The organism is Pseudosulfitobacter sp. DSM 107133 (genome assembly GCF_022788695.1).
GTDB lineage: Bacteria > Pseudomonadota > Alphaproteobacteria > Rhodobacterales > Rhodobacteraceae > Pseudosulfitobacter.
In genome coordinates this window covers 1,645,654-1,759,848 of record NZ_CP085154.1, presented here as the reverse complement: position 1 = coordinate 1,759,848, position 114,195 = coordinate 1,645,654, and the positions used below count along the sequence as shown (strand labels likewise).

Sequence of the window (114,195 nt, the reverse complement as noted above, 5' to 3'; positions counted from 1 at the left end):
TGGTGCCGGGGGCCAGACCGCGCGTGCGGCGGTCGGTCACCAGTTCGTTGGCATAGACCCAAGGAAAGCCGTGACGGATGGCACGGGCGTTGGCTTTGGGCAAAAGGCGGACCACGGGACGGTCGGATGGACGGTCTGCGGGGGCATCGGAATGCAATGAGGGCGCTGTCATAGCGCCCTCATACATGGATATTGTGGTGAAATGGAAGATCAGAGTTGGTTGATCGCCTGCATGAAACCCAAGTGGGGGTTCTCGAAACCCTCGACGCTGGTCATTTCCTGACGCAGCACCTCGGCCAGGTGGGCCGTGATGCGCACCTTTTGGGTCTCGCCGCGCGCTTCGGCCTCGATTGCCCGCTGACCGCCAAAGGCTTTGAGGTCGGCCTTGACCTGATGCGGTTCGCCCAACAGCGCACCGGTGGTGGCGTCGCGCAATTGCATGGTAAAGGCGATGGAATGCACGCCGCCCACGGTATAGCGCGCCTTTTCGGTCAGCGCATGAAAGCGCGATACGGTGATGTCCAGGATCACGGGATAATCGCCACTGATGCTTTGCGCGCCCTGCTGCATCGCGGCCTCGAAAATGGCTTTGACCTGCGTGTGACGATCCCCCATCGGGTCCTCGCGCCATACGATGTCACCGGAAGGATAATACCGGTTGGCCTCGGAGACCTTCAGCGACTGCGGTACATCCACATTGATCTGTGTGATGTGCAGCGCAGGCGTGGCTGCAATCGAAGGCTCTGCAGCGGCAAGGGACATCGCGTCAACCGGCGCTGATGCAAAAGCGGGCGTGGTTTCAAACGGCGCGTTGCGCGTGGCGGTTTCGATGTTTGCACAGGCCGACACCATGGCGCCCAGTCCCAGCAATGTGATCAGTTTCATCAGTTTCATATCCATCTCCGGTGGCACGGTTATCTGCTCGGGTTGTGTGCCTTCAGGAGATGTTTGACCGCGAAATCGGGCGGCAATGCGTCATTAATACAGAATTGTCGTGAATTGTTGATGGCGCAATGGATTGTTTAGGGTCGGGTGGGTCTGAAGATTGGTGCGCCCGCGGGCGGGGCATGACAAAATGACCGACAATAGGGAACGAAGTCGCTTCGGTTCTATGATATTTCTCTTTCAGCCGCTTCTTGGCTAGGGTCAGGCATCCTGCTTGAACGCGGTATCCCACAGTCTCAGGTCAGCCGAGATGCGGATGCGCTGACGGTGTTCGGGAGAGCGGTCCGAGATGCGCGCGTAAAACCTGGCATCCTGGAACGGCAGTGACATCCACGGATGGCTCGTCTTGATGACCGAAAGACGCGCGCGCAATGGGTATCGGTCGCGCAGGCGACAGTCGCCCGCCCTGTTTTATCCTGTGGACGGCCTCAATCCCGCGCCCTGCTGCGCCAGCCGCCGCGTCGGCGCGGTTTGGCCATGCCTGCCAGCCCTTCGGTCATCACCTGGATCATCGGATGGTCGGGCGCATCGCCATATTGCACCAACAGCGCCTCAAGCGCGGTGCGGGTGTCGGCGTCAACCGGCAGGCTGAGCGCCCAGTCCAGAAAGATCGTGCGACATTCCGACGGGGTGATCCCGTCGATGCGAAAGGATTCGAGGATCAGCCCCTTGGGGTCGTTGTGGTCACCCTTTTGAATCATGTCTCTTCCCCCTCGGGCAGGGCCGCGTCGATCACGTCGGCGGCGGCAGTTGTGGCATCATCCATACTGCGGCGCAATGTGGCAAGGTCGGGTTGATCGGTGATGCGCAGCAGAAAGCTGACGCCGCCCTGCCCCAGTTCATCGGTGTCGAGCGGCCCCTGGGTCAGCAGGCGGGCGGCAATCTGCAAATCAAAGCACAGCCCGTAGGCGCGCAGCATCGTGTCCGCTCCGTTCTGGTCCCACAGACCGCTGTTCACGCCTCCGGCCAGCCCGCTGGACACGCTGCGTGCGGGCACGCCCGCCAGCAAGCCGCCCATCTGCGCGGCCAGTTCAATGTCTTGCATCCGGCCCCGGCCCAGCTTGGTGTCCCAGGCCCCCGCCGGCTGTTTGGCCGCCGCGATGCGGTCGCGCATGTCCGCCACATCGCGCAGGGTTCCGGCCCGGTCCCGCGACTGGGTCACAAGGCTTTGGCGAAAGCGTTCGATGTCATCGCCCAGATCCGCAGGCCCCGCGATCACCCGCGCGCGGGTCAGCGCCAGATGCTCCCAGGTCCATGCCTCTTTGCGCTGATAGTCCTGAAAGCTGGCCCAGCTGGTCGCCACCGGCCCCTGATTGCCCGAGGGGCGCAGGCGCATATCGACCTCGTACAGTTTGCCCTGCGCGGTGCTGGTGGTGATGGCGGTGATCAGCGCCTGCGTCAGACGCGCATAATAAGGTCGTGTGGCCAGCGATTTCGGACCCTCCGAGGCTTCGGCGTCCTGCGGGTCATAGATCACGATCATATCCAGATCCGATGTTGCGCTCAGCGTCCCTGCCCCCAGCGACCCCATGCCCAGCACCGCAGCCCCCCGCCCCGGTGGCGGGCCGAACCTGCGGGCGAATTCGTCAATCACCACCGGCCACAGGGCGCGCACGCAGATTCGCGCGAGGTCCGAGTAATGGGCGGCGGCCACGGGCGGCGCAATCACGCCGCGCAGCAGATGCACCCCGATGCGAAAGTGCCATTCCTTGGCCCAGCGGCGCACGATATCCAGTCTGGATTCGTAATCCGGCTCATCGTGCAACGCGTTTTCCAGATCACCCTGCCATGTTTCAGGATCAGGCCAGTCGTCAAAGAACGCGCCGCCGATCACCGCGTCAAAGACACCGGCGTTCTGGCTCAGATGGCGCGCCAGTGCGGGCGAGGTTCCGACGATGTCGATCAGCAGATCGACCAGTTGCGGGTTCGCCTCGAACAGGGAAAACAGCTGCACCCCCGCAGGCAAGCCCGCCAGAAACCCGTCCAGCGCGCGCAGCGCCTCATCAGGGCGCGCGGCGCGGGACAGTTTTTCCAGAAACACCGGACGGATGCGTTCAAACACCGCAGCGCCGCGCGCATTGCGCAAGGCGGGATAGGTTGGCCAGCGATTGGTGATCGACAGATCAATATCGGGCATTTTGACAGCGCTTTCCGGGGGGGCCGAGGGGGCAAAGAACCCTTCTGTATCCTCATGCACCGCCGCCAGACGCCTGCGCAGATCGGCCTCAAGGCTGTCCACCTCGGTGTCCATCATTGCCGCCAGACGGGCAAAGCCCTTGTCCGTGGCGGGCAGCCGGTGGGTTTGCGCATCGCGCACCATTTGCAGACGGTGTTCCACGGTGCGGTGGGCGCGGTAATGGTCGGTCAGTCGGGTCGCAACCTCGGTCGGTATCCAGCCCTTTTCCGACAGCACCTTCAGCCCCGGCACGGTGCCGCGCACCCGAAGGTCGGCATCGCGCCCGCCTGCGATCAACTGGCGGGTCTGGGTGAAAAACTCGATCTCGCGGATGCCGCCACGGCCCAGTTTCATATTGTGATCGGGCAGCGTGATCGGCCCGCCCAGCCCCTTGTGTTCGCGGATCGCCAGCCGCATGTCGTGGGCGTCCTGAATGGCGGCAAAGTCCAGATGGCGGCGCCACACGAAGGGGCGCAGGGTGGTCAGGAACTTCTCGCCCGCCGCCAGATCCCCCGCCGCCGGTCGCGCCTTGATATAGGCGGCGCGTTCCCATGTGCGGCCAAGGCTTTCGTAATAGCGCTCGGCCGCTTCCATCGACATGCACACCGGAGTTACAGCCGGATCAGGACGCAAGCGCAGGTCAGTGCGAAAGACATAGCCCTCACCCGTGATATCGTTCAGCGCCGCACTCATTGCGCGGGTGGCGCGCACAAAGGCCGCGCGCGCCTCGTGATAGTCTGGCGGGTCAAAGCGGCTTTCGTCGAACAGGCAGATCAGGTCGATGTCCGAGGAATAGTTCAGCTCGCCCGCGCCCATCTTGCCCATGGCCAGCACCACCATGCCGCCCGCGTCGGCCACATCATCGGGCCCCATGCCCGGCAGCTTGCCACGTTTGATCTGCGTTGCAATGCCCGCCCGCAGCGCCGTATCACAGGCCGCATCGGCCAGAGCGGTCAGCGCACCAGTCACCTGTTCCAGCGGCCAGACGCCGCCCAGATCGGCCAGTGCCGTCAACAGCGCCACCCGCCGCTTGGCCTGCCGCAGACCGCTCATCAAATCGCCCTGCTCCAGCACGCCGACGGCTTTCAACGTGTCGGCCAGCGCTGTGTCCGGGTCTTGCAGGGCCTCGGCGATCCAATCGGCTTCTTTCTCGATCAGTCCCGCCAGATAGGGGCTGCACGCCGCCGTGCCCGCCAGCAGGTCGGCCTGCTCGGGTGTGATGTCATGCACCCGCGCGCGGGCCTCGGCGCCGCGATCGGGGTCAAAGGGGCGCGGGATGCGGTTCGGGATCAGGGGATGTGTCATTGCCCCACTTTGCCCGCTGCATCCGCCGCGTCAATGGGCGGCGCGCGCAGGTTTGGGACGCCAGGTATAATGGGTTTGGTGGGACTGATTTCGGGGGCGGTCATCAAGGGGGCCGCGTCAGGCAGTCTTGTTGCGAAGGTCAAACAATTCTGACCTTTGTCGCGATCTGTGCAAAAGTCTGTTATGCGGAACTTATCCAAGGTTCACCAAGCCCGGAATCAAGGTGCGTAGCACCGCCGGGCAGCGCCCGACCGCCCGTCACGCCGGAGGCGTGCCTAAGATAATTGGCGCACCTTTGGTGCGACGGGCGGGCGCTTTCTCTCCGTATTGCGGTTCATCACCCACACGTCAAAGTTTAGAGATAAAGTGGCATCTACTAACGTCCCGATGCCCACCCGCGGTCGGGCGCTGCCCTTTGTGGCAAGGTAGGTCCGGCCTCCATCCAACCCTTCGCGGCATCCTGCGCGAATATCCGGTTTTCGAGTTCGGGTCAGTTGTTCCGTAAAGACCAATGCGATCTGACCCTAAACAGCAGGCCCATTTCGACCCTTGCGTCCGTTGCCGCCAATTGCCACTTATGCCCCCATGAGCAAAAGCCTGAAACGTGTCCGCGCCGCCCTCGAGGCCGCCGGGCTGCCCCCGCAGATCACCGAAACCGCCCTGGCCCGCACCGCCGAGGACGCTGCCAGCGCCGTGGGCTGCGATGTGGACCAGATAGGCAAGTCGATCGTGTTTCAGGGCCAGACCAGCGGGCGCGCCGTGTTGTTTGTCACTGCGGGTGGCAGCCGTGTCGATCCGGTCAAGGCAACCGCGCTTGCGGGTGAAGAACTGGGCAAGGCCGACGCCGCCCTGATCCGTGCCCAGACCGGCTTTGCCATTGGCGGGGTGTCTCCGGTGGGCCACCTGTCGCCCATCCAGTGTTTTTTCGACCGCCGCCTGATGGATTTCGACGTAATCTGGGCCGCTGCGGGCACGCCACACCATGTGTTTGCCGCCGAACCGGCAGAACTTGCAAGAATTTGTGACGGACAAGTATCTGATTTTACTTGATCCTTTCGGAAAATGTAAAAAACATTCACATAGCCCCTTGCGTCATCGCCCAGAATACCCAAATTGATTGATGTGAAAGACATTCACATTCCGGCCAAGACCCAATCAAACCGGGATTTCCACGTTGATGATGAAAGGTTCACATGATGACAACTGTTACTGCACCTGCCTCCTCGGCCTCGAACCCCGGTTGGTTCAGCAAAACCGAGGCCTGGATGGATGACCGCGGCAAAGGCGCATGGATCGCCGCTATGGTCCTGGGCTTTATCTTTTTCTGGCCCGTCGGCCTGGCCCTTCTGTTTTACATGATCTGGAGCAAACGTATGTTCAACAAATCCTGTTCGTCCCGCCGCATGGCCCGTTCGATGCACACCATGCGCTCTACCGGCAACTCGGCGTTTGACAGCTACAAGGCTGACACATTGCGCCGTCTGGAAGAAGAGCAGACCAACTTTGAAGCCTTCCTGGAGCGCCTGCGCGAGGCCAAGGACAAGGCCGAGTTCGACCAGTTCATGGACGAGCGCGCCAAATCCGGCAAAGCCGACGCTGACGCCTGATTGCGACAACACTGTGCTGGCCCCCGTCGCGGGGGCTGGCTTATCCTTGATACAGAAGGCTGACATGACCTATTCCGCCGATCCGCTCACCGATCCGAAATTTTACCGCGACGTGACCGCCAAACGTTTCCTGGCCTGGATCGTCGACATGCTGCTTGTGTCGCTTCTGGCGGTGATTATCGTTCCGTTCACCGCCTTTACAGCGTTGTTTTTCTTTCCGGTTCTCTTTGCCACGCTGGATTTTGCCTATCGCGTGATCACCATCACGGGCGGCAGTGCAACATTGGGCATGCGGCTGTGCGCGATCGAGCTGCGCGACAGCACCGGTGCGCGTCTGGATCTGGGTCAGGCGCTGATTCACACCGTGGGATATTATGTCAGCTGGGCGATCTTTCCTCTGCAACTCTTGTCGGTGATCTTCATGTGCGCCTCGGCCCGCGGCCAAAGCCTGACCGACATCGCGCTGGGTACGGCCGCGATGAATCGCCGGGCATTGGGCTAATTCTTGTAAACCTTGAATCGAAGTGGCTCTTGTCACACATTTCTGTCCGGTTATCATTGTCTAAAATCGTACGGATAATACATGCGCCACTCGCTGCCTCTCGCCCCGCAGTTCTATGTCACTGCCCCACAACCCTGCCCTTATCTTGACGGGCGGATGGAGCGGAAGTTGTTCACTGCCCTGCAGGGTGAAAACGCGGGGCGGCTGAACGACAGTCTTTCCCAGCAAGGGTTCCGCCGCTCGCAGAATGTGCTGTATCGTCCGTCATGTACCGAATGCGCTTCCTGCCTGTCGGCGCGCATCAACGTCGCCACTTTCCAGCCCTCCAAAAGCCAGAAGCGTACCCTGCGCCGCAACGCCGGCATCAGCCGCCGTGCCACATCGCCCTGGGCGACCGAGGCGCAATACGAACTGTTCCGCACCTATCTGGACAGCCGCCACGCCGATGGCGGCATGGCCGACATGGATGTCTTCGAATTCGCCGCGATGATCGAGGAAACGCCGGTGCGCAGCCGTGTCATCGAATACACCGATGACCAAAGCACCCTGATCGGCACCTGCCTGACCGACGTGCTGTCAGACGGGCTGAGCATGGTCTATTCCTTCTACACCCCCGACATGCCGCGCAACAGCCTTGGCACCTATCTGATCCTCGATCACATCGCCATCGCCCGCGAGGCGGGCTTGCCCTATGTCTATCTGGGCTATTGGGTGCCGGGCAGTCAGAAGATGGGATATAAATCCAACTTTTCCGGCCTCGAGATTTATGTCGGCGGCAAATGGACCAAGCTGAACAATCCCGACGATTACAGCCCCGACACCCATCCGCTGTCTTCGGACCCGATTGCCGAACAGGTGGCCAATATCGCCCTGCCCGACAGCCGCCCGGCACGCTGACACACTTCTTTTGGCCCTCGATATCCCGGAGGCCCGGTGGCAGAGTCTCCAGCCATCGCCCGCACGCGACCGTGCGGAGATTTCTGCTTTACACCTCTGAATCCCCATGGCTTGCTTTCCCAAACTAGGGAGAACACGCAAAATGGACCTTCAAATCTGGCTGACCTTCGTCGCCGCATCAACCGCCCTGCTTCTTATTCCCGGACCGACCGTGCTGCTGGTGCTCAGCTATGCCATCAGCCAGGGCAGACGGGTCTCGCTGGCCACGGTTGCGGGCGTCGCCTTGGGCGATTTCATCGCCATGTCGGCCTCGCTTGCGGGGCTTGGCGCGCTGGTGCTGGCCTCGGCCACGTTGTTCACTGCGCTGAAATGGATAGGAGCGGCCTATCTGGTCTATCTGGGTGTCAAACTGCTGCGCAGCGCCCCTTCGGCATCGTTGGGCGCAGTCGCGGATCTGCCTGAGGCCCGTGCCGCCAGCGTGTTCACCCACGCCGCCGCCGTCACCGCGCTTAACCCGAAATCCATCGTTTTCTTTATCGCCTTTGTCCCGCAATTCGTGACCGTTGACGCAGCCCTGCTGCCCCAGTTTGCCATCCTGATCGCAACTTTTGTCGGTCTCGCCGTGCTCAACGCGTTGGCCTATGCGCTGCTGGCCGACAGGCTGCGCGCCACGATCGCGCGCCCCGCGGTGCTGGCAGGGGTCACCCGTGCGGGCGGCAGCGCCCTGATCGCGATGGGCGTGGCCACCGCCCTGTTCAAGCGGGCCTGAACTGAAAGGACCACCATGACCCTCCTGAACCGCCTAAACATTTCTGTCCCGATCATTCAGGCCCCAATGGCCGGCGTTTCCACGCCCGCGCTTGCCGCCGCTGTTTCGAACGCGGGCGGCCTTGGTTCGATCGGCGTTGGCGCCACCGACGCCGCTGGCGCGCGCGCGATGATCGCGGCCACCCGCGCCCTCACCAACCGCGCCTTTAACGTCAACCTTTTTGTCCATGCCACCCCCACGGCACGCCCTGCCCGCGAGGCTGCCTGGCTCGATGCCATGCAGCCGCTGTTCGCACGCTACAATGGCGAACCGCCCGCAGCCCTGCGCACGATCTATCAAAGCTTTGCCGACGATGATGCCATGCTCGACATGCTGCTGGACAGCGCGCCGCCAGTGGTCAGCTTTCACTTTGGCCTGCCTGACACCGACCGTATCAAGGCCCTGAAAGACGCAGGCATCACCCTGCTCGCCACCGCAACCAACCTTGACGAAGCACGCGCCATCGAAGCCGCCGGTATTGACGCCATCGTGGCGCAGGGTTTCGAGGCCGGTGGCCACCGTGGGATGTTCAACCCCGACGCCCCTGATGACAAACTCAGTACAGACGCCCTCACCCGACTGCTTGTGGCAAACTGCCACCGGCCGGTCATCGCCGCAGGGGGCATCATGGATGGCGCAGGCATCCGCGCCGCCCTTGATCTGGGGGCCATTGCCGCCCAGCTGGGCACCGCCTTTATCGCCTGCCCCGAAAGCAGTGCCGATGCGCCATATCGTGCGGCCCTGGCCAGTGATGCGGCCCACCACACCACCATGACCGCCGCCATTTCGGGACGTCCTGCACGTTGCCTCGCAAACCGGTTCACCGCCTGGGGTGCCGGAACCCGTGCAAACCCTCCCGACTATCCCATCGCCTATGACGCAGGCAAAGCGCTCAACGCCGCCGCCAAAGCCGCAGGCGAACATGGTTTTGGCGCGCAATGGGCCGGACAGGGTGCCCCCCTTCACCGCCCCATGCCCGCCGCCGACCTGCTGACCCTGCTGCACAGGGAATCCCAATAACCGCTTTCATTTGGCCCCAAATATCCCGGAGGTCTGGAGGCAGAGCCTCCAGCGGTTTCCCCCCGCACAAACGCAAAAGGGCGCATCCCATCGGACGCGCCCTTTTTCAGTTACCTTGCCGAACTGATCAGTTCGGGATCAGATCCGGTACAATCGTCACGATCGACGGGAAGAACCACAAGATCGCCAGCCCCAGCACCTGAATCAACACGAACGGGATGATACCGCGATAGATGTGGCCTGTGGTAACCTCCTTGGGGGCAACCCCGCGCAGATAGAACAGCGCAAAGCCAAAGGGCGGCGTCAGGAACGAGGTCTGCAAGTTCACCGCAATCATGATCGTCACCCATTTCGGGTCAAAGGTGCCGCCATAGATAACGGGCCCCACGATGGGAATGACGATGTAGATGATCTCAAGGAAATCCAGGACAAAGCCCAGAACGAACAGCACCAGCATCACCAGCAGGAACACGGTAATCTCGTTGTCGAAAGACTTCAGGAACATCTGGATGTAATGTTCACCGCCAAAGCTGATCACCACAAGGTTCAGGATCTGGCTGCCGATCAGGATGGTGAACACCATCGACGTCACCTTGGCTGTCTCGCGCACGATGGGTGTCAGAACACCCGAGGTGAACAGAACCCAGCAGCTGAACAGCAAACCGAACAGCGCGTACAGATAGGCCGCATAGGCCACGACAAATGCCACCCAGCTTTCGAACGACACATCGTCGGTGTTGATGCGCAGATCAAAGTTCACGCCGACCAGAATGCAGACCAGAATGGCCAGCGTTGACCAGATGATCACTTTTGGCGTGCGGTCCAGGTCGGTCAGTTTGCGATAGGCCGCAAGCATGATCGCACCACCCGCGCCCAGTGCAGCGGCCGGCGTCGGGTTGGTGATACCGCCCAGAATCGACCCCAGCACAGCCACGATCAGGATCAGCGGCGGGAAAACCACGCGGATCAGTTCGTTCTTGGAACAGGTGATAACCCCGTGGAAACAGCCGTACAGGACCGTCGCAAAGGGGATCGCCATCAGCACCACATAGACCCCCGACGAGGTGCGCGGACCGATCAGCAGAATATCCACCAGCAGCACCAGCACCACGCCGATGGCCCCGACAATCAAGGGCCGCTTGTCGCGCGACGGCGACACCCCGCGCGCCGTGGTCAGGATCAGGCCGGTCAGGATCAACAGGATCGCCGTGCCTGTGCCGATGGGCGCTGCGTTTTCGACCTTGGCGTCAATGGCGGCCTGCAAGGCTTCGGGCGAGAGGCGCTCGGAGGCATGCAAGCCCCCTGCCGCGTCGATCTCTTGCTGTTGCGTCACAGCCTTGTCCCATTTCGACTGGCCGTGCAGTTCGATCATCGACGCCTTGCACTCTGGCGAAACATTGGTGCGCAGCGACGCGCCCTTTTCAATGTCCGAGAAGGACGAAACGGTCATGTTTTGCGAGCCGACGACGCCCATATTGCCCAGCAGGATCGTGCCCACCACCATCAGGATCGGCACGCCCAGGAACCAGGTAAAGCCCTCGGCGCGCGTGATCGGTTCGGAACTCGACGCCCCCATCGGCACCGCGGGTGCCTTCTCGGGGTTCAACAAGGCATAGACAAACGCATACAGCGCATACATCAGCGCCAGCAGGATGCCCGGCAGAAGTGCGGCCTGAAACAGCGTTCCAACAGACAGAACCGCCGGTTTGCCCAGATAGCTGAGTGCGTCGGTACAGCCCGCAAGCTGTGCGCGTTGTTCCTGTGCCGCCGAATACAGATCCCCCGCCAGTGTGCCCAGCAGAACGATCACGATCGAAGGCGGAATGATCTGCCCCAGCGTGCCGGAAGCAGCAATAACGCCTGTGGCGATCTCGGGCGAATAATTGTTGCGCAGCATGGTCGGCAGCGCCAGCAGGCCCATGGTCACCACGGTCGCGCCCACAATCCCGGTCGAGGCGGCCAGAAACGCGCCCACCACCACGATCGACACGGCCAGACCACCCGGCAGCGGACCAAAGACGCGCGCCATGGTGGTCAGCAGATCGTTGGCGATTTTCGAGCGCTCCAGCGTGATGCCCATCAGGACGAACATCAGCACCGCCAGCAGCGTTTCAATCGACTGCCCCGCCAGAACCCGTTCGTTCATACGGTTCACGATAAACGACACGTTGCGGTCCATCGCCACTTCCCAGCCTTGCGGGAACACAGACTCCGCCACGCGCGGCAGGTCGGGATACCGGAAAATGCTGATCGCATCCGCCTTGACCCCGCTGTTGACCAGATCGCGATACATCGCGCTGGATTGGTCAATCGCCTGATGGATCAGCAGCCCCGCGCTGTCGAGCGCGGCAATGATACCAAACGAGATGATGCCCGCCCCGCCGATGGCAAAGGCCACCGGAAAGCCCGACAGGATGCCGCCAAACAGGCAGACAAAGACGATGATCAGGCCAATTTCGACGCCATCGAGTCCAAATAACATGATAATATGTCCCTACGCTTTGCGTGCAGGCCGTGTGCGGCCGTCATTATTGTGTGTTAATTTGAAGGCGCACATCAGTGCGTGCCCTCATAGGCTTCTTCGCCCTCGCCCAGACTGTCGCGGTCCAGATATTTGCCTTCTGATGCCTCGCCTTCGCGCAATTCGCACCAGCTTCGGTAAAGTGTCGCAATCGCCTGCAACATCACCATGGCGCAGAAGCTGACCAGCAGGATCTTGAACAGGAAATAGCCGTTAAAGCCGTTGGGCGAAAAGCCGATGGTTTCGACGTTCCATTTCAGGATACGCGCCTTGCGCAACAGCAGCTCAAGCTTGTCCGAAGCCGAAGGGTTCGGCGTAACAAGGTGACGCCACAGGAAGAACCAGCCGTACATCCATGTGATGATCGCAAACGGCATCATGAAAAAGATCGCCCCGAACATGTCGATGATCTTTTTGGTGCGGAACTTGGCACCTGCATAAAACAGGTCAACCCGCACATGCCCGCCCTGAACAAAGGTGTAGGACACGCAAAGACAGACGACCAAAGCATTGTAAAGCTTCAGTTCTTCGCCAAACCACGAAATGTCGAATTGCACCGGAATGCCAAAACCGAAAGAGATGTCAGGCCGCGTAAAGATACGCTGCATGAACACGATCACGATCTGTTGCAGCACCATCAGCAGACCGGCCCAGGCAAAGAAACGGCCCAGCGTGTTGCTCAGCCCTTCAAGCGCGCGCACGCAGCCCCACATGAAGCCACGCTTCCATATGCCAAATGCGGTGATGATGATCAGGAACAGCAAAGCGACAAAGAACAGCTCGACCGAACCGCCGTAGTAGATAAAGCGCATCAGCGCCTGACCGTCAGACCAGTTCAGCCACATGGCCGGATTCAGCAAGGCTGCAAAGACGTTATAGACCGCTTCCAGCAGGTTGCCGAAAACGAACTGGATCAGTCCGCTGTCCTGAAACTTATCGAGACAGCTGAGCTTTGCGCCCTCTGCCGCCCGGAAAAATCCCGCGCACATTACTTCGTCGACCATGGTCATCCCCTCCCCGTGTGCATGCCGGGCTTGTTGCCGGTTTCGCACGATTGCCGTCTTGACCTGCTGCAACAGGCCGGATGCAGTTCAGGGGCCGTGCGCATATGGCACGGCCCCCGGATATATGTTGATATCTGTCGCTTAGCCCTGGTTCAGCACGCGCTGACGCTGCTCGACATAGAAGGCGTCGGATTTTTGCAGCCATTCCGCCGAAGACCGCAGCGATTCTTCAAAGCTGCCGCGGATGTCTGCGAACAGGGTATCGTCCATGTTCTCGTCCATCACTTCTTTCGAAGCGGCACCGAAGGCATCCCAGACGTCGTCGGGGAACTGCATGGTTTTCACACCCTGCTGTTGCAGACGCGCCAGTGCGGCACCGTTGTTGGCCAGTGTTTCGGCCAGACCGGTGTGCGTGGTTGCCATCGCGGAATATTCGATGATCTTCTGCTGGGCCGGTGTCAGTTCGTTGAATACGTCCAGGTTGACGGATGCCGTCAGACCCGAGCCCGGCTCGTGGAAGCCCGCAGTGTAATAGATCTTGGCAACTTCCTGGAAACCTGCGCGTTCGTCCGCGAACGGGCCGACCCACTCCAGACCGTCCAGCGCGCCCGAGGACAGCGCCTGATACAGCTCGCCGCCGGGAATGTTCTGAACCGATGCGCCCAGTTTGCCCAGCACCTTGCCGCCCAGACCCGGCATACGGAACTTCAGACCGTTGAAGTCGGCTGCCGAGTTGATTTCCTTGCGGAACCAGCCACCGGACTGCGAGCCCGAGTTGCCGGCCAGGAACATCTTCATGTTGAAGATTTCACCGATCTGGTTGTGCAGCTCGTGACCGCCACCGTGCAGATACCAGTTGGTCAGCTCCTGGGCGGTGCCGCCAAAGGGCACGGCCGTGAAATAGGCCAGACCGGGGTGTTGACCGATAAAGTAATAGTCAGCCGCGTGATAGATGTCAGCCTGACCCGAGGACACGGCGTCGAACACTTCGAACGCGCCGACCAGCTCGCCGGGGGCTTTTTTCTCGATGGTCAGCGTGCCATCCGACATTTCATCAACCATGTTGTTGAAATAGGTTGCCGCATCGTCCAGCACGGCAAAACCGCGCGGCCATGCTGTCACCATTGTCAGCGTGCGCTTGCCCTGTGCGTAAAGCGGTGCGGCAAGTGTTGTCGCTGCGGCGGCTGTGCCGCCCATTGCAGACGTCTTCAGAAATGAACGACGGTCCATAGATACTCCTCCCAAAGTTATGTGACGACCGCTCGGCTCTCGTTGCTGGCGGTCGTTCGCGTGTCGCTACACTACTCAGGTAGAATCAAAATGAAATACCAAGTACTACGGAGATCGTTGATTAGATTTCCCCCAAAATGTCTTCGGGCATATGTTTTGCAGGGGTTAGAAGACCACTGAATTCCGGTCAGACCGCCCTGCCCTCTATGATTCGCACCTGAAACGGCTTATCGAATCAACATGCAGCGTCTTTGGTCATTCTTCACATTCAGCTATGCACAGAAACTGTTGCTGGTCGCGGCGATGCCGCTGGTGCTGGCGATGGCTGCGATTGCTATTTTGGTCACGGTGCAGTCGCGCGAACTGGCCAACCGCGAAATCCGTGCGCTTGAATCCCAGCTGATCGCAGCCAAAAAGGCCGAACTGCGCAACTACGTCACCCAGGCCCGCAACGGGTTCTATTTTATCTATGGCAACGCCGCCCCCGATGACGAGGCCGCGAAGAAACGCGTAAAACAGATCCTTGCCGCGATGATCTATGGCCGCGAAGGATTCTTTTTTGTCTACGACTATGATGGCACCAATCTGGTCAGCCCGCGCCAGACCGACCGGATTGGCGGCAACTGGATGGACGAGACCGACGCCGAAGGCACGCCGGTGGTGCGTGACCTGATCAATATCGCGCGTCAGGGCGACGGGTATCTGACCCATCTGTGGCCGAAACCGTCAACGGGCAAAGATGCGCGGATGATTTCCTATGTCACCTCTTTCCCCAGCTGGCAGTGGGCGGTCGGCACGGGCGTGTTTATTGACGATGTACTGGCCAATATCGCGGCCTCGCGTCTTGAGGTCGAAACGCGGGTGCAGCGCACCTTTGTCTATATTACCGTCATCACCCTGCTTGCGCTGCTGCTGGTCTTTGGCTCGGGCATGGTCATCAACATCCGCGAACGCAGGCTGGCCGATGCCAAGCTCAAGCGGCTGACCCAGCGGGTGTTTGATGCCCAGGAAGAAGAACGTGGCCGCGTGGCGCGCGAATTGCACGACGGCATCAGCCAGATCCTTGTGGGCGTGCGCTTTGCCCTGGACATCGCGCGGCGGCGGCTGAAATCCGGCAAGACCGAGATGGCCGAGGAATCGCTGGATCAGGGGTTTGACAATCTGGCCACCGCCATTACCGAGGTGCGCCGCATCAGCCGCGATTTGCGCCCCGGCGTGCTGGATGATCTGGGCCTTGGCCCTGCGGTCAAGGCGCTGACCACCGACTTTGAAGCGCGTACCGGGGTCAAGACGACCTTTGACACCGTGGTGTTCCGCAACCGTCTGGACCAGAACGCCAAGATTGCGCTGTACCGCATCGCCCAAGAGGCACTGACCAACATTGAACGCCATTCCGGTGCGACCCATGTGACCGTCGACTTGCGCGGGCACCGGCGCGGCGCGACGTTGCGCATAACCGACAACGGTTGTGGCATCGCGCGCGACCATCGCAGCAACCAACCCGGCATCGGACTGCGCAACATGCAAGAGCGCGTTGAACAGCTGGACGGCACCTTGCGCATCCTGTCCGCGCGGGGCAAAGGCAGTTCCGAAGCTGGCACGCATGGTGTCGGCACGGTTGTCGAGGCCACGGTGCCGCTGACCCACCTGCTGCCCCCCGATCCCAAATCCGGCACCGAAGCCGCCCACACCCCGCCACTGCAAAAGAGGCAATCATGACCGATCAAGCCACTCCGAACCATCCGATCCGCGTGCTGGTGGTCGATGATCATCCGATGGTCGCCCAAGGCATCCAGTCCATTCTGGAAAGCTATGACGATCTTGTGGTGGTCGGCAGTCTGGGCAACGGGCAGGATGTGATCGACCAGCTTGATGTGCTGAAACCCGATGTGATCCTGATGGATCTGAACATGCCCGGAATGGGCGGGCTGACCGCCACCGAACTGGTGCTGGAACGCAGCCCCGACACCGCCGTGCTGGTTCTGTCGATGCACGACAGCCCCGAATACATCGCCTCGGCACTGGACCATGGCGCGCGCGGCTATGTTCTGAAAGACGTGCCCACAGAAGAGATCAAGGATGCGATCGACGCGGTAATGCGCGGCGAACGCTATCTGTGCACCGGCGCCAAAGGGTCAATCGAGCCAAAACCGGGCGACGTGCGCGCATCGCTGACGGAACGCGAACAAACGATCCTGCTGCAACTGGCACAGGGCCTGTCCAACAAGGAAGTCGCACGCGATCTGGATATTTCGGTGCGCACCGTGGAAACCCATCGCAAGAACATCAAACACAAGCTGGGCATTTCCAGCACCGCCGGTTTGACCCGCTACGCGATGGAACATGGTGTGCTGCAAGGCACCGGCGTGCGCCTGTAACAGCGATTCCCTGGGCCAATTTGCGCTTGTGTCGTCGAATTGCGGGCGCGCGAAATAAAATGTCGCAAAAAACCTGCTGTGCGACACTTTTTCTTGCCGTTTGACTGTTGACGCCCTCGGACCCCGCTCATAATGTCCCAAAACGCACTTGAGAGGACCCAAGACATGCTAGATGTCGTCGTCATTATTGGATCAACGCACATGGGCCGGTAACGGTAGACCAGAATTCGACCCATGTGCCCCCGCCAAAAACGGGGGTTTTTTTATGTGCCCAAGACAGTATGGCGTAACCGGAGTAGAGCTATGACACGTCAAATGAGCGGAGCAAAGATGGTGGTTCAGGCCCTGATAGATCAGGGTGTGGACACGGTATTTGGGTATCCCGGCGGCGCCGTCCTACCGATTTACGACGAGATTTTTCAGCAAAACTCGATCAAGCACATTCTGGTGCGCCACGAACAGGGTGCCGTCCATGCCGCCGAGGGCTATGCGCGCTCGACCGGCAAGCCCGGCGTGTGCCTTGTGACCTCGGGGCCCGGTGCCACCAATGCGGTGACCGGCCTGACCGATGCGTTGCTGGACAGCATCCCGATCATTGTTCTGACCGGACAGGTTCCGACCTTCATGATCGGCTCGGATGCATTCCAGGAAGCCGACACCGTGGGCATCACCCGCCCCTGCACCAAACACAACTGGCTGGTGAAAGAGACCGACAAGCTGGCGGGCGTGATCCACGAAGCGTTTCACGTTGCCATGTCGGGCCGTCCCGGCCCCGTTCTGGTGGACATCCCCAAGGACGTGCAGTTTGCCTCGGGCACCTATACCGACCCCAAACCGTCGCAGTCGCACTATCAGCCCACCGTCAAGGGCGACATGGAAGAGATCACCGAACTGGTGGCCGCCATCGAAACCGCCAAGCGCCCGATCTTCTATACCGGCGGCGGTGTCATCAACTCGGGGCCCGCAGCCTCGCAATTGCTGCGCGAACTGGTCGAGGCGACCGGCTTTCCGATCACCAGCACCCTGATGGGTCTGGGCGCCTATCCTGCGTCGGGTGACAAATGGCTGGGCATGTTGGGCATGCACGGTCTGTACGAGGCCAACATGGCGATGCACGGCTGCGATCTGATGATCAACATCGGCGCGCGCTTTGACGACCGGATCACCGGCGTGCTGGATGCGTTTTCGCCCAAGTCGATCAAGGCACACATCGACATTGATCCCTCGTCGATCAACAAGGTGATCAAGGCCGACATTCCCATCGTGGGCGACGTGGCGCATGTATTGGAAGACATCCTGAAGGTCTGGAAATCGCGCGGTCGCAAGACCAATGCCGAAGGCGTGGCGAAATGGTGGAAGCAGATCAACACCTGGCAAGAGGTCGACTGTCTGAAGTTCACCCAGTCGGGCAAGACAATCAAGCCGCAGTACGCGCTGCAACGTCTTGAGGCGCTGACCAAGGACCATGACCGTTACATCACCACCGAAGTGGGCCAGCACCAGATGTGGGCGGCGCAGTACCTGAATTTCGAGGATCCGAACCGCTGGATGACATCCGGCGGTCTGGGCACCATGGGCTACGGCTTTCCTGCGTCCATCGGCGTGCAGATGGCCCACCCCGAGGCGCTGGTGATCAACGTCGCGGGCGAAGCCAGCTGGCTGATGAACATGCAGGAGCTTGGCACCGCGATGCAGTTCAACCTGCCGGTCAAACAGTTCATTCTGAACAACGAACGTCTGGGCATGGTGCGCCAGTGGCAAGAGCTGCTGCACGGCGAACGCTATTCGCATTCGTGGTCGGAAAGCCTGCCCGATTTCGTGAAACTGGCCGAGGCGTTCGGCGCCAAGGGTATCCTGTGTTCGGACCCTGCCGATCTGGACGACGCGATCATGGAAATGCTGAACCACGACGGACCGGTCCTGTTCGACTGTCTGGTCGAAAAGCACGAGAACTGCTTTCCGATGATCCCTTCGGGCAAGGCACACAACGAAATGCTTCTGGGCGAGGCCGACACCCAAGGCGTCATCGACGCCAAGGGTTCGGTGCTGGTGTAACCATGGGCGGGCTTTCCAAGCTGATGTCCGACCATCTGGTGTTTCGCCCCCGTGACAGCGCCCAGGCGCATCGGGCGGCGACACCGCTGGAGCTGTTTTTCGATCTGGTCTCGGTCATCGCGATTGCGGCGGCAGCGGCAGGCCTGCACCATGCGGTTGCCGAAGGGCACGCGCTGGAAGGGCTGTTGCGCTACCTGCTGGCGTTTTTCGCCATCTGGTGGGCGTGGATGAACTACACATGGTTTGCCTCGGCCTATGACGACGACAGCGTCGCCTTCCGGTTGCTGACGATGGTGATCATGTTCGGTGCGCTGATCATGGCAGCTGGGCAAACGGCACTGTTTGCCCAGTTGAACCTGACCGTGGTGATCCTGGGCTATGTGGTGATGCGTGTCGGCATGATCGTGATGTGGCTGGGTGCCGCGCGCGGCGATGCTGCACGGGCAAAGACCGCCAGGCGGTATGCCGCGGGCATCGGTCTCGCCCAGATCTACTGGCTGGCCCTGCCCCTGCTGCTGTCGCTGAGCCTGCCGTTGGGGCTTGTGGTGCTGATCGGTGTCGTGCTTGAACTGGCTGTTCCGGCTTTTGCCGAACGCGCCGCCGCAACGCCCTGGCACCGGCATCACATCGTCGAACGCTATGGTCTGCTGACCATTATCGTGCTGGGCGAGGCATTGCTTGCAGGCTCGATGGCCATCAGCACCGCGACGACGGATGGCCTGTCGTTTGGCCTGATCTGGATGGCCTTCTGCGGTGTCATCATCACCTTTGCCCTGTGGTGGCTGTACTTTTGCAAGGAAGACCACCTGACATCGCCCAAGCTCAGCCGCGCGCTGGTCTGGGGTTATGGTCACTATATCGTATTCGGTGCAGGTGCTGCCGTGGGTGCGGGTCTGGCGGTTCAGGTCGAACTGGCCACGCACCATGCCCACACGACACAGATGGCGGGCGACATGGCGGTGGCCCTGCCGATGGCGGCATATCTGCTTGGCCTTTGGCTGGTGCGCGACCGTCACCATGCCACCGGCACCGCGCAATTGCTGTTGCCGGCGATGGCCGTGGTCTGTGTGATCTGCGCGGTTCTGCCGTTCTCGATGACCCTGCTGGCCGTGGCGGGTGCGGTCACTGTCTGGCTGCGCAACCACTCTGCCTCGCCTGCCTATATCAACGGTTAAAAACACTACGTTTCCAAAGGAATGTCCCATGTCTGCTCTAAAAATCAAAAAAGGCGCGACCAGCCATTCGGCTTACAACCTACGGCCCAACTTCTCGGATGTGGAAGAGCGGCACACGCTGGCGGTTCTGGTTGAAAACGAACCGGGCGTTCTGGCGCGGGTCATCGGGTTGTTCTCGGGGCGCGGCTATAACATCGACAGCCTGACGGTGGCCGAGGTGGATCACGCAGGCCACCTGTCGCGCATCACGATTGTCACCACCGGCACGCCGCAGGTGATCGAACAGATCAAGGCACAGCTGGGCCGGATCGTGCCGGTGCACACCGTCAACGACCTGACAGTCGAGGGGCCGTCGGTCGAGCGGGAACTGGCCATGTTCAAAGTGGCCGGTGGCGGTGACAAACGGGTCGAGGCGCTGCGTCTGGCCGATATTTTCCGCGCCAATGTGGTCGACAGCACGCTGAACAGCTTTGTCTTTGAAATCACCGGCGCGCCGGAAAAGATCGACGCTTTTGCCGACCTTATGCGCCCTCTGGGGCTGGTCGACGTGGCCCGCACCGGCGTGGCGGCACTGTCGCGGGGCGACTAAGGCACTTGACGGGTGCGCCGGAACGTTTCGAAAGCGCACACAGGATGAGAGCAGGACGCAACAGCGCCCTGCCCATCATATTCCGGCCCGAAAGCACGTCTCGGAAAACATCACACACAGGCCATCACTTAACGCGTTGAAATCTTTGATTTCAGGCAGCGTTAAGTGAGTCAGGTTTCTTCATAAGTGCAACAGCCGACGGAAGTACGTTGTGGTGTTTCGGCCCCCCGCTGCGACGGCAGCGAGAAGGGAACAACACGGGCCGAGCGGACGACATGCACCGCCCCCCTGCCGGTTTGCGCAGGCGAATACGGCCCGCAATGTGCCCGTCTGTTCAAAACCGTGATATTGCAAGCCTGACGCCGGTTATTGACGATATCGACGTTGAAACGCACCAAATCGCCTGCGTCAAAGCAGTCTGCTGAACACAGCGCGGAACTGCCAACATAGATGAACAACGGGTCATCCTGGCTTTCGCTCAGGATCACCATTTTGCGATCCACAGCGTCATACCACAACACAACCCCAAACACTTTTGTCTCCCAGCTTCTGCTTAGGCTCCTTTCGTCAGCTATAACATATGTTGTGCACACAACCAGTCTTGCTTTTTGTGGCAGACTATTCATCATAGAGCTGCTAAGTCGCATCAACCCTGACGCCAAAGTACTACAGCTCATTCTATGGAATTACTTCGAGACAACACTGCTGTCGCAACGCACGCAGGCAAAAGGCACCCGTCATGACTGGCGGCAAACGTTCCCCGTCCGAACTGCGCGACATGTTCGGGGCCAATCTGCGCATTCTGGCACGTCCATACCCGTCGATTTCGGAACTGTCGCGCCGGCTGGGCGTCAATCGCACACAATTCAACCGCTATCTGTCCGGCGAAAGCTTTCCCCGCCCCGATATTCTGGCGCGTATCTGTACCTTTTTCAATGTCGACGCCCGAATTCTGCTGGAACCCGTGGACGAAATCAGCCGCGAAGGCCAGTTGCTGTCAGACCCCTATTTGCACGACTTCTTTGGCAGGCAATCTGCCACTGTGACAGAGATCCAGTTTCCCAGCGGCTTCTATCGGTTTTCGCGCCGCAGCTTTATTCATCCAGACCAGTTTGTCGTGGGTCTGGTCCATGTTACGCGCAAAAACGACGCGACTTTCCTGCGCGGGTTTGAACCGCGTATCGCTTTGGCCCAACAGGGCCTGCCCCATGACAGCAAATCGCGCGAATTTCGCGGGCTTGTGGTGCGACAGGATGACGGTATTGCCGCGTTGGTTTCGCGCAGGGGCGCGGTGACCGGTTCGTTCAACTATCTGGCGCGCGAAGCATCGTTCGAAAACAACTTTTGGGTCGGCTATGTGGCCCGCACCATTCGCGAGACTGTCACCAGCGCGCGTATCGAACGTATCGTCTATGAACATCTGGGCACAGACTGGCGGCAGGCGCGCAGCGTTGCGCGCACCACCGGCTTTTGCGATCGGGATGATCTGCTGCCCTTCCACCTGCGGCTGCTGCGCCCGGACACGCCGTTCCAATAAGACGGCCCATGTCGCCCGCAGAAAACCTCTGTCGCTGATGCGCTGACAGGCACGGGCAGTGCAGCCTATGCCCGAAGCATCAGATCAAGGGAGACTGCCCGATGTCCCACACCGACCTGCAAGCGGTCCGCCGCCCATTGGATCAGGCCAACGGCCTGCCAAACGCCCATTACATCGACCCGGCTGTCTTTGACGAAGAACGCACCGCCGTTCTGTCCGCTGGCTGGTCCGGTCTGGCCGTGGGGGCGGATGTGCCCGAGATAGGCGATGCGGTGCCGCTGACCTTTCTGGGCATTCCCCTGCTGATCGTGCGCGACCGTGCGGCGCGGGTGCGGGTCTTCCAGAACATCTGCCGCCACCGTGGCATGATATTGGTCGATGCCGCGCGCAAGATCGAAGGCGCCATTCGCTGCCCCTATCACAGCTGGTGTTACAGCACCGACGGCAAGCTGGTCAGCACCCCCCATGTGGGCGGCCCGGGGCGCAACACACACGCAGGCATCGACCGCGCCTTGCTGGGCCTGATCGAAGTGCGCAGCCATCAGTGGATGGACGTGATCTGGATCAACCTGTCAGGCGATGCGGCGCCGTTCGAGGAGCACAACGCCGCCCTGCTGGCCCGCTGGGCCGAGTTTGACAAACCGCTGCACCACGGCGGGGCCGACAGCCGATTCCAGCTGGCGCTGAACTGCAACTGGAAGCTGGCGGTGGAAAATTACTGCGAAAGTTATCACTTGCCGTGGGTGCACCCCGGCCTGAACAGCTATTCACGGCTTGAGGATCATTACCACATCGAAGCGCCGGATCTGTTTTCGGGTCAGGGCACCTTGGTGTACCGGCAGATGACCGGCACCGATGGCCAGTCGTTCCCCGATTTCGAAGGTCTCAGCGCCAAATGGGACACCGCCGCCGAATATATCACTGCCTACCCCAACGTGCTGCTGGGCGTGCACCGCGATCATACGTTTGCAATCATTCTGGTGCCGGAAAGCACGGAAAAGACCGTCGAAAACGTGCACATCTACTATGCAGCCCCCGACACCGACCCGGCCCTGCGCGCGCGCAATACCGAACAGTGGAAACTGGTCTTCGAGGAAGACATCTTTGTTGTCGAAGGGATGCAACGCGGCCGCCATGCGCCGGATTTCGACGGCGGGCGGTTTTCGCCGGCCATGGACGGGCCGACGCATCTGTTTCACGCGTGGGTCGCCGGACGGCTGAACGCGCATCGCGCGGGGCGGATGGCCGCAGAATGAGCGATCTGAACGCGCAGCTTCTGGCAGCGCATGCAGTGGGTGACCATGCGGCGCTGGTGATGCTGTATACACAGGCCGCCGACAGCACACAGGATGTTGATGCGGCCTGTTTCTTTCTAACGCAGGCCTATGTTTTTGCCCTGGAACAGAACGCCCCGCAAATCGCAGCGTTGCGCGCACGGCTGGCCGCACAGGGGCGCGAGCCAGCAAGCGCAGTTTAGAGGCCTGCCAATACCGCGACCAAAGCAACAACCGCAGGAAGCGCCTGTACAAACAGGATTCTGAGGTTCGCCGTTGCCGCCCCGAAAATGCCCGCAATGATGACACAGCACAGAAAAAAGACGGTAAAGACCCCGCCTTGGTCACCAAGGAACAGGCCAAAGATCAAACCTGCAGCCAGAAAGCCGTTATACAAACCCTGGTTGGCCGCCAACGCCTTGGAGGCCTTTGCAAATTCCTGTGTCGTTCCGAACACCTTACGACCCGCCGGTTTGTCCCACAGAAACATTTCAAGATAGACGATGTACAGATGGATGGCGGCAACGAGACCGATAAGAAGGACTGAAAACATGATGGTTTTTCCCGATTTAGTATAAGTTGGCAATTGCTATAGGCGCGCGCAATTGCATCAGGCAAGCGGCTTTGGCTTCGAACGGTATCAAAAACCTCACGGTGCCGATGCAACATCGCGCAAATCTGACGTGCGTCACCGCCGAATGTCCATAGGCGCTGCACTGCGGCCCTTGGTCAGTGGCTGGCTGATAGCCAAAAGAACACTGGTCCCCGGGATGAATGTCAAAACCGCACAGGCCATCGCAAAGGCAAACCACAATTGAATTGTCATTCTTCTGGTCTCGTTTTCAAATTCCGGACCCGCCGCGCGTTTGGCCAGTCGGTTGCTTCGTGCCAGGCCTGCGCCACCCGCAGCAGCGCCGCATCGGCCCCGCGTTTGCCGATCAGTTGCAGCCCCGCAGGCGCGTCATCCGGCCCGCCAAAGCCCACGGGCACGTTGACCACCGGCAGCCCCAGCAGCGACGCGGGCACCACCACCTGCATCCAGCGGTGATAGGTGTCCATCTGCACGCCCGCGATCTCGCGCGGGTAATCCCAGGTGCCATCAAAGGGCCAAACCTGCGCCGATGGAAGCGCCAGAATATCATAAGTATCAAAGACTTTTGCGGCGGCCTTAAACCAGTTGCTGCGCACCACGCTGGCAGCATGAACCTGCATTGCCGTCAACGCAATGCCACGTCCGATTTCCCAGCGCGCGGTGTCTTTCAGGTGCTCCTGCCTGGCCGGATCGGCATAGAGCGGCGCCAGCCCCGCGCCCACCTGCCATGACCGCAGGGTGATCCAGCTGTCCCACATCGCTTCGGCATCGAACAGCGGGGCCTGATCGGTCACTTGCGCGCCCAGGCCCTCCATCTGCTTCAGGGCTGCCTGAGAGATATCCAGAATACCCAGCTCCATAGGCAACGCACCGCCCCAGTCGCCCAGCCAGCCGATGCGCACGCCCTGCATTCCGCCAGCGATCTGCGGCAGCGCGGGGGTCTGATCGACCCCGTGGGGCTGGCGCGGGTCGCTTCCGGCCATGGTGTCCAGCAAGGCCGCCAGATCGGAAGGATTGCGCGCCATCGGGCCGTTGGTGGCCAGTTGGTGCAGAAAACTGTCGCCTTCGGGTTCCGACGGCACCAGCCCCCAGGTGGGGCGCATGCCATAGACGTTGTTCCATCCTGCCGGATTGCGCAGCGATCCCATCATGTCCGACCCGTCGGCCACAGACATCATCCCGCAAGCCAGCGCCGCCGCCGCCCCGCCAGAGGATCCCCCCGCCGAACGTCCGTGCACATAGGGGTTGTGCGTGGGCCCGTGCACCGGATTGATGGTGTGCGACCCAAGGCCGAACTCGGGCGTGTTGGTCTTGCCAATCACAATTGCCCCCGCCGCGCGCAGGCGTGCCACCATGATATCGTCTTTGGCCGCCACCTGCCCCGCAAACAAAGGCGAGCCCATCGACGTGGGCAGCCCGGCCGCATTGGCCAGATCCTTGATGGCAATGGGCATGCCGTGCAGCCAACCGCTGCGCGGTGCGGCATCGGCGGCGCGGGCCTCGGCCATCAGCGCATCGGTGTCGCGCAACGACACGATGGCGTTTACCGCCCCGTTCACAGCGTCGATACGCGCCAAGGTTGCCTGCATCAGATCGGTTGCACTCAGGGTGCCCTTGGTCAGGGCAGCCGATTGCGCCAAAGCGCCTTGGAAAAGGATGTCATCAGTCATGGCCGCAGCTTTGCCGCAGCCTTGGGCAGGTTCAAGCGGAATGAACCCGCCTGAAGCAGATTTCTATACTTAGCCCTTTGCCTCGGACCGGCTCTTGCCGCTGACGTTCAGCGCCAGTGTCGCGCCCATCAGACCGTCCAGATCACCGTCCAGCACACCCTTGGTGTCCGAGGTCTCGTAGTTGGTGCGCAGGTCTTTGACCATTTGATAGGGTTGCAGGACGTAAGAACGGATCTGGTTGCCCCAGCCCGCATCGCCGGCGCTTTCGTGCACCTCGTTGACCAGCGCCGAACGTTTGTCCAACTCCATCTGGTACAGCCGCGATTTCAGCGCCTTCATGGCAATGTCGCGGTTCTGGTGTTGGGATTTTTCCGATGACGTCACGACGATGCCGGTAGGATGGTGGGTGATCCGCACAGCCGAGTCGGTGGTGTTGACGTGCTGGCCGCCCGCACCGGAGGACCGGTATGTGTCGATGCGGATGTCTGACGGGTTCACTTCGATCTCGATGTTGTCATCAACCACCGGATAGACCTTGACCGAGGTAAACGACGTGTGCCGCTTGGCCGCCGAGTCAAAGGGCGAGATGCGCACCAGCCGGTGTACGCCGCTTTCCGATTTCAGCCAGCCATAGGCGTTGTGTCCGGTGATCTTGTAGGTGGCAGATTTGATCCCCGCCTCTTCCCCCGCGCTTTCGGCGTTCAGTTCGACCTTGTACCCCTTTTTCTCGGCCCAGCGGACATACATGCGCGCCAGCATCGACGCCCAGTCACAGCTTTCGGTGCCGCCCGCGCCCGAGTTGATCTCGAGGAAAGTGTCATTGCTGTCGGCCTCGCCGTCCAGCAGCGCCTCAAGCTCTTTTTGCGCGGATTTGACCGCCAGCGCCTTCAGGGCAGCTTCGGCATCGCTGATAACCTCTTCGTCTTCTTCCATCTCGCCCAGTTCGATCAGCTCGATATTGTCGGCCAGATCCTGTTTGATCCCCTCATAGGTGTCGATGGCATCCACCAGCGACTGGCGGTCGCGCATCAGCTTTTGCGCGGCTTCTGGATCGTCCCACAGGTTCGGGTCTTCAACACGGGCGTTGAATTCTTCCAGCCGGAATTGCGCGGTTTCCACGCCCAGACGCTGCCCCAGCAGCTCTAACGACTTTTCGATCTCGGCAACGGTGTTCTGGGCCTCGGCGCGCATCGGCTCATATCCTTAGGATGGTGTTGAAATGGGGGTGTAAACCAGCACCGGACGGGCGGCAAGCCGTCGGGTGACGACGCGGCCAGTCCGGTGCCGGTTTTAGTACAGCCCGCCCGAGCTGAGCGTGCCAAAGTTGGCCTTTGGCCCAACGGTCGCTTTCTTGCCGGTCGAGGTGGTGACCTGACGGCCCGTGGCGCGCCCGACCTCTTCGACCAGCGGCAGGTCGCCCCCCATGGCAAAGCCGCCATCAAACATCAGGCCAAACAACGGTTCTTCGCCATCGCGGAAATATTCGGCCACGACATTCTCGCCCGAGGCGTCATCGCTGAGCCGCGCGCCGGTAAAGCGGTCGATCTTGATAAAGTGGCCCCCCGGCGGAATTGAGAAATCGCCGCCGCCGTATTTCTTGGTGGCTTCCAGCATGAACCGCTGGAACACCGGCCCGCACATGCCCCCGCCCGACGCACCGCGCCCCATGTTGCGCGGGGTGTCAAAGCCGATATAGCAGCCCGCCACGATATTGCTGGTAAAGCCCACGAACCAAACGTCCTTGCTGTCGTTGGTGGTGCCGGTCTTGCCTGCCGTGGGCACCGGCAGGTTCACCGTGCGCGCCGCCGTGCCACGTTGCACCACACCGCGCATCATCGAGGTCAGCTGGTAGGCGGTGATCGGGTCCATCACCCGTTCGCGGTTGGACGTGATGCGCGGGCCAAAGCCCGGGTCAAGGCTGGCCAGTTTGCAATCGGTACACTGGCGTTCGTCATGACGATAGACGGTCTTGCCATAGCGGTCTTGTACGCGGTCGACCAAGGTGGGTTTCACCCGCTCGCCGCCATTGGCGAACATCGCATAGGCCGACACCATCTGGTACAGCGTGGTTTCCTGCGAGCCCAGAGAGTTGGCCAGAAACTTGCCCATCTCACCCTTGTCATAGACGCCGAAACGTTCGGCATAATCCGCAACCGTGTCCATGCCGACCTCTTGGGCCAGACGGATGGTCATCAGGTTCCGCGAGCGTTCAATGCCGGTGCGCATGGGTGTCGGGCCGTAATACTGGTTCGACGCGTTCTTGGGCCGCCACATGCCCTGGGGCGTGTTGATCTCGATCGGGGCGTCGACAATGATCGTGGCAGGGGTATAGCCGCTGTCCAGCGCAGCCGCATAAACGAAGGGTTTGAACGACGAACCGGGCTGGCGCTTGGCCTGTGTGGCACGGTTGAACACCGAGTTCTGATAGCTGAACCCGCCCTGCATGGCGATCACGCGGCCGGTGTTGACGTCCATCGCGACAAATCCGCCTTGTACCGCAGGCACCTGCCGCAGGGACCACGCGCCGTCACGCTGGCGCACATGGACCACATCGCCCACTTTGAAGTTTGCGGCAAAATCGCCCTTGATCCATTTGATGTCCGAACGCGGCACTTCGCCAATACCATTGCCTTCGATGCCCAGCACCAGACTTTGGTCGCCAACCTCGCGCACGACAGCCGGATACCACTGGCCGTTCAGGTCGATATCGCGGGCCACGGGAACGGCGTTCAGCGCCTCTTCCCATGCGTCGCCGGTGGCAATTTCGGGGTCGATTTTCTTGCCGGTGCCGCGCCATGTGCTGCGGCTGCGGTCATAGTTTTCCAGCTCGATGCGCAGGGATTTGGCCGCGATCGGCTGCATTTCCTGGTCAATCGTCGCCCGCACGGTCAGACCGCCCGAGAAAAACTCGCCCTCGCCAAAGTTTTCAGACAGCTGACGGCGGATTTCATCGGTAAAGTAGTCACGGGGCGGCAGTTCGTCCTTGAAGCTTTCAAAGTCGCCGTTCTGGACCGAGCGCAATGGCTGCGCGCGTTCGGATTCGTAGACCTCTGTGGTCAGATAGCCATTGTCGTGCATCTCTTTCAGCACATAGTTGCGCCGCGCCAACAGGCGGTCCTTTCGGCGCACGGGGTGAAAGTCGGACGGCGCCTTGGGCAGTGCGGCCAGAAACGCCGCTTCATGCGGGGCCAGTTCGCCCAATGTCTTGTTGAAATAGGTCTGGCTGGCCGCCGCTACGCCATAGCTGTTCTGGCCCAGAAAGATCTCGTTCAGATACAGTTCAAGAATCTTTTCCTTGGACAGGGTCTCTTCGATGCGGCTGGCAAGGATGATTTCCTTGATTTTGCGTTCCAACTGACGGTCGCCCGACAGCAAGAAGTTCTTCATCACCTGCTGGGTGATCGTCGATGCCCCGCGCACATCGCGCCCGCGCGAGCGCACCGCGTCAATGGCGGCCGCCGCGATGCCGCGCAGGTCATAGCCGTCGTGGGTGTAGAAATTCTTGTCTTCGGCGCTGATGAACGCCTGTTTCACCAGATCGGGAATCGTATCCGCAGGGGCAAACAACCGCCGTTCCTGGGCAAATTCGTCGATAATCTGGCCCTGACCGCTGTAAATGCGGCTGATGGTGGGCGGCGTATACTGGGCCAGGCTTTCGTGGCTGGGCAGATCGCGGCCATAAATATAGAAAATCGCCCCGATGCTCAGGGCAATGGCCAACAGGCCCATGGTCAGGGCTGTAAAGATACCGCCGAAGAACGACAGGATGAATCGGAACACGCGGGCGTCCTTTATGAAATCTGCTCAGGGCGGTGTTATAGGGCACGCCCCGCATCGGGTCAAAACACGTCTGGGTGTGGAAATGGCATATTTACGCTTACGCCAAGGGCTTAGGGTCAGGACCCATTAATCCTGCGCCGTCAGCGGCAATTTCACGAAATTTCAGTGGTTTGGGTCGTGCAGCCAATCCCCTCTCGTGACATTTGCCATGCAAATGCACTGCCGGGCAGTGGTAGGTTCTATTTGCAAGCGTCCCAAGCCACTGAAATGAAGTGAAATCGCCGCCCGTCGCTCCGTAGGAGCGCTTAATAATATTGGCACGCCTTCGGCGTGACGGGTTCGACGGATTTTCCCGCAGCCCATTGCCCGGCAGGGCATTGCGCAGCAATGTCCCGAGAGGAGGCGGCGCATCTGTTTGAAATAGAACCACTATTTCTGCGCAGATGCTGCTTGTCAGCGGAAGAATCTGTCGAACTGACGGTGCAGGATTAATGGGTCCTGACCCTATGGCGAGGTCAAAGATCTATTGGCGCACCAGCGGGCGCTGTGACAGATCGCTGGCGCGCCACGCGAGAATGCCATCGGCGATTGCCGAGGCCATCACCGCGCGCCAGACCGGATCACGCAGGTTGGCAAGATCGCGCTTCGAGCTGAGAAAACCGATCTCGATCAGCAACGACGGAACATCGGCGCTGGTCAGCACCGAAAAGCCCGCCTGCCGCGAGGGGTGCGAATTCATCGGCCCGCCGGAGGCCTTCATCGCTGCAATCAAGGCTGCGGCGGCCTGTTCAGAGCGCGGTGCGGTTTCCTGACGCGCCAGATCCAGCAACACGCCGGTTACCTGATCGTCAGACCCGCTCAGGTCGGCACCGGCCAGAATATCGGCGCGGTTGTGCTGGGCGGCCAGTTGCGCGGTGGCCGCATCACTGGCGTCATCGGCCAGCGTATATACGGTGGCGCCACTGGCCCCGCCCTCGCTCAATGCATCTGCGTGCAGCGAGATGAACAGATCGGCACCCGCTGCATGGGCCATATCAACCCGCCCCGGCAGCGACACGAAACGATCATCGGTGCGCGTCAGCACAACCTCGGCCTGCCCGCTGCGCCGCAGGGCCTCGGCCAGGGCTTGCGCAACTTTCAGCATCAGGTCTTTTTCTTTGACCCCGTCGCGTACCGCTCCGGGATCAACGCCACCATGACCGGGATCAATCACCACGACAAAGCTGTCGTCTGATTTGGGTTCCGGCGGGATCTGCGCGGCCTGCGTCGCCCATTCGGCGTCCAGAGGAGCGCCTGCCCCCGCGGCAAAGGCTTCGGGTTTGGCAGCGACCAGATCAACCTCAAGCGTGGCCGCGCCGGTACTGTCGTTCACTTTCATACCGATATTCGAAGGCAACAAAGGTTCGGCCAGATCCAGCACCAGCCGCGACCAGCCCGGACGGAAAGGGCCAAAGCGCACTGCGGTGACCTTGCCCGCTTTGGGCAGCAGGGAATCGGCGGAAACTCCGGCCCAGTCCGCCTCGCGGAAATCAATCACCAGACGTTTGGGCCCGTCCAGATGGAACACGCGGAACGGCACGCCCTGGCTCAGGCCGATAACCAGCTTGGTCTTGCCCAGCCAGCCATCGGAAATACGGCTGCGTGCCGGGTCGACACGGGCCAGACCGGTCAGCTCTTGCGCCCCGGCGCGCGGCGCACCCGCCAGCACCAGCGCACAAATCAGCAGGATCACATATCGCATATTGCCTGTCTCTACCGCCCGTTTCTTATTTCACGAAACAATATCGCAGCCGCCACGCCGGCACCAGAGTTTACCGCGCGTCCATGAACGCCTTGAGCCGCGCCAGCCCTTCAGCAATGTCCGCCGCGCTGCGCGCATAGGAAAAGCGCAGCGTATGGCGACCGCGCAGCGGGTCGAAATCCAGCCCCGGGGTCACGGCAACCCCTGCCCGTTCCAGAATTTCGGCGGCAAAGGCACGGCTGTCATCCGTCAGCTCGGACACATCCGCATAGACATAGAACGCCCCGTCGGGTGGTGCTATTTTGGTAAAGCCTGCCGCTGGCAACCCTTCCAGCATCAGCGCGCGGTTGGTACGGTAGACATCCAGATTGGCCTGCAATTCGTCCTCGCAATCCATTGCGGCAAGTGCCGCGACCTGTGCGGCGTGGGGCGCGCAGATGAACATGTTTTGCGCCAGCCGTTCGACCACGCGCACATGATCCTCGGGCACCACCATCCAGCCGACGCGCCAGCCGGTCATCGAAAAGTATTTCGAGAAAGAGTTGATGACATAGGCCTCGTTCGTCAGCTCAAGCGCGGTCACGGCCTTGGCCTCGTATTCGATGCCGTGATAGATTTCGTCACTGATAAACGACGCGCCCTTGGCATGGGTGGCGTCGATCAGCGCGCCCATGGCGGCATGGTCCAGCATCGTGCCCGTCGGATTGGCAGGCGAGGCCACCATCAGCCCCGCAATATCCATATCGGCAAAATCCGCCGGCACCGGCTGATAGCGATTCTCGGGCGCTGCGGGCAGATCGACCGCTTGCAAATCCAGCGCCCGCAGGATCTGGCGATAGCTGGGATAGCCCGGTGCGCCAATCGCCACACGATCACCGGTGTCAAACAGCGCCGTGAAGGCCAGAATAAACCCGCCCGACGAGCCCGAGGTGACCACCACCCGCGACGGGTCCAGATCGACGTTGTACCATTCGCCATACATCTGCGCGATACGCGCACGCAGCGCGGGCAGCCCCAGCGCCACGGTATAGCCCAAAGGCCCCTCGTTCATCGCACGCGCCAGTGCATCGGTGGCCCCGCGCGGCGCGCCGGTGCCGGGCTGGCCCACCTCCATATGAATGATGTGACGACCTGAATCTTCGGCGGCGCGTGCGGCCTCCATGACGTCCATCACGATAAAGGGATCGACGGCGCTGCGTCTTGAGGTTTTCATCATTTGTCTCCTATGCTGCGCGAATGTCGGCTTTGCATGTGTTTCATAGGGGTTTGCCCCTGTCGTCAATGGGGGCAATTGTCCTGTCGCTGGCTATGCTGCTGGCGCAGCCCGCGCGTGCCATCGAGCTGCTGCGCGATGCGGATGTGGAATACGGGCTGACGCAACTGGCCGCCCCCGTGCTGCGCGCGGCGGGGTTAAGCCCCGCGCAGGTCAAGATCCTGGTGGTCAATGATGGCGGGCTGAACGCTTTTGTGGTCAGCAACGACGTTATTTTTCTCAATCACGGGCTGATCAACCGCGCCACCTCTGCCGACATGCTACAGGCCGTTCTGGCCCATGAAGCCGCCCATATCGCCAACGGACATATCACCCGCCGGATGACCAATATGGGCAACGCGCGCACCCTGGCCGGACTGGGCCTTGCACTGGCTGCTGTCGCGGCGGCGTCGGGCAACAGTCAGGCCGCTACCGGGCTGGCCATCGGCACCCAATCGGCAGCGCAGCGGGCCTTCCTGAAACACACACGGGCCGAAGAAGCCTCGGCCGACCAGTCCGGTGTGCGCTTCCTGCGTGCTGCCGGAGCGGACCCGCGCGGGTTTCTGGAAGTGATGCAGCTGTTTCGCGGTCAGGATGCGCTGGCCGAAAGACGTCAGGACCCCTATGTGCGCTCGCACCCGCTGTCGCGCGACAGGTTGCGCGCGATGGAAGCCTATGTGGCGGCCTATGGCACTGCGGTCGTCCCCAACCCGACATCGGCCTATTGGTTTGCCCGCGTCAAAGGCAAGATCAGCGCCCACACCCGCGCGCCCAAATGGACGCTGAAACGCATTGGCGACAGTGGCTATAAAGACGTGGGATTTTTGCGCGAGGCTGTCGCGGAATCGCGCCAGTCACGCACCAAACAGGCGCTGCGCGCCATCGACAAGGCCATCGCCGTGCGCCCCAGCGATCCGTTTTTCCACGCAGCCAAAGGCGACATTCTGATGGATGCCCGCCAGTTTCAAGGCGCGGTGGCGGCCTATGGCCGTGCGGTTAAACTGGCGCCACGCGATGCGCTGGTGCTGGCGGGTTATGGCCGCGCCCTGCTGGCCACCGGCAATATCGCGTCGGCCCGCACAACACTGGAACAGGCGCGCACGATTGATTTTCGTGACGGCACAATGCTGCGTGATCTGTCTGTGGCCTATGCAAAATCGGGCCAGAACGGCATGGCTGCACTGGTCACCGCGGAACGATATGCCCTGTCGGGCCGGATGGAAGACGCCGGAATTCACGCCAAACGCGCCAGCGGTCTGCTGGCCACGGGATCGGGGCCTTGGCAACGGGCACAGGATGTGTTGATTGCCAGTGAACGCGCCGAAAAACGCAAAAAACGGAGATAATCCATGACGATCCACCGCCTTCTTGCCGCCGCTGCGGCCACTGTCACGTTTGCCATGCCGGCGGCTGCCTTTGATGTCTCGGCCATGACAGAGACAGAACGTCAGGCCTTTGGCGAGGAAGTGCGCGCCTATCTGCTGGAGAACCCGCAGGTGATCATGGAAGCGGTCAACCTTCTGGAACAACAACAGGCCGCAGCACAGGAACAAGCCGACCTGTCCATGGTGTCGGACAATGCCGCTGCGATCTTTGACGACGGCTATTCCTTTGTCGGCGGCAACCCCGATGGCGACATCACGCTGGTGGAATTCCTGGATTACAAATGCGGTTACTGCAAACGCGCCCATGGCGAAGTGGCCAAGCTTCTGGAAACCGACGGCAACATCCGCCTGATCGTCAAGGAATTCCCGATTCTGGGCGAGCAGTCGCTGTTGGCGTCGCGCTTTGCCATCTCGACGCTGATGGTCGAAGGCCCGGACGCCTATCACGCGCTGAACGATGCGCTGATGACCATGAACGGCGATCTGAGTGTGCCGGTCATGAGCCGTTTGGCGAATACGCTGGGCTTTGATGCGGACAAGATTGTTGCGGGTATGGACGCCGACGAAGTGACAACGCGCATTGCTGACACCCGCGCGCTGGCACAGCGGTTGCAGATCACCGGCACGCCAACCTTCGTGATGCACGACGAGATGCTGCGCGGCTATCTGCCCTATGACCAGATGATGCAGATGGTCGACGAAAAACGCGGGTAACGGTCTGAATTGACACAAGGTTCGGGGGCGCTGCCCAGGTTTTCTTGAAAGGCGGGGGCGCTGCCCAGGTTTTCATAAAAGGCGGGGGCGCTGCCCCCGCGCCTTTGGCGCTCCCCCGGGATATTTCAGGCCAAAAGAAGCGGGGTTATTCGGCAGCTTTGCCTGAAATCGCCTCTTGGGCGGCCAGTTCTTCGGCCTTTTTCTCGACCTGTTCAACGATGTGTTCGATCATGTCCGCGTTGGATTGCTTGTGGGACTGCTTGCCCGCCAGATAGACCATCCCTGCCCCGTTGCCGCCGCCGGTAAAGCCCACATCGGTCATCAGCGCCTCGCCGGGGCCATTGACCACGCAGCCGATGATGCTGAGGCTCATCGGGATTTTGATGTGGGACAGGCGGTCTTCGAGCGTTTCGACGGTCTTGATCACGTCAAAGCCCTGACGCGCGCAGCTGGGGCAGCTGATGATGTTGACGCCGCGGTGGCGCAGGCCCAGTGATTTCAGGATTTCATAGCCAACCTTGACCTCTTCGACCGGATCGGCGGACAGGCTGACGCGGATCGTGTCGCCAATGCCCATCCACAACAGGTTGCCCATGCCGATGGCCGATTTGATCGTGCCGGATGTCAGCCCGCCTGCCTCGGTGATGCCAAGGTGGATGGGGGCATCGGTGGCCTCGGCCAGTTTCTGATAGGCGGCGGCGGCCATGAACACGTCAGAGGCTTTGCAGCTGATCTTGAACTCGTGAAAATCGTTGTCTTGCAGGATCTTGATGTGATCCAGACCGGATTCGACCATCGCGTCGGGGGTCGGCTCGCCGTATTTGTCCAGCAGGTGCTTTTCCAGACTGCCCGCGTTCACGCCGATGCGGATCGAACAGTTGTTGTCACGCGCGGCGCGGATGACTTCCTTGACCCGCGCCTCGGAGCCGATGTTGCCCGGATTGATGCGCAGGCAGGCGGCACCGGCCTCGGCGGCCTCGATGCCGCGTTTGTAGTGGAAATGGATGTCAGCCACGATCGGCACCGGGGAGCTGGCGCAAATCTCCTTCATCGCCCGCGCGCTGTCTTCGTCGGGGACAGAGACCCGCACAATGTCGGCCCCCGCCTCGGCCGCGGCTTCGATCTGGGCCAGCGTGCCGGCCACATCGGTGGTCAGCGTGTTGGTCATGGTTTGCACGGTGATCGGCGCACCGCCCCCTACGGGCACGTTGCCCACCATGATCTGACGGCTTTCACGGCGGTAGATATTGCGCCACGGACGGATGTGATTGAGCGACATGTCGCGCCTCTTTCGGCTTTCGGTTCAACGACAGACCTAAGCGCTGGGTGCGATCTGCGCAACCGTCAGGCGCAAGCTGATCCTGCGTCTGCGATCATTTGTCTGGAGGAGATCAGTCGGGAATGACTGTGGCCGCAGCGGTTGACGTGGCTTCGGCATAGCGCACAAGGCCCGAGTCGGTGGACACATCGACAGGCAGATAGGTTTCCTGCAGGCCGGCAATTTCCAGCGGCAGGTTCGACGTGACCGCCCCATTGGGCCCGACGGGGCCATAGAACTTGCCGTTCATGGCGAAATAGATCGCGCCGCTTTCACCAGTGCGCAGCACGGGCGGTTCTTCGGTCGCCGGTGCGGTCCATGTGTCGCCGGGCTGCATCACGGTTTCGTAGATCACGGTGCCATCGGCCCCGCGCACACGCACCCAGGACGGGCGCACGGCAACCATTTGCAACACGGGCGCTTCATTCTCGACCACCTGCGGCACCGCCGGTTTTTCGGGCTTCAGCGGTTCGGCACCGGCCAGCACCGGCGAGTCGGCGTCCGGCGTTTGGGCAAAGTTGCCAACCGAGCGCGGATCAATGGTGGCGATCGGCGCATCGCGGGCCACCAGCACCGGAACATCCAGCGCCTGCGGGCGGTACAGCCGGTCCAGCGCTTCGATGCGCGGTGTGTCCAGTGTTGAAGGCGAGGTTTCACCCGCACCGTCCAGGCTGGGCTGCTGAACCGAGGCCCCCTGCAACGGATCAAGGTCCGACAACACCACCGGTGTCTGATCGACCGGCGAAACCTGCACGCGCTGCACTTCTTGCAACACCGAATAACCGCCAAAGCCGATGGCGCTGATCAGCGCGATCAGAACCAGCGAAGAGCCGATGGCCCCCGGTTCGATCCGGCTGAAGAAACCGTCCCCCGTGGGCACAAAGGGTGTGCTGGGGGCCGAAAAGATATCCTTGTTGCCACGATCCCGCGACAGGCGGTCTTCGCGGCTGGATTTTTTGATAACAGAGGCTTCGGCAGACATGCCGTGGGCCACGGAAAACCCGCTTTCGGCGCAAAAGGCTGCAAAAGCGCGGTCAGGGTCCATGTCAAGGTAACGCGCATAAGAGCGCACATAGCCTGCAATAAATCCGGGGGTGTCGAATGCACCGGGGTCGGTGTTTTCAATCGCGGCAATATAGTTGGCTTTGATCCGCAGTTCGCGCTGCACATCCAACAGGGATTTGCCCAGCGTCGCGCGCTCGCCGCGCATGACATCGCCGAGACGCAATTCAAAATCGTCAAAACCCTTGGGCTCTGCGTTCTGTTCAATGATCTTGGGAGTTTTCCGCCCGATCATACCTCTGCCCCGTGCTAACCGTTTCTTGGAACCAATGCGTCTTCCCCGATTCGACGCAGGTCTGTTGTTAAACACAGCTTAACACATGGCAAACTGAAATTCACCTATACGTGATGGCTACGCAGACAATTCGGCGCGATTCAGCGCACAATGTGACCACAGACCGTCCATCGCCTTGACCAATGCATCCATTTCGCGCGGGCCATGAACCGGCGACGGGGTAAAGCGCAAACGCTCGGTGCCACGGGGCACGGTGGGATAGTTGATCGGCTGCACATAGATGCCGTGATCTTCCAGCAGCATATCGCTGAGCAGTTTGGTATGCACCGGATTGCCAACCATCACCGGCACGATATGGCTGCCATGGTCAATGATCGGCAGGCCCATGCCCTTGAGGCGCAGCTTGAGGATGCGTGCCTGCAACTGATGCGCCTCGCGCAATTCGGTTGCGGTTTTCAGGAAAGCGACCGAAGCCGCCGCCCCTGCGGCCACAGCCGGGGGCAACGAGGTGGTAAAGATAAAGCCCGGCGCATAAGAGCGGATCGCATCGCACATGCGTGCGCTGGCCGCGATATAGCCGCCCATGACGCCATAGGCCTTGGCCAGGGTGCCATTGATAATGTCCAGACGGTCCATCAAACGGTCGCGTTCGGCCACACCGCCACCGCGCGGCCCGTACATGCCCACGGCATGCACTTCGTCGATATATGTCAGCGCGCCGAATTCATCGGCCAGATCGCAGATCGCTTCGATGGGGCCGAAATCGCCGTCCATCGAATAGATCGATTCAAAGGCAATCAGCTTGGGCGCGGCAGGGTCGTCCGCGGCCAGCAGTTCGCGCAGGTGGGCGACATCGTTGTGACGGAAGATACGCTTGGCCCCGCCGTTGCGACGCACGCCCTCGATCATGCTGGCATGGTTCAGCGCGTCCGAATAGATAATCAGCCCAGGAAACAGCTTGGGCAATGTGCTAAGCGTCGCATCGTTGGCGATATAGGCAGATGTGAACAGCAGCGCCTGTTCCTTGCCGTGCAGATCGGCCAGCTCGGCCTCAAGCCGTTTGTGATAGACCGTGGTGCCGGAAATATTGCGTGTCCCGCCCGACCCTGCACCGGTGGCGTCAATCGCCTCGTGCATTGCGGCCAGAACAACAGGGTGCTGGCCCATGCCCAGATAATCATTGCCACACCATACGGTGATGTCCTGTTCGCTGCCATCGGGGCGGGTGCGCACCGCATGCGGAAACTGGCCATTGCGCCGTTCGATGTCGATAAAGGTGCGATAGCGGCCTTCTTCGTGCAGTCTGTTCAGTGCGGCATCCAGTTGCGCGCCATAGTCCTTGGTGTGATCCACGAAAGGAAACTCCTGGTCGTTGGGGCGTCGATACGCTTGGCAATTATGCCCCATAAGTCGGGTATTTGGAACGATTATAGGTTCGCGCATCCAGTTTCAATGCATATGCCCTGCGCACGATGTCGCAGCTTTGATCCAGATCAAGGCGCGTGCAGCGCCTGCGCAGCCTGAAAGGTAAGGTTTACCTGACTGTCCACCACCACACAAAACGCGCATCATATGTTTATGAAACTGGCAATTTTCCTGATTTTAATGCCGGTTCGGGTCATTTTTCTGCCCAACAAAAGGGGCGCGGTGCGCCATCGCAAACCGCGCCCCGATTGCTATGGAATATTATTTTTCAATGTCTGTTTCTAATGACTGTTTCTTGTGAAAGTTGATAAAAGGACGCATCCCTTCCATGGTCGGCCACCCTGCCCCCCCCGAGGCTGGCAAGGATGGCCCTGCCGCCCCTAGACACCGTCACGCGGACTGATACGGTCACGGCAAATCCCGCATTTAGCAAGGAACCGCCATGTCTCTCGACGCCACGCTCGCCCATATCGACGCAAACCTGTCCCAGGCAACCGACCGCTTGCTGGAACTGCTGCGCATCCCCTCGATCTCGACCGACCCCGCATTTGCCGACGATTGCGACACCGCCGCCGACTGGCTGGTGGCTGATCTGCAAAGCATCGGTGTCAACGCCACCAAACGCGCCACGCCCGGTCACCCGATGGTTGTGGGCCATGTGGACGGCGGCACAGACGGCAACGGGCCGCACCTGCTGTTTTACGGTCACTACGACGTGCAACCCGTCGACCCGCTGGACCTGTGGGACCGTGACCCCTTTGATCCTCAGGTCGAAGACACCCCAAAGGGCCGCATCATTCGCGGGCGCGGTGCTTCGGATGACAAGGGCCAGTTGATGACATTTGTCGAGGCCTGCCGCGCATGGAAGGCCGTAAACGGCACGCTGCCCTGCCGCATCACCTTTTTCTTCGAGGGTGAAGAAGAATCGGGATCGCCCAGCCTTGTGCCCTTCATGAAACAGAACGCCGACGAACTGTCGGCCGATTTCGCGCTGATCTGCGACACCGGCCTGTTCGAAAGCAAGACGCCGGGCATTGTTACCATGTTGCGCGGCCTGATGGGCGACGAGTTGACCATCACCGGCCCCAGCAAGGATTTGCATTCAGGCATGTACGGCGGCGTATCAATCAACCCGATCCGCGTGCTCAGCCAGATTCTGGCCGGTTTGCACGACGATCAGGGCCGCATCACCGTGCCCGGTTTCTATGACAACGTGCCCGAACTGTCCGACGAATTGCGCCAGCAATGGCAGGGCCTGTCTTTTGACCATGCGGCATTCCTGGGCGATGTGGGTCTGTCGGTGCCCGCCGGTGAACAGGACTGCACGCCCCTCGAGATGATCTGGTCGCGCCCCACCTGCGAGGTCAACGGCATCTGGGGCGGCTACACCGGCGCAGGCTTCAAGACTGTCCTGCCCGCACAGGCCCATGCCAAGATTTCCTTCCGGCTGGTGGGCGACCAGGACCCCGATGCGATCCGCGACGCTTTCCGCAAAATGGTCGAAGACGCCCTGCCCGCCGACTGCACGGTCAAGTTCAAGGGCCACAGCGGTGGCCGCGCATCTGTTACCGAAACCGACGATCCGGCATTTGAAGCCGCGCGTCAGGCGCTCAGCGACGAATGGAACGTGCCCGCTGCCTATATCGGCTGTGGCGGCTCGATCCCCATTGCGGGGCACTTCCAGAACATCGTCGACACCACCCCCATGCTGATCGGCTTTGGCAAGGATGATGACCAGATCCATTCGCCCAACGAAAAATACGACATGGAAAGCTTTCACAAGGGCATGCGCAGCTGGGTCCGCATCCTCGACGCTCTTACCAAATAACCCAAGCCCGCCCCTTCATCTTGCCGGGTAAACTCCGGGGGTTTGGGGGCTGGCCCCCAATTATCTAACGTTTGGGGGCCAGCCCCCAATTATCTGACGTTTGGGGGCTGGCCCCCAAGTATCTGACGTTTGGGGGCTGGTCCCAACCAGGTCGCGTTCGCCTGCCAGGCGGGCGTTTCTTCCCGATCAATATCTATCAAAAACCGCCCGCAAGTCACTGGAATCCATTCCAAAAATCAGCCCGGAACCGCTTAGAAAATACCGTTGAACCGCTCGGGCAATACATACTGCCCCTTGTAGTTCGGCCGGTCGAATTCATAAAACCCGGTGTCGCCGCGCGCCTTGAAACTGCGGTGCATCTTGCGGCGCACGGCGCGCAGGTCGAACCCCTCCTGCATCGGCAGTTCGGCAAAGCCTTCAAACACCGCGCGGTCTTCGCCGCGTTCCGTAGCGAACCAGTGCCGCCCGATGCTGGCCTGCTTAAAGCTCACACCAACCTCGGCACTGACCGCATTCCGGCGGTCCATTGCGCCGCTGTAAGCATCAAAATCGCAGAACTTCAGGTGCATCAAATACAGCTCGTCCGGGGTGTGCAGCTTGGAATACTGCGCAAAATGCCCGCCCCGCGACAGTTTTGCCGGGGTCGAGACGATAGACGGCTTGGAATAATGCGGTGCGACACGCACATGCCGGCGCGGGCCCAGAATCATGTCGTTTGCCGGCTGGTCCTCGATGTCGATACGGTGGATCACTTCCAGCCCGACAGGGGTGTAAACACGGTCGGTGTCCGCCTTTTCCAGCCATTGCAGCAGGTTCACACCGGCCTGAGGGTCGACCACCACCAGTTCGTCCACATCGCCCACGATCACATGCTTGTAATAGCGGCGCAGGCCGCCAAACAGGTTGTTCAGCAGGCTCCAGCGTTTGACGTCAAAGTTTTTGTGCGGATCACCCGGAATGCCGATGATGTTGCAGCCCTTGGCCAGCTCTGCCACCTCTTCGCCGTAACCGTGGTTGATAACATAGCAATTCTGCCGCCCGAACATTTCGCCGTAATGGCGCAGCCAGGCTTTGAGGAAGAACGCATCGTCGCGCACCATTGTTACCACAGCCACTGTCTGCATCACGTCACCTTGCTCTTATTTTCTGCTCTCGACCCGCCCTCGTTGCAGGGGCGGTGCTTTGTCTCGCACCGTAACGGCTTCGCTGTTACAAGAGAATCGCTAATTGCGAATAAATCCCGTGATCGAGGAACTGACCGCTGATACCTGCCAAATTTGCCACATTCGGCCTGCACGTCCAGCGCGCGCCCGACACCACCATCACCCGCTTTCAAGTGCTGGGAGAGCGGTCTTCGGGCACCAATTTTGTAAAACGTCTGCTTGGGCGCAATACAACGCTGAAACCGACCGAGGCGCTGGGGTGGAAACACGGCTTTCCCCATGCCGCCGCCATCCCCCCCGATCTGGCGCTGATCGCCTGTGTGCGCAGTGCAGATGCCTGGGCGCTGTCGATGCACAAGAAGCCCTGGCACACCACGCCTGCGCTTCAGAGTCTGGAGTTCGGTGAATTCATCCGCGCCGAGTGGGACACCATTGTGGACCGCCCGCGCTATTTCGAAAAAACCGCGCCGCTGGATACTGTCGGCCAACCGCTGCAACACGACCGCGACCCGCTGACCGGTGAGCGTTTTGCCAATCTGTTCGCCTTGCGCCGCGCCAAGCTGAGCGGATTGCTCAGCTATCTGCAACGCGATTGCACGGTGATCCTGCTGCGTATGGAAGATGCGCAGGCCGAACCTGAAATGACGCTGGACGCCCTGCGCGCCGGTCTGGGCCTGCCCCCGCGCGAGACGCAATTCCTGCCTGTTGTCAAACGGTTGGGATCCAAATTTAAACCATCGGTCGAAACCCGCCCCGCGACACCCAAGAAAATGGGGGCCTTCGGGATGAAGTTCATGCGCAGGCATCTGGATTTGGCACAGGAAGCGGCTTTGGGCTACACATACGACTAGACGCAGTCGCCGCATCCGCGTCACAGCTCCTGTCTCCTGAAACACAAAAGACCCGCCATTTCTGGCGGGTCTTTGTTTACGCAGCAGTGGCGCGGTTGACGGGGCTCGAACCCGCGACCCCCGGCGTGACAGGCCGGTACTCTAACCAACTGAGCTACAACCGCCCGCTGCGTGTGGGGGTATTATGGCCCACAGCCGGAAGCGTCAAGCGGGGTTTTTCGGTTTCTGCCATTTATTTTAAAAAAATGTCACGAGCGCCGGTTTGCTCCGTAATACTACGGATACGAGCCGCCCCGGATTACGCTGGTGCCGGGATAAATTCCGCATCATCCCCCGGCGGAAGCTGGAAACGCCCGTGCGCCCAATCCCCGGCGCGCCACGCTTCCTTGGCGGCGTCGATCTTGTCCTTGGACGAAGCCACGAAATTCCACCAGATGTGGCGCGGCCCGTCCATTGTGGCACCGCCCAACAGCATCACGCGTGCGCCCTCACTTCCAGCTTTGGCGCTGATCCGGTCGCCGGGGCGAAACACCAGCATCTGACCGGCCTCGAACACCTGTCCCGCGACCGACACCGAACCTGTCAGCACGTACAACCCGCGATCCTCGTGGTTGTCCGGCATCGGAATCGACGCCCCCGCCTCAAGCAACGCATCGGCATAGAAAGTTTCGGAGAATGTTTTGACGGGTGCCGTCTCGCCATAGGCCGTGCCCAGAATCAAGCGCACCTGCTTCCCCTCACCCTCCAGCAGGGGCAGATCCCCTTTGGCCGCGTGTTCAAAGCTTGCCCCCGCTTCTTCATCCTTTTCGGGCAGGGCCACCCATGTTTGCAGCCCCAGCAGGCTGTGCGGGGTTGCGCGCACATCACCGTCGGTGCGTTCCGAATGGGTGATTCCATGGCCCGCGACCATCCAGTTGACCGCGCCGGGTTCAATCCATTGGTCGGTGCCCAGACTGTCACGGTGGTGAATCTTGCCTTTGTACAGGTAGGTGACCGTCGCCAGCCCGATGTGCGGATGGGGGCGCACGTCAATGCCGTTGCCGGTCAGAAATTCGACCGGTCCCATCTGGTCGAAAAAGATGAACGGCCCCACCATCTGCCGCTTGGGCGCTGGCAGGGCGCGGCGCACCTCGAATCCGCCCAGGTCGCGCGCACGGGGTACGATAACGGTTTCGATGGCATCAACGGCATCCCCGATGGGAATTTCGGGATCAAGTGCGGGGTTCCAGCTCATGGCGTCATTCCTTTCAGGTTGTGGCTGGTACCAGAATGCACCCGCATCAATTTGCACACAACTTACAAGTTTATCAACTTTATGTTCAAAAATGCACAACCTTACAGACGTGTCGCGCCAGAGTCGTCTGGAACAGGCCGACATTGAAGCCTTATCCAAGAACAGATAGGCCATTTGGAACGGAGCGTTTCCCGCAGCAAGGATATCTACCGCCGTATCACCTGACAAAGGTGCCACCGCCAGCCCACAGGACACCGGATGCTTATCCAAATCAAAGTCGCGATGCAGTACCGGTTCATGCAGCCCAACACCGTCTTGCTGGCCCTGGAGGCCGCGCATTACGACGGGCAGCAGATCGTGAACGCCCATATCAACATCAATGACACCGAGGTCAGCCGCTTTGCCGGGGATGCCGACGTGGGACAGCGCATCATCGCCCGCGCGCGCAGCCATGACATGAACCTGACCTATAGCGCGCAGGTTGACGTCACCCGAAGCAGCCGGCCTCTGCACCTGCTGCAAGCCGCACCGCTGCATCTTGTTCCGGGGGCGGTCATCCCCTATCTGCGCGCGTCGCGGTATTGCCAGTCTGACAAGTTCACCCACTTTGTCGACAGCCGCTTTGGTGATCTGGCCGGAGGCCAGAAAATCGCCGCGATCCGCGACTGGATCGAGGGCGAACTGACCTATGTCCCCGGCAGCTCAGACGCTGACACCAGCGTTCTGGAAACCTTTGCAGGGCGCGTCGGCGTGTGTCGCGATTACGCGCACCTGATGTGCACAATGGCCCGCGCGGCGCAAATTCCTGCCCGCATGGTGGCCGCCTATAGCCCCGACATCACGCCCCCCGATTTTCACGCGCTGGCCGAAGTCTGGCTGGAAGGCGCCTGGCATCTGGTCGACGCCACGGGCATGTGCAGCCCCGAAAGCACCGCCGTCATCGCCGTGGGCCGCGACGCCTATGACATCGCATTCATGGAATCACAGGTGCCCGCCGAGATGCTGTATCAGTCGGTGTCGGTAGTGCGGGGGTGAGGGTTCGGCTCGAACTCCCGACCCAGCGTGCCACGCAATGGCGCGCGTCGGTCGGGCCGCCAGTCGCACGAAACCTGTATTCCAAACGAAACGGGGAGGAATGGTGGGTCGTGAGAGGCTCGAACTCCCGACATCTTCGGTGTAAACGAAGCGCTCTACCAACTGAGCTAACGACCCGCCGTGCCGCTCTCTAGCGCAATTTGCGCGCGGCGTTCAAGACCTTATGACAGTCTTTTTTGCTGTCTTTTGCTCAGGTGGTAAATCACCCCCTGCCCGCCTTCAAGCTGGTCGAAACTTTCCCAGGGCTGATCCAGCAGGTGACAGCGCAGAATCCGGCTGGTGATGCCGTGCGTGACAACCACCGCGGGGCCGTTCAGACCCTCCAGAAACGCGCGGGTTCGGGCTGCGACCGAAGCCAGCCCTTCGCCGCCGGGGGCATGGTCGTACCAGCCCAGCGTCTCGTCCAGTTCAAACAGGTGCGGCGCCTGTGCGCGGATCGCGTCAAAGCTCAGGCCGGTCCAGTCGCCGGTGGTGATCTCGGCCAGTCGCGCATCGGCGGTGATCCCGGCCCCCCCCAGATTGGCCAGTTGCGCCGTGTCCCAGGCCCGCCCCTGCGGTGAGGCGAACCAGCGATAGCCCGCACAACCAAAGGCCGCCAGGAGCGCCCCCTGATGTGCCGCCTGTGCGCGGCCCTTGGCCGTCAGCGGGCTGTCCAGCGCGCCCTGCATACGGCCCGCAAGGTTCCATTCGGTTTCGCCGTGGCGCAGGATCAAAAGATCGGGATAGTGGCTCATATCCGTTTTGCTAAGGCCCGGTGCGATCAGACTCAAGACCGCAACGATGCGATTGGGCAGGCGATCCGCCCAAAAAACAGGCAGATGCCACGCGAGAGCGGGCAAAATGTGCATATGCCCTCGCCCTCGGCGCAGTATCGGATAGCCATGGGCCATGGATCACGCGGTGAAAATTCTGGTTGTCGAGGCCGACCCCAAACGTGCCGAGGACATTATGGATGCCCTCAGGTCCGGCGGTTGGGGCGATGTAACGGTGGTGGCAGATGCTGCGCGCATCACCGAAACGGTTGCGCAGATCAACCCGGACATCGTGCTGATCGACATTGCCAGCCCCGACCGCGACGCGCTGGAGCAGTTGAGCATCGCCAGCGATGCCCGCGCCCGCCCCGTCGCCATGTTTGTCGACCAGACCGACGAAGACCTGACCCACGCGGCCATCAGCGCGGGGCTGAGCGCCTATGTGGTGGACGGGTTGCAAAAGAACCGGATCAAGCCGGTGCTGCAAACCGCCATCGCGCGGTTCAACATGATGAGCAAGATGCAGTCCGAGCTGAGCGCGGCCAAACGTGCGCTGGTGGATCGCAAGACCATCGACCGCGCCAAGGGGCTGTTGATGCAGGCGCGTGGCATTCCCGAAGACGCGGCCTATGCGCTGCTGCGCAAGACCGCGATGGATCAGGGCCGCAAGGTGATCGACGTGGCACAGGCGCTGGTCACCTCGGCGGATCTGTTGCGATGAAGGTGCGGGACGTGAATTGCGGGTATCTGCCGCTGGTCGACAGTGCGCCGCTGATTATCGCCCAAGAGCTGAAGTTTGCCGCCGAAGAAGGCCTGCGGCTTAATCTGATCGAACAGCCGTCCTGGTCGGCGCTGCGCGACATGTTGGCGCTGCGCCATCTGGATGCGGCGCATATGCTGTCACCGATGCCGGTCAGCATGACGCTGGGACTGGGCGGGCTGCCTGCGCGCATTGATGCGCTGATGGTGCTGTCGGTCAACGGCACCGTCATCGGCGCCTCGCAGAGCATTGCCAACCGGATGCGCGCCGCTGGCTGGGCCGATGATTTCGCCAACCCCGCCCTTGCCGCCAACGCCCTGTTTGCCGCCGCCAACGGGCCGCTGCGCATTGGCGTGCCGTTTCCGTTTTCGATGCACCGGCTGCTGCTGAACCACTGGCTGCGCAGCCACCCCGGATTTACCGACGACAGCATCCAGATTATCTCGGTGCCGCCGCCCCGCATGGCCGAGGCGTTGCAGAACAACGAACTGGATCTGTTCTGTGTGGGCGAGCCGTGGGGCTCGGTCGCGGTGCAGCGCGGCGGCGCAACGCTGGTCTTGCCCGGCTCTGCGATCTGGCAGTTTGCGCCGGAAAAGGTGTTGGGGGTGCGTCATGACTTTACTTGGACCCACGCCGAAACCTGCCACGCCCTGCTGCGCGCGGTGCATCATGCCACCCGCTGGCTGGACAAGGCAGACAACAAACCATTGGCGATCGAGATCCTGACCCGCAGCCAGCACCTGAACCTGCCCGAACAGGTGATCGAACCGGCCATCACCGGCAGAATCGTCACCGCATCGGGGCGCGTGCCGGTCGAAACGCCCAATTTCCTGCTGTTTCACAAACAGGCCGCCAATTTCCCGTGGCGCTCGCAGGCGGCGTGGATTGCAGCGCAAATTGCCGACCTGCACGGCGTTGCCCCCGGCCCCGCGATGGACGCCGCCCGCAGCAGTTTTCGCAGTGATATGTACCGCACCGCGCTGGGGCCGATTGGTGTCGACCTGCCCGGTGCTTCCGAGAAACTGGAAGGCGCGATGTCCCATGAAACTGCCGTCTCTTCGACCCGAGGACATATGATTTTGGGACCGGATGCATTTTTCGATGGTCAAATCTTTGACTCGCCCCCCGAAAAACCGCTCAATTCTTAGGCATCCGCTGCGCCGCAGCAATTTTTACCCCCCAAACCGCCATTCTGTTTTGACCGCACACCGAAGCAACCCTTAGCCTGTAATCACGGGCATCGAAGCCCCCTCGGTCGTCAATGGCGATGACCCCAGATTTCAGAGCAAAGCCGCTCGATTCACCGCGCACAACGTTTCGTGTGCAGCTTGGATCGGGCGGCTTTTGTCGTTTCGCACCTATAAAAGGACACCGGGAATGAAAAACCTTACAACTTTGGCCTTCGGCCTGACCCTCTTGGCCACCACCCCAGTCATGGCCGAACTGCTGGACCTTGAAAAAGACGAGCTGACCTTCGGCTTTATCAAGCTGACCGATATGGCGCCATTGGCCGTGGCCTATGAAAACGGCTATTTCGAAGACGAGGGCCTGTTTGTCACGCTTCAGGCACAGGCCAACTGGAAGGTGCTGCTGGACGGTGTGATCGGCGGGCAGCTGGACGGCGCGCATATGCTGGCAGGTCAACCGCTGGCCGCGACCATCGGCTATGGCACCAAGGCGCATATCATCACCCCCTTTTCGATGGACCTGAACGGCAACGGCATCACGGTGTCCAACGAGATATGGGAACAGATGAAGCCCAATGTTGCGCTGATGGACGACGGCCGCCCCCAGCACCCGATCAGCGCCAGCGCGCTGAAACCGGTGGTCGACAGTTATCGCGACGCGGGCAAGCCGTTCAACATGGGCATGGTGTTCCCTGTGTCGACCCACAATTATGAATTGCGTTACTGGCTGGCCGCCGGTGGCTTGCTGCCGGGCTATTATTCGCCCGGTGACACCTCGGGCCAGATCGGGGCCGAGGTGCTGCTGTCTGTGACACCCCCGCCGCAAATGCCCGCCACGATGGAGGCCGGCACGATCTATGGCTACAGCGTGGGCGAGCCGTGGAACCAGCAGGCGGTGTTCAAGGGCATCGGCGTGCCGGTCATCACCGATTACGAACTGTGGAAGAACAACCCCGAAAAGGTCTTTGGCATTTCGGCTGAATTTGCCGAAGCCAACCCAAACACCACCATCGCCCTGACCAAGGCACTGATCCGCGCGGCCATCTGGCTGGATGACAACGACAACGCGAACCGTGAAGAAGCGGTCGAAATCCTGTCGCGCTCGGAATATGTGGGCGCCGACGAAGAGGTGATCGCGAACTCGATGACCGGCACCTTTGAATACGAAAAAGGTGACACCCGCGAAGTGCCCGATTTCAACGTGTTCTTTCGCTACAACGCCACCTACCCGTTCTATTCCGACGCCATCTGGTATCTGACCCAGATGCGCCGCTGGGGCCAGATTGCCGAACCGAAATCGGACGCATGGTTCATCGACACCGCCAAGGACGTCTACAAGCCCGAAATCTACCTGCAAGCCGCCCGCATGCTGGTGGATGAAGGTCTGGCAGACGAGGCCGATTTCCCATGGGACAGCGACGGGTTCAAGGCGCCCACGCCTGCTGGCGATGTGATCGACGGCATCGGCTATGACGGCAAGGCGCCCAATGCGTACCTCGAAAGCCTGCCCATCGGCCTGAAAGGCGACCAGACCGTCGTCGGCAACGAAGTCAAAGGCTGAACGCGCGCGCTGCCCCGCCATCTGGCGCGGGGCAGCCCCCTACGGCCTTTCCCTGAAACAAACACAAGACGGACCCCCATCATGACCGCAATCGACCCATCGACCCTGGACAGCGAAGCCCGCCGCGCGCGGCTGTTTACACGGATCAACAAGGCAGACGCGTGGTTTCAGGTTCTGGGCCTGGCCTGGGTCACCCCCATGCTGAAAGCCGCCGCCGGAGACAATCCGCGCGCACAACTGGGCGACATCTGGCGTCTTCTGGGCGTGCCGCTGCTGGCCATCGCGCTGTTCCTTGGCGCATGGGCCACGCTGGCCCCGACCGTGCAGACATCGCTGGGCGCGATCCCCGGACCGGCGCAGGTCTGGAAAGAGGCAGGTGATCTGCATCAGGACGCGCGGCGCACATGGAAAAAAGAGGCCGCGTTCTACGAACGCCAGGACGCCCGCAACGCCAAGCTGATCAAAGCGGGCCGCTCCGAAGATGTGAAAGAGCGGATTTATACAGGCCAGCCAACCTATTACCAGCAGATCTTCACCTCGATCAAAACGGTGTTTTTCGGCTTTCTGATCGCCTCGGCCATCGCGATTCCGCTGGGCATCATGGCGGGCCTGTCGGTCACGGCCAATGCCGCGCTGAACCCACTGATCCAGATTTTCAAGCCCGTATCGCCGCTGGCATGGCTGCCCATCGTCACAATGATCGTTTCGGCGGTCTATACCACCAATAACGGTCTGTTTTCGAAATCCTTTCTGGTGTCGGCCATCACCGTGACCCTGTGTTCGCTGTGGCCAACACTGATCAACACCGCTCTGGGCGTGGCCAGCATCGACAAGGATCTGGTCAGCGTCTCGAAAGTGCTGAAAATGAACACCTGGACCAAGATCACCAAACTGGTCCTGCCCTCGGCCCTGCCACTGATCTTTACCGGGTTGCGGCTGTCGCTGGGTGTCGGCTGGATGGTCCTGATTGCCGCCGAGATGCTGGCGCAGAACCCCGGTCTTGGAAAATTCGTCTGGGACGAGTTCCAGAACGGCTCCTCGCAGTCGCTGGCCAAGATCATGGTGGCGGTTTTCACCATCGGCATCATCGGCTTCCTGCTGGATCGCGTCATGTTCGCCTTGCAGTCGATGTTCACCTTTTCGGCGCAGCGGTGAGCGACATGGGTATTATTGAATTTGACAACGTCTCCAAAGGCTTCGGCATCGGTGTTCACCGTGCCGAGGTGCTGAAAAAAATCAATCTGGATGTGCGCGAAGGCGAGTTTGTGGCGATCCTGGGCTTTTCGGGCACCGGCAAATCGACGCTGATGAACCTGATGGCAGGGCTGGAAATGCCCGACGCGGGGGCGGTGCGTTTCAAGGGCGCGCCGATCACCGGACCGGGGCCGGAACGCGGGCTGGTGTTTCAAAGCTATTCGCTGATGCCCTGGCTGACCGTGGGCGGCAACGTGGGGTTGGCCGTGGATGCGGTTGCGCCCAAACTGTCCAAGGCCAAGCGTCAGAAGAAGATCGACCATTATGTGCAGATGGTGGGCCTTGGCCATGCCACCCACCGCCGTCCTGCCGAACTGTCGGGCGGGATGCGCCAGCGGGTGTCGGTGGCGCGCGCGCTGGCGATGGACCCCGAGGTGCTGTTGCTGGACGAACCGCTGTCGGCGCTGGATGCGCTGACGCGGGCCAATCTGGCCGACGAGATCCTTGAAATCTGGGAACGCGACCGCAAGACCTGCATCCTGATTACCAATGACGTGGACGAGGCGATTGTTCTGGCCGACCGGATCATTCCGCTGAACCCTGACGGCACCCTGGGCGCTGCCTTTGACGTGACCCTGCCCCGTCCGCGCGACCGGATGGAAATGAACCACAACGACGCTTTCAAGGCCCTGCGCGCCGAGGTTACCAAATACCTGATGGATGTGGGCATCGAGGCCAAGGTCGAAGACACCCGCCACCTGCCCGATGTCACCCCGATCCACGGCGTGCCTGCGGCAGTGACCGACGCCCAAACAGGGCTGATTGACGACCGGTTTCTGGATTTCTCGCAGCTGCACAAAGTGTACCCGACCCCAAAGGGGCCGCTGACCGTGGTGGAAGATTTCAATCTCAAGATCGACCGGGGCGAGTTTATCAGCCTGATCGGCCATTCGGGCTGTGGCAAATCCACGGTTCTGACCATGGCGGCGGGTCTGAATGAGATTTCCAAGGGCGCGATCAAGCTGGATGGCCGTCATGTCATGGGGGCCGATCCCGAACGCGCCGTGGTGTTCCAATCGCCCAACCTGTTCCCCTGGTTGACTGCCAAAGAGAACGTGGCGATTGGTGTCGACAAGGTTTACCCCCGCGCCTCGCAGGCCGAGCGGCAGGATGTTGTCGAATATTACCTTGAACGCGTCGGTCTGGCCGATGCGATGGACCGGGGGGCGGCGTCGATGTCCAACGGCATGAAACAGCGCGTCGGCATCGCCCGCGCCTTTGCCCTGTCGCCAAAACTGCTGCTGCTGGATGAACCTTTCGGCATGCTCGACAGCCTGACCCGCTGGGAGCTGCAAGAGGTGCTGATGGAGGTCTGGAGCCGCACAAAGGTCACCGCGATCTGCGTGACCCATGATGTCGACGAGGCCATCCTGCTGGCCGACCGCGTGGTGATGATGACCAACGGACCGCAGGCCACCATCGGGCGCATTGTCGACGTCGACCTGCCCCGCCCGCGCACCCGCAAGGCGCTGCTGGAACACCCTGACTATTATCGCTACCGCGCGCAGGTTCTCAGCTTTCTGGAAGAATACGAACACGGGGCAAAACCGAAATCCGCCCCCGTGGCGGACGCCGCGGCCACAGCCAAAGATCAGGAGGCCGCATGATGGACACGATCACACCGATCCCGGATCGCACCTTTATCGAGGTGACAGAGGTCTGGGTGCCCGAAGGCGACCGGCTGGTTCTGGCGGGGGGCAACTATGGCACGCTTGACGCGTTCAAGGCCGCCTCGGGGTCCGAAAGTTTTGCGCGTGGCGAAGGTCTGCCCGGCAAGGCATGGGCCGATGGCCGCCCCGTTGTGCTGAAAGGATTTGAGGGGTCGTATTTCAAACGCACCGCCGCTGCGTCGGCGGCAGGGCTGACCAGCGCCGTGGCGATCCCCGTTTTTAACGGCGACACGCTGATGGCAGTTCTGACCGTTCTGTGCGCCGATGACGACAGCCGCGTGGGCGCCATCGAGGTCTGGCGCGAATCCGACGGTTTGCTGATGCTGGATGACGGCTATTACGGGGCTGCCAAACAGTTTGAATGGGTCTCGCAGCACACGCATTTCCCCTATGGTCAGGGCCTGCCCGGCGGCGTCTGGTCGTCGAAAACGCCGATCCTGATGCGCGATCTGGGCTCGGGCTATCGCTTTATCCGCGCCGACAGCGCGGGCAAGGCCGGGTTGACCACGGGCCTTGGCATTCCGGTGCCGGTGCCGGGGGGCCAGACCTTTGTGCTGACGCTGCTGTCGGCGCTTGGCACGCCCATCGCGCGGCGCTTCGAGATTTGGGACGCGCGCGCCGCAAAGGTCGGCAAGACCGGCGGCGCAATCCTGATCGACGGCATTTGCGCCCGTGACGGCAAGCTGTGGGACGAAGACGCCCCGCGCACCGTTGCCCCGTGGCAAGGCCACATCGGGCGCGTGCTGGGCGGCGGCGTTCCGGTTGTCGAAAGCGGCGTTGCGGGCCTGCCTGCCAATTACAACAGCATCGTTGCCCACCCCATTCACACCGGCGGCGCGCTTTCGCATGTCGTCGCCTGGTATCGCTGAGGAATTTGCCATGAAACATCTTGTTGTCATCGGTGCCGGCATGGCCTCGGGCCGTGTGCTGGAGCACCTGTTTGAAACCGAACCGGGGGCGTACCGCGTCACCCTGTTCAACGCCGAGCCGCGCGGGAACTACAACCGCATCATGCTGTCACCGGTTCTGTCGGGCGAAAAAAGCTATGCCGAGATCGTTACCCATGACGACGACTGGTATGCCCAGCACAACGTCACCTGCCGCTTTGGCGAACGGGTGGTGCATATCGACCGCGCCGCCAAGGTGGTGCGTGGCGAAAACGGCGATGTCGCCTATGACAAGCTGCTGATTGCCACCGGATCGGCGCCGTTCATCATTCCGGTCGAGGGCCACAAGCTGCCCGGCGTCTGCGCCTATCGCGATCTGGACGACACCGAAACCATGATCGAGGCCTGCGCCCAGAACGCCAAGGCTGTGGTGATCGGCGGCGGTTTGTTGGGGCTTGAGGCGGCGGCGGGCCTGCGTTTGCGCGGCATGGATGTGACCGTGCTGCACCTGATGGGCCATCTGATGGAACGCCAGCTGGACCCGGCGGCGGGCTATCTGCTGCGCAAGGATCTGGAACGGCGCGGCATCACCGTGCTGACAGAGGCGTCAACCAAATCCATCCACGGCACCGACCATGTCGAGGCGGTGGAACTGGCCGACGGCACCGTGCTACCCGCCGATCTGGTGGTGATGGCCGTGGGCATCCGCCCCGAGGTGACCGTGGCCAAGATGGCCGAGATCGACACCGGCCGTGGCATTCTGGTGAATGCGCAGATGCAGACATCGGACCCCGATATTCTGGCGGTGGGGGAATGTGTGGAATTCGACGGCCAGTTGTTCGGCCTTGTTGCCCCGCTGTACGACCAGGCCAAAATCGTGGCCGCCAGCCTGCTGGGCGAGGACGCGGCCTTTGTCCCCAAGGAGTTGTCGACCAAACTGAAGGTCACCGGCTGCGATCTGTTCAGTGCGGGTGATTTTGCCGATGGCGAAGGGCGCGACGACATCGTGTTCCGCGACCCGGCGCGCGGCGTCTACAAGCGGCTGGTGCTGGAAGGCAACCGGCTGAAAGGCGCGGTGTTTTACGGCGACACGGCAGACAGCAACTGGTTCTTTGGGCTGATCAAGGATGGCACCGACATCGCAGACATGCGCGAAACGCTGATCTTCGGCCCCGCCTTTCAGGGAGGTGCCCCCGAGGACCCTCTCTCAGCCGTTGCAGCATTGCCGCGTGATGCGGAAATTTGCGGCTGCAACGGCGTGTGCAAAGGTCAGATCGAGGACGCCATCGCCGCCGGTGCCACCGATCTGGGAGCCGTGCGTGCGGTGACCAAGGCGTCGGGTTCTTGCGGCACCTGCACCGGGCTGGTGGAACAGGTGCTGTCGGTCACGCTGGGCGATGCGTTCCAGATGCCCGCCGCGCAGTCGATCTGCGCCTGCACTGACCTGACCCACGAAGACGTGCGCCGCATGATCAAGGGCCAGGAGCTGAAGTCGATGGAGGCGGTCTGGCAGGAATGCGGCTGGAAAACCTCGTGTGGCTGCCACATCTGCCGTCCGGCGCTGAACTTTTACCTGCTGGCCGACTGGCCGCTGGACTACCGCGACGATCCGCAAAGCCGGTTCATCAACGAACGCAAACATGCCAACATCCAGAAGGATGGCACGTTTTCGGTGGTGCCGCGCATGTGGGGGGGCATCACCAACGCCGCCGAACTGCGCGCCATTGCCGATGCGGCTGACAAATACAACGTGCCCACGGTCAAGGTGACCGGCGGCCAGCGCATCGACCTGCTGGGTGTGCGCGGCGAGGATCTGCCCGCGATCTGGGCCGACCTGAACCGTGCGGGCATGGTCTCGGGCCATGCCTATTCCAAGGGTCTGCGCACGGTGAAAACCTGCGTGGGCACCGATCACTGCCGCTTTGGCACGCAGGACAGCACCGGGCTTGGCATCAAGCTGGAAAAGGCGCTGTGGGGGTCATGGACACCGCATAAGGTCAAACTGGCGGTGTCGGGCTGCCCGCGCAACTGCGCCGAGGCAACCTGCAAGGATGTCGGTGTGGTCTGTGTCGACTCCGGCTATGAAATCGGGGTTGGCGGTGCCGCCGGCATGGATCTGAAAGAGATCGAACCGCTGGCCAAGGCCACGACAGAACAAGAGGCGATCGACATCACCATCGCCTTTGTCCAGCTGTACCGCGAACATGCGCGCTATCTTGATCGGTCCTACAAGTTCATCGCCAAGGTCGGCATCGACTGGGTGCGTGAACGGGTCATCGACGATCTGGACGAACGCGCCGCGCTGATTGCGCGGTTCGAACTGTCGCAAACCATCTACCGCACCGACCCATGGGCCGCGCATGTGGATGAGCAGGCCGAAACCTATCACCCCCTTGCAAACCTGACACTGGAGGCTGCGGAATGAGCAACTGGATCGACATCGCCGCCCTGACGGCCATCCCGCAGCGCGGCGCGCGGGTGGTCAAGACCGCGCATGGCTGCGTGGCCGTGTTCCGCACCGCCGAGGATCAGGTTTTTGCCCTGAACAACGCCTGCCCGCACAAGGCGGGGCCATTGGCCGAGGGCATCGTGCATGGCAAGGCAGTGACCTGCCCGCTGCACAACTGGGTGATTTCGCTGGAAACCGGCATGGTGCAAGGCGCGGATCAGGGTCAGGTCACCACCTATCCTGCCCGCGTCGAAGACGGGCGCATTCTGCTGGACGCCACGTTTCTGCGCACACGGGCCGTGGCATGACGCTGACGCGCACCGCCTGCCCCTATTGCGGCGTCGGCTGCGGCGTTCTGGCGGGCGCAGACGGCACCATCAAGGGCGACCCGGACCATCCGTCAAACTTCGGGCGGCTGTGTTCCAAAGGCGCGGCATTGGGCGAGACCATCGACCTTGAGGGGCGTCTGTTGCAGCCCATGGCCGACGGCAAGCCAACCGATTGGGACAGCGCGCTGGACCGTGTGGCGGGGGAATTCCAACATGCGCTGCGTTCCTATGGGCCCGACAGCGTGGCATTCTATGTCTCGGGGCAATTGCTGAGCGAGGATTACTATGTCGCCAACAAGCTGATGAAGGGTTTCATCGGTTCGGCCAATATCGACACCAATTCGCGGCTGTGCATGGCGTCCTCGGTGGCAGGGCACAAACGCGCCTTTGGCACCGACACGGTGCCCGGAAATTACGAGGATCTGGAACAGGCCGATCTGATCGTACTGGTGGGATCGAACCTTGCGTGGTGCCATCCGGTGCTGCACCAGCGCATCGCGGCGGCCAAGGCGGCGCGCCCCGATATGCGGGTGGTCAACATCGACCCGCGCCGCACGGCCACCAGCGATCTGGCCGACACGCACCTGCGTATCACCCCCGATGGCGACGTCGCCCTGTTCAACGGGCTGCTGGCGCATCTGGCAGACGGTGGTGCGCTGGATCTGGCCTATGTGCAGGACCACGTCACCGGTTGCCACGCCGCCGTCAGCGCCGCGCGCGCATCCGATCCGCGCGACACCGGCCTGAGCGATGCCGAGCTGCATGATTTTTATGCCCTCTGGGCCGGAACGCCCCGCGTCGTCACCGTGTTTTCCCAAGGGGTGAACCAGTCGACCAGCGGCACCGACAAGGTCAACGCGATCCTCAACTGCCATCTGGCCACAGGGCGCATCGGCACCCCCGGCTGCGGCCCCTTCTCGGTCACCGGCCAGCCCAACGCCATGGGCGGGCGCGAGGTGGGCGGGCTGTCGAATATGCTGGCCAACCATCTGGACATCGAAAACCCCGACCACCGCGCCGCCGTGCAAGGGTTCTGGAACAGCCCCACCATATGCACCACCGCAGGGCGCAAGGCGGTGGATCTGTTCGACGCCTGCGCCGCCGGCACGATCAAGGCACTGTGGGTGATTTCAACCAATCCCGCCGTCAGCCTGCCCGATGCCGACCATGTGGCCCGCGCCATCGCCAATGTGCCTTTTGTCGCGGTCACCGACATCATGGCGCGCACCGATACGGGCGATCTGGCCGATGTGCTGCTGCCCGCAACCGGCTGGGGTGAAAAAGACGGCACCGTCACCAATTCGGAACGCCGGATTTCGCGCCAACGGGCGTTTCTGCCTGCGCCCGGACAGGCCCGCCCCGACTGGCAGATTATCTGCGACGTAGCCGCGCGCATGGGCTGGGGCGATGCCTTTGCCTATGACGGGCCTGCCGACATCTTTGCGGAATATGTCGCCCTGTCCCAGGCCACCGCCGACTTTGGCCGCGATCTGGACCTCAGCGGCTGGGCCGATGCGGACTATGCGCAGATGTTGCCCCGCCAGTGGCCCCATAACAGCAAACGTTTCTTTGCCGACGGACAGTTCTTTCATGCAGACGGCAAGGCGCGGATGGTCGCACTGACCCCGCCCGCGCGGCAGGCCGGCGACGGCTTTGTCCTGAACACAGGCCGCATTCGCGACCAGTGGCACACGATGACACGCACCGGAAAATCCCCGCGCCTTAGCGCCCATCTGGCCGAGCCCTATCTGGATATTCACCCCGATGACGCGGCCAAACTTGGCCTGACAGCCGCCCAACTGGTACGGGTGTCGGGTACATCGGGTCATGCCACACTGCGCGCACGGCTGACGCCGGATGTGGCCCCCGGCACGCTGTTTGCACCAATGCACTGGACCCGCCAGCTGAGCGCCGGCGGCTGGGTCAATGCGACCGTGCACGGCGCGGTCGATCCGGTCTCGGGGCAGCCTGCGCTGAAACACGGGAGGGTGACGCTGGCCGCCTGCGCGCCCGCGTGGTTCGGCTTTGTTGCCAGTTGCAGCCCCCTGACGCCAAGAACCGATTACGCTGCCATCGCGCGCACCGCGACAGGCTGGCAGGCCGAGGTTGCCTCGGACTCCGCAGTCACCGACTGGGCAGAAAGCATCCGCGCCCTGACCGGCATCGCCGGCGGCGAGGTGGCGGTGATGCAGGACGCGCGCACCGGCACCGCGCGCGCTGCGATTGTGGAAAACGGCACATTGGCCGCCCTGTTGTTCGCAGGCCCCGCACCGGTGGCGCTGTCGCGTGGCCATGTTGCGGGCCTGATCGGCACCGAAACCTCGGCGTTGCTGGCACTGGCAGGACGCGCGGGCGCGGGACAATCCGACCCCGGCCCGACCGTCTGCGCCTGTTTCAATGTCGGGCTGAACACCCTGCGCGATGCGGCCGCCGCGGGCCACGACAGCGTGCCCGCATTGGGCGCGGCAACGCTCGCAGGCACAAATTGCGGGTCATGCAAGCCCGAACTGGCTGCCATACTGATGCAAATCTCGCAGAAAGTGGCCGCCGAATGACCCTGTCCCCCTATGTCCGGATCGTTGCCCGTGGCGCGGGCCGTGCCCGCCCGCTGGAGTTTTCCGAAGCACGCGCCGCGCTGGAGGTGATTTTGGACGGGGCCGCCGAAGCCGAAGCGGTGGGCGCCTTGCTGATGGTGCTGCGCCTGCGCGGCGAAACGGCCGAGGAAATCGCAGGCTTTACCGCCGCGCTGCGCTCTTTTGTGCATGTGAAGATGCCACAAGCCGATCTTGACTGGCCCTGCTATGCAGCCGGGCGCACCCGCGGCGCGCCGCTGTTTCTGCTGGCCGCGCGTCTGGTGGCCCAATGCGGATACAGCGTGTCGCTGCACGGCTGGAACAGCCACCAGCAAACCAGCGCCTCGGTCCGCGATTTTCTGGAACCGCTTGGCATCGGCGGCATCGGCAGCGGTGCCATCACCTATGCCCCGCTCGAAGAGCTGTGCCCCGAGGCCTATCATCTGGTGCGCCTGCGCGATGTCTTTGGCCTGCGCTCCTGCATCAACACGGTGCTGCGCATGTGGAACCCGTCGCGGGCCAGCGCCTCGGTGCAGGGCGTGTTCCACCCCAGCTATCGCGGGCTTCAGGCCACGGCGGCGCACAGTCTGAACCAGCAACACCTGACCATCATCAAGGGCGGTGGCGGCGAATTTGAACGCCACCCCGGCAAGACCACGCAGGTTTTTGGCCTGCGCGACGGGCACCACATCCAGATGCCCTGCCCCGCGCTGGTCGACGACACACGCAAGCTGCACGAACCCGATCAGGCCGTCGACATGATGGACCTGTGGCACGACCGTGCCCGGGACGACTTTGCCACGGCCACGGTGATTGGCACCGCCGGTCTGGCGCTGTGGACATTGGGCGCAGCTGCGGATGTGGCCGCCGCCGACGCCTTGGCCGCGCGCCTGTGGGACACCCGACTGACCAGCGAAAGCATACTGACATGAAAACCTTTCCGATGTTCCTGACCATGCAAGGCCGGCGCGTGGTGATTGCGGGCGGTGGTGAACAGGCCGCGCAAAAATGCCGGTTGATGCTGAAGACCGAGGCCCGCATCTGCCTGCTGGCGGACAGGCTTGACCCCGAGCTGGAGGCCCTGCATCACGCTGGCCGCGTGGAGTGGCACGCGGGGCCGATCACTGCGGCGCAGTTTGCTGACACGGCGCTGGTGTTTATCGCCACCGGCAGTGGCGCGGCAGATGCCTGCCTGCACAGGCTGGCAAAAGCCGCCGGCGCATTGGTCAACGTGGTCGACCGCCCCGACCTGTGCGATGCAATCACGCCGTCGATTGTCGACCGCGATCCGGTGGTCGTGGCCATCGGCACCGAAGGCACCGCCCCCGTTCTGGCCCGCCAGATCAAAACGCGCGTGGAACAGATGCTGGAACCGCGCCTGGGCGATCTGGCCGCCGTGGCGGGACGTTTGCGCGATCTGGCCGCGCAGCGTCTGGCCCCGCGCGCGCGCCGTGATCTGTGGCGCTGGGTTTTTGACGGTCCGGTGCGCCTCCGCCATGCGCGCGGGGGCGAACGTGCGGCGGCGGCTATGATCAAGGACACGATCATGGCGGGCACCCTGCCCGACGCAGCGCCTGCCGCTGTCGCTCTGGTGGGGGCCGGTCCGGGGTCCAAGGACCTGATCACCCTGCGCGGTGTGCAGCGTCTGCAAGAGGCTGACGTGATCTTTTACGACCGTCTGGTCGATCCCGAGGTGCTGGAACTGGCACGCCGCGACGCGACGCGGGTCTATGTCGGCAAGGCACCCGCCGCACACAGCATGACCCAAGCCCAGATCAACGGCGTGATCGTGGCCGCCGCCCGTCAGGGCAAGCGCGTGGTGCGGCTGAAATGTGGTGATCCGGGCGTGTTCGCACGCGGCGCGGACGAGGCTGCGGCTCTGGCCGAAGCCGGAATTCCCTGCGAGATCGTTCCCGGTGTGACCGCTGCGAGCGCTGCGGCAGCAGGCACCGGCAGCTTTCTGACCGAACGCGGGGCCATCGACACGCTGGTGCTGACCACCGCGCGCAACGAAACCGCAGACGACCGCCCCGACTGGCCCAGCCAGCTGCATCCCGGCGTGCGGGTCGCGGTCTATATGGGGGTCAGCGAGGCACCGCGCATTCAGGCAATGCTGGAAACCCACCCGTTGCGCGATGCCATCACGATTGAAATCGTCGCCAATGCGCAGATGCCCGACCAGCGCAGCCTGCGCTGTGGCGTGTCCGACATGGTTCAGGCGCTGGCAGACAACGGCATCCGCAACACCGCAATCATCTTTGTCAGCGTGCGCAAGGACGCTGTGCGAGCCCGCCCCGCCCTGCGCGTGGTCGAGGCGCTGGCCTGACGCAGGGAGGCGTCAGGCCAGCCAGAGTATCAGGGCCGTTTCTGCCCGTCGCCGTGCACGAAATATTTGAAACTGGTCAGCTGCTCGGCCCCAACGGGGCCACGCGCGTGCATCTTGCCCGTGGCAATGCCAATCTCGGCGCCCATGCCAAATTCGCCCCCGTCGGAAAACTGGGTCGAGGCGTTGTGCATCACCACAGCCGAATCCACAGCCGTCATGAACCGGCGCGCGGCGCTGACATCCTCGGCAACGATAGCGTCGGTGTGACCCGACGAATGGGCCTGCACAAAGGCAATGCCTTGCTCCAGACCATCGACAATGCGCACCGACATGATGTTGCTCAGATATTCGGTGTCCCAGTCCTCATCCCTGGCCGCAATCATATCGGGCACGATCCCGCAGGCCGCCGCATCGCCGCGCAGTTCGCAATCGTGCAAGGCCTGCGCCAACTGCGGCAGCACCCTGTCCGCAATCGCGGCATCAATCACCACGCATTCCGTCGCCCCGCAGATTCCTGTGCGGCGCATCTTGGCGTTCTGCACGATGCCAACCGCCTTTTCGATATCGGCGCTGGCGTGAATATAGGTGTGGTTGTTGCCATCCAGATGCAGCAGCGTCGGCACCCGCGCCTCTTTCTGCACCAGAGACACCAACCCGCGCCCGCCGCGCGGGATCACCAGATCGACAGTCTCCGTGCTGTGCAACAGCAGCTTGACCGCCGCGCGGTCGCGGGTGTCGACCAGCTGCACCGCATCCTGTGGCAGACCAGCCGCGCGCAGACCCTGCGCCATGCAGTCCACAATCACCCGCGACGAACGCAGGCTTTCCGAGCCACCGCGCAGGATCACCGCATTGCCCGACTTTATGCACAGCGCACCGGCGTCCGATCCGACATTGGGGCGCGATTCATAAATCATCGCAATCACGCCAATCGGCACGCTGACACGTTCAATCTTCAACCCGTTGGGACGCTCGAAGGTGGCCAGGGTGCGCCCCAGAGGGTCATCCTGTGCCGCAATGGCGTCAAGGGCATCAGCCATGCCTGCCACACGCTCTGCGTTCAACGTCAGACGGTCGACAAAGGCAGCATCCTTGCCGCTGTCCTTTACCGCCGCCACATCCTGCGCATTGGCACGCAGCAGTTCGTTCATGTTGGCGCGCAGTGCTTCCGCGGCCCAGGTCAGCGCCAGATTGCGCTGTTCGGCGGAGGCCATGGCCAGCCCCTGCGCCGCCGCTTTGGCGCGCGCGCCCAGATCAGCGACAATGGTTTCAATGCTGCCTTCGGCTCTTTCGAGGGTCGTGGTGTTCATATCGCTCACTCCTGAAAATGGCTTACTTCAATGCAACGGCGCGGTCATATGCAGCATGAACAGTGTCGTTCAGCAGCGCGTGCAACTGCCCGTCGCGCATCAGCTGCTCAAGACCTGCCTGGGTGGTGCCGTTCTTGCTGGTGACGGAATTGCGCAGATCTTCCAGTGTCTCGTCTGACTGGCGCGCGGCCTCTACCGTGCCGGTGATGGTGTCGAAAACCAGTGCGCGCGACGTGGCTTCGTCAAAGCCCAGATCCATCGCGGCAGCCACATAGCTGCGCAGCATTTCAAACACATAGCCCGGCCCGCTGCCGCTGATTGCGGTCAGCCGGTCAATCCGGTCCTCGCTGTCAACCGGCACACAGGTGCCTGTCTGGGCAATCCAGGCGGTCACGTCGGCGGTTTGCTCGGCACTGCACCGGGCGTTGGCAAAAAGCCCTGAAACCCCCAGACCCACCATCGCCGCCAAATTCGGCATCACGCGCACAATCGCACGGTCCCCCACAATGGCCGAGATCGACGCCACGCTACAGCCCGCCGCGATCGAGACAAAGCAGCCATCCGGCTTGAGCGCAAAGGCATAGTCGGGCAGCACCTCGGCAATCATTTGCGGCTTGATCGCAATCAGGATCACATCGAACTCAGCTCCGGACAAAGATGTCGCTTTTGACACATGGCGCACGCTTGCGGGCAGGTCGGGTTTGACCGGATCGGCGACCGTAAAGCTATTGCCGCCATCCTTCACCCATTGGCGCAACATCGCGCCGCCCATCTTGCCACATCCGATCAGAAGTATGTTCATTTTCGTCTCCGCTTGGTCCGAAAGGTCTTGCTCCGAAACACAGGCGGCTGCGTTTCGAGGATGCCAGATCGTCCGGATTTTATTTTCCGTCGCCGCAGGGCAGCATGTGATGCCGCATTGCAGCACCTTACGCCAGCCCGTTTGCATTCACGTACGGGGTACATGTTATACAACGGCGAATCATTAGAGGCTCCAGTGCTACAGGTCAGCGCCACGAATGGCAAACTGACGCCGCATATGTGAGCAAAAACAAAAAGATATAGGAGCAGCACATGACCAGGAAGAAAAAGATTGTCGTTAAGATCGGGTCCAGCCTGTTGGCAAACGAAGACAATCTGACCCTGCGCTACGCCTTTATGAACGGATTGATGAGCGATCTGGCGCAACTGCAAAAAGCCGGGAAAGACATCATTCTGACCTCCTCCGGCTCGGTTGCTTTGGGGCTGAACATGGTGGGAAAACGCCCCGAAGATGCGGGCATTCTGGACAAGCAGGCGGCCGCCGCCTGTGGTCAGCCACTGTTGATGAACGCCTATCGTCAGGTCGCGTCCGAATACGAACTGGACGTGGCCCAGATGCTGGTGACGGTCGAGGATATGGAAGACCGCCGCCGGTTTTTGAACATCAAGAACACCATGATGAAGTTGTTCGAAAACGACATCCTGCCGATCATCAACGAGAACGACTCGGTCGCCACCCGCGACCTGCGCGTGGGTGATAACGACCGTCTGTCAGCCAAAGTGGCGCAGATGGTGCAAGCGGATCTGCTGATTATCCTGACCAGCGTCGAGGGCCTGTTTGACCGCGACCCGTCAGACCCCGACGCCAAATTCATCGCCGAGCTTGAAGATGTGACCGAGCACCTGGAATCCACCACCGGCATCAGCGATCTGGGCAGCGGCGGTATGCTGACCAAGATGCTGGCCGCCAATATGGCCCAGAATGCCGGCGTCGAGACGATTATCGCCGAGGGCATTATCGAACGCCCCATCACCTCACTGCTCGCAGAAGAGCGCCGTTATACCCGTTGTCTGGTCACCGGCGAAACCGCGTCGCCGTTGAAAATCTGGCTGAGCAACCGCTTGCAGGTCTCGGGCACGCTGGTGGTGTCAAACGCTGTCGCGGACGCAGTTGTGGCAGGCAATTGCGGGATCAGCCGTGGTGATATCATCTCGATCCAGGGCGATTTCACCAAGGGCGATGTGCTGCACATGTACAACGAAAGCGGCGTCGAAGTGGCACGCGGGCTGACCAACTTCAGTTCCGAAGAGATCATGCTGCTGGCGCGCAATCTGGACATGCCCGTCGAGGCCGTGATCGGCTACAAGACCAAAAGCGACGTGATCGGGGCCGAGAACATCCTTGTGCTCGACGACAACCACCTGCTGCTGGACGCGCCGGAAGATGACCAGAAGCTGGTTGTACCGGTTTAAACTTTAAAGAGATCAGGGGCGGGGTGCGTTCACGCGCCCTGCCCTAATCTTTTCAGAACCAAGCCAAATCCTTGGAGCTTACGCTTGAACGGACAATCCGCGCATTACACGCGCGGTGAACAGGCTATTGAGCCGCGCATTTGTCACTGTCGGATATTGGTGGAAAAATGGTGGGTGATAAGGGATTTGAACCCCTGACATCTTCGATGTGAACGAAGCGCTCTACCACTGAGCTAATCACCCCTGCGGGGGCAGATACAAAACTGCGGCCCCCCTTGCAAGAGGCCGCATAACATTTCTGCCCAGAAAGCGCAGCACCTATTCGGATGTGTCCTCGGCTGCCGCGTTGGCCGCTGCGATGGCTTCGGGTTTGCGCTGGCGGATCTTGGTGGTCAGGACGCGGGCTTTGACCATGTCCTTGGCGCGGCGCACCTTGACGCTGCCAAAGGGATGCAGGTTCAGCTCGCGACCGTCGCGCAGGGCGTTGCCCATGACTTTCAGCATCGCTTCGACCACCGGCTTGGCGTCTTTCTTCTTGGCGCCCGAGGCCGCGACAACCGCGTCGATCAATTCCTTTTTGCGCATCATCGGTCCGGGCACGACCTGTTCAGCGCCGCCGGATGTGTTGTCGACAACGGCTTTGGGCGCTGTGGCGGCCTTGCTGGTGCGGGCTGTCGTGGTCGCTGTGGCGGCCTTGGTCGCGGCGGCAGCGGTGGCTGCGGCGCTTTTGGTGGCCGTGGTGGTTTTCGGGGTCGTGGTGGTTTTCGACGTTGCCATGCTTATGCCTTTGGTCACGTGTGAAGATTGGAACAAGTCTATGCAGCTTTCGTATATATTTCCACTAAACTGTGAGGCGCTGGACCGTATCAGGCACTCTTTCGACATGTTTTGCCCCTGAAATCGGCCGCACAGACCCTTGGTCTGTGCGTTGAGTGACCTGAAACAAAAAACGCCCCGCAGTTTCCTGCGAGGCGCTCATATTGTTTCTGGGCATCAGGTCAGTGCGCCGTGGCGCCTGTGCCCGTGTCTTTTGAAGCGGCCGCAGCGGCAGCGGCCTCTTCTGCGACTTCGTCCCATTCAATCGGCTCGGGCTCGCGCACCAGCGCGTGCTTCAGAACCTCGGACACATGGCTGACCGGAATGATCGTCATGCCCTGCTTCACGTTGTCAGGGATTTCGGCCATGTCCTTTTCGTTTTCCTGCGGAATCAGCACCGTTTTGATGCCACCGCGCAGCGCTGCAAGCAGCTTTTCCTTCAACCCGCCGATGGGCATGGCGTTGCCGCGCAGGCTGACCTCGCCCGTCATCGCGATATCCTTGCGCACGGGGATCTGGGTCAGAACCGACACAATCGACGTGACCATTGCCAGACCGGCCGAGGGGCCGTCCTTGGGGGTGGCGCCGTCAGGGACGTGCACATGGATGTCGATCTTGTCGAACTTGGTCGGCTTCACCCCGATTTTCGGACTGATCGACCGCACATAGCTGGATGCCGCGTCGATGCTTTCTTTCATCACGTCGCCCAGTTTGCCTGTGGTCTTCATCCGGCCCTTGCCCGGCAGGCGCAAGGCTTCGATCTGCAACAGTTCGCCGCCGACCGAGGTATAGGCCAGCCCGGTGACAACACCGATCTGGTCCTCAAGCTCGGCCAGACCATAGCGGTGTTTGCGCACGCCCAGGAATTCGTCAAGGTTTTCGGACGTCACCGAAACGGTTTCGACCTCTTTCTTGACGATCTTGGTCAGCGATTTACGCGCCACCTTGGCAATTTCGCGTTCCAGATTCCGCACGCCCGCTTCGCGCGTGTAATAGCGGATGATGTCGGTCAACCCTTCGTCGGTCAGCTCGAACTCGGACTTTTTCAGGCCGTGGTTCTTGATCTGCTTGGCCAGCAGGTGATGCTTGGCGATCTCGCGCTTTTCGTCCTCGGTGTAGCCGGCCAGCGGGATGATCTCCATCCGGTCCAGAAGCGGTCCGGGCATGTTGTAGCTGTTCGACGTGGTCAGGAACATCACGTTTGACAGGTCATATTCGACCTCAAGATAGTGATCGACGAATGTGCCGTTTTGTTCCGGGTCCAGCACCTCAAGCATGGCCGACGCTGGGTCACCACGGAAATCCTGCCCCATCTTGTCAATTTCATCGAGCAAGATCAGCGGGTTCGTGGTTTTCGCCTTTTTCAGCGCCTGGATGATCTTGCCGGGCATGGAGCCGATATAGGTCCGACGGTGGCCACGGATTTCGGACTCATCGCGCACACCGCCAAGGCTGATGCGGATGAATTCGCGGCCCGTCGCCTTGGCCACGGATTTGCCCAAAGATGTCTTGCCGACGCCCGGAGGGCCGACAAGGCACATGATCGGGCCTTTCATCTTTTTGCTGCGCTGTTGCACGGCCAGATATTCGACGATCCGTTCCTTGACCTTCTCAAGGCCATAGTGATCGTCATCCAGCACCTTCTGGGCGCGGCCCAGGTCCTTTTTGACGCGCGATTTCACGCCCCACGGGATCGACAGCATCCAGTCAAGATAGTTGCGCACAACGGTGGCCTCGGCGCTCATCGGGCTCATGTTCTTGAGCTTCTTGATCTCGCCTTCTGCCTTTTCACGGGCTTCCTTGCTCAGCTTGGTTTCGGCAATCTTGGCTTCCAGTTCGGCAATCTCGTTCTTGCCGTCCTCGCCGTCGCCCAGCTCTTGCTGGATCGCCTTCATCTGTTCGTTCAGATAATATTCGCGCTGGGTCCGCTCCATCTGGGATTTCACGCGGGTCTTGATCTTTTTCTCGACCTGAAGGACGGACATTTCGCCCTGCATCAGGCCATAGACCTTCTCAAGCCGCTCGGAAATGCTGAGGGTCTCCAGAAGCTCTTGTTTCTGGTTCACTTCAATGCCCAGATGGCCCGCAACAAGGTCTGCCAGCTTGGCAGGCTCGACGGTGTCGCTGACCGCTGTCAGCGCCTCTTCGGGGACATTCTTGCGCACTTTTGCATAGCGTTCGAATTCATCCGCCACGGTGCGCAACAGCGCCTCGGTGGTGGTGACATCGCCCGGCATCTCGGTCAGATACTCGGCGCGTGCCTCAAAGAAGTTGTCGTTTTCAAGATATTCGGTGATGCGCACCCGCGCCTGCCCTTCGACCAGCACCTTGACGGTGCCATCGGGCAGTTTCAGCAGTTGCAGCACATTTGCCAGCACGCCGGCCTTGTAGATGCCAGTGGCTTCGGGATCGTCCTCGGACGGGTCAATCTGGCTGGACAGCAGGATTTGCTTGTCGTCTGCCATCACCTCTTCGAGGGCGCGCACCGATTTGTCGCGGCCGACAAACAGCGGCACGATCATATGCGGAAACACCACAATGTCGCGCAGCGGCAAAACCGGATACGAAGCGTTAAGGGGCTCTTGCATGCTCTTTTCCTTATCTAGCAAGACGACCGGTCCCTGTTTCGGCAACCTTCGTCGTCTCCTTGTTGCAGTCTTGTAACTGTGTTTGACCACGGCCTGTTTCAAGGTTTCACAATGACGGGCCGTGCGGGCCTGTGCAATGGGACCTTGTAAACTGCGCGAGATTTTTACCCCCTTTTTGCACTTTTTCAGGCTGAAAATGTACAAAATTGGCGTTTGTAGGCCCCGATTGGCAATGCGATCACAATTGTTCGATGTCCCCATCGGCGCGGGCGGCATGAAACGCCGCCTGCCAACCTGCGAAGGTGCCTGCGGCAATTGCTGCGCGCATTTCGCCCATGATCTGCTGGAAATAATGCAGATTGTGCCAGGTCAGCAGCATCGAGCTGATCATTTCCTGACTGCGGAACACATGATGCAGATAGGCGCGCGAATAGTTCGTGCAGGCCGGACATGTGCAGGCGTCGTCAATCGGGCGCGGGTCGTCCTGATGGCGGGCGTTCTTGATGTTCAGCACGCCGTGGCGGGTGAACACCTGCCCCGTGCGCCCCGAGCGCGACGGCAGCACGCAATCCATCATGTCGATGCCACGGGCCACGGCACCGACAATGTCGTCAGGTTTGCCCACGCCCATCAGGTAACGCGGCTTGTCCTGCGGCAACTGGTCGGGCGCAAAGTCCAGACAGCCGAACATGGCCTCCTGCCCCTCGCCCACGGCCAGACCGCCGACGGCATAGCCGTCAAAGCCGATCTGCGTCAGCGCCTCGGCGCTTTCCGCGCGCAGGTCTTCCTCAAGCCCGCCCTGCTGGATGCCAAACAGCGCATGGCCCGGACGGTCACCAAAGGCATCGCGCGACCGCTGTGCCCACCGCATCGACAGGCGCATGCTTTCGGCAATCCGCGCCTTGTCGGCGGGCAGCGCGGGGCACTCGTCGAAACACATCACGATGTCCGAGCCCAGCAGCTTTTGAATCTCCATTGACCGTTCCGGCGTGATCTCGTGACGCGAGCCGTCGATATGGCTTTTGAAGGTCACGCCCTTTTCGGTCAGCTTGCGCAGGGCCGCGAGGCTCATCACCTGAAAACCGCCTGAATCGGTCAGGATCGGCTTGTCCCAGTTCATGAACTTGTGCAGCCCGCCCAGCCGGTCAATGCGTTCCGCTGTGGGGCGCAACATCAGGTGATAGGTGTTGCCCAGCAGGATGTCCGCCCCCGTCGCCGCCACGCTTTCGGGCAGCATTGCCTTGACGGTGGCCGCCGTGCCCACCGGCATAAAGGCGGGCGTGCGGATGTCGCCGCGCGGTGTCGACAGAACGCCGGTGCGGGCCTTGCCGTCGGTGGCATCCTTGCGGAAGGTGATGGTTGTCATGGGGCACCTCTTGCGTGTTTGATGCGCGGCCTAGACCGGATGGATTAAACTTGCAATCCATAGGGCAGCGGCGGATATTTCATCATCATATCATGAATGGATTGCACCAGTGCCCCTCGAAGACCAACTGATCGCCCTCGCCCAGGACAATGTTGTCTATCTCCTTGCCGCCCTTTTGCTGGTGGTTCTGGTGTTCAAATCGGTCCAGATCGTGCCGCAGTCCGAACAGCATGTGGTGCAACGCTTTGGCCGTCTGCGCGCGGTTCTGGGGCCGGGGATCAATATGATCGTGCCGTTTATCGACCATGTGGCGCACAAGATTTCGATTCTGGAACGCCAGTTGCCCACCGCCAGTCAGGACGCGATCACCCGCGACAACGTGCTGGTGCAGGTGGATACGTCGGTGTTCTACCGCATCACCGAACCGGAAAAGACCGTGTACCGCATCCGTGACGTGGATGGGGCCATTTCGACCACCGTGGCGGGCATTGTGCGCGCCGAGATCGGCAAGATGGACCTCGACGAGGTTCAGGCGAACCGCTCGTCGCTGATCACCACGATCAAGGCCAATGTCGAGGATGCGGTGGACAACTGGGGCATCGAAGTGACCCGCGCCGAAATTCTGGACGTGAATCTGGATGCCGCAACCCGTGCCGCGATGATGCAACAGCTGAACGCCGAACGCGCCCGCCGCGCACAGGTAACCGAGGCCGAGGGCAAGAAACGCGCCGTCGAACTGGGGGCCGACGCCGAGCTATACGCGTCGGAGCAGTCGGCCAAGGCCCGCCGCGTGCTGGCCGACGCCGAAGCCTATGCAACCGAGGTCGTGGCCAAGGCGATTTCCGAACACGGGATTGAGGCTGCACAGTATCAGGTGGCGTTGAAACAGGTCGAGGCGCTGAACGCACTGGGCAACGGTACGGGCAAGCAGACCATCGTTGTGCCAGCCGCCGCGCTTGAGGCCTTTGGGGATGCGTTCAAACTGTTGAAAGGCCGCGGCTGATGGCGGGTCTGGTTGGAATCTGGTGGGTCTGGCTGGCCGTTGCCATCGCCTTGGGCGTGGTCGAGGTGCTGCTGCCCGGTTTTATCTTTCTGGGCTTTGCACTGGGGGCGCTGGCCATGGCCGCGCTGGTGGGGCTGGTCACCTCGTCGATGACCGTGGCCATGTCGCTTGCGGCCTTTGCCGCACTCTCGTTGCTGGCGTGGATCGTGCTGCGACTGGCATTCCGCCGCCAAAGCTCGGGCGCACGGCGGGTGATGCACGATATCAACGATTGATCTGTGGAAGTCAGCAAATCGTTTTGCCCAATTCGTCAGGGACGAATGGCTCTGCACCCGTGACCAGCAACGAAAGCGGCCCTTCTCTGCTCCTTAGGCGGAATGTCATCAGTGCGGACGAAGCTGCCATCCACCAAAGCCCGGAATCAAGGTGCGTAGCACCGCCGGGCAGCGCCCGACCGCCCGTCGCACCAAAGGTGCGCCATCTACAGTAGGCACGCCTCTGGCGTGACGGGCGGGCGCTTTCTCACTGTATCGCGTTTCTTCATCCCCACGCCAAAGACGAGAAATAAAGTGGAGGCCACTGACGTCGCGATGCCCACCCGCGGTCGGGCGTTGCCCTGTGTTGCACGGTAACTCACGGAGCTCGAATCTGCCTTTCGCGGCGCCCTTCCAGAACGACCGCTTCTGGCGCGGCTCCGTTTTGAATTTCCTCCCTGATTGCAAGAGACAACTTTCCATCCAGACGACCTGCGCGCTCCGAGCGCGTGCCAATTTGGCGACAGTATCGCAAGAGCCGGTGCCCGCGCCCCGCCTGATCACGTTGCGCACCCATGCCGCGCCGTGGCATAAAGCGCAAAAGGAGCCGCGATGAACCAGATGCAGTCCCCCGATCCTGTCACCTGCGATGTGACCGATGGCGTGGCCACGCTGACCCTTGGGGGCGGTGTGGCCCATGCGCTGTCGCTGGGCATGATCAAGGCGCTGCATGGCCTTTTGGACGATCTGGCATCGGATCCGTCGGCGCGCGTTGTGCTGCTGAGCGGGCCGGGCCATATCTTTTGCGCCGGTCACGACCTCAAGGAAATCGCGCACCACCGCGCAGATGCGGATCAGGGCCATGCCTATCTGACCGAATTGTTCGACGCCTGCGCCGGGATGATGATTGCGCTGGCCACCTTCCCCAAGCCGACCATCGCCATGGTGGACGGCATTGCCACGGCGGCGGGGCTGCAACTGGTGGCCTCGTGCGATCTGGCCTTTGCCAGTCCGCGCGCCACCGTTTGCCTGCCCGGTGTGACCAACGGCGGCTTTTGTACGACCCCCGCAGTGGCCGTGTCGCGCAGCGTCGGGCCCAAGCATCTGATGGACCTGACCCTGTCCGGGACACCCAAAAGCGCCGACTGGGCCATGGCCGCGGGGCTGTTCAACCGCGTCATTGCTTCCGAAACGCTGACCGCTGAAACGCTGGCCTTCGCCATCACGCTGGCCACCCGCAACCCCGGCCCGATTGCGGCAGGCAAGGCCGCGTTGCAACAACACCGCGATCTTTCACTGCGCGATGCCTATGCGCTTGCAACGCCGGTGATGATAGATCATTTCATGGATCCCGGCCGACTGGCCATCGAGGCCTCCAAAGCCGCCCCCAAAGCGACCAAGGGCTGATCGCCATCCTCTTTACACCTTTGACATACATGCCGCGCCACACTGGCGCCGCCCGCCTTTGACAGGAGTACCCAATGGACAGTCTACATTTCGGCTGGGAAGAATGGATCGGATTGCCCGAACTGGGTCTGCCCGCGCTCAAGGCCAAGATCGACACCGGCGCGCGCACCTCGGCGCTGCATGCCCATGACATCGAAGTGTTCGGCCCCGCTGCCAAACCCAAGGTGCGCTTCAACGTCTACCCTGTCGCAGGACAGACGCAGGTGCAGGTGACCTGTTCAGCCGAAATCAAGGACCGCCGCGAGGTGACCTCGTCCAACGGCGAATCCGAACTGCGCTATGTGATCGAAACCACGCTGGAGGTCGCAGGCCAGTCGTGGCCCATCGAGGTTACACTGACCGACCGCTCCGGCATGACCAGCCGCATGTTGCTGGGTCGTCAGGCCTTGCAGGATCACATTTCGATCACCGCCACGGAAAAACGCCTGCAACCTGACCTCAGCTATGATGTCTACCATTCCGCCGCCGTGCGCCGCGCCGCGCCCCAGCGTGCCCTGCGCATCGCCGTGCTGAGCCGCGAGGACAATTATTCCACCCGCCGTCTGGTCGAGGTTGGCGAGGCACGCGGCCACACGGTCGAGGTTATCGACACCACCCGTTGTTATATGGCAATCAACACCATGGCACCCGAGGTGCATTACGACGGCAAGCGCCTGCCCCGCTATGATGCCATCGTGCCGCGCATCGGCGCGTCGATCACGCCCTATGGCACCGCCGTGATCCGCCAGTTCGAAACCATCGGCACCTATTGCGTCAACGGCAGCGCCGGCATCACCGCCAGCCGCGACAAGCTGCACGCGCATCAGGTGCTGGCCAGCAAGCGTATCGGCATGCCGACCACCGCCTTTGCCGCTTCGCCCAAGGACACGGGCAATCTGATCGGTCTGGTGGGCGCGGCCCCGCTGATCGTGAAACTGCTGGAATCGACCCAAGGCAAGGGCGTGGTCCTGGCCGAGACCAAGAAGGCCGCCGAAAGCGTCATCGACGCCTTTCGCGGCCTGCGCGCCAACTTTCTGGTGCAACAGTTTGTCAAGGAAGCGGCGGGCGAAGACATCCGCTGTCTGGTGATTGACGGCAAGGTGGTCGCATCCATGAAACGCACCGGAGCCGAGGGCGATTTCCGTTCGAACCTGCACCGGGGCGGGTCGGCCAAAACCGTGCGCATCACCAAGGAAGAACGCGATACCGCCCTGCGCGCCGCGCGGGCCTTTGGGCTGGGCAAGGCGGGCGTTGACCTGTTGCGCTCGGAAAACGGGCCGAAGGTGCTTGAGGTGAACTCCTCCCCCGGTTTCGAGGGCATCGAGAAGGCCACTGGCAAGGACATCGTCGGTATGCTCTACGACATGATCGAGGCACGGGTGAAACCGCAGCCGGTGCGCAAGCGCAAGGGGTGAGGTGATATGGCATCCGGTTTTGACGCAGTGCAGCGCGTTGTCTGAATCCGTACAACGGGGCTGCGTTGCATGATATTGCCTCATACGCCAGGCGCTGACCCGAACCGAACATTCATAAGGCCAGCCGCCAAGATCCGATGAACTGGACCAAGTGTGCTTGCGCAAAAGGCTGCTTGTAGTGATTGTTCGACAAACGGTTGCGAAACCAACCGGCAACGCCTTCCGGGTCCGCAGGGCACGTCCCGCGCGCGACGGTCTTGCCATCATGATCGACAACGCAGATCGAAATTTCTTTCAGTGACACATCCAAACCAGCATAATGTTCCATAGGTCGTTCTCCTCACGGCTAATATCCATGAGGCCAACATACCGGACCTCGTTCGCCACCGGAGAGCGACCGCCGCAATCACACCATGTCGTTATTGGAGCGCAGTGAATGGCGGCAAGGAGCCCAGAGTTACCTCACAACACAGGGCAACGCCCGACCGCGGGTGGGCATCACCACATGGGTGGATGCTCCTTAATTTCTATGCTTTGGCGTGGGGATGAAGAAACGCAATACAGCGAAGAAGCGCCCGCCCATGGGGCGGTCGGGCGCTGCCCGGCGGCACTGCGTGCCTCGATTCCGGGCTTTGGTGGATGGGGTTGGCGTTTGAGGGCGCTGCCCGGCGGTGCTACGCACCTTGATTCCGGGCTTTGGTGGACGTCCGCTTCGTCCGCACAGCTGACCTTGCTGCATGTCCCACAACCCTTCGTTTTTGGAACACACCGAAAACACCCCGTTTAGCGCCACCAAGAACCCCGTTCAAAACCCGGAACAGTTGTTGCAGGTTTTTGGCGCGCTCGTGATTGCGGACTTTCATACATCATGTCACATCGCTCACACTGGGCGCCTCCCTGACCGTCACCAAAACCGCCAGTTATGTCGGCTTTCATGCGCGTCTCATTTACGGGCCTGTCGGTCAAAGCAACCTTATCCACAACACCCAGGGGATGACTTGCCGCCGCACCCTCTGGACGCTTGGGCACGTTATCCCTATATAATCAGTCAGGAACCAGAGTGAGGCCATATGGACCAGTCTAAAGACATGCTTGAAGGGACGCCATTGATTGCGCCGTCCTCGACCGACCACCCGCTTTACGACGCGGTCGTCGATGCCTGCCGCACGGTCTATGACCCTGAAATTCCTGTGAACATCTATGAGCTGGGTCTGATTTACACCATCGACATCGCGGACGATGGTGCGGTGCGGGTCATCATGTCGCTGACCGCCCCCGGTTGCCCCGTTGCGGGCGAAATGCCCGGATGGGTTGCTGATGCGGTTGAACCCCTGCCCGGTGTGAAAACCGTTGACGTCGAACTGACGTGGGAGCCACCCTGGGGCATGGAAATGATGTCAGACGAAGCGCGGCTTGAACTGGGGTTCATGTAAGCCGCGCGGCTTCTGGAAATCACCCTGGGCATTCGCCAAAAGACATCCCGAATTCGCGGCCCGCATCTTCTTGGCGACAAAACGAGCGATCAGGTGCGGGCGTAATGTTTCACCACCGCCGCAACGATGGCTTTCGGGCCATCCTCTTGCACCAGATGCCCCGCTTCGGGGATCAGAACCGGCGGCGTTTCCGGGATCAAATCGGCAAGCTTCGCGCCTGCTGTTGCACAATCCAGACGTCCCGTTCTTCCCTATACACAGAAACCGAAGGTTCCATCGGGCAAGGGCGCCCGATGCAATTCGTCAGGCATGCCTGCAACGGCCGCGTCTTCTGGCACGGGTCGCCCGAATTCTGTCGTGAGGGGCGGGCCAATCGCTGTGTTGTCGAATGCCATGCGAAAGCGACTCGGAGCTACGGATTTTCTGAATCTTGTCGGAAGGCTGTGCCAAGCATTTCCGACCCAGCCGGACCGTCGCCGCGATCCGCACGAAGGTCCGGTGAGTGGACAATCCCGCCTTTTTTTGCAGGCGCCGCAATCGCTTACGCAGCAATTGCTCGCACTCGCAGCAAATCTCCACAAAACCAGTCGCGCGATCTTAAAATGGGCTGGCGATAACAACGTCGATTGGCATTAATCGACCCGGGCAAGCCCCAGCAGAATGGCTTCATCGAAAGCTTCAATACTGGATAAAGCGCCTCCGCACCCGTTGGATGCAAAGGCGGAATAGGTCCTTAAAAGCTGATCACCGATGTATTGGGGGCGACGATCGCGGCCCCCATCGCATCGGGCACAGCTGCGGTCACACCGTCAATTAATACAGAGGCGTCCGCGGACTTGGCTGGCAAATAGATCGCACAGACCTGCACCTTGAGACCCATTTGCGCCATCATCATTTTTATCAAGCCTTGCGGGCTTGCATCTCTTGGTGGCTGGCCTGCAGTCGCGGATGCAGGCGCATCACGGAGTGCGATGTCCCCGGCTGGACCACACAAAAGGACCTCTGCGTTAGCCCCCGCATTGATTGCGTTCATGGTCAGAACCATTGCCATAAGCTGAGTTTGTGGTTCCGGGCTTGTTAGAATGGTGATCAATTTGTTCGGGTCTTCTGCCTGGGCAGTCCTCGCAAGACCGAGTGCAAGAGCAGAGGCAGTCAGAAGTCTGAAAATACGTATTTGGGGTCTCCTCTTGATGCGATGTTAGGGACAGGACCCTGGTTCCGGAAACGGCGCGGCATCTCAAACCGATACCGCGCGGGGGTTTTAAGAGTTGATTGCCAGGCGTATCGCGTAAGCAACGATGCCGAGGGCAAGCACGCTGATAAGCCACAGCGCGACAAACCAACCAATCTGGTGAAACGTTGAAGTATTCATCAATGATACCCCTCAGCCGGATCAATTTTTCCACGAAAGACCCAATAGGCGTAGGCCGTGTAGGCAAGGATCATTGGTACCAGAACGACAGTGCCGACCAAGGCAAAACGCAAGCTTTTGTCAGGTGCTGCCGCCTCTGCAATTGTAAGGCTGGGTGGCACAATATTGGGATAGAAGCTGATCCCGATGCCGATGAAACACAGCACGAAGATGCTGATTGCAGCCAGAAATGGTTGACCATCTTTGCCTGCATTCAATCCTGTGAACAGCGCCCAAGCCGCGGCCAGAACCGCACCCGGTATCAACACGCTAAAAATACTGCCCGGCAGGTTCAGCCAGCGGCTGAAGTATTCCGGATCCTGAAACGGGGTCATGATGCTGACGATACCGATAAAGCCAAGTGTTCCTACCCCGAGCCACCACGCGAGGTTCTGCATCTGACGCTGCAGGCTTCCTTCTGTCTTCAGGATGATCCATGTGGCGCCCAGCAAAGCATAGCCGACAACCACGGCTAACCCGGTCAGGATAGAGAACAGGCTCAACCAATCCCACCATCCGCCCGCATAGGCACGGTCCGCCACTTCGATCCCCTGAACCAATGCCCCCAATGCGATCCCTTGCATGAACGCAGCAACTATCGAGCCGCCGAAAAAAGCGATGTCCCAAATTGGCTTCCATCTTTCGGTGCGCCAACGGTATTCGAAGGCGACGCCGCGAAAAATCAAGGCCAGCAACATCAGGATGATCGGCATATACAATGCCGGCATGACGACCGAGTAGGCCAGCGGGAAAACGGCAAACAGCCCTCCACCACCCATCACCAACCAGGTCTCATTTCCGTCCCAGATGGGCGCGACGGAGTTCATCATCATCGCCTTTTCCCGCTCGCCATCGGCGAGAGGGAAAAGGATGCCGACCCCAAGGTCGAACCCGTCGAGGATCACGTAGGTCAGGACTGCGAAAGCAATGATTCCAGCCCAGATAAAGGAAAGTTCAAACATGGTAGTGCTCCTTATTCGCCTGGAACTGCATCAGAGTCGGTCTGCATGATGGGCGTAATCCCAGCTGTCCGGATCGGGCCATCCTTGAGACCAAGATGTACGGTTCCGGCTGGTTTGTTCATCATGCGCAGCAGATAAAACGTGCCCGCGCCAAAGACGAAGAAATAGACCAAGATGAACGCCAGCAGGGATGCAGCCACAGCTGGTGCCGCGACAGGGGCCAGACTGTCGCCGGTGCGCAGCAGGCCATAGACCGTGAAGGGTTGGCGTCCGACTTCTGTTGTGATCCAGCCTGCCAAGACGGCGACAAAGCCCGTTGGTCCCATCACCATGGCAGCGCGGTGCAGCATTGGCGTGTCATACAGTCGCCCGCGATAGCGCCGCCACGCGGCCCATGCGCCCAGTCCCAGCATGGCAAACCCAAGGCCGACCATCACACGGAAACTCCAGAAGACAATCGACACAGGCGGCTCATTTTCGTCCGGAATTGTGTCCAGCCCGTCAAGCGATGCGCCCCATTCGTGTTTCAGGATAAGGCTTGATACTTGGGGGATCTGCAACGCGTAGTCGATCCGCTTTTCGCCAGGGTTCGGGATGCCAAACAGGATCAGTGGCGCGCCATCGGGATGACTTTCATAGTGCCCCTCCATCGCCATGACCTTGGCGGGTTGGTGCTCTAGCGTGTTGATCCCATGTAAGTCACCCGCAAGGATTTGCAGCGGAGCCACGACGATCAGCATCCACATCGCCATTGAAAACATGCGACGCGCGGGCGCATCTGTGCGGTTGCGCAAAAGGTGCAGGCCTCCGACACCGCCCACAACAAGGGCCGTTGTCAGATACGCGGCCAGAACCATGTGAACCAATCGGTAGGGGAAAGACGGGTTAAAGACGATCTGCCACCAGTCTTCCGGAACAAATTGTCCAAGGTCATTGATGCTGTACCCAGCAGGCGTCTGCATCCAGGAATTGACCGACAGGATCCATGTGGCGGACATCAGCGTGCCAAAGGCGACCATCGCCGTGGCGAACATGTGCAATTTGTCACCGACCCGTTCGCGCCCGAACAACATGATCCCGAGAAACCCCGCCTCGAGAAAAAACGCGGATAGCACTTCATACGCCATAAGCGGTCCAAGAACCGGTCCGGTTTTGTCCGAAAACACCGACCAGTTGGTGCCGAACTGGTAGGACATCACAATGCCCGACACGACGCCCATGCCGAAGGCAACTGCAAAGATTTTCTTCCAGTAGTTGAACAGGGTCAGATAGGTATCGTCCCGCGTCTGTAGCCATAGACCGTTCAGAACGGCCAGAAAGCTGGCCACTCCAATCGAGAAAGCGGGAAAGATGATGTGAAACGACACTGTGAATGCAAATTGCATTCGGGCGAGTGTCTCTGCGGTCATACCGTCAAACATGGTGTCTTCCTCGTTAGATTGTCGGGCACTCTAAACTGATCCATAGCGCCGCTAAAAACTGTCAGTTTCCCTGCGGAGCGAAATCGGGGGCGATGATCTCGCCATCACGATCTACTTCAGCCACGGGATGCAAACGGTTCGGCCAATTGCGCGGTGCGACCCATCCCTGTTGTGCACACAGGGGTAACATTGGCCGGGTGGCTGAAGAAGATCGTCCAGTCGGTTCCAATCCAGTCGTGAAATTGGATGGGACCAGTCGCTGTCTCTGCCGAGACGTCTGGGGCCGTGTCCCCGATTCTGAGGCTCATGATGATTATCCTATATTCAAAATAGTGGTTTTAATGGCGTGGGTAGCCCAGGTCATTTACAAAAGCAATACTTTCAATATATCTTTAAGGTGCGACAACAGGATGCACCATGAAATTGACCAGTTACACCAACTACGCCCTGCGATCCCTGCAACTTGCAGCGCTCAAATCGCCTGATCTTGTCCGCGTTGACGATGTGGCCAAGATCCATAACCTTTCACGCCCCCATATCATGAAAATCGTGCATGAACTGGGCCGGGCTGGCTACCTTGAGACCGTTCGAGGGCGCGGGGGTGGCTTTCGTCTTGCGCGCCCACCCGAAGACATCATCGTCGGCGATGTGGTAAGGATTACGGAAGGTCCCCTTGACGTCGTCGAGTGCTTTAACCCCGAGAAAAACACCTGTCCGCTGATGGGGATCTGTAACCTGTCGCGGAAAATGCAGGAAGCTACAGCAGCTTTCATGGCTGTCTTGGACGATCTTACGATAGCGCAAATTGCGTCAAACCGTGGCCAACTGATGGAACGGATCGCTCCGCTGGAAATACCACGAACGGAGACCACTTCACGATGACCGATGCGCAGAAATGGGTGGAGCGTTTTCCCGGTCTGTCTCGTCTGGAGCCAACAATCAAACAGGTCCTGCTGTCCCGGAGCGCCATCATTGAGGTTCCAAAAGGGGTTACAATCTTTGGCCCCGGGAATTCGCCCGAGAACATGCTGTTTCTTCTGGATGGAACGGTCAGGGTCCAACAGGTGTCTGACACCGGGCACGAAATTGTGCTGTACCGGATTCAGGCCGGAGAAAGCTGCGTTCTGACAACGGCCTGCCTTCTGGCCTTTGAGAACTATTCGGCGGAAGGCATCTCGGAAACCCCCATCCAGGCCGCTGCCATCCCGCGTGAGGTGTTCGATCAACTCGTTAGCCAATCGAAATCGTTTCGAGATTTCGTGTTTGCCGCTTTTTCCAAGCGCATCACCGATCTGTTCCTGATGATCGACGAGGTTGCCTTCCAGAGACTGGACGTCCGGCTTGCCGACAAATTGCTCAGTCTGTCGGATGGGCAGGATACTATCATCACAACGCATCAAAAGCTCTCGGTGGAACTTGGGACGGCGCGCGAAGTGATCTCGCGCCAGCTTCAGGAATTCCAGCGTCGCGGCTGGATCGAGCAGGCCCGTGGCAGCGTGAGTTTGCTGGATCGTGCGCGGCTGGAAAAACTGGCCGATCACAATTCATAGCAGGCTGACCCAGGTTGGTGACAATGTCACCAAGAACTGCGCCGATAAGAGCTATATTGAATGTAGCTTTTATAGGAGGCAATGAAATGACAACGAATCTTGGAACAACAGACAGGGTTTTCCGCCTTTTGCTTGGCATCATCCTGCTGGCCGCTCCGTTTGTAAGCGGTCTGACGATGTTTACGTCCAGCACAGCAACGATCATTTCCGTCATCGCGGGTCTCGTGATGGTTGGGACGTCGGCCATGAAGTTCTGTCCGCTTTACCGCATATTCGGCATCCGGACCTGTAAAGTATGATCGATACCGTCTTTACGCCGTTTCAATCGCTTGGTGGCGGGGCGTTGATCGGTCTTGCCTCAGTTCTGCTCATGGCAACACTGGGTCGTGTCATGGGGGCGACGGGCATTCTGGCCGGGCTGATGCAACCCGCAAACCTTTCAGACTGGTCGTGGCGCGCCGCCGTGTTGGGCGGCATGATCAGCGGCCCAATTGCAGTGCTTCTCATCACGGGACAACTTCCAGCAGTGCAGGTGCCGGTCTCGACGACAATGCTCGTCGTCGGTGGCTTCATCGTTGGAGTGGGCGTCACTTTCGGGTCGGGATGCACCTCGGGTCACGGGGTCTGCGGAATGGCGCGGCTGTCACCACGCTCTATCGCGGCAACACTCACCTTCATGCTGACAACCGGCATCACAGTTTTTGTGGTCCGCCACATATTGGGAGCATAAGCCATGCGCGTTCTGACCTCCTACCTGATCGGTCTCATCTTCGGTGTCGGGATTTCGATTTCCGGGATGGCCAACCCTGCCAAAGTTCTGAACTTCTTCGATGTTGCAGGCACCTGGGATCCAAGCCTTGCCTTCGTCATGGGCGGAGCCCTTGTCGTGACCTTTATTGGCTATCGCTACATCTTGAAGCGTTCTGCCCCGTTCCTGTCGGCACGTTTTCAATTGCCGACCCGCCGCGATCTGGATCTGCCCTTGATCGGTGGGTCTGCGGTTTTTGGTGTCGGCTGGGGGATCGCCGGTTTTTGTCCAGGTGGTGCGCTGCCCGCTTTGGGCACAGGTCGAACCGACGTTCTTGTCTTTGTCGCTGCACTGCTCGGCGGGATCATCGCAGCCAAACTGCTGCAGGCGAAACTCACCAACCGGGCGCAAGCCCAAGCCTGATCAACTGGAGGAAAACACATGACCTACCCTGTCGATATGTCCGTCAAACCCGAGGTGTCCGCCCATTTTGACGAGGCCACAAACACCATCACCTATATCGTCAAAGACCCGAACAGCGATCATTGCGCCATCATCGATAGCGTCATGGACATCGACTATGCCGCAGGTCGGATCACATATGACGCGGCGGACGTCCTGATTGCAGAAATCCGGGACCGCGGGCTGACACTTGACTGGATCATTGAAACACATGTCCATGCCGATCATCTGAGCGCGGCGCCCTACCTTCAGCAAAAGCTGGGTGGAAAGATTGGTGTCGGCGACAAAATCATGGTCGTCCAAGAGACGTTCGGCAAAGTGTTCAACGAAGGGACAGAGTTCCAGCGCGACGGATCGCAGTTTGATGCGCTGTTCAAAGACGGTGACACCTACACGATCGGGACCATGAACGCCTTTGCTATGTATACGCCCGGTCACACACCCGCATGTATGGTCCACGTTATAGGAAACGCCGCCTTCGCGGGCGATACGCTGTTCATGCCAGACGGCGGCTCTGCGCGCGCGGATTTCCCCGGCGGGGACGCGGGCGTCCTTTATGACAGCATCCAGAAGGTTCTGTCGCTGCCCGACACTATGCGTCTGTTCATGTGTCACGACTACGGCCCCAACGGACGCGCGATTGAATGGGAAACAACGGTGGCAGAGCAAAAAGCCAACAACATCCACGTCGGCGGCAACAAAACACGCGAAGACTTCATCAAATTCCGCACGGAACGCGACGCCCAGCTTGCCATGCCAAAACTGATCATCCCGTCTTTGCAGGTCAACATGCGTGCCGGAGAGGTCCCAACCGACCAGGACGGCAACCCGATGCTTAAAGTGCCGATCAACGCCATCTGATCACGGAGAGAACCATGGACATCAAATCACTGACTGCCGAGCTATCCGTGAGCAAACAGATCTTGCCCGAAGATATGCAAGCCATCAGGAACGCAGGATTTCGCACCATCATCTGCAACCGCCCTGACGGCGAAGGGGCTGACCAGCCGACATTCGAGGAAATCTCGAAAGCCGCGCAAACAGCCGGGCTCGAGGCGGCCTATCTGCCAATCGTGTCAGGCAAGGTCACCGATGAAGATGCCGTTGCCTTCGACAAAGCGCTGGCCCAGTTGCCCGGCCCGGTGCTGGCCTATTGCCGAACGGGCACCCGATCCGCAACCCTGTGGTCGCTTGGGCAAGCCGACCAGCGTAGCCTTGCTGACATCCTCGCTGCAACCAAAGCCGCAGGGTATGACATGGGGGGCGTCGTCCGGCGGATCGTCAACGGGGGCAAAACCCCCACCGATACCGGCGACGCGAGCTATGAGATCGTGATCGTGGGGGCGGGCGCTGGTGGTATTGCCGCAGCTGCAAGCCTGAAAGCCCGCAAACCGGAACTTGAAATCGCAATCATTGATCCCGCGGACATCCACTATTACCAGCCCGGCTGGACGATGGTCGGTGGTGGCATTTTTGAAGCCGAGCAGACGTCGCGCACAATGGGCTCGCTGATCCCCAAAGGCGTGCATTGGATCAAGTCGGCCGTTGCGGCATTCGAGCCCCAGAACAATGCAGTGATCCTGGATGGCTGCCGGGTGGTGAAATACAAGCGTCTCGTCGTATGTCCCGGGATCAAGCTGGACTGGAACAAGATCGAAGGTCTTGTCGACACGCTTGGCCAGAATGGGGTGACATCGAACTACCGTTATGACCTTGCGCCCTACACTTGGAAGCTTGTCGAGGGCATGAAACAAGGCCGTGCAATATTTACCCAGCCCCCCATGCCGATCAAATGCGCCGGCGCGCCGCAAAAGGCGATGTATCTGTCGGGTGATGCGTGGTTTCGGCGTGGCGTCCTCAAGAATATCGACATCCAGTTCAACAATGCAGGCGGCGTGCTGTTCGGCGTAAAGGAATACGTCCCCGCCCTGATGGAATACGTCAGGAAATACGACGCCCATCTCAACTTTTTCCACAATCTGGTTGCTGTGGATGGTCACGCCAAAAAGGCATGGTTCGACGTCGCCAAGCCCGACACACCGGTCGAGCGGATCGAGATGGAATTCGACATGATGCACGTCTGCCCGCCGCAGACCGCCCCCGATTTCATTCGCGTGTCTCCGCTTGCGGATGCAGCAGGTTGGGTCGATGTGGATCAGGCCACCTTGCGCCACAAAACATACGACAATGTGTGGTCCCTGGGTGACGTGATGAACGCGCCCAATGCCAAGACGATGGCCGCCGCCCGCATTCAGGCGCCCGTTGTCGCCGAAAACATAGTGGCCGACATGCGCGGCGGATCGCCCGTGGCACAATACAACGGCTACGGCTCCTGCCCGCTGACGGTCGAGCGCGGCAAGATCGTTCTGGCAGAGTTCGGCTATGGCGGAACGATGTTGCCCAGCTTCCCGAAAGCCATCATCGACGGCACCAAACCCTCCCGCGCGGCATGGTTTCTGAAAGAAAAACTGCTGCCCCCGATTTATTGGCAAGGCATGCTCAAGGGGCGTGAGTGGATGGCAACGCCCGAAAAAGTAACGGTCAAATAGACAGCGATAACAGCCCCCGCACATCTTTTGCGGGGGTCACTCAAATCCCCAGAGAACACAATGAAAACCGATATGACGCGCTATTTGCCCATTCTGACGTGGGGACGGGCCTATAACCGTTCTGCCCTATCCAGCGACGTTGTTGCCGCGTTGATCGTGACAATCATGCTGATCCCACAATCGCTGGCCTATGCCTTGTTGGCGGGGCTGCCGCCCGAAGCGGGACTTTACGCCTCAATCGCGCCGATCATGCTCTATGCGGTATTTGGCACCAGCCGCGCTTTGGCGGTAGGCCCCGTTGCGGTGGTTTCCCTGATGACCGCCGCGGCGCTGAGCAATATCGTTGAACAGGGCACGATGGGCTATGCCGTTGCCGCCCTGTCGCTTGCGGCACTTTCAGGCGTTATCCTGCTGGCCATGGGGCTGTTCCGCCTTGGCTTTGTCGCGAATTTTCTGTCTCACCCCGTCATTGCGGGCTTTATCACCGCGTCGGGCATCATCATCGCGGCCAGCCAACTCAAGCACGTCCTCGGGATTGATGCCGAAGGCAACAATCTGCTGGAGCTGGTCATTTCCATCACGGAGCATATTGCCGAGACGAACTGGATCACAGCCATCATCGGCATCCTTGCGACCGGATTCCTGTTTTGGGTGCGTAAGGGATTGAGACCTCTGCTCAAGCGGTTTGGTCTCTCGGATGGGCTCACGGGTGTTCTTGTGAAAACCGGTCCCGTGGCAGTTGTGGTCGCTACGACTGCTGCGGTGTGGGCCTTTGGTCTTTCTGCCAAAGGCGTCAAGATCGTTGGCGAAGTGCCCCAAAGCCTGCCGCCGCTGACACTCCCTTCGTTCTCGCCTGAACTGCTTGGACAGCTTCTGCTTCCTGCGTTTCTGATCTCGATCATCGGTTTTGTGGAGTCAATTTCTGTCGCCCAGACCCTCGCCGCCAAGAAACGCCAGCGCATCGATCCTGACCAGGAGTTGATCGGGCTGGGGGCCGCCAATATCGGGGCCGCGCTGACGGGCGGTTTCCCCGTGACCGGCGGATTTTCGAGATCTGTCGTCAACTTCGATGCAGGGGCCGAAACCCCCGCCGCAGGGGCCTTCACTGCTGTCGGTTTGGCGATCGCCGCCCTGGCCCTGACCCCGTTGATCTATTTCCTGCCCAAAGCCACCTTGGCCGCAACCATCATCGTCGCAGTTTTGAGCTTGGTGGATTTTTCAATCCTGAAGCGGAGTTGGGACTATTCCAAAGCTGATTTCTCAGCCGTTTTCGCGACAATGATCATCACCCTTGCGATAGGCGTCGAAGCTGGCGTTTCGGCTGGTGTCGGCTTGTCAATCCTGCTGCATCTCTACAAGTCATCAAAACCGCACATTGCTGAAGTTGGGCAGGTGCCGGGCACAGAACACTACCGCAATATACTGCGTCATGACGTGATCACCGACCCAAGCATCGTTTCCTTGCGCGTTGATGAGAGTCTGTATTTCGCCAATGCGCGCTATCTGGAAGACAAGATTCACAATCGGGTGGCAGGTGACAAAAACATCCGCCACGTCATCCTGCAGTGTTCAGCAATCAATGACATCGACCTCAGCGCGCTGGAATCTCTTGAAACCATCAATGCGAGGCTGCATGAAATGGGCGTGAAGTTGCATTTGTCCGAAGTCAAAGGTCCCGTGATGGACCGCTTGAAACGGGCACATTTTTTGGCCGAGTTAACTGGTGAAGTGTTCTTGTCGCAATTTGAGGCGTCAAGAACCTTGCAGCGAACATAGGTGAGTGCTGCGATCTAAAAAATGGCTGGTTCTCTCGCCGCGCAGCAGCATCGGATTTCTCGCTCTTGCATCGGATTTCACGCTGCGAGCGCACGCGGCAAGAAATTCGAATTTTCAGGTTGGGCTCAATCCCGCCGTTCGACGCATTTTTCACGATTGACTGCTTAGCCCCTGCCCCGTCCTTCGGACGTAGTGCCGCGCTTTGGGTCAGCGATGTGACGCAAAAGTCGGTTTTGCTTGGCAACTGACATGTGTCGCAAAGTCAACACAGAGTGGGGTAACGCCGCCCCAGAGGCGGATTCCCGCCTAGGTAGTACTTTGATTTCACACGACCTTCGCAAATCAATCACAGATCCGTTACATTCCCGCTCCATACGGCCACACGATAACAATCTGATAATTGGAGCATTTCATGCGTATCTCCCTGATCGCAGCCACCCTTGCTGCCCTGCCTGTCATGGCCTTTGCCGACGGTCACAGCCAAACAGCAGTGTCCTACGGTGCCCGTCCTGCCTATCTGGTCGACAAGCTGCCCGAGGGTCCGCTGAAGGAAAAACTGGCCAGCTGCATGGGCCAGACACCTGCCGCCACCGCCTTTTCCATCGGTCACCGCGGTGCGGCGTTGCAGTTCCCCGAACATACCGATCAGTCCTATATCGCAGGTGCCCGTCAGGGTGCAGGCATCGTGGAATGTGACGTGACCTTTACCAAGGATCACGAACTGGTCTGCCGCCACGCGCAGAACGACCTGCACACAACCACCAACATTCTGGTCAGCGATCTGGCCGACACCTGTGCGACACCGTTTACCCCCGCCGCGGGCGACACCCCCGCCAGCGCCGAATGCCGCACCTCCGAGCTGACGCTGGAGCAGTTCCGCACGCTGACGCCGAAAATGGACAGCGCCGACAAAGCCGCCACCACGGCCGAGGCCTATCAGGGCGGCGTCGCAGGCTTCCGCACCACGCTGTACACCGACAAGGCCAGCGTTCTGACCCACGCGGAATCAATCGAACTGATCAAGTCGCTTGGTGCCAAGTTCACCCCCGAACTGAAAAGCCCCTCGGTCGAGATGCCGCATGACGGTTTCAGCCAGGAAGACTATGCGCAAAAGATGATCGACGAATACAAGGCCGCCGGCATTCCTGCGTCGGATGTCTGGGCACAGTCGTTCAATCTGGATGACGTGCTGTACTGGGTGAACAACGAACCCGAATTTGGCAAGCAAGCCGTGTATCTGGTGGAATGGTCCGACGGCTTTGACGAGCAGGACAAAGCCACATGGAACGAAGATTTCGCTGCGCTGAAAGAGCAAGGCGTGCAATATCTGGCACCCTCGCTGAACATGCTGCTGACCGACGACAACGGCGCGATTGCCGCGTCGGCCTATGCGCTGGCCGCCAAAGAGGCGGGTCTGAAGCTGATTGCATGGACACTGGAACGCTCGGGCCCGCTGGCCTCCGGTGGCGGCTGGTACTTCCAGTCGGTCGGTGATGTGGTCAAGGACGACAGCGACTATCTGGTGGCGCTGGACGTGATCGCGCAAGACATTGGCGTCGAAGGCGTGTTCTCGGACTGGCCCGCGACCGTGACCTATTACGCGAACTGCATGGGTCTCTGAGTACCCCCAACCCTATGCGGTGATCGGGCCGTCCCTTCGGGGGCGGCATTTTTGTTGGGGCTGCAAAGCGTGGGGTGAACTTGGCGGATCATGCGTTTGCAAAGCAGTTTGAATGACTTTGCAAAGTAGTTTTCAGTTGGTTTGCAAAATGGCGGTAAAGGCTTTGCAAATGTATTTGCCCGACAACCTGCCCATCTGGCGCATCCTGCCCGACGATCTGCCCGCATCGCCGGGGCCTCTGTGATGCTATATGCGTGCCCCGAGGTGACCCACATCGTTGTCTTTGACCCTGCCTGCTTGCGCCCTGTTGCTCCTGCCGCCGTCTTCACGTCCTAGGTCACCGACTCATAAGTTCGCAACCAGATCCTGATTGACGCGAGTTGTATGGATGCGAGGAAATTATCATCGCGTTTGTCATATCTTGTTGCTACCGCGCGGAAGTTTTTGAGTTTGTTGAAGAAACGCTCCACTGCGTTGCGTGCTTTGTAACGCTCGCGATCATGCGCGATGACAGGATTGCGTTGCGGCATCGAAGGGATCACGGCTTGCGCCTTCTGTTTGGCGATCAAATCACGGATCGCGTTGCTGTCATAGGCGCGATCCGCCAGCACGCTGCAGCCTTCTTTCAGTCGATCCAGCATCTGCTCTGCCGCGTGTCCATCATAGGCCTGCCCAGCCGTCAGCATGAGCCGGATCGGGCGGCCAAGCGCGTCCACCAAAGCGTGGATTTTCGTTGTCAGCCCGCCCCTTGAGCGACCCAGGCAATCGGATCGCCCCCTTTTTTAGGGCCATTTGCGCCCTGTTGGTGTACCCGGATGGAGGAGCTGTCAATCATTTGCACCTCACCCTCATATGCCTCTGATATTGCTTCAAGAATACGCGCCCAGTGGCCCGCACGCCGCCAGCGGTTGAAGCGGTTCACACAGGTCGTATGCGGCCCGTATCGGGCAGGAATGTCTGCCCAGGGCGCACCAGTCCGCAAGCGCCAGAAGATGCCGTTCAAAACCCGCCGGTCATCCACACGCGGCTTGCCGCGCACCTTCGTCGGCAGCAACGGCTGGATCACCGACCATTCAAAATCTGTCAAATCAAAACGTGCCATTCTCACCTCCACATTTGCCGGAAAGTGAATCACGTTTTCTAAAGTCTGTGAATCCCTTTTATGGGTATGTGACCTAGGGTCTGGACCCTAAGCCACTTTTTCGCACCTGCGCGCGTCCGACAGTTGCAAGGCCGTGGATTTGCCCGCACAACTGGACGTCAAAGAGGAAGCCCCATGCCGCAACTGGCCGTTCTGACCGGAGACATTGTGAAATCATCCGCCCTGCCCGAGGGCGGGCTGGCGCAGGTCTTTGACGGGCTGGACGCCGCTGCGGCGGCTGTGGCGGAATGGCAGGACGTGGCCCCCCGTCTGACCCGCGCGCGTGGCGACAGTTGGCAAGCGATCTGTGCCGCGCCCTTTGCCTTGCGTGCAGCGCTGGTATTTCGTGCAGGCGTGCGGATGACGGGCAAGGGGCACGACACCCGCATCGGCCTGGCCACGGGTGACGGAACCGTCACGGGCGCGGATTTATCAGACGCCGACGGCCCCGCCTTTGTCGCCTCGGGCCGGGCGCTGGACGATATGGCCCGCACCGCCCGGCTGGCGACGGACACCGCCCCCGTGGCACTGCAAACCGCCCTGCCCCTTGCCGATCACATCAGCAGCCGCTGGACCGCGCGGCAGGCGCAGATTGCGCTGGCATCGCTTGCCCTGCCCACGCCGACCCAGGACACGCTGGCCGCGCACTTTGACGTCAGCCGCCAGACCGTTCACAGCCTGCAAGAGGCCGCAGGCATCCGTGCGTTGATGGAAGTTTGCGAGATGCTGGAACATGGCTGATTTCCCCAAAAGCAGTCAAATTCGGCTGCATATAGCAATAGCAGCCAAAAACGGCTGCTTTTCTACGCAATGACCGAGACAGCCCTGGCCCTGATGCTGGCGTGGTTGCTGGCCTTTCACCTGCTGCCTGCCCGCGCGCCGCTGGCCCTGCGCATCGCAGTGGTCTTTGCGCTGGGCTGGGGGGCGCTGGGCGGTGCTGCGCATGTGGCGGCGGCCGCTGCCTTGGGTCACACGGCTGTGGCCTTGGCCGCGAAACGGTTGCCTGCGCACCTGTGGTCCTATCTGGGCACGCAAGCGGCCCATGCGTTGGTGATCCTTGCCATGCTTTTGTGGATGCCAGGGGCCTATGCGAACGGCCTTTGGGCCGCCTATGCACCTACCCTCACACCCATCGCGGTCATGCTGTGCGGTGTGATTGCCGCCACGCTGATGGGCGGTCCTGCCGTGGGGCTGTTGATGTCCCCCTGGCGTGCCGCCGCAGGGATCGAAGGGCTGGACAACGCGGGCCGCATCATCGGGCTGATGGAACGCGCGCTGATCTATCTGATGGTGATGATCGGAGAGCCCACCGGCATCGGGTTTCTGATCGCGGCCAAATCCATCCTGCGGTTCGAAACCGCCTCGCGCGATCAAAAGGCCGGCGAATATGTGATTATCGGCACTCTGGCGTCCTTTGGTTGGGCGCTGGCATGGGGCTTTGCCGCACAAAGCCTTGCCGCGACACTGCGATAGCTTGAGATTGCGGCACGACACCCCTACATTGTGCCCAAAGGAGTTCTGTTTATGTTTTCCATCCCCGGCAAGCAGGCCGTCACCATCACCCCCCGTGCGGCCACCCAGATAGCCAAGCTTATGGCTGCTGACGGTCACAAGGGGTTGCGCATCGGCGTCAAGAAAGGCGGCTGCGCAGGCATGGAATACACCATGGAATATGTGGACGAACAGGATCCCAACGACGAAGCCGTCGAACAGGACGGCGCACGGGTGCTGATTGCGCCGATGGCGCAGATGTTCCTGTTCGGCACCGAGATCGACTATGAGACCTCGCTGCTGGAATCGGGCTTCAAGTTCAACAACCCCAATGTGACCGAAGCCTGCGGCTGCGGCGAATCGATCAAGTTCGCTGATCCGGCTGAAATGGCCGAACATCTGGTCAAAGGCTAGGTGGCTGTTTCCGGCGAAGCGGTCGAAATGGCGCTGGACCTGTTGCGCGATGTGGGTCCGGTGACGACGCGGCGCATGTTCGGCGGCATGGGGTTTTACATCGACGGGCAGATCTTTGCGCTGCTGATGTCCGATGGCCGCCTGATGTTGAAAGGCGCGGGCGACATGCAGGCGCGGTTTGATGACATGGGCATGGTGCGCTGGACCTATCAGCGCCCCGGCCAGAAAGCCGCCGCGATGCCCTATTGGGAACTGCCCGACAGTGCGCTGGATGATCCTGATGAGGCGGTGGCGCTGGCGCGACAGGCCATAGCCTGTCTGTAAGGTCTTTGCGAGGATCTGGTTAAACCCGGCCCGGAATCGAGGTGCGCGGCACTACCGGCCCTTTGTGGTCAGGTCACTTTCTTCTCTTGCAAATGCACATAGGTTTCCGAAAACCGCTTTCCCATATGATCCCCCGCGCGGATCACATCGCCTGACCCGATGGGCGCCACATTGGTGTCATAGGCCGGATTGAAGAACAGCGGCACCGAGATACGCTCGGCATCCGTCCCCACCACGCGGTGCGGTGTGGCTTGCACGCGACCCTTGGTCCACATCTCCATCATCTCGCCAAAGTTGATAATGAATTCGCCCGGCGGCGCCTGCACCGCGATCCATCCGCCGCCACGCTTGCGCACCTCAAGCCCCGGTGTGCCGTCGGTGGCCAGCAGGGTCAGACAGCCGTAATCGGTGTGCGTGGCAATGCCGAAATCGCGTTCGCCGGCCCAGGCAGGGCGCTGCGGGTAAAAGTTGCCCCGCAACAGCGCCATCGGCTTGTCAAAGGCGGCATCAAAGTAATCGCGCGGAGCGTCAATCGCCTCGGCAATGCCGCGCAATATGGTCATCGCGACGCCGCAGGCATCGCTGTAATAGCTGGCGATCACGTCGTGAAATTGCGCAGGCCGGGCGGGCCAGCGGTTGGGTGCATAGACCGGCAGCGCCGCCAGCGGATCGCCCTCGGGCAGGGTAAAGCCCGCGTCGAAAAACTGTTTGTAATCGGGGTTCGCATCGGGGTCGACCTGTTCAGATCCGGCCCCGCCCCAGCCCCGGTTGGCCCCTGTACGGGCCATGTCCACGTCACGCTTTCGCGCCTCGGGCAGATGAAAGAACGCGCGATAGGTTTCGATCACCTCGCACACACGCGTGCCGGTCAGCGCGGTGTTGTAGACCGTGGCAAAGCCGGTATCGCGCGCAGCCTGCGCCAGTGCGGCGATGGTGTCGGCATCGCGTGCCGCGATTTTCGCCGCATCCAGTCTGGGAATCATCTCTTGTGCCTCATCTTGCAATGCCCTGCACGGGTTGCCCCATGCCGCCAAAGCCTACATTGCCCGCCCGCCGCCGCAATGCTAAATCAGGGTCAAAGCAATCCACAAACAGGCGGGAAAACGATGCGGCGCAAAATGGCAGCAGGCAACTGGAAGATGAACGGCAGCAGTGCAGCGCTGAGTGTGATCTCGGATCTGGCGACAGCCCATGCGGACAATTCCGACACCGACATCGTCATCTGCCCGCCTGCCCCCTTGCTGTTCCGCGCCAGCGAAATTGCCCGCGCCAGTGCGGTCACCATCGGCGCGCAGGATTGCCACAGCGAAACGGCGGGCGCGTTTACGGGTGACATTGCCGCCCCGATGATTGCCGACGCGGGTGCTACCCATGTGATCGTCGGCCATTCAGAGCGCCGCGACGCCTACCACGAAAGCAACAGCGACGTGCGCGGAAAGACCAAGGCCGCCTGGGATGCAGGGTTGATCGCAATCCTGTGCATCGGTGAAAGCGCCGGGGACCGCGCCGCCGACAACACGCTGGACATTATCGCCGGGCAGTTGTCGGGCTCGGTCCCCAGTGGCAGCACCGGTGACAATCTGGTGGTGGCCTATGAACCCGTCTGGGCCATCGGCACGGGCGCTGTCGCGACCACGGCGCAGATCGACGAAGTGCATGATTTCATCCGCGCACGGCTGATCCAGCGGCTGGGTGACGAGGTCGGCAATGCGATCCGCCTGCTGTATGGCGGTTCGGTCAAGCCGGGGAATGCGGCCGAGATTTTCCAGTGCGGCAATGTCGACGGGGCGCTGGTGGGCGGTGCCAGTTTGAAGGCGCAGGATTTCACGCCGATCATTCAGGCGCTGGTTGCAAGCTAATCCAAGGCACAGCACAGGACCGCGCCTGCCGCGTCCACCAACACATCGTAATAAAAGAAAAGGCCGCACCCTCGGGATGCGGCCTTTCCTTTTCAGAACCGAAACGACGGCCCTAATTCGTTATGATCTCCGGCCCCATCATCATCGTCGGCAGCCATGTCGAGATTGCCGGGATATAGGTCACCATGATCAGGAACACGAAGAGCACGGCCAGGAACGGCAGGGCTGCGCGGACCACGTTCATCATCGGCATCCCTGCCACGCCCGAGGTGACGAACAGGTTCAGACCCACCGGCGGCGTGATCATCCCGATTTCCATGTTCACCACCATGATGATACCCAGATGGATCGGATCAATGCCCAGCTCGATGGCAATCGGGAACACCAGCGGCGCCACGATCACGATCAACCCCGAAGGCTCCATGAACTGCCCGCCGATCAGCAGGATCACGTTGACCACAATCAGGAAGACAACCCAGTTCAACCCTGCATCCAGCATCGCACCGGCGATCTGTTGCGGGATCTGCTCGTCGGTCAGAACGTGTTTGAGCAGCAGCGCGTTGGCGATGATGAACATCAGCGTGATGGTCAGCTTGCCGCCATCGTACAGGGTCGCCCGTGTGTCGCGGTGGAAGAATGCCGTCACGATGGAAAGCGGCTTGCGGAAGAACGCGATGGGTTTTCCCCCGCTCTCGTTTGCCGACAACGGCCCCATGTCACGATAGATGAACGACGCGACAAAAAAGGCATAGACGGCAGCAACAGCGGCAGCTTCGGTCGGGGTAAAGGCCCCTCCCTTCCAATACAGCAAACTCCCCCCGTCGAACCGGATCCACGGGTGACCATAGATGCCGCCCATGATGATGACGATCAGCAGCAGGCCCCAAAAGGCGTCACGGAATGAATCCCAGATTTCGCCCCAGCCCTTCCACTCGCCGCTTGGCATGTTCTTGATGCGCGCGAAGATATAGATGGTGATCATCAGCATCGTGCCCGCAAGAATGCCCGGGATGACGCCGGCCAGGAACATCCGCCCCACCGACACGTCCGTTGCAGACGCATAGACCACCATCACGATGCTGGGCGGGATCAGGATGCCCAATGTGCCCGCGTTGCAAATGACGCCGGCGGCGAATTCCTTGGTATAGCCGACCTGACGCATCGCTGCGATCACAATAGACCCGATGGCAACCACGGTCGCAGGGGATGACCCCGACAGCGCTGCGAACATCATGCAGGCCAGAACCCCCGCAATCGCAAGACCGCCCTGAAGATGGCCGACGCAGGCGATGGCAAAACGGATGATCCGCTTGGCCACGCCACCCGTGGACATGAAGCTGGAGGCCAGAACAAAGAACGGGATGGCCAGCAGCGTGTAGTGTCCGGCCATGGCAAGGTAAAGCGATTGCGCCACCGATGCCAGAGAGGTATCCGAAAACACAAGTTGGAAGATGATCGAGCTGATACCAAGGGCAACGCCGATCGGCACGCCCAGAAACAGCAGGCCGATGATCATGACAAATAAGAGCAGGACTTCCATCAGTTATTCTCCGCGGTTCATGGCTGCGACTTCCTCAACGGCGTCTTCGGCTTCATGGCTGACGATCAGGCTTTCGGATTGGTTGTTCCAGATGCGCAGGGTGGCCTGACAGACCCGGAACAGGATCAGCGCTGCCGAAATCGGCAGGATCAGATAGGGGATCATGCGGGGCATCTTGGAATAGCGCTCGCCGTAGTTGATCCAGTCTTCCAGGAAGCGCAGCCATTCCGGCATCGGGATCTGGTCGGTTTCAAAGAACGACCGGCCGCGCGCCTGGGTGTCGAACCCTGTGGGTAACCAGCTGCCTGTTGTGGGGGGCAGATCGGCGAACGGGGCCCATTGGTCCCAGGCACCCTTGCAAAGCAGCACCGCGTAGGCAATGCAGATGCCACCTGAAATCAGCCCCACAACCTTGCGCCGACCGGGCGTCAGCAGGCTGGTGATCGCATCAACCCCAAGATGCGCTGTCACTTTAAAGGCGTAAGACACGCCAAAAAGCACCAGCCAGGCGAAAAGCACCAGAACGACTTCCTGGCTCCAGATCAACGAGCTGTTGAACACATAGCGCAGAATTACATTGAAGAAGGTCAGCATCGTCATCACGCCCAGCAAGGCGGCAATCACTGTCTCTTCCAGACTGTTCACGAATTGGCCAACCGGCCCTTTAGGCTTGTATTTGCCAATCATGGCGTCCACCTCCCAGATGTGAAATGGACGGACCGGTTGTGCCGATCCGTCCGTGATCAAGACAGCTCAGTTGGCTGCGTTGATTTCCTGTGCGGCGGCGATGTTATCGGCCCCCACTTCTTCTTCGAACTGCTCCCAGACGGGCTTCATCACGTCGACCCAGTCCTGACGCTGTTCGGCTGTCAGCTCGCGTACGGTGCCACCGGCATCCAGGACCGCTTGCTTGGCTTCCTGGTTTACCCGCGAAGACTCGGCGTTGCGGGTAACCGTGACTTCGTTGAGGATGGTCAGGAACTGGTCCCGCACGTCGGCGTCCAGGCTGTCCAGCCAGTCAACCGGCGCCACGACCAGATAGTCGATGATACCGTGGTTGGTCTCGGTGATGCCGTCCTGCACCTCAAAGAACTTCTGCCCGTAGATGTTGGACCAGGTGTTTTCCTGTCCATCGACAACGCCCGTCTGCAATGCGCCATAGACTTCGGCAAAGGCCATCGGCTGAGGCGAGGCATCCAGCGCGTTCATCTGTGCGACCAACACGTCAGAGGGCTGCACGCGGAACTTCAGGCCCTTGGCATCCGATGGTTCGATCAGGGGACGGTTGGCCGAAATCTGCTTCATGCCATTGTGCCAGAAGCCCAGACCCTGCAGGCCGCGGCGCTGCATCGAGTCAAGCATCGCCTGGCCGGTCTCAGAAGCCTGAAAGGCGTCGACGGCGTCAATGTTCTTGAACATGAACGGCAGGTCGAACAGGCGATAGGCTTTGGTGATCGATTCAAACAGCGACAGCGAAGGTGCGGCCAGTTGCACGTCGCCGCGCAGCATCGCCTCGATCACCTGCTCGTCGGTGTAGAGCGTGGAGTTCGGATAGACCTCGATGCAGGCCTTGCCGTCCATCTCTTCGTTGACCCGCTCCATCAGCAGCGAGGCAGCGATGCCCTTGGGGTGTTTGTCGGTGTTGGTAACGTGGCTGAACTTGATGACAATTTCGCCATCGTCACAGGCGGCCTGTACGGCACCAGCAGAGACGGTCAGGCTCAGGGCCACGGCTGCGGCGGTAAAAAACTTCATGATACTCCTCCCAGAGTTGGATTTTGCAAGACTGCACGACCCTTTCCCAAGCGCCGCGTCACGATTGATTGAACAGCAGCCTTGGGACGCGTTGCAACATTGCTGCGCGCATCCCTGAAATTCATGAGATAGTGATTTCTTTTAAACAAGTTACAAGACGCACTTGAAGTCGCGCCACGCGACCCCACACCAACACCGTGCGGATTTCCGCACACTGCAAAGCGGGCAATGTGCGGAAATCCGCACACGGCTATCTGCGGTAGTCGTCCGCCCGAATCCCGTAGCGGGCCAGCTTGTCATAGAACGTCTTGCGCGGCAGTTTCAGCGCCGTTGCCGCGGCGCTGGCATGGCCGTTCTGTCGCCCAAGGGCCGCAATCAGCAATGCCCGTTCCACCCGCGCAAGCTGTTCGTTCAGCCCCAGTTCGGCGGCTTCGGTCACATCTTCGGGCATCCCCAGGACAAAGCGCATCGCGGCACTCATGAGCGAGCGCGCATTGCCCGGCCAGTCTTGGGCCATCAACGCGGCAAGCTGGTCCGAACCGATTTCCGGCACGCTGAGCCCCGATTGCTCGGCAGCCTGCTCCACATAGTGACGGAACAGCACCGGAATATCCTCGGGGCGTTCGGACAGGGCCGGAATGCGCACCGGCATCATTTCGATCCCGTAATACAGATCGGCATTCAGCACGCCACTGTCCACCGCCGCCTGCAAATCGCGGGTGCTGCCTGCGATCAGACGGCACGGCAGCCCGCCCTCAAGAGCCGTAAGAAGGGTCATCTGCGTGTCGGGGGGCATCTGGCTGATTTCGTCGATGAACAGGCTGCCCGCCTGCGCCTCGGTCACCGCCTGCATCAAGGCTTCGGCCCCCAGTCCGGCACTGGCCCGTTTCACAAAAGGCGCCTTCGCGCGGGGCGAGCACAGATGCACCGCTTCGGCCACTTTTGACACGCCCGTGCCCGGCGCGCCCTGCACCAGAACCTGCGCTTCCACGGCGGCAAGCTGGCGCACCCGTGCGCGCAGAGATTTTGCCAGCTCGGACTGACCGAACAACATCCGCTCGGCGGCATCGCCGCTGTGCACCAAGGCGCGCAGACGCCGGTTTTCCAGCACCAAAGCGCGGGTTTTCAGGCCGCGTTCCACAGTGGCCAGCAGATCGGCCGGCGCACAGGGTTTTTCCAGAAAGCCAAAGGCCCCCTTGGCCATCGCATCCACAGCTGTGGGAATATCCCCCTGCCCGGTCAGCAGAATCACCGGCAGATCTGCGTCCTGGGCGTGGGCGTATTGCAACAGATGAAACCCGTCGCGCCCCGGCATCCGCATATCGCTGAGGATCACCCCGTCGAAATCGGGGGTGATGTGATCCTTGGCCGCCACGAAAGAGCTGGCTGCCAGCGGATCAAGATCTGCCAGTTCCAGCGTTTGCACCACCGCGTCGCGCACAGCGGCGTCGTCATCCACCACCAGAACCCGCTTGCTCATGCCGCCTCGCTTTCGTCCCATGGCACCAGTTGCACCGTAAAGGCCGCGCCGACATCGGTGTTCCTGCCGCGTATTTCTCCGCCAAAGCTTTGCACGATGCCATAGGAAATCGACAGGCCCAGCCCCATGCCCTCGGCGCCGCCCTGGCTTTTCGTGGTATAGAAGGGATCGAACACCTGATCCGGCACGTCAATGCCCGGCCCCGTGTCGGAAACGGTCACCGACGGCTGCCCGCCCCCCTGCACCGTAATATGCAGCGCCCGTTCGGGGCCGCCTTCCATGGCATCCACCGCATTGGTAATCAGGTTCACGAACACCTGCCCCAGCCGCACATCGCCGCCGCGTACCCAGACCGGCGTGCCGGGGGTGTCAAGCGTGAGGTTTACAGCCGCCTCGCGCAGGCGTGGGCCGGTAATCTCGACCGCGCTGCGCAGCACCGCGCAGACATCCACCTGCACCGAAGGCGAGCTTTCCTGCCGTGCAAAGGCCCGCAGATTGCTGATGATCCGCGCCATGCGTTTGGCCATGTCACTGATCCGCGACAGGTTTTCACGGGCGCGGTCGGGGCGCTGCTTGTCCATGAAGGTCAGTCCGTTTTCAGCAAAGGACCCGATCGCCATCAACGGCTGGTTCAATTCGTGGCTGATGCCGGCGCTCAACTGGCCAAGCGCACTCAGCTTGCCCGCCTGCACCAGATCGGCCTGCGCGCGGGCCAGTGCGGCCTGCGCCTCTTCGCGCTCGGCCGCCTCGCGCCGCAATTGGGCGTTGGTGCCGACAAGGGCCGCAGTACGCTCGGCCACCCGCGCTTCCAGCAGCGCATTGGCCTGCGCCAGGGTGCGCCGCCGCTCGGTGGCCACCAACAGCAATGCGCCAAAGGCCAGACACAAGGCCGCAAGGGCCGCGGCCTGCAACACGGCGATGCGCTGCGCCGGTGCAACATCAATCAACGCACTGCCCTGAAACCCGATCACCGGCAAGCGGCGCTCGATATAAAGCCCTTTGCGGGGCAGGTAGGGATCCCAGTTCTGGTGCCAGATTTCATGGCCCGCGATGCCGGAAAGACGGAATGGCGGTGTCCTGGCCCCTGGCGTCGTCAACAGCCCTTGCGCCTCCTGCCGCCACAACAGCAGCTCGGAGCGGTTCGACAGGAACACCTCGCCCTGCTGGTCAGTCAGAAACACCGCCGGCTGCGACCCGCGCCAGTCTGCTTCCAGCAGGTTCACGTCCGCGGCCACGATCACCGCCCCGATCACCCGCCCCGAAGTTTTGCCAAAGATTGGCGCAGCATAATAATAGGCGCGGCCCTGCAACGGTGTGCCCATCCCGTGACCGGTGCCCAATGCGCCTTGCATCGCGCGGCGCACATAGGGGGTGTCGCCCAGATTGACCCCTTCCGTGCCATTCGCCGCCGCACGCACCCGCCCCGAGAAATCCACAAGCATCACGTCCAGCGCCGAGGTCTTGTCGGCCACGTCCAGAAACAAAGTTGCGGCAGGTGCGGCGCCGCCCCCCTCCAGCACGGCGGTGACAGCGGGATGTTCGGCCATGAACACCGCAAGTTCACGATAACGGTGCAATTGTGCCGTCAGCCGGTCCGAGGCCAGCGCCAGATCCGAGAAGCCTTGTCGCTGCAACCGCTCCAGCGCCTGCACATAGCCGTACCGCCACACCCCAAGAGATGCCATTGCCACAGCCGCGACAAAGCCCATAACGATCAGATTGCGTTTGCGGATATCTCTATTCATGACCACATGTTTACCAACGTCAACCTTGCAAAGACCAGAGCCACGCTATCATTTGCCCCCATGATAACACTTGACCAATCCCCGCTTGATCCCGCCTTTTTGCAGGATCCCTATGCTTTTTACGACATGGCCCGTGCCACGGGGCCGGTGCTGTACTGGTCCGACTACGGGATGCTGGCCGCCTTTGACCACGCCACGGTGCACGCGCTGTTGCGCGACAAGCGGCTGGGGCGCGAAATTCCCGACGATCTGCGGATGCCGGTGCCCGATCACCTGAGGGATTTCTACGCGGTCGAACAACATTCGATGCTGGAACACGAACCGCCCCGCCATACGGAACTGCGCGGGCTGGTGCTGCGGGCCTTTACCTCGCGCCGGATTGCGGGGCTACAAGGTGACATCGAAGAGATTTGCGCCGACCTGATCGCCCAATTCCCCCGTGATGCCGGTTTCGACCTGATCCCCGCCTATTGCACCGAAGTACCGGTGCGCGTCATCGCCCGCCTGCTGGGTGTGCCCGAGGATATGGGCCCCGACCTGCTGCGCTGGTCCGGTGCAATGGTGGCGATGTACCAAGCGGGCCGCGACCGCGCGATCGAGGATGCGGCCAACACCGCCGCCCGCGAATTTTCCGATTTCCTGCGCGGCTATATCGACGCCCGCCGCAACGATCCGCGCGACGATCTGATTACCCAGTTGATCGCCGCCGAGGAAGACGGCCAGAAGCTGAGCACAGAAAGCCTGATCGGCACTTGTGTGCTGCTGCTCAACGCCGGCCACGAGGCGACGGTGCATTCACTGGGCAACGCCGTACACTGCCTGCTGCAAAACACCGTGCCCGCAATCACCCCGCAAGTGGTCGAGGAAGTCCTGCGTTACGACCCGCCGCTGCATATGTTCACGCGCTATGCCTATGAACAGGTGCAGGTGGGCGACCAAACGCTGTATCCCGGCGATCAGGTGGCGCTGATGCTGGGGGCAGCGGGGCGCGATCCGGCGGTCTATGCGGCCCCCGAACGGTTCGACCCCGACCGCAAGCCAACGGCCCATGTGGCCTTTGGCGGCGGGATGCACTTTTGCGTGGGCGCCCCGCTGGCGCGGCTGGAAATGCAGGTCGCCCTGAGCGCACTGTTCACCGCCTGCCCCGACCTGCACGAGGCCGAAGCGCCGCGTTATGCCGACAGCTATCATTTCCACAAGCTGGAGCGGCTGATGGTGCGCCTATAGCGGAAGCATCGTGGTCGATTTGATCTCTTCCATCGACAGCAATGCCGTCACGTTGTGCACTTTCACCTCGGAAATCAGCGCCTGATAGAACACATCATAGGCGCGCGCGTTCTTCACCCGCACTTTCAGAATATAGTCGATGTCGCCTGCCAGCCGGTGCGCTTCCTGCACTTCTGGGTGATCTTTCAGCGCCTTCAGGAATTTGGCCTGCCAGTCGGCATCATGTTCCGAGGTGCGGATCAACACGAAGAAACAGGCCTCGAACCCCAGCGCCTCGGCGTCGAGGAAAACCGTGTGCTGGCCGATCACCCCGCCATCGCGCAATTTGCGAATCCGGTTCCAGACAGGGGTCTTGGAACTGCCCACAGCCTTGGCAATATCGTCCAGCGACTGGCTGGCATCGCGCTGAAGTTCTGCCAAAATCTTCCGGTCTGTGTCGTCGATGCGAACAGTCATTCGCGCTTTCCTCTCATCTTGGTACGGGCGTCCCACCTGCGCTGCGGCATGGAACGTATGTCCTTATCTGCGCGGGCATATAGCGCAATAGGGGGAATATTTCCTATATATCAGGGCAAGTCAACGAAACACGGGATCGCAGCGCCATGAACCATTTTCCGATCTTTCTGGCCACCGCAGGCCGCAGCATCGTCCTGTCGGGCGGTGGCGAGGCTGCATTGGCCAAGCTGCGCCTGCTGATGAAGTCGCAGGCCGCGATCACCGTGTTTGCACCCGAGGCCGACGCGCAGATCGCAACATGGGCGACACAGGGCAAACTGACGCTGGTGCCGCGCGCCCTGCAAGCCGGTGACACCGCCGGTGCCGCGCTGTTCTATGCCGCCGACGAGGACGAGGCCGAGGATGCCCGCACCGCCGCCATCGCCAAGGCCGACGGCGCGCTGGTCAACATCGTCGACAACCTGCACGACAGCGAATTCATCACCCCCGCCATCGTCGACCGCGATCCCGTCACCGTGGCCATCGGCACCGAAGGGGCTGCGCCCGTGCTGGCCCGCGCGATCAAGGCCGACCTTGAGGAACGCCTGCCCACCACGCTGGGCACGCTGGCCCGCATCGGCAAAGCCTTTCGCGGAGCCGCCGACGCCCTGCCCTTTGGCCGTGCGCGCCGCGATTTCTGGCGCGACTATTACTTCACCTCCGGCCCCCGTGCGATGGCATCGGGAGAGGACGCCGTGCGCCCTGCCCTTGATGACCTGCTGGACAGCCATCTGGCCCGCACCGCCCGCGAGGGTCACGTCGCCTTTGTCGGTGCAGGCCCCGGTGATCCCGAACTGCTGACGCTGAAAGCCCGCCGCGCGCTGGACGAGGCCGACGTGGTGATCCACGACCGTCTTATCAGCCCCGAAATCCTGGAACTGGCCCGCCGCGAGGCGGTGATGGTGGACGCCGGCAAAGAGGGCTTTGGCCCCTCGATGTCCCAAGAGGACATCAACGCACTGATCGTCGAACATGCCCGCACCGGCGCGCAGGTCGTGCGCCTGAAATCGGGCGATGCCACCGTTTTTGGCCGTCTGGACGAAGAAATCGACGCGGTGTCCGAGGCCGGGATCAGCTGGCACATCGTGCCGGGCATCACATCCGCCTCGGCGGCTGTCGCCGCCATCGGGCAAAGCCTGACCAAACGCAACCGCAACTCCTCGGTGCGTTTCCTGACGGGTCACGACATGAAAGGTTTTGCCGACCACGACTGGGCCGCACTTGCCCGCCCCGGCGAGGTTGCCGCGATCTATATGGGCAAGAAATCGGCGCGTTTCATTCAGGGCCGCCTGATGATGCACGGCGCCGACCGCGCGACACCGGTGACGGTGATCGAAAACGCCTCGCGCCCCGAACAGCGGATCGTCGGCACCACGCTGGCCGACCTGCCGCAAACCCTGACAGATGCCGACATGACCGGCCCCGCCCTGATGTTCTATGGCCTCGCCCCGCGCGCGGCCGCAGCCCAACCCATTGCTCAAATTCTGCAAGAGGCCCTGTAATGCCCAAACCGTTTACGCCCAAAGTCGTCACCGCCAACCACCTGCTGGTGGGCGATGTGATCTATCAAACCCGCGACGGCTGGAGCCGCCAACTGGCCGACGCCGAAGTGCTGACAGACGAAGCCCACGCAGACCTGCGCCTGATCGAGGCCGCCCAGCAGACGGGCGCGGTTGTGGGCGCCTATCTGGCTGATGTAGACACCGCCAACGGTGCGCCCGCCCCGGCCCACTTTCGCGAAGATTTCCGCGCCAAAGGCCCATCGAACTATGCCCACGGCAAGCAAACGGAGCTGAACTGATGTATACCTATACCGATTTCGACGCCGCCTTCGTCGCCGAGCGCAACCGCCAGTTCCGCGCGCAGGTTGAACGCCGTATCGACGGCAGCCTGACCGAGGATGAATTCAAGCCGCTGCGCCTGATGAACGGGCTGTACCTGCAATTGCACGCCTATATGCTGCGCGTCGCGATCCCCTATGGCACGCTCAGCAGCCGCCAGATGGACCAGCTCGCCTATCTGGCCGAGACCTGGGACAAGGGCTATGGCCACTTCACCACGCGCCAGAACATCCAGTACAACTGGCCCGAACTGCGCGACGTGCCGGATATGCTGGACGCCTTGGGCGAGGTGCAGATGCACGCGATCCAGACCTCGGGCAACACCATCCGCAACGTGACCGCCGACCACTTTGCCGGTGCCGCCGCCGACGAGGTTGCCGACCCGCGTCCCGTGGCCGAGCTGGTGCGCCAGTGGTCCACCGACCACCCCGAATTCCAGTCGATGCCGCGCAAGTTCAAGGTTGCCGTGACCGGTGCCGAAAACGACCGCGCCGTGATCCGCGCCCATGACATCGGCCTGCGCATTGTCGAGCGTGACGGCGTGATCGGCTACGAAGTTCTGGTCGGCGGCGGTCTGGGCCGCACGCCGATGATCGGCAAGGTGATCCACGACTTCCTGCCCGAAGAAGACCTGCTGCCCTATCTGGAAAGCGTCGTCAGCGTCTGGAACCAGATCGGCCGCCGCGACAACAAGTACAAGGCGCGCATCAAGATCACCGTGCACGAGGTCGGCCTTGAAGAAATCCGCCGTCTGGTCGAAGAACGTTTCGCGCTGGTCAAACCGCTGTTCACCGGCGTCGATCAGGACCATTTCGCCAGCATCAAGGCCCAGTTCGAAGCCCCTGATTTCGTGCAGAAATCCGTGGCTCCGTTCAATCAGGCCTGTAACGACGATCCAGTGTTCCGCGCCTGGGCCGACACCAACCTGACCGCGCACCGCGCCGAAGGCTATTCCATCGTGTCGATCTCGCTCAAGGCACACGGGGCCACGCCGGGCGATGCCACAGCCGAGCAGATGCGCGTGATGGCCGATCTGGCCCGCCAGTATGGCCATGACGAATTGCGCATCAGCCACGAGCAGAACGTGATCCTGCCGCATGTGCACCGCGCCGACCTGCCCGCGATCCACGCGAAGCTAAAGGAACACGGGCTGGCCACGGCCAACATCAACCTGATTTCGGACATCATCGCCTGCCCCGGCATGGACTATTGCGCGCTGGCCACGGCCCGCTCGATCCCGATCGCACAGGAAATCGCCACCCGCTTTGACGACCTCAAGCTGGAACACGACATCGGCGAGCTGAAGATCAAGATCTCGGGCTGCATCAACGCCTGTGGCCACCACCATGTCGGTCACATCGGCATTCTGGGTCTGGACCGTGCGGGCGTTGAAAACTACCAGATCACGCTGGGCGGCGATCACACACAAACCGCCGCCATTGGCGAGCGCGCAGGCCCCGGTTTCTCTGCCGATGCCATCGTGCCGGCCATCGAACGTCTGGTCGACGCCTATCTGGAACATCGCACGGAGAAATCCGAGACATTCCTGCAAACCTATCGCCGCCTTGGCATGGCACCCTTCAAGGCCGCCCTCTACCCTGAATCCAAAGCCGTCGCGGCCGAGTAAGCAAAAGTGAAACCCATGCTTCATCTTGCCAAGGAAACTCTCCCCGAAGGGTCGGTCTCCGCAGACCTGCACCTTCAGGTGGCAGAGCTGAACGACCGGCTGCGCCATCACGGCGCAACCGATGTTTTGCGCGCCGCGGTGAACGAGATCGAGGGCCTTGCCCTTGTCTCCAGCTTTGGTGCGGAATCAGTGGCGCTGTTGCACCTCGTGGCGATGGTGGATTCCTCGGTGCCGGTGTTGTTCATCGACACCGAAATGCTGTTCACAGAAACACTGGTCTACCAACAGGAGGTGGCCGAACGGCTGCACCTGAAAGATTTGCGCATTATCCGTGCCGACGACCACGAACTGCACATCGAAGACCCCGATGGCACGCTGCACCAGTTCGACACCGATGCCTGCTGCGCCCTGCGCAAGACCCGCCCTCTGCAAAATGCGCTGGCGGATCATGGCGGCTGGATCACCGGACGCAAGCGCTACCAGTCGGGCCAGCGTGCCCAGCTTGAGTTTTTCGAGGTCGAGGAAGCCCCCACAGGGGCACGGATCAAGGTCAACCCGCTGGCCCGCTGGACCCCGGAAGACGTGCGCGAATACATGACCGAAAACCGCCTGCCCCGTCACCCGCTGGTGGCGCAAGGCTATCCGTCCATTGGCTGTGCGCCGTGCACATCGCCCGTGGCCGAAGGCGAAGACCCCCGCGCCGGACGGTGGCGGAATTCACAAAAGGACGAATGCGGCATTCACTTTGTCGATGGCAAAATGGTTCGCACAGGAGCACAACAATGAGCATTATCGTGACCGACACGGGCTTTGGCCCCGACACCTGGGAACAGGGCTATACCGCATTTGGCGAGGTCACGAATGACGTGACCGCGCTGGACGTGGCCAGCGACGTCAACCCCGCCGACATTCCCCTGTCGTCCAGCCTGAAAATGGTGCGCGTCGATTTTCCGTCCTCGCACGACGGACGCGGGTTCACCATCGCGCGGTTGCTGCGTCTGCGCGGCTATACGGGCCGTCTGCGCGCCCGTGGCCATGTGATCGCCGACCAATACGCAATGGCGCGCCGCTGTGGCTTTGACGAGGTCGAAATCAGCCAGACGCTGGCCGCCCGCCAGCCCGAAGACCAATGGCTGTTCCGCGCCGACTGGCAGGCCCACAACTATCAGGCCCGCCTGCGCGGCCAGACCAACGCGGCCATCTGACACCTTTCGCCCATTCACCCTCCCCGTTATCAAGAAGGCGCGCAGCCCCGATGTCTGCGTGAATGTGAACAAATGACCGAGCAAACACCCGTGAACCAAGCTGCCGCCGTCAAGGCCCCCGCCTTGCCCGATGCCCAGACCGTCACATCGGTGACCCACTGGACAGACCGTCTGTTTTCCTTCCGCGTCACGCGCCCCGCGTCGCTGCGGTTCCGGTCGGGTGAATTTGTGATGATCGGCCTGATGGGCGATCCGCACCCCGAAACCGGCAAGCAAAAACCGCTTCTGCGCGCCTATTCCATCGCCTCGCCCGCGTGGGATGACGAGCTGGAATTCTATTCGATCAAGGTGCCGGACGGCCCGTTGACGTCGAAACTGCAACACATCCAGGTGGGCGACGAGATCATCCTGCGCCCCAAGCCTGTCGGAACGCTGGTGCATGATGCGCTGCTGCCCGGCAAACGCCTGTGGTTTTTCTCGACCGGCACCGGATTCGCGCCCTTTGCGTCGCTGCTGCGCGAGCCCGACACATATGAGAAATACGACGAGGTCATCATCACCCACACCTGCCGCGATGTGGCCGAACTGACCTATGGCGCCAAGCTGATCGAGGACCTGAAAGCCGACGAGCTGATGCAAGAGCTGATCGGCACCGAGAATCTGGCCAAGATCCGTTATTATCCCACCACCACACGCGAAGAGAGCCCCAAGATGGGCCGCATCACCACGCTGCTGGAAGACGGCACAGTCTTTGCCGATCTGGGCGTGCCCGTGATCTCGCCCGAGACCGACCGCGCGATGGTCTGCGGCTCGCTGGCGTTCAACAAGGATATCCAGGCGCTGATGGAAGGCTTTGGCCTGAAAGAAGGCGCCAACAGCGAACCCGGCCACTATGTGATCGAAAAAGCCTTTGTGGGCGACGGGGTCTGATCCCGCACCAGATCAACGGACATGAAAAAACCGCGCCCCGATCTGATCCGGGCGCGGTTTTCTTTTGCTTAGGGGGGATCGTGGAAATCATCACTTAACGCCTTGAAATCTTTGATTTCAGTTAGCGCCAAGTGAGCCCCCCCTTTCTCAAAACAGTGACAGCTGCGATCGGGCCTTACAGGCCCATCGCGTCACGCACCTGTTTCAGAACAGCTTTCAGTGTCTCGGGATTGTTGCGGGCCTTTTCCAGAGCTGTGGTCAGCAATGTTTTCTGCACGGCACTCATATCCGACCCTTCGATCATGTCGCTCACCTTGTCATAGTCAAAGCCGTCAACCGTCAGAAGATCGGTTGTCGACACGGCGTCACCAGTGGCATCTGCTTCGGCAGAGGCAGAGGCAGTTGCTTCGGTGCTGGCAGTTGCATCGGTGCTCGCGCCCGCATCGGTGGTGGCAGCAGTCTCGGCGGTGACTTCGGTATCGGTGCTCATATCAACGGTTTCGCTTGCACCCTCGGTGCCTTCAGCAACGGTGGTTGTGGTGTCATTCGACGCAGCTTCAGGTGCGGTTTCGGTCGCAGCCTCGGGTGCAGCCGGTGTTTCGGTCACAACTTCATCGACCGCTTCGCCTGTTTCCGACACCATATCCTCTGCCGCTTCGGCCACATCACTGGCCGCCTCGGATGCAACAGTGGCGGTTTCTTCTGCGGCACCTGTCACGGCATCAACCGTTTCGCTGACAACCTCGCCCGCTGCCGTCGCGGCCTCGGACGCCGTATCGGCAATGGCTTCGGATGCCTCTTGTGCCGTGTCGGCGGCCACTGCGGCTGCTTCGCCTGCGGCTTCAACCGCTTCGGTTACAGCCCCTTCGGTCGCATCGGCCGCCGCCCCTACCGTGTCCGATGCGCTGTCCAGCGCGGCAGGTGCGCTTACCGCATCGGCGGCTTCGCTTGCCACCTCCTGAATGCTACGTCCAGACCACAGCAAATAGCCGCCAATCGCAACAACAGCGGCCACAATAATCCACAACAGATTTTTCATATCAAAGTCCTCTTTTGAGCATTCCGGGCAGCGCCAGCACGCCGCACCCTTCCTTGGCCTTCCAGATGCGCACTGTTCAGGCCATGCGCAAGAGGAAATTCCACCGTTTCCGCCCAAACTGGCCGTTTTGCGCCTTGAATGAAGACAGGGCTGCGTCTACCTTGACAGCTTGAAAATATTGCAATGATCAAAGGACCTACATCATCGCTCGCAGACCACATAACGCGCCGCCCCAACGTGACACCGGCCCGCGCATCAACGAAAAAATCCGTTCAAACGAAATCCGCCTGATCGGCGCCGAAGGCGAAAACGTCGGTGTCGTGACACCGGCGCGCGCGATGGCCATGGCCGAAGAGGCCGGTCTGGATCTGGTCGAGATTTCGCCCAATGCCGTCCCGCCCGTGTGCAAGATCATGGATTTCGGCAAGTTCAAATATGAACAGCAGAAACGCGAGAGCGAAGCCCGCAAGAAACAAAAGATCATCGAGATCAAAGAGGTCAAGTTCCGCCCCAACACGGACACCAACGACTATCAGGTCAAGATGCGCAACGTGTTCAAATTTCTGGAAAACGGCGACAAGGTGAAGATCACCCTGCGCTTTCGTGGCCGCGAGATGGCACACCAGAACCTGGGCCGTGAATTGCTGGAACGTGTCGCCGAAGACACCAAAGAGGTCGGCAAGATCGAGAACTTTCCCAAGATGGAAGGCCGCCAGATGGTCATGCTGATCGGACCGGTCGCTTCAAAGGGCTAAGGCAAACCGGGCTCCGCAACAAAAGCGGCCTTCTGACGCGCCCGGCGATGCCGGGCTCTGAGAAGGCCGCCAGATGGTCATGCTGATCGGACCGGTCGCCTCAAAGGGCTAAGGTCAACCGGGCTCTGCAAGAAAAGCGGCCTTCTGACGCGCCCGGCGATGCCGGGCTCTGAGAAGGCCGCCAGATGGTCATGCTGATCGGGCCGGTCGCCTCAAAGGGCTAAGGTCAACCGGGCTCCGCAAGAAAAGCGGCCTTCTGACGCGCCCGGCGATGCCGGACTCTGAGAAGGCCGCCAGATGGTCATGCTGATCGGGCCGGTCGCCTCAAAGGGCTGATACTTCCCTTCACCCCATGCAAAAGGGCGCAGCACGGTGGCAGCGCCCTTTTTTATTGTCTGATACCTCGATTACCGCAGCAGCGACGTCACATTGCGCACCGCAGCGCGGCGGTTGGCGCGCTCGGCCAAGGGTGTGCGCACCTTCAACGCGCTTTCACCATAGCCCTGGGTCACCAGGTTTTCCGGCGGCACGTCGAAATACTCGGTCAGCGCCAGCGCCACGGATTCGGCACGCCGGTCGGACAGCGCCAGATTGTAGGCGTCGTTGCCCACGGCATCGGTGTGACCTTCGATCAGGAACAAGGCGCTGGGATCCTTGGCAATCGCCGCAACGATGGCTCCGCCAACATCTGCCAGCTCTTCGGCTTGCGAGGCGCGAATGGCCGCCGAACCGGTGTCAAAGGTCACGCTGTTCAGCTCGATCGTCGGCACCAGCTCGCGCACGGCGCGGATTTCACGCACCTGGCTCAGCGAGAATGTCCGACCCGATGTGTTGCCCTGCCCTTGCGACAAGGCCGCGCGCAAGGCTGCCACGTCGGTGGCATCGGCAGCACTGGTTGTCCGCGTCCCCTGATTTTCCAGGAACGTGACCGAAACCGGTTCTACATCGCGCGTGTCGTCAATCAACGTGATCTCGCTGCCATCGGTCCGGCGCAAGAAGCGTTCCACGACCGTCCCGTCCGCAGACGAAATAGTGACAACTTCACTTCCGTCCTGACGGGTCACTGTGGTGCGTGTCGAGCCGTCGTTAAAGCTTTCGGTGCGCACGTCCGATCCCGGTTGGCGCAGCAGTTCATTGTCGCTTTTCAGCACGCGCAAGTCGCCATCACGGCGCACAACCACACGGTCGCCCGAGTTCGATACAACTTCGTCACCGTTGCTGAGAACCTTGCCGACCACCACGGCACCCAGACCCAAAAGCAAGGCTTTTTCAAACTTGCTCAGCCCGCTGCTGCCCTCTTCAATCTTGGCTTCGGCATTGGCTTTGGTGTCAAAATCTTCATCGCTTGACCGCGACGTATCTTCGGTGACGGTTTCGGTCTGCACATCCTGCGCCTCGGCATTCTCCTGCGCAGCACTTGCTTCCTGGCGGGCGGCCTGACGCTCGGCCTGACGTTCAGCACGGCGTTCTTCACGGCGCTGCTCGCGTTCCGCGATGCGGGCTTTTTCCTCTTCGCTCAAGGTGCCGTCTGCTTCAGCCTGCAATTCTGCATCTGCGGCGGCCTTGGCTGCTGCCTCTGCCTCTGCTTTTGCGGGGTCATCCTGCGTTGCTGCATCTGCGGCAGTTTCGGTGGCGGCATCCGATGTCGCCGCCTCGGCAGCAGCTTTCGCCGTATCGTCTGCGGTGGCCTGTTCGGCATCGGCCTTGGCCTGCGCGTCGAGGGCCGCCTTCGCGGCAGCCGCCTCGGCTTCAGCCGCTTTCGCAGCGTCATCTGCGGCTTTTGCCTCTTCATCTGCGGTCGCCTGATCTGCGGCGGCTTTTGCCTCTGCATCTGCGGTCGCCTGGTCTGCGGCGGCCTTGGCGGCGGCTTCAGCATCTGCGGTGGCCTGTTCAGCTGCTTTGGCCGCTGCCTCTGCATCTGCGGCGGCCTGGGCTTCGGCAGCAGCCGCAGCCGCTTTCTCTTCCTGTGCGGCCTGGGCCTCTTGAACAGCGGCCTTGTCAGCCGCTTCAGACGCTGCCTTCGCGTCAGCCTCGGCCTGCGCATCTGCCGCAGCCTTGGCTTCTGCTTCGGCAGTCACAGCGGCTTCTGCCTCTGCATCGGCGGCAGCCTTTTCATCAGCGTCAGCCGTTGCTTCGGCCGCCTTCTCGGCCTCGCGCTTGGCCTTGCGCGCTGCCTTGCGCGCTTTCTTAAGCTCTTTCGTCGCCGCGTCGTCAGCTTCGTCTATCATATCGGCCGCATCTGCTTCGGCATCGGCCCCAATGGCCAAACCGTTCTCATCCAGCTTCAGAGTGCCACTCTCTTGCATCTCTCCCTGCGCTGTCGTCTGCGCGAGAATCGGCGCGGGCATCACCAAGGCGGTGCACAGAACCATCGCCGTCGTTCGTTTCAAAATAGATGTCATTGCTCTGACCTTCCCTTATGCGTTCGAAAACATTCAACGCTCTGCGGCATCAACGCACAGCCACAGTGTCGCGTTCCAAGGAAAGGTGGTCAGGGGGACTGTTGTTATTCAATATCAGCCCGAAAAATCACGGCTTTTCATACAAATAGGGCCTCCGCCATCGGCGAAGGCCCGCTCATCGCAACCGATTGTCGTGTCAGCTTGCAGCCGCCACCGCCCGTTTTGCCATAACGCCCACCAGGTGGGCACGATAGGCGCCCGTTCCGTGCAGATCGCCGATCATGTCCTCGTCAGACAACGCCAGCCCGTCCAAAGCCGAGACCGCGAAATTCGCGGACAATGCGGCTTCGGCTTCGGTCCAGCGGAACACACCATTGTTCGACGCACCCGTTACCGCAACACGCACGCCATCGCTGAATTGCGCTACAAACACCGCCACCAGCGGAAACCGCGACGCGGGTTGGGGCAACTTGGCATAGGCCGATTTCTGCGGAATGGGAAAGCGCACTTCGGTGATGATCTCGCCCTCTTCCAGCGCGGTTGTGAACATCCCCTGAAAATAGTCGTCCGCTGCGATCTCGCGGCTGTTGGTCACAATCGTCGCGCCCGATCCCAGCGCGCCGGCCGGATAGCAGGCCGAGGGGTCGTTGTTGGCAAGCGATCCACCAATTGTGCCCCGGTTGCGCACCGCAGGGTCTCCGATCCCACCGGCCAGCGCCGCCAGCCCCGGATAGGCGCCCGCCGCCTCTTCGGCCACCATGCGGTGCGTGGTGCCGCCACCGATCACAACAGTATCGCCGCTTTTCGACACGCCCTTCATGTCGGCAATGCCAGTCAGACTGACCAGCTTCGACGGACTCGCCAACCGCTGTTTCAGCGTCGGAATCAGCGTCTGCCCGCCCCCCAGCGCCTGCGCGTCCTCCTCGCCCAGGGCTTTCACAGCCTCGTCCACCGTCGCCGGTTTCACAAAATCAAAGTTATACATCCTTGCGTCCTTTCCATGCGGCCAATGAACCGGCCCTGCCGTCTCTTTTGGCCCAAAATATCCCGGGGGTCCGGGGGCAGCGCCCCCGAACACCTTCTCTGCCTATTGCATCGCGGCCCAAACGCGCGACGGCGACAGGGGCATATCAATGTGCGTCACATCCATCCCCGCCGAACGCAGCGCATTGACCACAGCACCAACCACCGCTGGCGGCGATCCGATGGCGCCCGCCTCGCCGCAGCCCTTCACTCCCAAGGGATTGTGTGTGCAGGGCGTCTGGCACGAATGGTCCACGTCATAGAACGGCACATCGCTGGCCCGTGGCATCGCGTAGTCCATATAGGACGCGCTCAACAACTGGCCATTCTCGTCATAGGCACAGTTCTCCAGCAACGCCTGCCCGATCCCCTGCCCGATGCCACCATGCACCTGCCCCGACACGATCATCGGGTTGATGATATTGCCGAAATCATCGGCGGCAGCAAACCGTTCGATGGTCACCTGACCGGTGTCGCGGTCCACTTCAACTTCGCAGGCATAGGCCCCCGATGGGTAGGTAAAGTTGGAGGGATCGTAAAACGCTGTCTCTTCCAGCCCAGGTTCGATGTCCTCCAGCGGATAGTTATGCGGCACATAGGCGGCCAGCGTCACATCCCCCCAGGCGACCGATTTGTCGGTGCCGGCCACGCTGAACGCGCCGTCCTTCAACTCGATATCGCTTTCCGAGGCTTCCAGCAGGTGGCTGGCGATCTTTTTTGCCTTGGCAATGATCTTTTCGGTCGCCCGCACCATCGCAGAACCGCCCACCGCGATAGAGCGCGAGCCGTAAGTGCCCATCCCCATCGGCGTGTTGGCGGTATCGCCGTGCACGATCTCGATCATGCTTTCGTCAATGCCGATCATCGATGCAATCACCTGAGGAAAGGCCGTCTCGTGCCCCTGCCCGTGGCTGTGGCTGCCGGTCATCACGACCAGCCCGCCGGTGGCATTGACCCGCACCGTCGCACTTTCGAACAGACCGGCCCGCGCGCCCAGCTGCCCGACAAGGTTGCTCGGCGCGATGCCGCAGGCCTCGATATAGCAGTTCACACCCAAACCGCGCAGCTTGCCGCGCGCTTCACTCTCCTTGCGGCGCGCTTCAAAGCCGGACAGGTCGGCAATCTCGGCCAGCTTGTCCATGGTCGCCACATAATCGCCGGTGTCATATTCCACCGCCACAGGCGTGGCATAGGGGAATTCGGTGATAAAGTTCTGGCGGCGCAGTTCAATCGCATCCACCCCCAGCTCGATCGCCGCCTTGTCGATGACCCGCTCCAGCTGGAATGTCGCCTCGGGCCGTCCGGCACCGCGATAGGCGTCAACGGGCACGGTGTTGGTGAACACCGCCTTGACGTTCACATAGATCAGCGGGGTCTTGTAGTTCCCGGCCATCAGCGTGCCGTGCAACCATGTGGGCACCGACGGCGCAAAGGTGCTCAGATAGGCGCCCATATTGGCATGTGTGTCCGTGCGCAGCGCGGTAAAGTTGTTGTCCGCATCCAGCGCCAGCTGGATCGTGGTCACATGGTCGCGCCCGTGTGCGTCCGACATGAACGCCTCGGACCGGCTGGAGGTCCATTTGACCGGGCGGTTGCACGCCTTGGCCGCGAAGGTCACGAAGGCCTCTTCCTGATAATGGAAGATCTTGGTGCCAAAGCCGCCGCCCACATCCGGTGCCACCACCCGCAGCTTGTGCTCGGGAATGCCCAGAACAAATGCCCCCATCAGCAGACGGATCACATGCGGGTTCTGGCTGGTGGTATACAGCGTGTGATCGCCGGTGCCGCGGGCAAAATCCCCCACCGCCACGCGCGGCTCCATCGGGTTGGCCACCAGGCGGTTGTTGCGCAGCTCCAGCGTGGTGACATGGGCCGCCTTCTGGAACGCCTCCTCGACCGCTGCCTTGTTCTCCTCGACAAAGCCCCAGTCATAGCACAGGTTGCCGGGCAATTCGTCATGCACCTTGGGCGCATCGGCGGCCAGCGCGGCCTTCATGTCCACAACAGCGGGCAGTTCCGAAATATCCAGATCAATCGCCTCGGCCGCATCGCGCGCCTGTTCCAGCGTCTCGGCCACCACGGCGGCGATCGGTTCGCCCACATGGCGCACCTTGCCTGTCGCCAAAATCGGGTGCCCCGGTTCCTGCATCGGATCGCCGTGCTTGTCGGTCACCTGCCAGCCGCAGGGCATTCCGCCCACGCCTTCGAAATCTTTCGATGTGAAAACCTTCACAACACCCGGCATCCCCTCAGCCGCCGATATGTCGATCTTGTTGATGGTCCCGTGGGCGATATCCGAGCGCAGGAAAAACACATAGGCCTGTCCGCGCAGGTTGATATCGTCGGTATAATTGCCTTCACCGGTCAGAAACCGGACGTCCTCGCGCCGTTTTGAGCTGGCGCCGATGCCTCCGTCTTTTGGCATGGTCATTCCTCCCTAAATGCGACCGTCTCCCGCGCCCCCTGTTTCTTTTGGCTTCAAGTATCCCGGGGGTTTGGGGGCTGGCCCCCAATTGAAATCAGATTATTCGACAGTCTATTCTGCGGCGATGGCGCTGACATCCTGACCGGATGCCGCGAGGATCGCTTTGACAATGTTGTGATATCCCGTGCAGCGGCAGATATTTCCCTCCAGATAGTCGCGCACTTCGGTCTCGGTGGGCTTGGGGTTGTCTTTCAACAGCGCCGCCGCACTCATCACCATGCCCGGCGTGCAGAAACCGCACTGCAGGCCGTGGTGGTCCTGAAACGCCTGCTGGATCACATTCAGCGATCCGTCCGCATTGGCCTGACCTTCGATGGTGCTGACCTCGGCCCCGTCAGCCTCCAGCGCCAGCATGGTGCAGGCTTTTACAGCCTTGCCGTCCACATGCACAACACAGGCACCACACTGGCTGGTGTCACAGCCGACGTGGGTGCCGGTCAGCCCCTGCGCGTCGCGCAGGAATTGCGCCAGCAAAGTGCGCCCCTCGACGTCACCGGACGCGGCTTTGCCGTTCACGGTCATTGAAACCTGTGTCATGATGTTCTCCCTGTTTGGCACTCCATTGGGTGAAGTTAAGCACGCAACCTGTGGTTTGAAAACTGCTAAGTTCCAGACTGTGGCGTCACATCAGCGTCAACCGGCTCAGAATGCGCCTCAGATCCTGGGTGTGACACGGGGGCGCGGACGGGTCGGTATCTCTTTCAACAGACCGCCCACCCCCATGGCCGAGATATCGCCCTGATCCAGCGCCAGCCCGCAGACCAGACGCTCCAGCACCCAATCGGCTCCGTTCAGCGCAGGCGAGCGTGCGCAGCCCGGCAATCCGATCACCGGCTTTCCCGCGATATCGCCAAAAAACAGAAGGTTCCCCGGATCGACCGGCATGCCAAAGGCCGCGACCTGCCCCCCCGCCACGCGCAATGCTTGCGGTGCGA

At 61.0% G+C, this 114,195-nt stretch carries 104 protein-coding genes, 3 tRNA genes and 2 pseudogenes (2 of these 109 cut by a window edge); 60 read left to right on the top strand and 49 right to left on the bottom strand.

Translation table 11 applies throughout. The features are described 5' to 3' along the window. The 5 genes from DSM107133_RS08625 to DSM107133_RS08610 form a co-directional block, all read right to left on the bottom strand. Positions 1–172 carry the 5' portion of a class I SAM-dependent rRNA methyltransferase gene (locus DSM107133_RS08625; protein ID WP_114295751.1) on the bottom strand. 1,061 nt of this gene lie to the left of the window's left edge, so only the first 172 of its 1,233 coding nucleotides appear in the window; its start codon is at positions 170–172; the stop codon falls past the left edge of the window. Between the two features lie 38 nt (positions 173–210). After that, positions 211–894, bottom strand: a complete 684-nt coding sequence (locus tag DSM107133_RS08620) for a DUF6778 family protein (RefSeq protein WP_114295674.1) — start codon at positions 892–894, stop codon at positions 211–213. Positions 895–1,146: 252 nt separating this feature from the next. Then, the gene (locus DSM107133_RS24980; protein WP_275890981.1) at positions 1,147–1,275 is read right to left on the bottom strand and encodes a hypothetical protein; all 129 of its coding nucleotides are present in this window, start codon (positions 1,273–1,275) and stop codon (positions 1,147–1,149) included. 98 nt (positions 1,276–1,373) lie between these two features. Further along, complete coding sequence (locus DSM107133_RS08615) at positions 1,374–1,646, bottom strand: hypothetical protein (RefSeq protein WP_205387923.1); 273 nt, start codon at positions 1,644–1,646, stop codon at positions 1,374–1,376. Then, positions 1,643–4,426: a glutamine-synthetase adenylyltransferase gene (locus tag DSM107133_RS08610; protein WP_114295675.1), complete on the bottom strand. Its 2,784-nt coding sequence runs from the start codon at positions 4,424–4,426 to the stop codon at positions 1,643–1,645. The genes DSM107133_RS08615 and DSM107133_RS08610 overlap by 4 nt, the downstream gene beginning before the upstream one ends. 585 nt (positions 4,427–5,011) lie before the next feature. Between DSM107133_RS08610 and DSM107133_RS08605 the strand changes: the two genes are divergently transcribed. From DSM107133_RS08605 to DSM107133_RS08580, 6 genes are all read left to right on the top strand, one after another. Further along, on the top strand, positions 5,012–5,476 hold the full coding sequence (locus tag DSM107133_RS08605) for a YbaK/EbsC family protein (RefSeq protein ID WP_114295676.1): 465 nt from the start codon (positions 5,012–5,014) through the stop codon (positions 5,474–5,476). 146 nt (positions 5,477–5,622) lie between these two features. Then, the gene (locus DSM107133_RS08600) at positions 5,623–6,033 is read left to right on the top strand and encodes a DUF2852 domain-containing protein (RefSeq protein ID WP_114295753.1); all 411 of its coding nucleotides are present in this window, start codon (positions 5,623–5,625) and stop codon (positions 6,031–6,033) included. A 64-nt stretch (positions 6,034–6,097) separates the two neighbouring features. After that, entirely contained in the window at positions 6,098–6,535 is a 438-nt protein-coding gene (locus DSM107133_RS08595; protein WP_114295677.1) for an RDD family protein, read from the top strand. 81 nt (positions 6,536–6,616) lie between these two features. Beyond that, positions 6,617–7,432 carry an arginyltransferase gene (locus tag DSM107133_RS08590; protein WP_114295678.1) on the top strand — a complete coding sequence of 272 codons (816 nt, stop codon included), beginning with the start codon at positions 6,617–6,619 and terminating at the stop codon, positions 7,430–7,432. A gap of 142 nt (positions 7,433–7,574) precedes the next feature. After that, positions 7,575–8,201, top strand: coding sequence for a LysE family translocator (locus DSM107133_RS08585; RefSeq protein WP_114295679.1), 627 nt, complete (start codon positions 7,575–7,577; stop codon positions 8,199–8,201). A gap of 15 nt (positions 8,202–8,216) precedes the next feature. Then, positions 8,217–9,260, top strand: a complete 1,044-nt coding sequence (locus DSM107133_RS08580; protein ID WP_114295680.1) for a nitronate monooxygenase — start codon at positions 8,217–8,219, stop codon at positions 9,258–9,260. Between the two features lie 127 nt (positions 9,261–9,387). Here DSM107133_RS08580 and DSM107133_RS08575 read toward each other — a convergent pair whose 3' ends face one another. From DSM107133_RS08575 to DSM107133_RS08565, 3 genes are all read right to left on the bottom strand, one after another. Next, a complete protein-coding gene (locus DSM107133_RS08575) occupies positions 9,388–11,742 on the bottom strand; it encodes a TRAP transporter large permease subunit (protein ID WP_114295681.1) in 2,355 nt (784 codons plus the stop codon). A gap of 74 nt (positions 11,743–11,816) precedes the next feature. Then, complete coding sequence (locus tag DSM107133_RS08570; protein WP_114295754.1) at positions 11,817–12,785, bottom strand: C4-dicarboxylate ABC transporter permease; 969 nt, start codon at positions 12,783–12,785, stop codon at positions 11,817–11,819. Positions 12,786–12,926: 141 nt separating this feature from the next. Further along, entirely contained in the window at positions 12,927–14,015 is a 1,089-nt protein-coding gene (locus DSM107133_RS08565) for a TRAP transporter substrate-binding protein (RefSeq protein WP_114295682.1), read from the bottom strand. A gap of 240 nt (positions 14,016–14,255) precedes the next feature. Between DSM107133_RS08565 and DSM107133_RS08560 the strand changes: the two genes are divergently transcribed. The 5 genes from DSM107133_RS08560 to ilvN all read left to right on the top strand — a co-directional run bounded on the left by DSM107133_RS08560 (position 14,256) and on the right by ilvN (position 20,212). After that, the gene (locus DSM107133_RS08560) at positions 14,256–15,734 is read left to right on the top strand and encodes a cache domain-containing protein (RefSeq protein ID WP_114295683.1); all 1,479 of its coding nucleotides are present in this window, start codon (positions 14,256–14,258) and stop codon (positions 15,732–15,734) included. Next, entirely contained in the window at positions 15,731–16,393 is a 663-nt protein-coding gene (locus DSM107133_RS08555; protein WP_114295684.1) for a response regulator transcription factor, read from the top strand. Before DSM107133_RS08560 ends, DSM107133_RS08555 begins: the two co-directional genes overlap by 4 nt. A gap of 303 nt (positions 16,394–16,696) precedes the next feature. Beyond that, positions 16,697–18,448 (top strand): acetolactate synthase 3 large subunit, encoded by a 1,752-nt coding sequence (locus DSM107133_RS08550; protein WP_114295685.1) that lies wholly within the window; start codon positions 16,697–16,699, stop codon positions 18,446–18,448. Positions 18,449–18,450: 2 nt separating this feature from the next. Next, positions 18,451–19,623, top strand: coding sequence for a low temperature requirement protein A (locus DSM107133_RS08545; RefSeq protein WP_114295686.1), 1,173 nt, complete (start codon positions 18,451–18,453; stop codon positions 19,621–19,623). Positions 19,624–19,651: 28 nt separating this feature from the next. Beyond that, positions 19,652–20,212: an acetolactate synthase small subunit gene (gene ilvN, locus DSM107133_RS08540; RefSeq protein ID WP_114295687.1), complete on the top strand. Its 561-nt coding sequence runs from the start codon at positions 19,652–19,654 to the stop codon at positions 20,210–20,212. 170 nt (positions 20,213–20,382) lie between these two features. On the opposite strand, the gene DSM107133_RS08535 is transcribed toward ilvN, so the two are convergent. Next, entirely contained in the window at positions 20,383–20,703 is a 321-nt protein-coding gene (locus DSM107133_RS08535; RefSeq protein ID WP_162792175.1) for a hypothetical protein, read from the bottom strand. A 248-nt stretch (positions 20,704–20,951) separates the two neighbouring features. On the opposite strand from DSM107133_RS08535, the gene DSM107133_RS08530 reads away from it, so the two are divergent. The 3 genes from DSM107133_RS08530 (at position 20,952) to DSM107133_RS08520 (ending at position 23,226) form a co-directional block, all read left to right on the top strand. After that, the gene (locus DSM107133_RS08530) at positions 20,952–21,749 is read left to right on the top strand and encodes a helix-turn-helix transcriptional regulator (protein ID WP_240310708.1); all 798 of its coding nucleotides are present in this window, start codon (positions 20,952–20,954) and stop codon (positions 21,747–21,749) included. 101 nt (positions 21,750–21,850) lie between these two features. Further along, positions 21,851–23,005 (top strand): aromatic ring-hydroxylating dioxygenase subunit alpha, encoded by a 1,155-nt coding sequence (locus tag DSM107133_RS08525; RefSeq protein WP_114295689.1) that lies wholly within the window; start codon positions 21,851–21,853, stop codon positions 23,003–23,005. Beyond that, positions 23,002–23,226, top strand: a complete 225-nt coding sequence (locus DSM107133_RS08520; protein WP_114295690.1) for a hypothetical protein — start codon at positions 23,002–23,004, stop codon at positions 23,224–23,226. Before DSM107133_RS08525 ends, DSM107133_RS08520 begins: the two co-directional genes overlap by 4 nt. Here DSM107133_RS08520 and DSM107133_RS08515 read toward each other — a convergent pair. The 6 genes from DSM107133_RS08515 to DSM107133_RS08490 all read right to left on the bottom strand — a co-directional run bounded on the left by DSM107133_RS08515 (position 23,223) and on the right by DSM107133_RS08490 (position 32,019). Continuing rightward, on the bottom strand, positions 23,223–23,576 hold the full coding sequence (locus DSM107133_RS08515) for a DUF1304 domain-containing protein (protein ID WP_114295691.1): 354 nt from the start codon (positions 23,574–23,576) through the stop codon (positions 23,223–23,225). The genes DSM107133_RS08520 and DSM107133_RS08515 overlap by 4 nt on opposite strands. 269 nt (positions 23,577–23,845) lie before the next feature. Beyond that, on the bottom strand, positions 23,846–25,285 hold the full coding sequence (locus DSM107133_RS08510; RefSeq protein WP_114295693.1) for an amidase: 1,440 nt from the start codon (positions 25,283–25,285) through the stop codon (positions 23,846–23,848). 69 nt (positions 25,286–25,354) lie between these two features. Continuing rightward, positions 25,355–26,476, bottom strand: a complete 1,122-nt coding sequence (prfB, locus tag DSM107133_RS08505) for a peptide chain release factor 2 (protein WP_114295694.1) — start codon at positions 26,474–26,476, stop codon at positions 25,355–25,357. 99 nt (positions 26,477–26,575) lie between these two features. Then, complete coding sequence (locus DSM107133_RS08500) at positions 26,576–29,065, bottom strand: penicillin-binding protein 1A (protein WP_114295695.1); 2,490 nt, start codon at positions 29,063–29,065, stop codon at positions 26,576–26,578. A gap of 523 nt (positions 29,066–29,588) precedes the next feature. Further along, a complete protein-coding gene (locus DSM107133_RS08495; protein ID WP_114295696.1) occupies positions 29,589–30,806 on the bottom strand; it encodes an N-acetylmuramoyl-L-alanine amidase in 1,218 nt (405 codons plus the stop codon). A gap of 70 nt (positions 30,807–30,876) precedes the next feature. Next, positions 30,877–32,019, bottom strand: coding sequence for an aminotransferase class I/II-fold pyridoxal phosphate-dependent enzyme (locus DSM107133_RS08490; RefSeq protein WP_114295697.1), 1,143 nt, complete (start codon positions 32,017–32,019; stop codon positions 30,877–30,879). A 68-nt stretch (positions 32,020–32,087) separates the two neighbouring features. Here DSM107133_RS08490 and DSM107133_RS08485 point away from each other — a divergent pair, with 68 nt between their 5' ends. Next, complete coding sequence (locus tag DSM107133_RS08485) at positions 32,088–33,404, top strand: M48 family metalloprotease (RefSeq protein ID WP_240310709.1); 1,317 nt, start codon at positions 32,088–32,090, stop codon at positions 33,402–33,404. 3 nt (positions 33,405–33,407) lie between these two features. Further along, the gene (locus DSM107133_RS08480; protein WP_114295699.1) at positions 33,408–34,157 is read left to right on the top strand and encodes a DsbA family protein; all 750 of its coding nucleotides are present in this window, start codon (positions 33,408–33,410) and stop codon (positions 34,155–34,157) included. A 145-nt stretch (positions 34,158–34,302) separates the two neighbouring features. On the opposite strand, the gene ispG is transcribed toward DSM107133_RS08480, so the two are convergent. The 3 genes from ispG to hemA all read right to left on the bottom strand — a co-directional run bounded on the left by ispG (position 34,303) and on the right by hemA (position 38,125). After that, a complete protein-coding gene (gene ispG / locus DSM107133_RS08475) occupies positions 34,303–35,436 on the bottom strand; it encodes a flavodoxin-dependent (E)-4-hydroxy-3-methylbut-2-enyl-diphosphate synthase (RefSeq protein ID WP_114295700.1) in 1,134 nt (377 codons plus the stop codon). 112 nt (positions 35,437–35,548) lie between these two features. Then, positions 35,549–36,772: a RodZ domain-containing protein gene (locus DSM107133_RS08470; RefSeq protein ID WP_114295701.1), complete on the bottom strand. Its 1,224-nt coding sequence runs from the start codon at positions 36,770–36,772 to the stop codon at positions 35,549–35,551. A 117-nt stretch (positions 36,773–36,889) separates the two neighbouring features. Then, positions 36,890–38,125: a 5-aminolevulinate synthase gene (hemA, locus tag DSM107133_RS08465; protein ID WP_114295702.1), complete on the bottom strand. Its 1,236-nt coding sequence runs from the start codon at positions 38,123–38,125 to the stop codon at positions 36,890–36,892. Between the two features lie 149 nt (positions 38,126–38,274). Here hemA and DSM107133_RS08460 point away from each other — a divergent pair, with 149 nt between their 5' ends. Beyond that, on the top strand, positions 38,275–38,505 hold the full coding sequence (locus tag DSM107133_RS08460) for a hypothetical protein (protein ID WP_162792176.1): 231 nt from the start codon (positions 38,275–38,277) through the stop codon (positions 38,503–38,505). A gap of 134 nt (positions 38,506–38,639) precedes the next feature. After that, positions 38,640–40,025: a M20/M25/M40 family metallo-hydrolase gene (locus DSM107133_RS08455; RefSeq protein ID WP_114295703.1), complete on the top strand. Its 1,386-nt coding sequence runs from the start codon at positions 38,640–38,642 to the stop codon at positions 40,023–40,025. A 251-nt stretch (positions 40,026–40,276) separates the two neighbouring features. Here the strand turns inward: DSM107133_RS08455 and DSM107133_RS08450 are convergent, their stop codons facing one another. Further along, entirely contained in the window at positions 40,277–41,149 is an 873-nt protein-coding gene (locus DSM107133_RS08450; RefSeq protein ID WP_114295704.1) for a glycosyltransferase family 2 protein, read from the bottom strand. Between the two features lie 212 nt (positions 41,150–41,361). Between DSM107133_RS08450 and DSM107133_RS08445 the strand changes: the two genes are divergently transcribed. Further along, positions 41,362–42,039 carry a hypothetical protein gene (locus tag DSM107133_RS08445; RefSeq protein WP_240310710.1) on the top strand — a complete coding sequence of 226 codons (678 nt, stop codon included), beginning with the start codon at positions 41,362–41,364 and terminating at the stop codon, positions 42,037–42,039. A gap of 87 nt (positions 42,040–42,126) precedes the next feature. On the opposite strand, the gene DSM107133_RS08440 is transcribed toward DSM107133_RS08445, so the two are convergent. Next, positions 42,127–42,203 (bottom strand) — tRNA-Asp (locus tag DSM107133_RS08440). Between the two features lie 134 nt (positions 42,204–42,337). Beyond that, on the bottom strand, positions 42,338–43,273 hold the full coding sequence (locus tag DSM107133_RS08435; protein WP_114295706.1) for a pirin family protein: 936 nt from the start codon (positions 43,271–43,273) through the stop codon (positions 42,338–42,340). Positions 43,274–43,531: 258 nt separating this feature from the next. Here DSM107133_RS08435 and DSM107133_RS08430 point away from each other — a divergent pair, with 258 nt between their 5' ends. Next, positions 43,532–44,308: a transglutaminase family protein gene (locus DSM107133_RS08430; RefSeq protein WP_114295707.1), complete on the top strand. Its 777-nt coding sequence runs from the start codon at positions 43,532–43,534 to the stop codon at positions 44,306–44,308. 101 nt (positions 44,309–44,409) lie between these two features. Here DSM107133_RS08430 and DSM107133_RS08425 read toward each other — a convergent pair. Both DSM107133_RS08425 and DSM107133_RS08420 read right to left on the bottom strand, forming a co-directional pair. Beyond that, positions 44,410–44,485, bottom strand: a tRNA-Val gene (locus tag DSM107133_RS08425). A gap of 44 nt (positions 44,486–44,529) precedes the next feature. Next, complete coding sequence (locus DSM107133_RS08420; RefSeq protein WP_114295756.1) at positions 44,530–45,102, bottom strand: histidine phosphatase family protein; 573 nt, start codon at positions 45,100–45,102, stop codon at positions 44,530–44,532. Positions 45,103–45,256: 154 nt separating this feature from the next. Between DSM107133_RS08420 and DSM107133_RS08415 the strand changes: the two genes are divergently transcribed. The 11 genes from DSM107133_RS08415 (at position 45,257) to cysG (DSM107133_RS08365) (ending at position 60,116) form a co-directional block, all read left to right on the top strand. Beyond that, complete coding sequence (locus DSM107133_RS08415; protein WP_114295708.1) at positions 45,257–45,841, top strand: ANTAR domain-containing protein; 585 nt, start codon at positions 45,257–45,259, stop codon at positions 45,839–45,841. Further along, entirely contained in the window at positions 45,838–47,028 is a 1,191-nt protein-coding gene (locus tag DSM107133_RS08410) for a CmpA/NrtA family ABC transporter substrate-binding protein (RefSeq protein ID WP_114295709.1), read from the top strand. Before DSM107133_RS08415 ends, DSM107133_RS08410 begins: the two co-directional genes overlap by 4 nt. Before the next feature lie 229 nt (positions 47,029–47,257). Next, the gene (locus tag DSM107133_RS08405) at positions 47,258–48,628 is read left to right on the top strand and encodes a CmpA/NrtA family ABC transporter substrate-binding protein (RefSeq protein WP_114295710.1); all 1,371 of its coding nucleotides are present in this window, start codon (positions 47,258–47,260) and stop codon (positions 48,626–48,628) included. Between the two features lie 81 nt (positions 48,629–48,709). After that, a complete protein-coding gene (locus DSM107133_RS08400; RefSeq protein ID WP_114295711.1) occupies positions 48,710–49,783 on the top strand; it encodes an ABC transporter permease in 1,074 nt (357 codons plus the stop codon). A 5-nt stretch (positions 49,784–49,788) separates the two neighbouring features. Beyond that, positions 49,789–51,489: an ABC transporter ATP-binding protein gene (locus DSM107133_RS08395; RefSeq protein WP_114295712.1), complete on the top strand. Its 1,701-nt coding sequence runs from the start codon at positions 49,789–49,791 to the stop codon at positions 51,487–51,489. Continuing rightward, positions 51,486–52,421, top strand: coding sequence for a GAF domain-containing protein (locus DSM107133_RS08390; protein WP_240310711.1), 936 nt, complete (start codon positions 51,486–51,488; stop codon positions 52,419–52,421). Before DSM107133_RS08395 ends, DSM107133_RS08390 begins: the two co-directional genes overlap by 4 nt. Before the next feature lie 10 nt (positions 52,422–52,431). Further along, positions 52,432–54,864, top strand: coding sequence for a nitrite reductase large subunit NirB (gene nirB / locus DSM107133_RS08385; RefSeq protein WP_114295758.1), 2,433 nt, complete (start codon positions 52,432–52,434; stop codon positions 54,862–54,864). Next, complete coding sequence (gene nirD / locus DSM107133_RS08380) at positions 54,861–55,196, top strand: nitrite reductase small subunit NirD (protein WP_114295713.1); 336 nt, start codon at positions 54,861–54,863, stop codon at positions 55,194–55,196. The genes nirB and nirD overlap by 4 nt, the downstream gene beginning before the upstream one ends. After that, complete coding sequence (locus tag DSM107133_RS08375) at positions 55,193–57,772, top strand: nitrate reductase (protein ID WP_114295714.1); 2,580 nt, start codon at positions 55,193–55,195, stop codon at positions 57,770–57,772. Before nirD ends, DSM107133_RS08375 begins: the two co-directional genes overlap by 4 nt. Continuing rightward, positions 57,769–58,722: a glycosyl transferase family protein gene (locus DSM107133_RS08370; protein ID WP_114295715.1), complete on the top strand. Its 954-nt coding sequence runs from the start codon at positions 57,769–57,771 to the stop codon at positions 58,720–58,722. Before DSM107133_RS08375 ends, DSM107133_RS08370 begins: the two co-directional genes overlap by 4 nt. Then, complete coding sequence (gene cysG / locus DSM107133_RS08365; protein ID WP_114295716.1) at positions 58,719–60,116, top strand: siroheme synthase CysG; 1,398 nt, start codon at positions 58,719–58,721, stop codon at positions 60,114–60,116. Before DSM107133_RS08370 ends, cysG (DSM107133_RS08365) begins: the two co-directional genes overlap by 4 nt. 29 nt (positions 60,117–60,145) lie before the next feature. Here cysG (DSM107133_RS08365) and DSM107133_RS08360 read toward each other — a convergent pair whose 3' ends face one another. Both DSM107133_RS08360 and proC read right to left on the bottom strand, forming a co-directional pair. Continuing rightward, complete coding sequence (locus tag DSM107133_RS08360) at positions 60,146–61,426, bottom strand: glutamate-5-semialdehyde dehydrogenase (RefSeq protein WP_114295717.1); 1,281 nt, start codon at positions 61,424–61,426, stop codon at positions 60,146–60,148. 22 nt (positions 61,427–61,448) lie between these two features. Then, complete coding sequence (gene proC / locus DSM107133_RS08355) at positions 61,449–62,228, bottom strand: pyrroline-5-carboxylate reductase (RefSeq protein ID WP_114295718.1); 780 nt, start codon at positions 62,226–62,228, stop codon at positions 61,449–61,451. Positions 62,229–62,500: 272 nt separating this feature from the next. Between proC and proB the strand changes: the two genes are divergently transcribed. After that, on the top strand, positions 62,501–63,661 hold the full coding sequence (gene proB, locus DSM107133_RS08350; RefSeq protein ID WP_114295719.1) for a glutamate 5-kinase: 1,161 nt from the start codon (positions 62,501–62,503) through the stop codon (positions 63,659–63,661). 168 nt (positions 63,662–63,829) lie between these two features. On the opposite strand, the gene DSM107133_RS08345 is transcribed toward proB, so the two are convergent. The 4 genes from DSM107133_RS08345 to tgt form a co-directional block, all read right to left on the bottom strand. Beyond that, positions 63,830–63,904, bottom strand: a tRNA-Val gene (locus tag DSM107133_RS08345). A 75-nt stretch (positions 63,905–63,979) separates the two neighbouring features. Continuing rightward, complete coding sequence (locus tag DSM107133_RS08340) at positions 63,980–64,438, bottom strand: HU family DNA-binding protein (RefSeq protein ID WP_114295720.1); 459 nt, start codon at positions 64,436–64,438, stop codon at positions 63,980–63,982. Positions 64,439–64,659: 221 nt separating this feature from the next. Then, positions 64,660–67,065: an endopeptidase La gene (lon, locus tag DSM107133_RS08335; protein WP_114295721.1), complete on the bottom strand. Its 2,406-nt coding sequence runs from the start codon at positions 67,063–67,065 to the stop codon at positions 64,660–64,662. 238 nt (positions 67,066–67,303) lie between these two features. Beyond that, positions 67,304–68,431 (bottom strand): tRNA guanosine(34) transglycosylase Tgt, encoded by a 1,128-nt coding sequence (tgt, locus tag DSM107133_RS08330; RefSeq protein ID WP_114295722.1) that lies wholly within the window; start codon positions 68,429–68,431, stop codon positions 67,304–67,306. A gap of 109 nt (positions 68,432–68,540) precedes the next feature. Between tgt and DSM107133_RS08325 the strand changes: the two genes are divergently transcribed. From DSM107133_RS08325 to rimK, 4 genes are all read left to right on the top strand, one after another. Next, complete coding sequence (locus DSM107133_RS08325; protein ID WP_114295723.1) at positions 68,541–69,434, top strand: SPFH domain-containing protein; 894 nt, start codon at positions 68,541–68,543, stop codon at positions 69,432–69,434. Beyond that, positions 69,434–69,709 (top strand): hypothetical protein, encoded by a 276-nt coding sequence (locus DSM107133_RS08320; protein ID WP_114295724.1) that lies wholly within the window; start codon positions 69,434–69,436, stop codon positions 69,707–69,709. Before DSM107133_RS08325 ends, DSM107133_RS08320 begins: the two co-directional genes overlap by 1 nt. 591 nt (positions 69,710–70,300) lie before the next feature. Next, positions 70,301–71,095, top strand: coding sequence for an enoyl-CoA hydratase-related protein (locus DSM107133_RS08315; protein ID WP_114295725.1), 795 nt, complete (start codon positions 70,301–70,303; stop codon positions 71,093–71,095). Positions 71,096–71,169: 74 nt separating this feature from the next. Further along, positions 71,170–72,549, top strand: coding sequence for a 30S ribosomal protein S6--L-glutamate ligase (gene rimK / locus DSM107133_RS08310; protein ID WP_114295726.1), 1,380 nt, complete (start codon positions 71,170–71,172; stop codon positions 72,547–72,549). Between the two features lie 112 nt (positions 72,550–72,661). On the opposite strand, the gene DSM107133_RS08305 is transcribed toward rimK, so the two are convergent. After that, complete coding sequence (locus tag DSM107133_RS08305; RefSeq protein WP_240310712.1) at positions 72,662–72,877, bottom strand: IS110 family transposase; 216 nt, start codon at positions 72,875–72,877, stop codon at positions 72,662–72,664. 742 nt (positions 72,878–73,619) lie between these two features. Between DSM107133_RS08305 and DSM107133_RS08300 the strand changes: the two genes are divergently transcribed. Together DSM107133_RS08300 and DSM107133_RS08295 are read left to right on the top strand one after the other, a co-directional pair. Further along, entirely contained in the window at positions 73,620–73,982 is a 363-nt protein-coding gene (locus DSM107133_RS08300; RefSeq protein WP_114295727.1) for an SUF system Fe-S cluster assembly protein, read from the top strand. A 582-nt stretch (positions 73,983–74,564) separates the two neighbouring features. Beyond that, positions 74,565–74,665, top strand: a pseudogene (locus DSM107133_RS08295) (integrase core domain-containing protein); the annotation flags it as partial. Between the two features lie 50 nt (positions 74,666–74,715). On the opposite strand, the gene DSM107133_RS08290 reads toward DSM107133_RS08295, so the two are convergent. The 5 genes from DSM107133_RS08290 to DSM107133_RS08270 all read right to left on the bottom strand — a co-directional run bounded on the left by DSM107133_RS08290 (position 74,716) and on the right by DSM107133_RS08270 (position 78,084). Next, positions 74,716–75,075, bottom strand: coding sequence for a hypothetical protein (locus DSM107133_RS08290; protein ID WP_240310713.1), 360 nt, complete (start codon positions 75,073–75,075; stop codon positions 74,716–74,718). Positions 75,076–75,243: 168 nt separating this feature from the next. Continuing rightward, positions 75,244–75,354 carry a DUF2474 family protein gene (locus DSM107133_RS08285; protein WP_114295729.1) on the bottom strand — a complete coding sequence of 37 codons (111 nt, stop codon included), beginning with the start codon at positions 75,352–75,354 and terminating at the stop codon, positions 75,244–75,246. Further along, the gene (cydB, locus tag DSM107133_RS08280; RefSeq protein ID WP_114295730.1) at positions 75,354–76,355 is read right to left on the bottom strand and encodes a cytochrome d ubiquinol oxidase subunit II; all 1,002 of its coding nucleotides are present in this window, start codon (positions 76,353–76,355) and stop codon (positions 75,354–75,356) included. Before cydB ends, DSM107133_RS08285 begins: the two co-directional genes overlap by 1 nt. 11 nt (positions 76,356–76,366) lie before the next feature. Beyond that, positions 76,367–77,776 (bottom strand): cytochrome ubiquinol oxidase subunit I, encoded by a 1,410-nt coding sequence (locus DSM107133_RS08275; protein ID WP_114295731.1) that lies wholly within the window; start codon positions 77,774–77,776, stop codon positions 76,367–76,369. Positions 77,777–77,892: 116 nt separating this feature from the next. Then, positions 77,893–78,084 (bottom strand): redoxin domain-containing protein, encoded by a 192-nt coding sequence (locus tag DSM107133_RS08270; RefSeq protein WP_114295732.1) that lies wholly within the window; start codon positions 78,082–78,084, stop codon positions 77,893–77,895. 109 nt (positions 78,085–78,193) lie between these two features. Here DSM107133_RS08270 and DSM107133_RS08265 point away from each other — a divergent pair, with 109 nt between their 5' ends. The 9 genes from DSM107133_RS08265 (at position 78,194) to DSM107133_RS08225 (ending at position 86,482) form a co-directional block, all read left to right on the top strand. Next, the gene (locus DSM107133_RS08265) at positions 78,194–78,658 is read left to right on the top strand and encodes an Rrf2 family transcriptional regulator (protein WP_114295733.1); all 465 of its coding nucleotides are present in this window, start codon (positions 78,194–78,196) and stop codon (positions 78,656–78,658) included. Then, positions 78,655–79,326, top strand: a complete 672-nt coding sequence (locus tag DSM107133_RS08260; protein ID WP_114295734.1) for a Crp/Fnr family transcriptional regulator — start codon at positions 78,655–78,657, stop codon at positions 79,324–79,326. The genes DSM107133_RS08265 and DSM107133_RS08260 overlap by 4 nt, the downstream gene beginning before the upstream one ends. 86 nt (positions 79,327–79,412) lie before the next feature. After that, positions 79,413–79,625, top strand: coding sequence for a DUF2892 domain-containing protein (locus DSM107133_RS08255; RefSeq protein WP_114295735.1), 213 nt, complete (start codon positions 79,413–79,415; stop codon positions 79,623–79,625). Beyond that, positions 79,622–80,056 carry a YeeE/YedE thiosulfate transporter family protein gene (locus DSM107133_RS08250; RefSeq protein WP_114295736.1) on the top strand — a complete coding sequence of 145 codons (435 nt, stop codon included), beginning with the start codon at positions 79,622–79,624 and terminating at the stop codon, positions 80,054–80,056. The genes DSM107133_RS08255 and DSM107133_RS08250 overlap by 4 nt, the downstream gene beginning before the upstream one ends. 3 nt (positions 80,057–80,059) lie before the next feature. Further along, positions 80,060–80,497: a DUF6691 family protein gene (locus DSM107133_RS08245; RefSeq protein WP_114295737.1), complete on the top strand. Its 438-nt coding sequence runs from the start codon at positions 80,060–80,062 to the stop codon at positions 80,495–80,497. An 18-nt stretch (positions 80,498–80,515) separates the two neighbouring features. Next, positions 80,516–81,397 (top strand): MBL fold metallo-hydrolase, encoded by an 882-nt coding sequence (locus tag DSM107133_RS08240; RefSeq protein ID WP_114295738.1) that lies wholly within the window; start codon positions 80,516–80,518, stop codon positions 81,395–81,397. 14 nt (positions 81,398–81,411) lie between these two features. Further along, positions 81,412–83,085, top strand: coding sequence for a bifunctional protein tyrosine phosphatase family protein/NAD(P)/FAD-dependent oxidoreductase (locus tag DSM107133_RS08235; RefSeq protein ID WP_114295739.1), 1,674 nt, complete (start codon positions 81,412–81,414; stop codon positions 83,083–83,085). A 60-nt stretch (positions 83,086–83,145) separates the two neighbouring features. Further along, entirely contained in the window at positions 83,146–84,861 is a 1,716-nt protein-coding gene (gene sulP / locus DSM107133_RS08230; RefSeq protein WP_114295740.1) for a sulfate permease, read from the top strand. A 457-nt stretch (positions 84,862–85,318) separates the two neighbouring features. Then, entirely contained in the window at positions 85,319–86,482 is a 1,164-nt protein-coding gene (locus DSM107133_RS08225) for a glycerophosphodiester phosphodiesterase family protein (RefSeq protein ID WP_240310715.1), read from the top strand. A 332-nt stretch (positions 86,483–86,814) separates the two neighbouring features. On the opposite strand, the pseudogene DSM107133_RS08220 reads toward DSM107133_RS08225, so the two are convergent. Beyond that, positions 86,815–87,590 (bottom strand): annotated as a pseudogene (locus DSM107133_RS08220) (IS5 family transposase). A 168-nt stretch (positions 87,591–87,758) separates the two neighbouring features. On the opposite strand from DSM107133_RS08220, the gene DSM107133_RS08215 reads away from it, so the two are divergent. The 4 genes from DSM107133_RS08215 to DSM107133_RS08200 all read left to right on the top strand — a co-directional run bounded on the left by DSM107133_RS08215 (position 87,759) and on the right by DSM107133_RS08200 (position 89,852). Beyond that, the gene (locus DSM107133_RS08215; RefSeq protein WP_114292085.1) at positions 87,759–88,364 is read left to right on the top strand and encodes a hypothetical protein; all 606 of its coding nucleotides are present in this window, start codon (positions 87,759–87,761) and stop codon (positions 88,362–88,364) included. Between the two features lie 69 nt (positions 88,365–88,433). After that, positions 88,434–89,096 (top strand): hypothetical protein, encoded by a 663-nt coding sequence (locus tag DSM107133_RS08210; RefSeq protein ID WP_114292084.1) that lies wholly within the window; start codon positions 88,434–88,436, stop codon positions 89,094–89,096. 51 nt (positions 89,097–89,147) lie between these two features. Then, entirely contained in the window at positions 89,148–89,528 is a 381-nt protein-coding gene (locus DSM107133_RS08205; RefSeq protein WP_114292083.1) for an iron-sulfur cluster assembly accessory protein, read from the top strand. Beyond that, positions 89,529–89,852 carry a TfoX/Sxy family protein gene (locus tag DSM107133_RS08200; RefSeq protein WP_205387756.1) on the top strand — a complete coding sequence of 108 codons (324 nt, stop codon included), beginning with the start codon at positions 89,529–89,531 and terminating at the stop codon, positions 89,850–89,852. It begins immediately after the preceding gene. Positions 89,853–89,920: 68 nt separating this feature from the next. Here the strand turns inward: DSM107133_RS08200 and DSM107133_RS08195 are convergent, their stop codons facing one another. Then, positions 89,921–90,835, bottom strand: a complete 915-nt coding sequence (locus DSM107133_RS08195) for a 2-oxoglutarate and iron-dependent oxygenase domain-containing protein (protein WP_114292082.1) — start codon at positions 90,833–90,835, stop codon at positions 89,921–89,923. A gap of 123 nt (positions 90,836–90,958) precedes the next feature. Between DSM107133_RS08195 and tpiA the strand changes: the two genes are divergently transcribed. Then, positions 90,959–91,711, top strand: coding sequence for a triose-phosphate isomerase (gene tpiA / locus DSM107133_RS08190; RefSeq protein WP_114292081.1), 753 nt, complete (start codon positions 90,959–90,961; stop codon positions 91,709–91,711). A 112-nt stretch (positions 91,712–91,823) separates the two neighbouring features. Here tpiA and DSM107133_RS08185 read toward each other — a convergent pair whose 3' ends face one another. The 5 genes from DSM107133_RS08185 to DSM107133_RS08165 form a co-directional block, all read right to left on the bottom strand. Further along, positions 91,824–93,251 (bottom strand): TRAP transporter large permease, encoded by a 1,428-nt coding sequence (locus DSM107133_RS08185; RefSeq protein ID WP_114292080.1) that lies wholly within the window; start codon positions 93,249–93,251, stop codon positions 91,824–91,826. A gap of 3 nt (positions 93,252–93,254) precedes the next feature. Next, positions 93,255–93,938, bottom strand: coding sequence for a TRAP transporter small permease (locus tag DSM107133_RS08180; protein ID WP_114292094.1), 684 nt, complete (start codon positions 93,936–93,938; stop codon positions 93,255–93,257). Positions 93,939–94,004: 66 nt separating this feature from the next. Beyond that, on the bottom strand, positions 94,005–95,006 hold the full coding sequence (locus tag DSM107133_RS08175) for a DctP family TRAP transporter solute-binding subunit (protein WP_114292079.1): 1,002 nt from the start codon (positions 95,004–95,006) through the stop codon (positions 94,005–94,007). Between the two features lie 250 nt (positions 95,007–95,256). After that, entirely contained in the window at positions 95,257–96,486 is a 1,230-nt protein-coding gene (locus DSM107133_RS08170; protein ID WP_114292078.1) for a sigma-54 dependent transcriptional regulator, read from the bottom strand. Further along, positions 96,483–98,231 (bottom strand): ATP-binding protein, encoded by a 1,749-nt coding sequence (locus DSM107133_RS08165; protein WP_205387755.1) that lies wholly within the window; start codon positions 98,229–98,231, stop codon positions 96,483–96,485. Before DSM107133_RS08165 ends, DSM107133_RS08170 begins: the two co-directional genes overlap by 4 nt. Positions 98,232–98,291: 60 nt before the next feature. On the opposite strand from DSM107133_RS08165, the gene DSM107133_RS08160 reads away from it, so the two are divergent. Further along, positions 98,292–99,458, top strand: a complete 1,167-nt coding sequence (locus DSM107133_RS08160) for a cytochrome P450 (protein ID WP_114292077.1) — start codon at positions 98,292–98,294, stop codon at positions 99,456–99,458. On the opposite strand, the gene DSM107133_RS08155 is transcribed toward DSM107133_RS08160, so the two are convergent. After that, positions 99,453–99,914: an Lrp/AsnC family transcriptional regulator gene (locus tag DSM107133_RS08155; RefSeq protein WP_114292076.1), complete on the bottom strand. Its 462-nt coding sequence runs from the start codon at positions 99,912–99,914 to the stop codon at positions 99,453–99,455. The genes DSM107133_RS08160 and DSM107133_RS08155 overlap by 6 nt on opposite strands. Positions 99,915–100,060: 146 nt before the next feature. Between DSM107133_RS08155 and cysG (DSM107133_RS08150) the strand changes: the two genes are divergently transcribed. The 6 genes from cysG (DSM107133_RS08150) to DSM107133_RS08125 all read left to right on the top strand — a co-directional run bounded on the left by cysG (DSM107133_RS08150) (position 100,061) and on the right by DSM107133_RS08125 (position 105,556). Continuing rightward, positions 100,061–101,455, top strand: coding sequence for a siroheme synthase CysG (gene cysG / locus DSM107133_RS08150; protein ID WP_114292075.1), 1,395 nt, complete (start codon positions 100,061–100,063; stop codon positions 101,453–101,455). Continuing rightward, complete coding sequence (locus tag DSM107133_RS08145) at positions 101,455–101,754, top strand: DUF2849 domain-containing protein (RefSeq protein WP_114292074.1); 300 nt, start codon at positions 101,455–101,457, stop codon at positions 101,752–101,754. The genes cysG (DSM107133_RS08150) and DSM107133_RS08145 overlap by 1 nt, the downstream gene beginning before the upstream one ends. Then, on the top strand, positions 101,754–103,421 hold the full coding sequence (locus DSM107133_RS08140; RefSeq protein ID WP_114292073.1) for a nitrite/sulfite reductase: 1,668 nt from the start codon (positions 101,754–101,756) through the stop codon (positions 103,419–103,421). Before DSM107133_RS08145 ends, DSM107133_RS08140 begins: the two co-directional genes overlap by 1 nt. Before the next feature lie 15 nt (positions 103,422–103,436). Further along, a complete protein-coding gene (locus DSM107133_RS08135; protein WP_114292072.1) occupies positions 103,437–104,207 on the top strand; it encodes a phosphoadenylyl-sulfate reductase in 771 nt (256 codons plus the stop codon). After that, entirely contained in the window at positions 104,204–104,626 is a 423-nt protein-coding gene (locus DSM107133_RS08130; RefSeq protein WP_114292071.1) for a DUF934 domain-containing protein, read from the top strand. The genes DSM107133_RS08135 and DSM107133_RS08130 overlap by 4 nt, the downstream gene beginning before the upstream one ends. 72 nt (positions 104,627–104,698) lie before the next feature. Beyond that, positions 104,699–105,556, top strand: coding sequence for a ferredoxin--NADP reductase (locus DSM107133_RS08125; RefSeq protein ID WP_114292070.1), 858 nt, complete (start codon positions 104,699–104,701; stop codon positions 105,554–105,556). Positions 105,557–105,731: 175 nt separating this feature from the next. Here DSM107133_RS08125 and DSM107133_RS08120 read toward each other — a convergent pair whose 3' ends face one another. Next, positions 105,732–106,595, bottom strand: a complete 864-nt coding sequence (locus DSM107133_RS08120; RefSeq protein WP_114292069.1) for a hypothetical protein — start codon at positions 106,593–106,595, stop codon at positions 105,732–105,734. 203 nt (positions 106,596–106,798) lie between these two features. On the opposite strand from DSM107133_RS08120, the gene infC reads away from it, so the two are divergent. After that, a complete protein-coding gene (gene infC / locus DSM107133_RS08115) occupies positions 106,799–107,350 on the top strand; it encodes a translation initiation factor IF-3 (protein WP_114292068.1) in 552 nt (183 codons plus the stop codon). Positions 107,351–107,757: 407 nt separating this feature from the next. Here infC and DSM107133_RS08110 read toward each other — a convergent pair whose 3' ends face one another. From DSM107133_RS08110 to DSM107133_RS08090, 5 genes are all read right to left on the bottom strand, one after another. After that, positions 107,758–109,752, bottom strand: coding sequence for an OmpA family protein (locus DSM107133_RS08110; protein WP_114292067.1), 1,995 nt, complete (start codon positions 109,750–109,752; stop codon positions 107,758–107,760). Between the two features lie 196 nt (positions 109,753–109,948). Continuing rightward, entirely contained in the window at positions 109,949–110,737 is a 789-nt protein-coding gene (locus DSM107133_RS08105) for a xanthine dehydrogenase family protein subunit M (RefSeq protein ID WP_114292066.1), read from the bottom strand. Positions 110,738–110,839: 102 nt separating this feature from the next. Beyond that, positions 110,840–113,200, bottom strand: coding sequence for a xanthine dehydrogenase family protein molybdopterin-binding subunit (locus DSM107133_RS08100; RefSeq protein ID WP_114292092.1), 2,361 nt, complete (start codon positions 113,198–113,200; stop codon positions 110,840–110,842). 111 nt (positions 113,201–113,311) lie between these two features. Then, a complete protein-coding gene (locus DSM107133_RS08095; RefSeq protein WP_114292065.1) occupies positions 113,312–113,797 on the bottom strand; it encodes a (2Fe-2S)-binding protein in 486 nt (161 codons plus the stop codon). Between the two features lie 117 nt (positions 113,798–113,914). Next, positions 113,915–114,195: the final stretch of a molybdopterin-binding protein gene (locus DSM107133_RS08090; protein WP_114292064.1), read on the bottom strand. Its footprint extends 733 nt past the window's final position; the window shows 281 of its 1,014 coding nt (coding positions 734–1,014); its start codon lies beyond the right edge, outside the window; the stop codon is at positions 113,915–113,917.

What these genes read in the sequence shown, in the direction of transcription:
- ispG (WP_114295700.1), bottom strand. Translation starts at nt 35,436, where the DNA reads ATGTCGCTCAATCACATCCGTCCGTGGCGCAATATCTACCGCCGTGAA.
- DSM107133_RS08285 (WP_114295729.1), bottom strand. Translation starts at nt 75,354, where the DNA reads ATGAATACTTCAACGTTTCACCAGATTGGTTGGTTTGTCGCGCTGTGG.
- DSM107133_RS08410 (WP_114295709.1), top strand. Translation starts at nt 45,838, where the DNA reads ATGAAGGTGCGGGACGTGAATTGCGGGTATCTGCCGCTGGTCGACAGT.
- DSM107133_RS08375 (WP_114295714.1), top strand. Translation starts at nt 55,193, where the DNA reads ATGACGCTGACGCGCACCGCCTGCCCCTATTGCGGCGTCGGCTGCGGC.
- DSM107133_RS08525 (WP_114295689.1), top strand. Translation starts at nt 21,851, where the DNA reads ATGTCCCACACCGACCTGCAAGCGGTCCGCCGCCCATTGGATCAGGCC.
- DSM107133_RS08585 (WP_114295679.1), top strand. Translation starts at nt 7,575, where the DNA reads ATGGACCTTCAAATCTGGCTGACCTTCGTCGCCGCATCAACCGCCCTG.
- DSM107133_RS08495 (WP_114295696.1), bottom strand. Translation starts at nt 30,806, where the DNA reads ATGCGATATGTGATCCTGCTGATTTGTGCGCTGGTGCTGGCGGGTGCG.
- DSM107133_RS08165 (WP_205387755.1), bottom strand. Translation starts at nt 98,231, where the DNA reads ATGAATAGAGATATCCGCAAACGCAATCTGATCGTTATGGGCTTTGTC.
- proC (WP_114295718.1), bottom strand. Translation starts at nt 62,228, where the DNA reads ATGAACATACTTCTGATCGGATGTGGCAAGATGGGCGGCGCGATGTTG.
- DSM107133_RS08105 (WP_114292066.1), bottom strand. Translation starts at nt 110,737, where the DNA reads ATGTATAACTTTGATTTTGTGAAACCGGCGACGGTGGACGAGGCTGTG.
- DSM107133_RS08490 (WP_114295697.1), bottom strand. Translation starts at nt 32,019, where the DNA reads ATGAAAACCTCAAGACGCAGCGCCGTCGATCCCTTTATCGTGATGGAC.
- DSM107133_RS08560 (WP_114295683.1), top strand. Translation starts at nt 14,256, where the DNA reads ATGCAGCGTCTTTGGTCATTCTTCACATTCAGCTATGCACAGAAACTG.
- DSM107133_RS08155 (WP_114292076.1), bottom strand. Translation starts at nt 99,914, where the DNA reads ATGACTGTTCGCATCGACGACACAGACCGGAAGATTTTGGCAGAACTT.
- DSM107133_RS08135 (WP_114292072.1), top strand. Translation starts at nt 103,437, where the DNA reads ATGCTTCATCTTGCCAAGGAAACTCTCCCCGAAGGGTCGGTCTCCGCA.
- DSM107133_RS08595 (WP_114295677.1), top strand. Translation starts at nt 6,098, where the DNA reads ATGACCTATTCCGCCGATCCGCTCACCGATCCGAAATTTTACCGCGAC.
- DSM107133_RS08110 (WP_114292067.1), bottom strand. Translation starts at nt 109,752, where the DNA reads ATGACATCTATTTTGAAACGAACGACGGCGATGGTTCTGTGCACCGCC.
- DSM107133_RS08260 (WP_114295734.1), top strand. Translation starts at nt 78,655, where the DNA reads ATGACCGATGCGCAGAAATGGGTGGAGCGTTTTCCCGGTCTGTCTCGT.
- DSM107133_RS08570 (WP_114295754.1), bottom strand. Translation starts at nt 12,785, where the DNA reads ATGGTCGACGAAGTAATGTGCGCGGGATTTTTCCGGGCGGCAGAGGGC.
- DSM107133_RS08620 (WP_114295674.1), bottom strand. Translation starts at nt 894, where the DNA reads ATGAAACTGATGAAACTGATCACATTGCTGGGACTGGGCGCCATGGTG.
- prfB (WP_114295694.1), bottom strand. Translation starts at nt 26,476, where the DNA reads ATGCGCGCCGAGGCCCAGAACACCGTTGCCGAGATCGAAAAGTCGTTA.
- DSM107133_RS08420 (WP_114295756.1), bottom strand. Translation starts at nt 45,102, where the DNA reads ATGAGCCACTATCCCGATCTTTTGATCCTGCGCCACGGCGAAACCGAA.
- cysG (WP_114292075.1), top strand. Translation starts at nt 100,061, where the DNA reads ATGAACCATTTTCCGATCTTTCTGGCCACCGCAGGCCGCAGCATCGTC.
- DSM107133_RS08175 (WP_114292079.1), bottom strand. Translation starts at nt 95,006, where the DNA reads ATGAAGTTTTTTACCGCCGCAGCCGTGGCCCTGAGCCTGACCGTCTCT.
- lon (WP_114295721.1), bottom strand. Translation starts at nt 67,065, where the DNA reads ATGCAAGAGCCCCTTAACGCTTCGTATCCGGTTTTGCCGCTGCGCGAC.
- nirD (WP_114295713.1), top strand. Translation starts at nt 54,861, where the DNA reads ATGAGCAACTGGATCGACATCGCCGCCCTGACGGCCATCCCGCAGCGC.
- DSM107133_RS08255 (WP_114295735.1), top strand. Translation starts at nt 79,413, where the DNA reads ATGACAACGAATCTTGGAACAACAGACAGGGTTTTCCGCCTTTTGCTT.
- DSM107133_RS08275 (WP_114295731.1), bottom strand. Translation starts at nt 77,776, where the DNA reads ATGTTTGACGGTATGACCGCAGAGACACTCGCCCGAATGCAATTTGCA.
- DSM107133_RS08195 (WP_114292082.1), bottom strand. Translation starts at nt 90,835, where the DNA reads ATGATTCCCAGACTGGATGCGGCGAAAATCGCGGCACGCGATGCCGAC.
- DSM107133_RS08185 (WP_114292080.1), bottom strand. Translation starts at nt 93,251, where the DNA reads ATGGAAGTCCTGCTCTTATTTGTCATGATCATCGGCCTGCTGTTTCTG.
- ilvN (WP_114295687.1), top strand. Translation starts at nt 19,652, where the DNA reads ATGTCTGCTCTAAAAATCAAAAAAGGCGCGACCAGCCATTCGGCTTAC.
- DSM107133_RS08360 (WP_114295717.1), bottom strand. Translation starts at nt 61,426, where the DNA reads ATGAACACCACGACCCTCGAAAGAGCCGAAGGCAGCATTGAAACCATT.
- DSM107133_RS08400 (WP_114295711.1), top strand. Translation starts at nt 48,710, where the DNA reads ATGACCGCAATCGACCCATCGACCCTGGACAGCGAAGCCCGCCGCGCG.
- DSM107133_RS24980 (WP_275890981.1), bottom strand. Translation starts at nt 1,275, where the DNA reads ATGTCACTGCCGTTCCAGGATGCCAGGTTTTACGCGCGCATCTCGGAC.
- DSM107133_RS08390 (WP_240310711.1), top strand. Translation starts at nt 51,486, where the DNA reads ATGATGGACACGATCACACCGATCCCGGATCGCACCTTTATCGAGGTG.
- DSM107133_RS08485 (WP_240310709.1), top strand. Translation starts at nt 32,088, where the DNA reads ATGGGGGCAATTGTCCTGTCGCTGGCTATGCTGCTGGCGCAGCCCGCG.
- DSM107133_RS08340 (WP_114295720.1), bottom strand. Translation starts at nt 64,438, where the DNA reads ATGGCAACGTCGAAAACCACCACGACCCCGAAAACCACCACGGCCACC.
- DSM107133_RS08530 (WP_240310708.1), top strand. Translation starts at nt 20,952, where the DNA reads ATGACTGGCGGCAAACGTTCCCCGTCCGAACTGCGCGACATGTTCGGG.
- DSM107133_RS08145 (WP_114292074.1), top strand. Translation starts at nt 101,455, where the DNA reads ATGCCCAAACCGTTTACGCCCAAAGTCGTCACCGCCAACCACCTGCTG.
- DSM107133_RS08610 (WP_114295675.1), bottom strand. Translation starts at nt 4,426, where the DNA reads ATGACACATCCCCTGATCCCGAACCGCATCCCGCGCCCCTTTGACCCC.
- DSM107133_RS08395 (WP_114295712.1), top strand. Translation starts at nt 49,789, where the DNA reads ATGGGTATTATTGAATTTGACAACGTCTCCAAAGGCTTCGGCATCGGT.
- DSM107133_RS08130 (WP_114292071.1), top strand. Translation starts at nt 104,204, where the DNA reads ATGAGCATTATCGTGACCGACACGGGCTTTGGCCCCGACACCTGGGAA.
- DSM107133_RS08450 (WP_114295704.1), bottom strand. Translation starts at nt 41,149, where the DNA reads ATGCAGACAGTGGCTGTGGTAACAATGGTGCGCGACGATGCGTTCTTC.
- DSM107133_RS08320 (WP_114295724.1), top strand. Translation starts at nt 69,434, where the DNA reads ATGGCGGGTCTGGTTGGAATCTGGTGGGTCTGGCTGGCCGTTGCCATC.
- DSM107133_RS08370 (WP_114295715.1), top strand. Translation starts at nt 57,769, where the DNA reads ATGACCCTGTCCCCCTATGTCCGGATCGTTGCCCGTGGCGCGGGCCGT.
- DSM107133_RS08550 (WP_114295685.1), top strand. Translation starts at nt 16,697, where the DNA reads ATGACACGTCAAATGAGCGGAGCAAAGATGGTGGTTCAGGCCCTGATA.
- cysG (WP_114295716.1), top strand. Translation starts at nt 58,719, where the DNA reads ATGAAAACCTTTCCGATGTTCCTGACCATGCAAGGCCGGCGCGTGGTG.
- DSM107133_RS08535 (WP_162792175.1), bottom strand. Translation starts at nt 20,703, where the DNA reads ATGGTGATCCTGAGCGAAAGCCAGGATGACCCGTTGTTCATCTATGTT.
- DSM107133_RS08210 (WP_114292084.1), top strand. Translation starts at nt 88,434, where the DNA reads ATGACCGAGACAGCCCTGGCCCTGATGCTGGCGTGGTTGCTGGCCTTT.
- DSM107133_RS08160 (WP_114292077.1), top strand. Translation starts at nt 98,292, where the DNA reads ATGATAACACTTGACCAATCCCCGCTTGATCCCGCCTTTTTGCAGGAT.
- DSM107133_RS08300 (WP_114295727.1), top strand. Translation starts at nt 73,620, where the DNA reads ATGGACCAGTCTAAAGACATGCTTGAAGGGACGCCATTGATTGCGCCG.
- DSM107133_RS08470 (WP_114295701.1), bottom strand. Translation starts at nt 36,772, where the DNA reads ATGATCGGGCGGAAAACTCCCAAGATCATTGAACAGAACGCAGAGCCC.
- DSM107133_RS08435 (WP_114295706.1), bottom strand. Translation starts at nt 43,273, where the DNA reads ATGAGCTGGAACCCCGCACTTGATCCCGAAATTCCCATCGGGGATGCC.
- DSM107133_RS08095 (WP_114292065.1), bottom strand. Translation starts at nt 113,797, where the DNA reads ATGACACAGGTTTCAATGACCGTGAACGGCAAAGCCGCGTCCGGTGAC.
- nirB (WP_114295758.1), top strand. Translation starts at nt 52,432, where the DNA reads ATGAAACATCTTGTTGTCATCGGTGCCGGCATGGCCTCGGGCCGTGTG.
- DSM107133_RS08265 (WP_114295733.1), top strand. Translation starts at nt 78,194, where the DNA reads ATGAAATTGACCAGTTACACCAACTACGCCCTGCGATCCCTGCAACTT.
- DSM107133_RS08430 (WP_114295707.1), top strand. Translation starts at nt 43,532, where the DNA reads ATGCTTATCCAAATCAAAGTCGCGATGCAGTACCGGTTCATGCAGCCC.
- DSM107133_RS08600 (WP_114295753.1), top strand. Translation starts at nt 5,623, where the DNA reads ATGACAACTGTTACTGCACCTGCCTCCTCGGCCTCGAACCCCGGTTGG.
- DSM107133_RS08590 (WP_114295678.1), top strand. Translation starts at nt 6,617, where the DNA reads ATGCGCCACTCGCTGCCTCTCGCCCCGCAGTTCTATGTCACTGCCCCA.
- DSM107133_RS08235 (WP_114295739.1), top strand. Translation starts at nt 81,412, where the DNA reads ATGGACATCAAATCACTGACTGCCGAGCTATCCGTGAGCAAACAGATC.
- DSM107133_RS08125 (WP_114292070.1), top strand. Translation starts at nt 104,699, where the DNA reads ATGACCGAGCAAACACCCGTGAACCAAGCTGCCGCCGTCAAGGCCCCC.
- DSM107133_RS08575 (WP_114295681.1), bottom strand. Translation starts at nt 11,742, where the DNA reads ATGTTATTTGGACTCGATGGCGTCGAAATTGGCCTGATCATCGTCTTT.
- sulP (WP_114295740.1), top strand. Translation starts at nt 83,146, where the DNA reads ATGAAAACCGATATGACGCGCTATTTGCCCATTCTGACGTGGGGACGG.
- DSM107133_RS08140 (WP_114292073.1), top strand. Translation starts at nt 101,754, where the DNA reads ATGTATACCTATACCGATTTCGACGCCGCCTTCGTCGCCGAGCGCAAC.
- DSM107133_RS08605 (WP_114295676.1), top strand. Translation starts at nt 5,012, where the DNA reads ATGAGCAAAAGCCTGAAACGTGTCCGCGCCGCCCTCGAGGCCGCCGGG.
- DSM107133_RS08405 (WP_114295710.1), top strand. Translation starts at nt 47,258, where the DNA reads ATGAAAAACCTTACAACTTTGGCCTTCGGCCTGACCCTCTTGGCCACC.
- DSM107133_RS08205 (WP_114292083.1), top strand. Translation starts at nt 89,148, where the DNA reads ATGTTTTCCATCCCCGGCAAGCAGGCCGTCACCATCACCCCCCGTGCG.
- DSM107133_RS08100 (WP_114292092.1), bottom strand. Translation starts at nt 113,200, where the DNA reads ATGCCAAAAGACGGAGGCATCGGCGCCAGCTCAAAACGGCGCGAGGAC.
- DSM107133_RS08510 (WP_114295693.1), bottom strand. Translation starts at nt 25,285, where the DNA reads ATGACTGATGACATCCTTTTCCAAGGCGCTTTGGCGCAATCGGCTGCC.
- DSM107133_RS08180 (WP_114292094.1), bottom strand. Translation starts at nt 93,938, where the DNA reads ATGATTGGCAAATACAAGCCTAAAGGGCCGGTTGGCCAATTCGTGAAC.
- DSM107133_RS08545 (WP_114295686.1), top strand. Translation starts at nt 18,451, where the DNA reads ATGGGCGGGCTTTCCAAGCTGATGTCCGACCATCTGGTGTTTCGCCCC.
- DSM107133_RS08455 (WP_114295703.1), top strand. Translation starts at nt 38,640, where the DNA reads ATGTCTCTCGACGCCACGCTCGCCCATATCGACGCAAACCTGTCCCAG.
- DSM107133_RS08515 (WP_114295691.1), bottom strand. Translation starts at nt 23,576, where the DNA reads ATGTTTTCAGTCCTTCTTATCGGTCTCGTTGCCGCCATCCATCTGTAC.
- DSM107133_RS08305 (WP_240310712.1), bottom strand. Translation starts at nt 72,877, where the DNA reads ATGGAACATTATGCTGGTTTGGATGTGTCACTGAAAGAAATTTCGATC.
- DSM107133_RS08215 (WP_114292085.1), top strand. Translation starts at nt 87,759, where the DNA reads ATGCCGCAACTGGCCGTTCTGACCGGAGACATTGTGAAATCATCCGCC.
- DSM107133_RS08520 (WP_114295690.1), top strand. Translation starts at nt 23,002, where the DNA reads ATGAGCGATCTGAACGCGCAGCTTCTGGCAGCGCATGCAGTGGGTGAC.
- DSM107133_RS08225 (WP_240310715.1), top strand. Translation starts at nt 85,319, where the DNA reads ATGGCCTTTGCCGACGGTCACAGCCAAACAGCAGTGTCCTACGGTGCC.
- proB (WP_114295719.1), top strand. Translation starts at nt 62,501, where the DNA reads ATGACCAGGAAGAAAAAGATTGTCGTTAAGATCGGGTCCAGCCTGTTG.
- DSM107133_RS08250 (WP_114295736.1), top strand. Translation starts at nt 79,622, where the DNA reads ATGATCGATACCGTCTTTACGCCGTTTCAATCGCTTGGTGGCGGGGCG.
- DSM107133_RS08615 (WP_205387923.1), bottom strand. Translation starts at nt 1,646, where the DNA reads ATGATTCAAAAGGGTGACCACAACGACCCCAAGGGGCTGATCCTCGAA.
- tpiA (WP_114292081.1), top strand. Translation starts at nt 90,959, where the DNA reads ATGCGGCGCAAAATGGCAGCAGGCAACTGGAAGATGAACGGCAGCAGT.
- DSM107133_RS08580 (WP_114295680.1), top strand. Translation starts at nt 8,217, where the DNA reads ATGACCCTCCTGAACCGCCTAAACATTTCTGTCCCGATCATTCAGGCC.
- tgt (WP_114295722.1), bottom strand. Translation starts at nt 68,431, where the DNA reads ATGACAACCATCACCTTCCGCAAGGATGCCACCGACGGCAAGGCCCGC.
- cydB (WP_114295730.1), bottom strand. Translation starts at nt 76,355, where the DNA reads ATGTTTGAACTTTCCTTTATCTGGGCTGGAATCATTGCTTTCGCAGTC.
- DSM107133_RS08415 (WP_114295708.1), top strand. Translation starts at nt 45,257, where the DNA reads ATGGATCACGCGGTGAAAATTCTGGTTGTCGAGGCCGACCCCAAACGT.
- DSM107133_RS08270 (WP_114295732.1), bottom strand. Translation starts at nt 78,084, where the DNA reads ATGAGCCTCAGAATCGGGGACACGGCCCCAGACGTCTCGGCAGAGACA.
- DSM107133_RS08555 (WP_114295684.1), top strand. Translation starts at nt 15,731, where the DNA reads ATGACCGATCAAGCCACTCCGAACCATCCGATCCGCGTGCTGGTGGTC.
- DSM107133_RS08240 (WP_114295738.1), top strand. Translation starts at nt 80,516, where the DNA reads ATGACCTACCCTGTCGATATGTCCGTCAAACCCGAGGTGTCCGCCCAT.
- DSM107133_RS08565 (WP_114295682.1), bottom strand. Translation starts at nt 14,015, where the DNA reads ATGGACCGTCGTTCATTTCTGAAGACGTCTGCAATGGGCGGCACAGCC.
- DSM107133_RS08480 (WP_114295699.1), top strand. Translation starts at nt 33,408, where the DNA reads ATGACGATCCACCGCCTTCTTGCCGCCGCTGCGGCCACTGTCACGTTT.
- DSM107133_RS08120 (WP_114292069.1), bottom strand. Translation starts at nt 106,595, where the DNA reads ATGAAAAATCTGTTGTGGATTATTGTGGCCGCTGTTGTTGCGATTGGC.
- DSM107133_RS08170 (WP_114292078.1), bottom strand. Translation starts at nt 96,486, where the DNA reads ATGAGCAAGCGGGTTCTGGTGGTGGATGACGACGCCGCTGTGCGCGAC.
- rimK (WP_114295726.1), top strand. Translation starts at nt 71,170, where the DNA reads ATGGACAGTCTACATTTCGGCTGGGAAGAATGGATCGGATTGCCCGAA.
- DSM107133_RS08315 (WP_114295725.1), top strand. Translation starts at nt 70,301, where the DNA reads ATGAACCAGATGCAGTCCCCCGATCCTGTCACCTGCGATGTGACCGAT.
- DSM107133_RS08245 (WP_114295737.1), top strand. Translation starts at nt 80,060, where the DNA reads ATGCGCGTTCTGACCTCCTACCTGATCGGTCTCATCTTCGGTGTCGGG.